Below are 115,343 nucleotides of genomic sequence, written 5' to 3'. Positions count from 1 at the left end.
TAACTATCGGTTCTCGCCTTACCAGGTTGCCCGTAGCAGCGTGACGCTTGCGGAAGTCAAGTATGGTGACTTCGCCGTTGAGGTACGTGGCAATGGAGTGCTTTTACCGTGGAACATCAACTGGGTGGCGGCAAACGTTGACGCTCGGGTGGAGGAAGTCATTTATAAGGCCGGGATGAAAGTCAGCAAAGGAGAGTTGCTGGTTGTCATGAGTAATCCGACGCTCGAACAGCGGCTTCAGGAGAGCCAACTGGAACTTAATGCTCGCCGAGCAGAAACCGAGGCCAAAAATGCCGAACTGCAAAATAAAATTCTCAATCAAGAGGCGTTAATGATGGATGCGAAGAGTCGATTACTTGCATCTACACTGCGTCTTGCTGCTCAGAAAAAATACATTTTGGCCGTGCCAAGGCTGGAATATGAAACCACACGCATTCTGACTGAACAGTATACTCAGCAGGTCGGTTTTGAAGAGCGACGGTTAAGGACGCTTAAGCTCAGCGTCCAGGCGGATATAAAGGCGAACTTTATGCGCCTTAATAAATTGGAGTCTCTGGTTGCTTTGAATCAGCAGGAGGTTGATTCGCTCAAGGTTAAATCACCGATAGATGGCATTTTGCAGGATGTGAAGGTCCAGGTCGGACAGCGGGTAACAGTAGGCAGTGATATCGCGCGACTTGCCAAAGAGAAGGAGCTGTATGCCGAGCTCAAAGTGCCCGAATTGCAGTCACGCGATCTCGCGGTCGGGCAGGCCGTCACGATCAACACAGGGCGCAGCCGGTTTGCCGGGGTGTTATCCAGGGTCGATCCCGCGGTGACTAACGGAACGGTCAAGGTGGATGTGACGTTCAATCAGCCTCTGCCACAGGAAGCACGTCCTGATCTGAGTGTCGATGGATTGATCGCGGTGACGAAAATCAATAATTCGTTGTATGTCGAGCGCCCGCCGTTCGCGCAGAATAACTTGCCCTCTATGCTCTACCGGCTGGATGACAAAGACCGTTCAGCGACCAAGATGAAAGTGGAGTTCGGGCAGGGTTCTGCTGACTACATTCAGATCACCCGCGGGCTCAAGGCTGGCGACAAAATAATTCTCAGTGACAGCACCGCTTGGCAGGGGGCCGATCAGATTGAAATTGCCAACTGATGCAGCTCGCGCCGGCTACCGGAACAATGCCCTGGAGACAGTAAAGATGGAACCTTTGGTAGAACTGACTGACGTAAACAAAATTTTTCTGACTGATGAAATCGAAACCCATGCGCTCAGCAAGATCACACTGACCATTTCCAAGGGCGAGTACGTGGCTATATCGGGGCCTTCAGGCTGTGGGAAATCGACTCTGCTCTCAGTTCTGGGGTTGCTGGATACGGCGTCGAGCGGCACTTATCAGTTGGCGGGTCGCAATGTCGACAATATTTCCAAGAAGCAGCGTGCGCAGGTGCGTAATCGGGACATCGGCTTCATCTTTCAGTCGTTCAACCTCATCAGTGATCTAACGATCGAAGAAAATGTCGCGCTGCCACTGACCTACCGCAGCGACATTTCCAAGTCTGAACGGCACAAGAGAGTCGCCGAGGCCTTGGCCAAGGTCAATATGTCCCACCGTAGCCGTCACTATCCTTCACAACTCTCCGGCGGGCAGCAGCAGCGCGTCGCGGTGGCTCGGGCCATCGTGGGTAATCCGTCCATCCTTCTGGCGGACGAACCCACCGGTAACCTGGATTCGCACAACGCAGAAGCGGTATTGAATATCCTCGATAAGTTGCATCAGGAAGGTGCCACGATCTGCATCGTGACCCACGATCCTCGTTCGGCTGAGCGTGCACAGCGCAGTATTGTCCTGTCTGACGGAAAGGTCGTCGGCGATGGGGAACACGCGCGACAACTGACCCTGGTGAAGGAAGCATAAGATGCTTTTTGATATTCGCTATGCCTTGCGTTTACTCCTGAAAAGCCCCGGCTTCACTTTTGTTACCGTGCTGATCATGTCCTGTGGACTAGCACTGACCCTGTATATGTTTTCGGTGATCAATACCATCATGTTCGCTCCGCTTCCTTATCCGGACGGAAAAAGCATGGTGCTGGTCAATCCGACCGTGAATGGTGTCAGCCTGAGTGATTCCGGGCTGAACTTCATGGACTACAGCGATATCAAGGCGCGCTCTACCCAGTTTGAGGATATGGGCTATTTCTACGCCGAGCGCGCGGATATCAGTGATGGCAACAAAGCTGTTTCCTATATGGCCATCAGAAACACCTCGGAGCTGTTCTCTTATGCAGCTGTTCAGCCATTTCGAGGGCGTGTGCTGAATCAAGAGGACGTTCAGTCGGGGGCTGAGCCTGTCGCGGTGATCAGCTATGCAATGTGGCAAAACTACTTCGCTTCCGATGCGCAACTCATTGGCCGCGATATCAGGATCAACGGCATACATACCCGCATCGTCGGCATCATGCCGCAAAATTTTGCCTTCCCCTTCTTCCATGACCTGTGGCTGCCTTCTCAGCTTGAACCCTCGCAGTACCTGGAGCGTAAAGGCGCTCCGGAAGTGTCGGTGTATGCGCGTTTGAAGCCCGGTGTGACCCTTGCGGATGCCAACCGCGATCTCAATAGAGTGATGCAGTCACTGGCGCTGGAGTACCCGGAAAGTAATAAAGGGCTTTCCGCTCAGGTATTGACGTTCCAGGAAAACTTTATGGGTGAGGAGACCACGCCGATCTTTATCGTCATGCTGTTTGCCGTCAGTTTTGTGCTGCTACTGGCTTGCTGCAATGTCGGAAATTTATTGCTGGCAAGAACAACTGAGCGTTCCAAAGAGATCGCGATCCGGGTCGCGCTGGGATCTCCCGCAGGCCGCCTGGTACTGCAAATGATGCTGGAAAGCTTATTTATCTGTTTTCTGTCCGGTGTCGTGGCGATCCTGCTGGCTGCATGGGGGCTGGAGATAACCAATACGATACTGCCTGGTTTCGTACCCAATAAAATCCCTTTCTGGTGGCAGCTGTCACTCGATAATGTGTTGGTCCTCAACGCCCTTGTCCTGGTGATCATCACGGCTGTGCTCACCAGTGCATTGCCGGCCTGGAAAATCGTCCATGGCAATTTCAATGATGTGCTGCGTGATGGCACCCGTGGTGCGCAGAGCCGCGGCGCAGGTCGGGTTTCGCGGATCCTGGTTATCTTTGAAGTGGGGCTTTCCTGCTCAATTCTGTGTATCAGTGCGCTGTTCGCATTATTGGTCTACCAGGCGACCCGTGCTGATTACGGTGTCGACACCAGTAACTACCTGACCGCGCAAATCCACCTCAACGCTAACAATTACCCTGATGATGCAAGCCGTATCCTGTTTTACCAACGCCTGCAGGACGCTGCCGCTGCGATTCCCGGAGTTGAAAGCGCAGCATTGACCACCAGTGCCGTGGGCCAGTTCACCGTGCCGCGCCAGGTGGATGTAGACTCGTCGGCCAACAACAGGAACGAGCGCTGGTCTTACCCGATGGTCAATGATGTGCAGGTCATGCCGGGCAGCCTGTCGGCGATGGGTATTACCCCCATGGCGGGCAGGGAGTTCGTCCACGGCGATACTCAGGACTCACAACAGGTGGTCGTCGTCAGCCAGTCCTTTGCCGAACAGTTCTGGCCGGGAGAGCGTGATGTGATTGGCAAGCGCCTGCGTTTTCGCGATACCGATGACCAACGCTGGTACAACGTAGTAGGCGTGGTGCCCAGCGTTATTCATGGACGGCCTTTCAGCGCATTCCGCCACCGCGCCACGGTGTACCGCTCTCTAGAGCAGCAACCCTCGCCCTCATTGATGCTGGTGCTGCGAGCTCCGCATCCTGAGACGGTCGGCCCCGCCCTGATCAACGCGGTCCGTCAGGTGGACAGCAATCTTTCCGTCAATCAGATCCAGACGTTGAATGAACGCTTGGCCCGTAATACGGCCGGCTTGCATTTTATTGCCAATCTTTTCATGTTGTTCGGCCTGGTGGCGATGATACTGGCTGCGACGGGGATTTATGCGGTGATGTGCAACTTGATTAATCAGCGTACCCAGGAAATTGGCTTACGGATGGCCATGGGAGCCACTGAAAGTAATTTGTTACGTATGCTTATGATCCAGGGCGGCAAGCAGTTATTGATCGGCCTTATCATCGGCTTGCCGTTGGCATTCTTTGTTGCTCCCAAACTGACGCGCGTTCTGGGTAACGGAAACACTCCTTTTGTGCTTCTGTTCTGGATGGTGGCGCTGATGATTACGCTGGTTGTGGCGCTGGCGGTCTGGCTTCCTTCCCGACGGGCAACCAATATGTCGCCCGCCGACGCGATTCGTTATGAATAAACGACCGCCGTGCTCCCCGGGCACGGCGCTCCAAGCTGGATGCTTGAAATGAACGATAAGAAACACATCCTTGTGATAGACGATGACACGGGAATCCTGACCAGCCTCGATATCTTATTGCGCATGCAAGGGTACGACGTGACCCTGGAAACCCAGGCCGATCGCCTGCTTGCACATTTGTCCGCCAAGCCTGTTGATCTGGTATTGATGGACATGAACTTTCAGAAAGACACCACGTCAGGCATGGAAGGGTTGCAGTTGCTGGCCGAGATGAAGAAGTTCGATGATTGCTTGCCGGCTGTCGCGATGACGGGGTGGGGAAGTGTCGACATCATTGTCAACGCCATGCGGGGTGGGGCGGCCGATTTTATTCAAAAGCCTTGGGATAACGAGCGTTTGCTGAGCATCGTTCAGCAGCAGATTGCCATGAGCCAGGCGCGTCGTTCAGGCAATTGCCTGCGCGAAGAAAACAAGCTGCTCAAACTGGCGCTCGAAGATGATATGGACAGCGAATGGGTTGTCCGCTCACCGGCGATGAAACGGCTGATCAGCCTGGTGGAAAAGGTAGCGGTGACCGATACCAGCGTTCTGATCCTGGGAGAAAATGGCACCGGTAAAAGCCTGCTCGCGCGTTATATCCACCAGATTTCCTCGCGCTCCGAACACAGTATCGTCGAAGTGAATATGGGGTGTATTAACGAGCAGTTATTTGAAAGCGAGATGTTTGGCCACGTAAAAGGCGCCTTTACCGATGCGCGGGAGAACCGTATCGGCCGCTTTGAATTGGCGGACAAGGGGACGCTGTTCCTCGATGAAATCGGTAACTTGCCCCTGACGCAGCAAGTGAAACTGTTACGGGTGCTGGAAGAGCGGCAGTTTGAGCGCGTCGGATCTTCGCGTACCCAGACCACTCAATGCAGGATCATCGCAGCCACCAATTCCGACTTGGACAAGGCCGTGGCAGAGGGGCGGTTCCGTCAGGACCTGCTGTACCGCATGAACCTGATTCAAATCCAGCTGCCGCCGCTTCGCGAACGGCTGGAAGATATCGAGCCGCTGACTGAGCGCTTCCTGAAACGTTTTGCGCGTAAATACAACAAACCCCGGCCGGTATTATTGCCGCAGGCACGCCAGGTACTGCTGGATTATTCATGGCCTGGGAATATCCGGGAGCTTAGCCACCTGTTGGAGCGCGCCGTGTTGCTGTGTCGCGCCAATGTGATTGATCCGGAAGACCTCTGCCTGCCGTTTTCGGTGTTATCCCAGAGCGAAGTGCGTCCGGTCAACGAATTGTCTTTAGGATTGACGGACGCGTGCACCCTGGCCGAAGCCGAAGAAACCTTACTGTTACAGCGCCTGCGTCAGTATGACGGCAATGCGGTCAAGGCTGCGGAATCGCTGGGGCTCAGCCGCAGCGCTTTTTATCGCCGGCTCGAAAAACTAAAAATCTGCCATGAGTAAATTTTTTCATTCATTTGAAATCCGTCACTTGCTGCTGTGCAGTCTGGCGCCGATAGGCTCAATTATTGCCTACCTGCTGCTTTGGGTTTTTCCGCACCAGTCCATTTACCTTAAGTTTTTCACCCTGTTTGTTCTGTGTGTAACGATGGTTTATTTCTGCTATCACTTTTTTCAGCAGTTGATTTACAAAATCAACGTCATATCCAATTTGCTGGAAGCGGTGGAGCAGGAAGATTTCAGCCTGCGTGGGGTGACCAACGGGGCGGGGGCTTTTGAGGGCGTCATTGAGCAAATCAATGACATTTCCAGCCAATTGTCGCGCCACCGCCAACAGCAGCGGGAGATGGATTTCCTGCTGCAAAAAGTGATCTCCAATATCACGGTTGCCATCTATGCCCTGGACGGCAGTCATCGGCTGATCTGGTGCAATAGCGCAGCCTCGCGCATGTTGGGCACCTCATTGGATAAGTTGATTGGCGATACAGCCAGCGCCTGGCAACTGGATAAACTTTTGCACAATGCCAACACGGAGCACCCTGTGGTGTCCGATCATGAAGGGCGACCGGGCCGGTATAAAGTGACCAGCGACACCTACATGGTGGATGGTGTCCAGAATGTGCTGTTGTTCGTCAGTGATGTTGACGACATGTTGCGTCAGGAAGAGCAGAAAGCCTGGCAAGATTTGTTGCGTGTGATAAGCCACGAAATCAACAACTCCCTCAGCCCCATCGCCTCCATCAGTCAAATGCTGCAGCAACACTACCGGCATCATTCTGACAACCTGCCCCCCGGTTTTACCGAGGGCATCGATCTGATTAACCGGCGGGTACGTGAGCTGATCGCGTTTATCAGCAGCTACCAGCAGTTGAGCAAACTGGCGCCGGCGCTGAAGGAGCGCGTGGATTTGACTGCGCTGGTGGCTGAACTGCCGCTGCTGTTCTCTCACCGTGTGATTACCCTGAACGGGCCGCGTCCGTTGATGGCCAGCCTCGACCGGGTACAGATCCATCAGTTGTTGATCAACCTGATCAAGAATGCCGATGAGTCGATGGGCAGCAGCGCTGACAGTATCGATATCGAGTGGGCTGAAGAGAAGGGGCGCTTACTGATCACCATCCTTGATCGGGGAGTGGGGCTTACTAATCCGAAGAATCTGTTCGTGCCTTTCTATACCACCAAACCCAATGGCACCGGCATCGGCCTGATCCTGTGCCGGCAAATTGCTGAAAGCCACGGCGGTTACTTGTCTCTGGAGAATCGCCATGAGCAGACCGGTTGCAAAGTCACCATCAATTTACCGCTGCAATCCCCTGCCTGAGTTGATCGAAGGCAGGGGTGTCTGCCTGCTGCAGCACTTTAAAGATGCGCTGCCGGAAATGACGGTTCGCCAACGTGCGCAACGTTGGTTGCATCAGGTGCTGGCGGCCTACCTGGCGATCCCGGTTGATCAAGTGCGTATCGCCAGAACCTCTACCGGTAAACCTTGGCTGCCGGAGTACACCTGGCTGCGCTTTAACTTGAGCCACAGCGCTCATTCGGCCGCCATCGCCCTGTGCCGGGAGTATGAGGTCGGGGTTGATCTGGAACAAATCAGCGGAAAGGTTGCGGTAAAAAAAGCCATCGCCCAACGCTTTTTCCACGCGGATGAGCAACGCTGGCTAGCGCTTGACGAAGCCAACTACCTCACTCGCTTTACGCAGCTCTGGAGTATGAAGGAAGCCTGGCTGAAAGCCCGGGGCACGGGGCTGACTCAACCGCTTCGCAGTTTTTGTGTCATCCCACAGGCAGGCGCGAGCGGGGTGGCGCAGGTCATGGTCGCGCCCCCCATCAGTATTGGGCAGATTCATTATTGCCAGGTGCAAGGGGAGGGGCGTTTTTGTCTGGCTTATGGTGCGATCCTTGGCGCGCAGCAACCGTCAGTTCAATGGCAGCTAGGCTACCATCAAACTGAGAGTCGCCTGTTCACCCCTGCCGTTTACGAACAATCAGAGGTTGAAATTTCGCTGGCGAAAGAGCCCGTGGTGCCGGTATCGACCTGAGCCGATGGGCTGACAGACATCCGTGCGCCGGCAGACAGGCTGCCGTTGATCCGGGGAATGTGGCACAGGGATGACTCCGCTCCCATGCTCATGCGCACATTCGCCACATCCGCTGTGAAGGGCAGCGGTTTTTTGTTAAAGGTGCCGCCCATTGACAGGTCAAGCGCCAGCTCACCTGTCTTGCCCTCGATCTGGATGTCTGTGCCCATGCTGCCGGCGACCGCCAGTCTGGATTGATCGACGGCACATGCAGGTGCCACGATTTTTACCCCTGCTTTTCCCGTCAGCCCCGTCAGTGGCGCGCTGGTATACAGCGTGATATCCAGCGAACGGGAGACGAAGCGATCATTTTCCGCTGCGTCATTCACGAGCAATAATGCCTTATTGTTTGTCGTCACCTGGAGCTTGCTCAGCGTATCGGCAGAGCCTGAGACCACCATTGATGACGTTGCAGCGCATTTGATCGACAGGTTGATGCCCTGTCGGACTTCAACGCTGCTGAAGGCGGTCAGCGGAAAGGCTTTTTCTGCGGCCAGTGCGGTGTAACTGGTCGTGCTGGCCAGCAGCGCAAGCATCAGCTTCATCGTGTTCATACAACCTCCTTTTTTTACAGTAATGTCGCGAGTGTACGTAGCGTTGTTTCAACACTGTCCTGCGGCATGCCAAAGTCCACCAGTCCCGCCACTTCGTCGATGCCCTCACGCTTGAGCTGTTTCAGCTGCTCCAGGCATTCTGCGGCGGAGCCAAACAAACCGTAGTGGTTGAGGTACTTTTCCACTCCCCATTTGAGTGCGTAGGCCTGCTTTTTGTCAGTGGCCTCCTGATCAAGCGCAGAAGGTTCATTGAGGTTGTCAGACAGCTGCATAAACGCGCGCAAATAGCCCGTGAGGGCCGGTCGCAGACGTGGCAACAGCGCTTCCCGATCCTCTCCGGCCTGGGTATGCATCATCAGCGTGACCTTGCCGGCCGCTGGGTCCAGCCCGGCGTCTTGGCGTGCAAGGCGATAGCTGGCGCAGTTTTCCTGCAGCTGTTCACGGGTTTGTGCAATCAGGTGCGTCAGCACATTCAGGCCGCGTTTTCCGGCCTCGCTGAATAACAAGGGATTGCTCCCCGTCGTGACCCAAACCGGAATGGCGGCTTGATAGGCGGGCGGCCAGGTTTGCAAGGTGACCGGTTCCGGATGTCCCGGCAGGGACAGTTCGTGGCGCGTCACGGATTCGCCGCGCCACAGCGACTGAATCTGCGCCAGAGAGGAGAAGAGGACCTCATGACGCTGACGGTAATTTTGCGCCTTGAGCACAAAATCATTACGTTGCCAGCCCGCAGAAAACGCTACGCCGACCCGGCCGCGAGAGAGGTTATCCACCAGCGCCCACTCTTCAGCAACGCGCAGCGGATCATGCAGGGGGAGCACCACGCTACCAGCGCGTATCGCGATACGCTGTGTACTGGCGGCCAGCGCGGCGCTGACGACGGAGGGATTAGGAAACATCCCTCCGAAAGTGTGGAAGTGTCGTTCAGGCGTCCAGATAGCATGGAAGTTGAGCTCATCCGCCAGCCTGGCGGTGCTCAGCAACTGCTCATACTTTTCCGCAAAGCTGTCCCGGGCCACGTCCGAAAAACAGAATACGCTGAGTTGCGGGATGGCATCTCCCGCCAGGTTAGGCGATGCATTCATGCTGAGTGACCCTGTCCACGGATTCGATGGTGAAACAGATAGCGCCTCTGGGCATCACATTCAGCCCATAAAACGGCGTGAGCGCGGCGGGCGGGGTCGATGGTGCCAGGGCGAAGTGGCAATGGCTGCAAAGTGTTTCAATGGCCGTGGTGAGTTGGTCCAGTGCGAGCGCCATGCCTACGCAGTTGCGTTTACCCACGCTGAAGGGCACAAAGTGCTCCCGCGCAATTTTCCGGCCTTCAAGAAAACGTTCTGGCCTGAAACTCAGGGGGTCGGACCAATAAGCCGCATTGCGATGGACCAGCCAGGGTGAAAACAGCACTTTGGTTCCGGCCGGCACGCTGACGCCGTCGATCTCCAGCGGGGCCAGGGTGCCGCGCTCGAAAAAAGCCGTAACCGGGGTCATGCGCAGCGATTCCTTGACGATGGCGCTGGCCATGTCGCGCGTCCCGTGGCGGGCCTCTTCACGCACCTGGTTCTGGTAATGCGGGTGTTGCGACAGGTGGGTCAGGCACCACAGCAGCGCGATACCGGTGTTATCCACGCTAGCGACCAAATTGCCCAGCAACATGCTGATCGCCCGTTCCCGTTCCTGCGGATTGGCCTTGATATCGAGCGCTTGGCAAAAGCGTTGCAGCATGTCGACGTTGCCGCCGCCGTCGCCAGTAATCAACGGCCCGATCATTGTCTCAAGTTCCTCGCGGAACGCGGTCAGGGCCGGGTGCTGGCATAACGCGGCATAATCCTCGGTCGGCTCATCGACAATCAGTTGCAGGTAGATCCTGCGAAAGTGATTGATCAGGCTATCGAGCTGCAGAGGACTGAGCGTGGAGCCGACGAACCCTTGCGCGACGCACATCAGCGCCCATTGCAGGCAGATCTCCTGCATGGAGTCTTTCTCAGGGTCCTGGAGAGTGTCCACCAGCCACTGAGCGGAGTGTTGGGTGCCTTGTTTGAGCAACGCTGATTTGGGATTGACCAGCGGAGCGGTCAGCTTTCTGGCCAGGTGCCATTCTTCACCTTCCCTTGCCGTGATCAGCGACTGGCCCAGCAGTACCCGCCTGACTGAATGGCCATTGCCGAGCTCCTTGTGAAAGCTGCTTTCGTTCTCAAGGAAAAAACGGATATGTCGAGCGCCCGCCAGCAGCAGCACTTCATCCTTTTCCTCACCGATCCAGACCTTGTCCCCGTGCTGGCGAACGGCACTTTCAGCAATTTTCAGAAAGCCCAGCTGCGCAAACTTGGCCGCGGACGGCTTGACGATCGCAATAGCATTGGAGTTATTGAGCATGGACTGCCTCCGGCAAGGCGTCTGAGGTAATGGCGGCGCAACCTACCCAGCCGCCCAGGCCCACCGACAGCAGCAGGGCGGGGCGGCCAGTATCCTGAGGGGCGTAGCGGTCGAGCAGTAACAGAGGGTCTGCGGTATAACAGTGCCCGCATTGGCTGAGCAGGTCGGTGGCGACCAATCGGTCGCGGTTTTCTGTATGGCGCAGCCAGGTTTGCCAACTGAGGCGGTTGACATTGTGTGGCAGCAGCCAGGCACGCTTGCGCACGTCTTCGGGGTAGGACGACAGGGCATGCTCCACCAGATGGTTGTGGGACTGATAGAAGCGTTTGGTGTCCTCGCGAGTACCGTCCAAGCCTTGCCAGAATCCGGGGTGATAAAAGCACTGGATGCCCGACACCCTGCGTTGACCGCCACCTGGTTTGAGCAAGGCGGCCACGAAGCCATCGGCAATCATTGTGCAGCCCGGGATATAGCGTTCAGCCAGGTCAAAGTCGGCGAGCGTGTCGCCTGCCAGTAGCGCCACGCCGCGGTGCTTGCCGCTTGCCAACAACCGTTCGGCCAGCCGCAACCCCCAGAACAAGGTGGCGCAGTTTTGCTGGTTGAGGGTCAGCAGCGGTGCATCCGCGGCGATAAAGTTTGACCGCCGCCGCAGGGATGGCAGGTTGACGCTTTGGCGCAAGGAGGGAGAGGGCAAGCCCTGGATCAGGATGACCGCATCAATCTTCTCACCTTCGTCCAGGCTGTCACCCAGTTGCTGCAGCAAGGCATGAAAACAGCCTTCGGCGCTTTCTTCATTCGCCAGGGTTGATGCCTCCCGCATGCCGAACAGTTGGCCAAATGTTCGGGCTTCTGACGGACTGCCGCCGCGATGCGCGACGACCTCGTCGAGGGACACGCGGGCAGATGGAATATATGTGGCCAGGGAAGCAATGTTCATCGTGGACCCTCTTCGGCTGCGAGCCCGCACAGGCTGATCCCGTTATCATTTTCGCTGATCAGCAGATAGTCACGTTGCGGCTCCCAGAAGGTGCGCAGCGCAACGAAAGGGGCCGCGCACAGCAACTTCGGGTTGACGGCAAACGAGCGAGCGCCGGCATGCGCAGCCTCCAGTAGCCGGGCAGGGCCGATCAGAGTCAGGCGTTCCTTGGTCAACCCCAACTGCTCAACAGCATGCGAAAGGTACCCGCTGGACCATTGCGCAAGGCGCGCGCGCCTGAACCCCCGGTAGCGCAATCCGCGTTGCTGCTTGTTGAACAGGCAAACGCAGGCATTGTTTTCCGGTTGCAAGGCCTCCATCAGCGGCGAGAAATACATCAGGTTTTTCTGCTCGGCAATCAGCAAAAGTCCATCTTCGTCCTTGCCAGCCAGGCAGTCATTGAGGCCGTCCAGCGCATACAGACCCGCGTCCGGTCCGCGATCGCTGATCGCCAACGCAAGGCAGGCGGAAAGTCCCAATTGATGGATGGCGGCATTCACCACCGAACTGCCCATGTGCAGGTCTGGTGTCCAATGCGCCATCAGCACGGTTTTCACCCGCGCAGGCTGGATGACGGTGGCCAGTTGGGGCAGCAGCACGGCGATCATATCGCTGAAGGAGGCGCGCTCCGTGCTGGTGACCCACGCCAGCGCCCGATCGTCCTGCGGGCTGAGCGTCTCACCGTTGGCCCGAAAGAAATGCTGCGTATAAGAACGCCAGTGCGGGATATGGGGGTCCGACTCGGGCATGGCCGGATCAGTATGGTGAAACGACTGGAACACGATATCGGCAGGATCGAGGCAGAGTGTCACAGGCTGGTCCCTTGGGTTGCGGGCGGACGGAAGCTATTGAGCAGGTGGATGTTGCTGGTGCCCTCCATGTACTCGAACGCAAAGCTGTCGCGATAGCGCTTGCGCAGCAAGCGATCTTCCAGCCAGTCGTCGTGGCTGAGCCAGTGGGGCAGGTGGCACGCGGCTTCCTCGACCAGGCGGGTGGCATTACGTTTGAGCTGACTGGTGAGGGCATGCTGATGCTGGCCGTTGCTATAGCCTTCTGCCACGGTCAGCATTTGTTGGTAGATCGCATGATATTTTCGCCACAGCCGCGCGACCGAGCGCCGTGCCATGGTTGGCAAGGGACGGGTGTCGAGGGCGGTAAGCAGGCCAAATGTGGTGCCCAGCGCCATGGCTGCCACCATTGGCCGATGACGCTCGAATACCAGGCTCAGGGAGTTGAGCCCCTGCAGGAGTTCGCGGCGCTCGTGCCCCAGGATGTCGTCTTCCTGGACGCGATAATCCTTGAACGTCAGGCGCGTTAAACCGGCGCCCGCCAAACCGACGGTGCCCAGTGGCTCACGCAACAAGGCAGGCTCGGCTTCATCGGGGAAGACCATGACCAATCGCTGGCTATGTTGATAGCGCGCAAACACAAGGCCGGCGCTTGCCAGCATGGCGCCCCCGATCAGCTTTTTGGTGCCGTTGAGCCGCCAGCCCTGTTCACTATGCGTGAGCTCAGTGGCGATAGCCCCGGCATCTGAACCTATTTCGGGTTCCGTGACGGCAAAAAATGTCCAGGCCGGGCGTTCGGCAAAGCAGGCAAAAAAACGCGTCTGCTGCTGTTCATTGCCCAGGGTCAGGATGGCCCGGGTACTGAGTGACGCACCCGGCAACAGCATCATGGCGCTGGCGTCCGTTCGGCTCAGGTACTCAATGATTTGCAAGTGCCGGGGATAGCTGACATTGGAAAATGCCGGCGTTTCCCAGGGATTGAACCGTGAAGGTATGCCGATACAGGCGAGGCTTCTGAGCTCCGGGTCATCCAGATAGGCGATCGCCAGTTGAAGGTTGTTTTCCTCGAGCTGTCCGACGGCAAGAAGTCGCTCTGACAGCGCGTAAAGTTGTGGATAGTGGCGGGTGATATCGCTCATAGATGGTTGCGTTCGCGTAGAGGAAGAACTAGGCAATAACTTAATTCGGCCTCATATCCGGGTATTGCTTGAGGTTGCAAAAGACAGGGATTTCATTGCCTGCTGGTAACTCAAGTAACAGCGAGGAAAAGGTGGCACCCATTCCGACGCTGACCAGCATCACTTTGGCGCCGGGAGCGAGCTGTTGCCCACGAACGAGTGCGGCCAGATTGAGGTAGGGGTCCGCACCGAAACAATGGCCATAGCGGGGAACATTCTGCAAAAAAACCTTTGTGCGGGGGATGGTGAGTGCGTCGGCGATTTTCTGCCAGGACGACAGGTTGACATTGTGCGGGGCTATCCAGTCCAGAGCGTCCAGGGCGCAGTCGAAATGCCGCGCTGCACGGCGCATGGCATTGCTGAGGAACGCGAAATAGGCATCGGCGAATTCCGGGTTGGTTCTTGGTTCATTTCCCTTGTGTTGACTGAACTGGCCGGCCTGCTCGCTGTGCCGGGCAATGACCCTGGCGCGGTCTCCCGACCGGCCGAGCAGCACGGCGCAGCCGGCTTCGCCCATGATGGTGGTGTCATCCAGCAACTCTACCTTCGGGTGGAAGGCTTTTTCGCCGATCAGCAGCAGGGCGTATTCCCCGTCATTGAGGCGGCTGCACAGATACTCCACGCCCGACAACGAGGTTGCACAGTGGCCCATCGTCAGGCTGCCGTACTCGGTGTCATGGGCAAACCCGCATGCGTCGAGCACGGCCCTGCCGGTCTTGTGAAACGGGCGCAGGGTCGGCACGGTGTGCGCATGCACCACATGCCGAACGCGCGCGACGACGTCAGGATGAGTGACGACGAATTGTTCCAGGAGCTGGCGTATCAGGTCATCCACCGTGCCGGGATGACGCGGGAAGCTGTCCAGGCCGTAGAAGCGTGAAAACATCCTGACATCCAGCGCGGTCAACCCAAGAGTGAGGCCAACCTCGGCCAGTGACTTGCGCTGCTCGGGAATGTGAATGGTGATGGATTCAATATGCCCCAACATGGGTGTTCCCTTTTTCATGGTCGGCGTTTTTTGCGCGGAGAAACCCGGCCAGCACCTGCTGGGTACGGTGATGCGAGAGAATCCCCAGGTGGCCTGTATTTTCGATGATATGCAGCTGGCTACCCGGCAATTGAGCATGGATTTGCCTGGCGTCGGCAGGGTTGATTCTTTGGTCTTGCGTGCCGTGCAAGATGAGTGCGCGCACCCCGCGAAAGGTGTATGGCTGTGCGGTCTGCAAATCGGCGGATATGGGGTACCGGCTTTGGTAATAGCTACCGAGCAGTGGCAGGTAATGTTCGTCTGCCTTGAGCAACGCCAGGTAATGCTGCAACAGGCTGGACAGTGACGCCGGGGCTGAAAGCAGCGCCACGCGGTTGAGGGTAAAACCCAGCCAGTGGGCCATCGCCGTGATGATCCCGCCGGCCGAATGGGCAACCACGGTATCGAACGGGCCGTATTTGGTCTGCATTGCCAACAGTAACGAGCACTGACCGGGCAAATCGCAGTTGGCCGGCGCGTGGGGGTCATGGCCCAGCAGGAAGGGTGTGTAGACCCTGTATCCCTGGGCCTGCAGCACTGCTTGCAGGTCAGACATCATCATCGGATGACCACCCCAGCCGTGCAGCAACAGCGCGCTTTTGGCCTGTGGGTCGTGGTTTTCCTCTATCAGCACCCGGCTGCGGTATTCGCCGCAGGTGACCACCTCGGTCTTCATGGTCGCCAGCTGTCGCGACTCAGCCGGACGCATCGGCAGCGGGGTGGGTTTGGCCAGGCGCTCGATCAGTGAGGCAAACTGGGTATCCATTGTTTCCCCCTATGCTTGTGCAGAAAAGATCAGATAGTGCAGCGTTGCCAGCTGGGGCGCGGAATCACCACTCAGGCGCTGCAGCGGGTCATACAGATACAGCAGGCGTTGCCCGGGTTGAAGCAGGGTGCTTGCCAGCGAACCGGCGTATTGCGGATCAAATTGCCCACTGCATATGCCCCAGATTTCGATGAAGCCCGGGCATTGGGAAATCAGGCTTTGCAGCAGGGGAGTCGCACCGCGCGCCGCCGGGTGAAGGCTGTCGTAAACCAACTGTGTCGGATACGGCTCACTGATGACGCTGCGGCACAGGTCCACAGCGGCCTTTGAGTGCAGGCGTTCGCCGCAATCGATGTGTGGCCAGTGTTGATACCAGCGCGCCCGGGTCGGTAGCTCCCGGGTGGCAATAAAGTGCCGGCTGTCCGGCGTGATGGCTTCACAGGTACTGACGATATTCAGTTGACCCTGCACGAGAGGGGCGATAGTCATCGGCACTCCTGGCTGGCTTGTCGGGGTGAAAAACTCTGGTTCAGTCGGTGGATCTGTCGTGTGCCTTCGGTGTACTCAAAGGCTTTTACATCACGAAATGCCTGCCACAGGGTTGCCGGTACAGGCTGAGTGTCTGCGGGGAAAGCATGGATCAGTTGGCTGACAATTTCATCGGCTAGGATCACACAGGCGGTTTTCACCATGCCGGGGCTTTTCCCCGGGCTTTGTTGTGCATCTGCTTGCTGACAGACCATCGACGCTTCACGGTAAGCGGCATACCAGCGACGCTTCATTTGCGACAGCCGTTGTGACTGTGCCGGGGTCGGCGTGACGCAGGCTTGCCACTCGTGCAATGCGCGTCGCGCCACACCCAGCGCCAGGGCACCGACACAGGGGCGTAGCGCATCGAACGTAGCCATCGCCGACTGCGCAAAACGCTGGGTCGGTTTCAAGTGCTGCCCGAGCAAATCCTCTGCCGGGATAAACAGATTGTCGAACTGCATCAACGCCAGGTTTGCACCGTCAAGCCCGGTCAACGCAAGGCGATGGCGGGTGATGGCCGGGTCTTGTGGCGAAAACAGAAAAGCATTGATCCCCAATTGCCCCGGTGCGGTACGCGCAAACAACACACCGGTTTCAGCGATGACTCCATTACCGATAAACATCTTGCGCCCGGAGATAAGGTACCCGCCGTCAACCGGTGTCGCCGTGGTCTGCATGGCCCCGGCATCGCTTCCCTGCGTGGGTTCGGTCATCGCAAAGCAGGACCAGCACAATGCCTGTTGGAACTGGCCGAAAAAGGCATCCTGCTGCTGTTCGTTGCCCAGCCCGGCAACGACATAGGCCGCCATGCTCGGCCCGGGCGCGCTGAATATCAGTGCTGGGGAGACGAAGCCGATCTGTTCGTGGAGTTCATAGCGTTCGGCCAGGCTGATCACCTGACGGCTTGGCGGTACCTGATACCGTTGAGGCAGGCCGAGAGAGTTCAGCGTCGGGGCGAACGACCACTGCCCCATGATCTGCCGTGTGTCGCCGAAGTTGCGCAGTTGGTCAGCAATCTGCTGGGCGTCTGCGCCCAACGGGCAGGATTGCCCGGCGAACGTGTCATCGTAGAGTCGACTCATAGCGGGCCTGACATGATTTCAATAACCCCGGCATCTGGGTGATAGAGGTGGCTGGAGCGGTGGTTGCTGTCAAAGGCGTTGAACGGGCGTGTCAGTACGATCCAGCCGGCGCTCTTCATGACTTTGAATTGCTCGTCAAAGTCATCGACCTCAAAGCAGATGTGGTAGGGCAGCGACGACTTGCCGGATTTGGCCAACAACTCGCGCAAGGGGAGATTGTTTTCCAGCGGTTCGACCAACTCTATCTGGCTGCGCCCTTCAACAGTTTCCAGCAGGGTGATGAGCACTTTTTGTGCGGCAACATATTCTTTGTATCGGACGATAACCGGGAAAAACGGTTTAACCGCGACAGCCGTTGCGTCGCTGTCGCCAACCACATAACCGATATGACTAAAACGCATCGCGACGCCCTTATCCTTGGGGAAAACGATTTACGCCGGCGCCTGTCCGGCGCCGGTGCATGGAGTGATGTGCATTTTCGCCGTGGTGGCGGGAAGTTTTTTATATGTGCTTGCAGGTGGCCATCAGCTTACGGCCAGCGGCTCTTTGTGCTGATCCACCAATTGTTGGCGGTCGATCTTTCCATGCAGTGTCACGGGGAAGGTCTGACAAAAGAACATGGATTTGGGGATCATGTAAGCCGGTAGCTGTTCTGCCAGGAACTGACGCAGTGCGGCGCGGTGGGTTGCACTGTCCTCGCGTAATTGAATAAAAACTTGCAGGTCGATGACCTTGCCTTCTTCCTTGATCGGCACTGCGCAACACTGGGTGACCCCCACATAGCGGCACACACTGCTTTCAATTTCGGCCAGCTCGATACGGTTGCCGTTCAGTTTAAGTTGGCCGTCATCCCGGCCGTGGATAAACAGGGATTGTTCTTGATCCACAAACCCCCGGTCACCGGTGGCGTAGTAACGTCCGAACTCGTCATGGCTGAATGCACTGTTACGCGGGTCATCCTCAGGCAGGTAGCCCAGTGCGACTTGCGGGCCGTACAAACGCACCTCGCCCATTTCGCCTGGGGGCAAACTTTGACCCTCGGCATCCACGATCCTGATCTCGGTCAACCCGCAGGCTGTGCCAAGGGATAGCAGGCCTGAGTTGTGCTCGGGCGGCTGGCCAAGCTCGAAGGTATGGGTCATGCCGGTGGTCTCGGTCGGGCCATAACCGTGCATCACCTCCAGGCCCGGGAAGCGCGCCTGCAACTGGGTCACCAACCCCAGCGAGGCGCGCTCGCCGGCCATAAAGAACCGCTTCAGATCCGGAAACTGCTCCCCGTTGAACAAGGGGTCCTTCAACATCAAATCGACAAAGCTCGGCGTGGAAAACCAACTGGTGACCGGGCTCTGCGGGTAGCGCGACATCAGGCGGATATTTTGCCGCGGCAACATGTTGTGGCGGTGATCCAGCATCAGCAAGGCTCTGCCCTCGCACAGCACCGGGAAAAGATCCAGCAAGCCCATGTCGAAGGAGAAGCAGGCATGGCTCACATGGCATCCGTGTGCGATACCGTCGCGGATCATCGGACTGTACCAAGTCGAGAATGCGGCGAAGTTCTCATAGCTGACGACGACGCCCTTCGGTTCACCGGTACTGCCCGAGGTGGGGAGAATATAAAGGGCTGGCTGGGTCAATTCAGGTTCGAGTGGCAGTGATCCCGGGTCGCCATTTTCCAGGGTCGATGTCACCCATTGTGGCCAGCGGTCCAGACCCTCCAGCCTCTGTGGCGTCGCCGTGAGGATCAGCTCGGCTCGGGTCAGCCTGGCAATCTTTTCAATCCGCGGGACGGGGTTGGACTGGTCGGTAAAGCTAAAGCAGCAACCCTGGCTGATACACGCCAGCATGGCGGCCACGGCATCCAGTTGTTTATGGCCGTGAACCAGCACGTTACGGCCAGCCCACGGCGCGAGCACCTGGGCAATCGCGGCGGTGCGCACACCAAGTTCGGCAAAGCTGTAGGTGCCCTGCTCGTTGATCAAAGCGGTCGCGGTGCTCTGATCTTTCAGCCGCTCAAACAGCGGTTTGATTTGCGATGAAAACATATTTTTCTCCGTTTTCCAAAGCCAGTTGGCGGGCAGCTGAACGATCCAGTTTGCCGTTGTGATTGAGTACGGTGCGGGGGGTGCTGTACCAGTAACGCGGGATTGCCCACGGGGGGAAATGGGCTTGCATGGCGTGGCCAAGTTGTGACAGTTCGCAGGTTGCATTGAGGATCACGCAGGCCTGGATTGCCTCTGCGTTGCCCTTGCGCCAATGCGGCTCTACCACCACATCGGCGACCAGGTTGCGGTCGCGCAGGAAGCGTTCGATTTCATGCAGGTCAATACGGTGTCCCTGTATTTTGACCTCGCCATCTTTACGCCCCAGGAAGTAATACCAAGTGCCATCAAACAGGCCGATATCACCGGTGGCGTAAGTGGCTTGCCCATCCTGCCGGCTGAAACTGGCCTGACGCGCAGGTGCAGCATTGAGATAGCCTGGGCCGACACACTCGCCACTGATCAACAGTTGCCCCCGGCCCGAAGCGTCAAGAGGTTGGGTAAGGTGCAGCGCCGCGCCCGGTCTGGCGCGGCCGATCGGCAGGGGCAATGACGAAGCCACCATGTCCGGGGTAATCAACACTTGCGAAGCCGCCACGGTACATTCGGTGGGACCGTACGTATTGAACACCTCACAGCCTGGAAAACGCGCCCACAACTGGGTGACAATCTCTTTGGGCAACGTCTCGCCGCAGAAGATAAACCGGCGTAACTGCGCCAGTGTTTGCGTATTGAAGGTTGGGTCCAACAAGTACAGACGCGTCATCGACGGCGTCGATACCCAGCAGCTCAGCGCCATGTGTGCATGCTGGGCAATCATCTTGCGGGTGTTGATCAAGTCTCGATGGTCGAGCACGGACAGTGGTTGCAGAAACTGCCAGGCGAGCCAGATTTCAAACAGGGAGACATCGAAGCAATACCGCACATTTCCTGTGATAGCCCCATCAAGTGGAAAGTCGCTGCGTATCCAGGCCACGAAATCGACCAGATTGGACAGGCTGATCCGAATGCCCTTGGGTTCCCCGGTTGTCCCCGAGGAAAACATGATGTAGGCCAGCGGGGTGTCGGTCGCGCTGTCGAACTGCCTGCGGGTGTCGTCCAGTAAATGCAGCAGCGCTGCATGGTCATGGTGCTGCCAGGGCAAGGCGGCGAGGGCAATCACCTTGGCATTGGCGGCGCACAGGGGGAGGGCGTCGGTGTTCAGGATCAAGCTTGCCCCGACCGTACGGGCAATCCGTTCCAGTCGCTCGGGAGTGTTGTCTGACTCCACCGGCACAATCGGACAACCACACAGCAGGCAGGCCCACCAAGCCGCCAGAAAATCGAAGGACTTGTGGCCATAAACCAATACCGGCGCCAGAGGTGTCTCGCTTCGAGGCTGCTGGCGGACTATTTCAATGGCGATATCCTGCGCGCGCTGAGCAAGCGCCGCATAGCTGTACGTCAGTGAGTGGTGGCGCCAGGCAGTATGCGGTTGATCCTCAAAGCGCATAAACACCGTTATGAGCTCAGACCAGGCGTCCATTTATGCTGCCCGGCTGGCGAGTTGGAGTTCAATGAAGTTCGACAGGCTGCCCACGGTTTCGAAGTGCTGGAATTCCAGTGTGGCAGGGTCGAGCACCAAGTCCTCGATGCGCTCCTCAAGGTACATGATGAGTTCGATATATAAACCGCTCTCAAACCCCAAGTCGCGCTCCAGGTGAGTCCGGGCACTCAGCTCCGAGAGGTTTGACGTTTCCAGAACCAGCCCGATGGCTTCAATGATGGTTGGCGTATACATGTTGGCTCCCTGTTTGTTGTGTGCTCCCGACGTTCAGGTTGTTTTCCCGGCGCGGCAGAAGGGTGGATAGCTGGCCGCGGTCAACTTTCCCGTTGTTGTTTTTGGGCAAAGCTTCACTGAAGTAATAGCGGTGGGGCCGTTTATAGGCTTCGAGATGGGTCTGGCAAAAGGCTTTGAGCAGCGCAGTGTCCAGGGGAGCAACGCATTCGATACAGGCCACGATTTCATCGCCGTAAACAGGGTGGGCGACACCGATCACTGCGACCTGCAGCACCCCCGGCATGCGCTTGAGTACGCCCTCGACTTCCCTGGGGGCGACTTTTTCGCCATTGGTTTTCAGAATGTCATCGTTGCGCGACAGGAAATAAAGCAAACCATGCTCATCCAGCCGGCACACATCACCGGTATAAAGGACCGATTCGCCGGGCAAGGGGCCTGGCCGCAACTTCTTCGCGGTCTGCTCAGGGTTGCGCCAGTAGCCGCGCATCACGGTTGCCCCACGGATCACCAGTTCACCGGTGGCATTGCTGCGGTGTGCAACGCCTTCATCATCCACGACCCAGAGTTCAGTGTTCGGGATGGCATAGCCCACGCTGTCTTTGTGCTGGGACAACAAGGCAGGGGGAAGCCAAGTACAGCGATGGCACTCGGTCAGCCCGTACATGGAAAAAATCTCGGTTTGCGGGAAGAGCGAGGTCAGCAGATCGATATCACTGGGGTGCAGGGCCGCCGCGGTGTTGGTAATTTTGCGCAGGGAGGAGAAGTCATAGCGTTTGGCCAATGGTGCAATGATCGCCAGCAGCGTGGGAACAATCGGCAGGACGGTGGCTTTGTGCTTGACCAGCTGTTTAAGGGCAAAGAGCGGACGGCTGAAATCCTTTTCGACAATCAGCGTTGCGCCCACCTTGGCCGCCATAATCGCTTGATACAGCCCGTAGTCGAAGCTCATGGGGATCGTGCAGAATATCCGGTCGCTGGCCGCCAATTGCAGATAGCTAGCGACAGAGTCCGCCGCGCTCAGCATATTGCGCTGGGTCAACATCACCCCTTTGGGATCGCCCGTAGAACCCGAGGTGTAGATCAGGCCGGCCAGGTCAATATCCAGCGCACCTTGCACGGGCAACGGCATTGCCGGTGAGAGTTCCGCCATTTGTTGCAGGGACAGCAGTGACGAACCGCTCTCTTGCACGCCGGGCGCTTGATCAAACAGCACTTGCAGATCAGGGTTGCCGGGTGCCGATGCCAGCGCAGTAGCCTGCTCGGCCTGGGCGATCAATAGGTGTGACGCTGCGTTGTCGAGTAACCAGCCGACCCGTGCCAGCGGTGTATCCGGATTCACCGGAACAAACACGGCCTGCAAATATTGCACAGCCCAGAAGCAGACGACGAAATCCACCCCATTGGGCAGCCATACCAATACCCTGTCGCCGCGTTCAACCTGCTGCTGACGCAAGTAGGCGGCGGTATTGATCACGCGTTGATGGAGTGCGGCCCAGGTTACTGCATGCTCACCCTCGATCAGCGCCGTTTTCTCAGGGAACTGGTGTGCAGCCAGCACCAGCCATTGGGTCAAATGGGTTGTGCTCATGTCTCATCCTCATTATTCAATTCAAGAACCATGGCTGCAAAAGTGCCGGCGATGCCGGACGCCACGGCCAGAATGGGGTGAACGGCGATAGCGTTATCGCGGTGCGCCAGCAGGCTTTTCAGGTTGAGGAACGCATCACTGCAAAAGCAATGTCCCAGTTCGTAGAGATGACGACGGTAGATGATGTCCCGGGCAAAACCTGCGCCGTCGGCAATCCTGTCGAAGGTGGGCGGGCTGATGTGGTAAGGGATCAGCGTACGCAGCTCTTGAGGGCGCCGTCCTGCGTACTGCAGTGCGGTGTGTACAGTCTCAAGCATGGTGGGGATAAAGGCGTGATCGTAGGCGTTTTCACTTTCACGATCCGTCGAACGCGTACGTGTGCCGTAGGCAGCCAATTGCTGGACGTGCACGGCGCCCACGCGCAAGGTGCCGGGCGAGGGATTTACGCTGAGCAAGGTCGCGCAAAATGCTTCGCCGAAATAGCCATTTTGATCGACGTATTGCACGGTTTCGTGGAAGCATTTTTCCCCGGTGATCAATAAGCCACAGACGTCATCCTGCCTGGCATGAGCCGCAGTGAGTTTAGCGTTGAGAAATTTCAGCCCGACCAGCGCCGATGCACACGACGCCTGAGAAACAGAGAAAAACTCAAGCTCCGGGCGACCCAAGAATGTACGCAAGTCGCTGGCCAGGACGGGGACCAAGTCAAAAGGACTGGGACAATTCAGAGAGTGCGCCCAGGCCACATAGCCAATGCGCCCAAACAGTACCGGGTCACACTCGGCCTTGAACTGTTGCAACAGCCGCATGATCAGGTCAGGCAACGCCTCCCGCTCAAACAGGCTGGCCGACTCCATCCGATGAAAGCGGCCAAAGATCTTGGTGTTGCGCTCACCCCAGGCATATTTCTCCGCCAGGGCGGGCAGGGCGGTGAGATTCGCAGCGACCAGGCTGGTTATCGTGTGGATGTACATATCAGGCCTCCGCCACGAAGCCCGCGCAGACTAGAGACTTACCCTCCGGCAGCACCCATAAAATACGGTAGTTGTCCGTCGCAAGTTCTTTTAACCGGACCCAGGGGGCTGAAGAGAGTAGCGTCTCATCCCAGCTCTCGATGCGGTTAGTTGCCAACTGTGCATGCTGGCGCAACTGTCCGGCAAAACACGGCGTGGTCAGGATCAGCAGGGGCAGAAGGTTTTCCCTGGACGTGAACATATCCAACGTGACGAGCAGGGCATCCAGTGCCTGGTGCGTGGCCGGAAAAGGGACTTTTCGATAGTGTTTAAACGCGATGCTTCCGGGTTGGTCGTCGGTCTGTTCGCCTGGCAGGCCGCTCAACATCACGACGCAGGCGCTGGCCACAGGATTGAAACGGGCCAGGCTTGGGCTGTCATACATGATGGCATCCTGGTCGGCGATCATCAGCAGAGCCTTTTTCCCATGGCCGCCACGGTCCATATCGTCGAGGTAATCCTCAATGACTTGCAACGCCAGAAACGTACTGCTCAGGCCATGATCGCTGATGGCAATGCCAAAGGCGTCGTGGGAACCCGTTTCATGAATAATGGCGTTGGTCACCGAGCATCCGACCTCAACGTCCGGCGTCCAGTGGGCCAGCACCACCAGATCCAGGTCATTGAGCAGGGCCTGGTTCTCCAGCTCCCCGACCAACTGCTTCAGCATCGTCCTGAACGTCAAGTTTTGTGCGGCGCACCAACGCAAGGCATGAAAGTCCTGGGCCTGACCCGTATGGCCATGCGAATGAAAAAAGCCATTGACGAAGCCCTTCACTATGTTCAATTGCCCGTCGTCTACGGGGGGCGCATCGTTTTGCCTTTCAAATTGGCGCCACAGGATATGAGAAGCCGCAAACTTCAGAGACATGGCGATTCCTTCAGGCGTTGGCCAAAGACAAGCGCTGGCACACCTGGGGGGCCAACATGGTGTCTACGCTATCCGCCGTGCGGATCAAAAAAGCCTGGTCATTTTCGACAAGCACTTCTGCCGGGTGACCGAAGCTTAAAAAGCCCACTGGCGATGCACTGGCACCATAGGCACCGGAATGCCCGATACCGATCAGATCCCCCGAACGAAGCTCGGCGAGCATGATGTTTTCGCCCAGCAAGTCAGTGGGCGTACATAGGGGGCCGGTCACTTGATAGCGATGCTGATCGCTGTGCCGGGATGGGCCAAGACGCGCCATCGGGAAATTTCGACGGATCAACGAGTTGATGCCAGCGGCACTGCCGTGGCAGTTGGCGCCGCCGTCACACACGGCAAACCACTCATCACGGGAAGGTTTGAGGTAGTTGACCCGCGTGACAAAGATGCCTGCGCGCGCAATCAGGAAACGGCCCAGCTCAATAACGATCTTGCAGCGTGGAAAACACTGACGGTAGTTGTTCACCACAGGTAGAAGTGCCTCTCCCAGGGCGGGCAGGTCGAGTGCTTTTTCTTTGTCGAAATAGCGCACGCCAAAGCCACCACCGACATCCACAAAGTCGAGGTCTATTTCATAGGTCTGCTGAAGCGCTGCGGCCAGTGTCAGAATGTTTTGCGTGTTGTTGGCAAGGGCCTGCCAGTCAAGAATACGGGTGCCAAGATAAATATGGATCCCTGCCAGACGCAGTTGCGCAAGCTGCCCGAGAGCAGTAAATGCCTGCGGCAGCAGTTGTTCATCGATACCAAATTGCCGGGGCTTGCCGCTCATCACCAACTTGGCTTTTTCGCCGGAGAAGTCGGGGTTGATACGCAGGGCAATGCTCTGGATTACCCCCAGGCCAGCGGCAATATCATTGAGTAGAACCATTTCTTCGATGGATTCGACCACCACGGCTTTAATGCCGGCAAGGCAACACTGCGTCAACTCATTAATATGCTTACCGGGCCCGACGAAAATAATATCGCCCGGCGCCACGCCTTGGCGTAAAGCAATTTCCAACTCCACCAGAGAACAGACTTCGCAGCCCGTCCCGGCCTGATGCAATAGCGCAACCAGCGTTTTATTCGGGTTGGCCTTAAGGGAGTAGAAATAATCTATGCCTTGGGGAAGGGTGCGTTTAAGTTCTGCAAAGTCTGTTTTTATCTGTGTGGCACTGTACGCATAAAAAGGCGTGGGTACTTTATCGGCCAGCAACTGATAGGGGATGTCTTCAATTCTGTCGGTGTTGATACATTGACTATCAGGAGCAAAAGCTGACATGGCTGAATTTTCCGTTTAATAACGATTCGATTCGTTTGATATCTTTAAAGTTATCGAACAAATCGTCGTCGAGAATATCGAAGAAACTCTCGGAATTACCTGCAGTGTCGTCGACCCGCTCACCAATTGCTGTGATAAGGCCGACCAGATGTATGGAGTCCAACAACCCCTGCGGGCCGTAGATTTCGGCACCGTGGTCGATGGCCTGTAACTTATCGTGGGCAACGCCCAAGTTCTCCAGCGATGAGAGAATGAATGTCCGTGCCGTTTTTGATGAAAAGCTCATGAATGTGACACCCCTTTAAACGTCGTAAGAGTGATCATATCCGTGGCGGACACTGAGATTTGCTTGAGATTGCAGCAGGAATTGCCGCAGAATTTATTGGTCCCCCCCATTTTTTCAATACTGATTAACGAGCGATGTGATTGAACTTGCTCAAATCTATTCGGCGTTTATTTGGAGCACGACCCAGCGCCACGATGAGAGTCACGCCAGGTAATCCTTTTGTGTTCTGGGGGCGAGTGAGTGGTACCCAATAGGTCGATAACGTCGGCTTTGAAATGAGCCGGGCTTTCCTGAATCGGCTAGTCCATACCGGCTTCAGGTTGCCAGAGAGTACAGGCAGAGCATCTGTAAAAAGTTCCGCTCTGACACATCATTTAACATAATATACATTACACGTAACATTATGTTTCAGGATTGGCCCCGTTTCACACGGCTTTGCACACAGCGTTTTTAACGCTCGGAAGTAAATCATTGAAACGATGGCTCCGTCCCCGCTTCAATAAATTACTTCCGCCGGATCAGTCTGCTTGCACCGTGAACTGATGCTGTTCACCCAGCCCCTCGATACCCAGACGCATGGTCTGACCCGGACGCAGAAAGATCAGAGTCCGTGTATTACCTTTCTGTTAGCGGTGTCCGTCGACTTCCAGCCACAGGTCCAGCGTGTGCGGATCAACGATTTCATCTTGAGTGACCAACCATGGGCCGATAGGACCGAACGTATCGAAGCCTTTGCCTTTGTCCCAAACGCTGGCCCGGCCGCTTTACTTCAGCGCTGACGCAGAGTCAGCGCTTTATTGGCAGCCCCCCGACATGTAAGCGTCAGGCGGCGCCGGCAATGCGGCAAGCATGTCCTGCAGTCCGGCGGCCCATTGCATACGGATACGCATGAAATACGGGTCGTCGGCCGTGATGCGATAACTTTTTGCACCACCAAAACTGTCTTTTCTGAACACCAGCAGGTCCAGCGGCATACCCACCGACAGGTTGCTGCGCATGGTCGAGTCGAACGAGATCAGCCCACAGCGCAGGCCCTCTTCGAGTGATGTGCGGTACGTGAGGTTGCGATCGAGTATCGGCCTGCCGTACTTGCTTTCACCCAATTGCAGGAAAGGCGTGTCCTCCGTCGCCTGAATGAAGTTGCCTTGCGGGTAAATGCTGTACACATCCATCGCCCCCTCCGCGATCTGCCCACCCACCAGGAAAGAGCAACTCAAGTCGGTCTTGCCGGCCAACTTGGTACGGTCCCGGGCGACGACTTCGCGAACGGTTTCGGCCACCAGCACAGTGGCGTCATAGAGTGTGCGGACATTCAACAGGTGCGGGCCAGGCCCGCTGCAACGCTGCTTGAGCAAGTTCACCACCGATTGCGAGGTGGCCAGATTGCCCGCCGTTTGCAACACGATCAGCCGCTCGCCCGGCGTGCTGAAAATAAACAACTTACGAAACGTTGAAATCTGGTCGATACCGGCATTGGTCCGTGAGTCGGAGATGAACACCATCCCGTCGGCCAGGTGCATAGCGACGCAATAAGTCATTTGCGCTTACTCGTGAATTCTGGATGAAAGGCCATACCGTCTCCCCGACGGCATGGCCAATTACGGTGAACGTTTCAGGCTTATTGGTGCTGAACCTGAAACAGCGACGTTACTTGTACCCGCGCCAGCATCGACTCGGCCCCGCCACCACGACGCATGCCACGTACCGGGCAGGCGTCGAGGTAGTCCAGGCCTACCGCCAGTTTCAGATGGCGTTCGGGCCGGGCCAGCCGGTTGGTGACATCGAAGCTGTACCAACCATCGTCGAGCCAGGCTTCGGCCCAGGCATGGCTGGCCAAGTGGTTTTCATCTTCGGTGCACAAGTAACCGGAGACATAACGCGCAGGAATCCCCAGGCTACGGGCGCAGGCCAGGAAGGCGTGAGTGTGGTCCTGACAGACCCCGCCTCCACCCGCAAACGCCTCGGCGGCCGTGGTGTCCACGGTGGTTGCGCCCGGGTTGTAGACCATATGGTCGGCCAGGCCGTGCATCAGGTCGATCAACGCCGTTCGATCACGCCGTATGCCGCAGTGCTGCACGGCGAAGGCATTCAGGGCATCGTCCGCAATCGTCAGCTTACTGGTGCGCAAAAACGGCAAAGGCGATTGGCTGTCGCGCTCCAGTTCACGGTCCGAGTCGATATCCACCTGACCATAAGCTGTCAGTACCAAGGCCCCATGGGGTTCGTCCATCGTCAACACATGCAGGATGTTGCCGTACGGATCGAACTGGCTTCGCACCAGGCGCGGCAGTTCCAGGTGCCATTCCAGGATGCGCTGGCGTTCACTGTTCTGCGGCGTCAGACGCAGGAACTGAATGCTGGTGCAGACTTCATCGGCGTAGCTGTAGGTGGTGTCGTGACGTATGGACAGTTTCATACGGCCTCCAGATAGGACTCGTGAACGGTCTGGCCGAGATGGCGAACCTGGGAGATGAAGTCAGTCAGCCAGAGGTGCAGACCGAAGCCGAGAATCTCGTCGATACCGGTGTAGCGCAGCCGCGCATTCAACTCGGCGGCCAACCGCTGGGCGGCCCGCCCGTTGCTGCCCGGCAGGCTGGCGAGGATATGGTCCAGTTCCTCGATACAGGCGTGCAACGAACGCGGGACGTCGCTGCGCAACAACAGCATCTCGGAGACCTGCTCGGCGCCCGGCGCATTGCGGTAGATCTCGTTGAACGCCTCGAAGGACGACAAGGCCCGCAGCAAGGCACTCCACTGGTAGTAGCCGCGCGCGGAGTTGTCACTCACCTCCTCCGACTCCTCGCCGAACATTTCGTAGCGTGCATCCAGCAGGCGCAGCGTGTTGTCCGCCCGCTCAAGGAAAGTCCCCAGGCGAATGAAGCAGTAGGCATCGTTGCGCATGATGGTGCCCGAGGTCGCACCGCGGAACAGGTGCGAACGCTCCTTGACCCACTCGCAGAAATGGCTGATGCCATAGCGCGCCAGACCATTGCTGGCGATGTTGCGCATCTCCAGCCACGTGGCGTTGATGTTCTCCCACATATCGGCGGTGATGCGTCCGCGCACGGCATGAGCATTGGCCCGCGCGGCTTGCAAACAGCAATAGATACTCCCGGGGTTGGTTTCATCCAGCGCGAAGAAGTGCAACATGCGTTCGGTGTTGAGCTCACCATAACGCTCGTTGTAATCGTCCAGCGTGCCGGCGGCCAACAGCGACATTGCCAGCTCGGCGCGGCCATCGGTGCGCCCCGCCTGAGGCATCAACGACAACGAGTAACTGACTTCGAGCATGCGCGCCAGGTTTTCGGCGCGCTCCAGGTAACGGGACATCCAGTAGAGGTCCGAAGCGGTTCTTGAAAGCATGTCTTAGTCCTCCACTACCCAAGTGTCTTTGGTGCCGCCGCCCTGAGACGAGTTCACCACCAGCGAGCCTTCGCGCAATGCGACGCGGGTCAGGCCGCCGGGCACCAGACGGGTTTCTCTGCCCGACAGCACAAACGGGCGCAGGTCAATGTGGCGTGGGGCGATGCCGTTTTCGACAAAGGTCGGGCACGTCGACAGGCACAGGGTTGGTTGGGCGATATAAGCTTCGGGGCGTGCCTTGAGGCGCGCGCGGAAGTCTTCGATTTCCGCCGCCGTGGCCGCCGGGCCGACCAGCATGCCGTAGCCACCGGAGCCCTGGGTTTCCTTGACCACCAACTCAGGCAGATTCGCCAACACATGGGACAGCTCTTCCGGCTTGCGGCATTGCCAGGTAGGCACGTTCTTGAGGATCGGTTCCTCGGCGAGGTAGAAGCGGATCATGTCGCCGACATAGGGATAGATCGACTTGTCGTCGGCCACACCGGTGCCGACGGCGTTCGCCAGCACCACGTTGCCTGAGCGGTAAGCGGCGATAAGGCCGGGCACGCCAAGCATGGAGTCCGGGTTGAACGACAGTGGATCGAGATACGCATCGTCGAGGCGGCGATAAATGACATCCACCTGTCTGGGGCCCGCAGTAGTGCGCATATAGACGTGATCGTCGCGGACAAACAGATCGGCGCCTTCAACCAGCTCCACGCCCATTTCACGGGCCAGGAACGCATGCTCGAAGTAAGCGCTGTTGAAGCGGCCCGGGGTCAGCACCACGGTCGTGGGATTGTCCAGCGGACTGGAGCTCCTCAGGGTGTCCAGCAGCAGGTTCGGGTAGTGATCGATGGGCGCCACACGCTGGGCGGCGAAGAGTTCGGGGAACAAACGCATCATCATCTTGCGGTCTTCAAGCATGTAGCTGACGCCGCTGGGAGTGCGCAGATTGTCTTCCAGTACGTAGTAGCTGCCATCGCCGTCGCGGACCAGATCGACCCCGGCGATGTGGGCGTAGATGCCCCGGTGCAGATTCAGGCCCTGCATGGCGACCTGATAACCCTCGTTGGCCAACACCTGTTCGGCCGGGATGATGCCTTCCTTGAGAATACGTTGCCCGTGGTAGATGTCGTCCAGGAACATGTTCAACGCCTGGACCCGCTGAATGCAGCCCCGCTCGACCATTTGCCATTCGCTGGCCTTGATGCTGCGCGGAATGATGTCGAACGGAATCAACCGTTCGGTGCCCTGCTCGTCCCCGTATAAGGTGAAGGTGATGCCGGCTCGGTGGAACAACAGGTCGGCTTCGCGACGACGTTGATCCAGCAACTCCAGAGGTGTGTCCGCCAACCAACGCGCGAACTCCTGGTAATGTGGGCGGCAGCCACCACTCGCATCATACATTTCGTTAAAAAAAGCTCGGGACATACCCTACTCCTTGCCGCAATACAGACGGCATTTTCTTATAACTTCGCTATTTCAATAAAATCAGGCCTTACGTTGTTTTAGTGAGTACTGTTTCTGTTGAGCACCTCAGTGTGCGTCGTTAACTTCCTGTCTCATTTGGAAACAAATTCCTCGTGAATTCGGCAATCTCTTGACGCGTCCCGACGCCAGAGACTTGGCCTTTGCGGTTTGATTTCTGGCGCCCCATTTATAACGTTCCCCCATTATTTTTTTCGTTGAAAAACCACACTAGCGGTGGTTTGAAAGTACTTTTGCAAGGGCTGTGCCCAACTATTGTTACGATCGATAAAAACCGGAAAAACCATCCATCAAGCCTGAATTGCGACACATCATTTCATTTTTGAGACGAAAATCGATAAGACTACTGAAACGGTTTTTCCACTTGTAACTTGCACAACTCTGGATCGGACGAAAATGGTGCATTTGGCAACTGATTTGAGTTTTATGCCCTACAAGCGGGAAATTCCTACTCACTGCTTTTATTCTCCGTGTAATACAAGGCGTCCAGCGCGGCGCATTGATGAACACCGACGCACTATTAATGGTCAATAAAATGCACCCGGAGATGACGCCTGAAGCGAAGGTGCAAAGTAGTGAAGCATGGAGGATGGAGGATGGAGGATGGAGGATGGAGGATGGAGGATGGAGGATGGCCCGACACTGAGCCTTACCATCCGTACTACGCCAAAACCATGTTCCACGCCCCGATGGCCAAGCTACAACCCAATAGGCATTGAGCTAGACAGTTGCTGTCCGACGCACGGCATCAGGCCGCGGGCAAACAGACCAGGATAGTTGATCCTGATCAATAGTTTGCCGGTTGATCGAGCACACGCTGTCGAGCACGCAACGACGCAATGCCATGGATTGCTCACCGCCAGCGTACTCAGAAAGCAAAGGATAAGCCTGCACACATCAGGATGATTGATTCCTGCCTTTTTGGAGCGCCGTCAATGAAAATTTATGTTGAAAAAGACCCTGCACAGAATTGTTGGTGGGTTCACATGGGTCTGTGGATGGCGAGCTTCCGCAGCCTTGATGGAGCCGAGTCTTTTGTCGAGAGATTGAACTCCCGAATCAATGCCCCGCACTCTCTGGAAATGATTACAAACCGTCCTTTATGGCCGGGAACGATTTCCCGCAGTCCGCCTCTCGATCAGCACGATGAACCTCACTTGGCAAAGCCTGGGCCGAACGTATCAAGCAACTGTTGTCGTACCAGGTCAACACGGACTTGAAGAAAGCCACCGGCAACCCGCGCACCCGGTTCATGCACTCCCTTCCGGCATTCGCTCTGTGAAAGCCGAGCGTCCACGAGCGCTTTGCTTTCCCGGGAAATCCCGCCTGCGAAGCTCATTGGCGCGGGCTAACCCACTGGATAAATCACGAGATAACTTTCGACCGCATCGTCTATCGTTGGGAAGAACGCCGTTTCGCCCAGCTTGGCGAAAAGCCCGAATCGCTTTAGCTTGTCCTTGACCGGATCCTTCATCTCGGCCACGCACAACTTGATACCCGCCCCACGCAAGGTTTCATCGAGTTCAGCCAGCATATCGGCAGAAGTTACGTCCACGCTGGTGACCGGTTCCGACGCTACAACCAGCCAACGCACGGGCCAAGGCGATGTTGCCACGGCGTCCAGTACCCGGTCATTGAACAGCTCGGCATTGGCGAAAAACAAAGGTGCATCCCAGCGAAACAAAACCAGGCCCGGGATAAGGCGCGCGTCGGGATAGCGCTTGATATCGTGGTAACCCCGGATCTTTTCCGGGCTGCCCAGAACCGCCGAGTACGGGCGCCAGCCATCCCACAGGAACTCGATGACGGCGATCACGATGGCCAGGCCGATGCCCTCGATCGCGCCCAGTACGACCACACCGATGGTGCAGACGATCGACAGCCAAAATTCCCAGCGCTGGATGCGATAGATTCGTCGCAGGTCGGTCACTTCGATCAGGCCGATGGCGGATGCGATCACCACTGCCGCCAATGCGCTGGTGGGCAGGTTCTGCAACAGATTCGGCGCCACCATCAGCAATAAGGCAACGGCGATCGCACCGACGACACCGGTCAATTGGGTTTTCGCGCCTGCGGCCTCGGCCACGGGTGTCCGGGATGAACTGCTGCTGATTGGAAAACCCTGAAAAAGCCCGGCGGTCAGATTAGCGAAGCCGAGCCCGACCATTTCCTGGTTCGGGTCCACATACGTACGAGTCCGCGCCGCATAGACGCGGGAGAGCACACTGGTATCGGCAAACGAAACGAGGGCGACCGCACAACCACCAATCAGGACGGGGACGATATCAGCCCTGGTGATCCAGGGAATGGCGAATGCTGGCAGCCCCTGCGGGAGCGATCCCAGGACCGACACCCCGGCGCGCGCTGCAAGGTCCAGTACACCAACGGCAACGGTCGCGCCCGCCACTGCGATCAGAATGCCCGGCACGCGTTTATTGCCCTTGAGTAGCAGGATCACTGCCAGAGTACCTGCGCCTACCATGAACGCGGCCCAGTTGGTTTTCCCAGCCATCACTGCTGTAGCGATCTCCCATACATTTCTCAGCGGCCCGTCGGTTTCGATCGAAAAACCGAAAAACTTTGGCAGTTGACTGATCAATACCACCAGCGCAATCCCGTTCATGTATCCGTAGCGGATCGGTTTGGAAAGCAGCTCAGTAATGAAGCCCAGACGCGCGATGCCAGCCAGGATGCACACCACCCCCGAGACGATCGCCATCATGCCCGCGAGGGCGATTGCGCGATGCGGATCGCCGCCGGACAGTGGCAAGACGACGGCCAGGATGACGGCAGCCAGCGAAGAGTCTGGCCCAAGCACCAGAATCCGGCTGGGACCGAACAACGCGTAAGCGAGTAATGGAACGATCGTTGCGTAGAGCCCATAAATACCGGGTACGCCCGATGCCACCGCATAGGCGATGCCGACGGGTATCAGCATTGTGGTGAGCACCAGTCCGGCCACGAGGTCGTGGCGCAACCAAATCATTTGGTATCCGCGCAACGTACGCAGTCCCGGGAGCCAGCGGTCCCAGAGGGTCTGGCCGTCGTTCGACTTGCGGTGCGCAATCCGCCCCGGTTCCGGGACGGGAGGCACAATATCCGAATGACTCATGGCAATGCAGCCCTTGGCGGAGACTCGCTCGGCAATCCGTCAGAATTTTTCGGGAATTCGCCGCAGCGGATAATCCGGTTCGCGATAACCGCCTGCCTTCTCTTGCAGACCGCTCATTCGTTTTATCCAGATCGCGTGGACGGCCCTTCTGCTCTTGACGTTTAACTCCATCAGGACCCCGGTGAGTCTAGAACATGATCAGCGATCATGGGGGGCGTTCGCCCTGATGAAAAACCAGAGCGAATACCAACCGAATCGACCGTTGCAGGGTTGTCCTGCAACATAGAATCTCCCACAGGGCTTGGATCAACCTGGCTGTCAGGTCAGCAACACTTCGGCCCTGCCTTACCGCCGTAACGAGCCTCCTGACGTTCGCGGAAGAACATCTCATAGCTCATCACCGGCTTGTCCGGGTGTTCGGTTTGCATATGCTCGACGTAGTTGTCGTAGTCGGGCATGCCGACCATCAGGCGCGCAGCCTGACCGAGGTATTTACCGAGGCGACTCAGGTCATTGAACATGCTGCCCTCCTCGATCAAGCATCTGGCAGCGCATGGAATGGCGCTTCTTTATCCGTACGTTCTTTGGTGCCCCAGGCGGCAATGCCGACTTTAAGCGCAAAGAACAGGATGCTGAACACCACGAGCAGGAACAACACTGTCAGCGTCGCGTTGGTGTAGGCGTTGTAGATCACGTGCTGCATCTGCTCGATGCTCTTGGCCGGAGCCAACACCTGACCGTTGGCCAGGGCATCGCTGTATTTCTTCGCCAGCGCGAGGAAACCGATCGCCGGGTTGGCGTCGAACAGCTTGATGAAGCCTGCAGTGGTGGTGCAGATCAGCAGCCATACCGCTGGCAGCATGGTCACCCACACATAGCGTTGGCGTTTCATTTTGATCAGCACAACGGTTGCCAGCATCAGCGCGATACCGGCCAGCATCTGGTTGGAGATACCGAACAGTGGCCACAAGGTGTTGATCCCGCCCAACGGGTCGATCACACCTTGGTACAGCAGGTAACCCCACATCGCCACGCAACCGGCGGTGGCGATCAGGTTGGCGGTCCAGGATTCGGTGCGTTTCAGCGCCGGTACGAAGGAGCCGAGCAAGTCCTGCAGCATGAAACGTCCGGCACGGGTACCGGCATCGACCGCAGTGAGGATGAACAGCGCTTCAAACAGGATCGCGAAGTGGTACCAGAACGCCATGGTGTTTTCACCCGGCAGCACGTGGTGCAGGATCTGTGCGATACCGACCGCCAGAGTCGGCGCACCGCCGGCACGGGCCAGGACGGTGGTTTCACCGATGTCCTTGGCCACCGCTTGCAACGCTTCCGGCGTGATGGCAAAGCCCCAGCTGCTGACTGTCTGCGCAACCGAAACAGCATCGGCGCCGACCAGAGCTGCCGGGCTGTTCATGGCGAAGTACACGCCCGGCTCGATCACCGAAGCGGCCACCATCGCCATGATCGCCACGAAGGATTCCATCAGCATGCCGCCGTAACCGATGTAACGGGCATGGCCTTCACTGGCGAGCAGCTTCGGCGTGGTGCCGGAAGCAATCAGTGCGTGAAAACCGGACACCGCACCACAAGCGATGGTGATGAACAGGAACGGGAACAGACCGCCCTTCCACACCGGCCCGGTGCCGTCGATGAACTGGGTCAATGCCGGCATTTTCAGCTCGGGCATGGTGACCAGAATGCCGATCGCCAGCGCAACGATGGTGCCGATCTTCAAGAACGTGGACAGGTAGTCACGCGGCGCCAGAATCAGCCATACCGGCAACACCGCCGCCACGAAACCGTAGCCGATCAGCATCCAGGTAATTTGCAGTCCGGTGAAGGTAAAGGCCTTGGCCCACACCGGGGCAGCGGCAATCTGCCCGCCCAGCCAGATAGAACCCAGCAGCAACGCCACGCCGATCACCGAGATTTCACCGATACGACCCGGGCGGATGTAGCGCATGTAGACGCCCATGAACATCGCGATCGGGATGGTCGCCATCACCGTGAAGATGCCCCACGGGCTTTCGGCCAGGGCCTTGACCACGATCAGCGCCAGCACCGCGAGGATGATGATCATGATCAGGAAGCAGCCGAACAGCGCGATGGTTCCGGGGATGCGGCCCATTTCTTCACGGACCATGTCGCCCAGGGAGCGGCCGTTGCGGCGGGTGGACATGAACAGGACCATGAAGTCCTGAACCGCACCGGCCAGCACCACGCCGGCAATCAGCCACAGCGTACCGGGCAGGTAGCCCATCTGCGCCGCCAACACCGGACCGACCAGCGGCCCCGCGCCGGCAATGGCCGCGAAGTGGTGACCGAAGAGTACGTGTTTATTGGTCGGCACATAGTCCAGACCATCGTTGTTGAGTACGGCGGGAGTGGCTCGATTGGGGTCGAGTTGCATCACCTTGGTGGCGATGAACAGGCTGTAATAGCGGTATGCGACGAGATAAATAGCGACGGCTGCGACTACAATCCAGAGGGCGTTGATGGCTTCGCCGCGGCGCAGGGCCACGACACTTAGCGCAAACGCTCCCAAGACAGCCACGGCAAACCAGGCGAGGTGTTTAGCCAGACGGGGCATAGCGTGTCTCCTGCCGACAGTCAGTGACTGCGGCGGTAATTATTATAATTGTGTCCGCTTTGCGGAGCGGGCCCAATATCCCCCCATGCTGTCGACAAATAAATCCGCGTTACTACGTACGTGGCGCCTACGTAGTTCTACGTAGACGGTTTGTCGTTCTGTCCAGCACCGCTACTGGAGGCGCGTATCTTTGGCATATGATGCCGGGCCTTCGCCCTCCCTCGGCCCGGCCAGGAGTAGAGATGCAGCTCAAACACAAAATCGTCGCGCTCGGGATTCTGCCGCTGGTGTTGGCGATCGCGGTCATCTGCGCGCTGGTGATTTCCCTGAACCGCCAACTGGGTGATCAACAGGCGCAATTGATCGAAGACAGCATTCTGGCCAGCAAGCGCGCGGAGCTGAAAAACTACGTCGAAATGGCGCAAAGCCTGATCGCGCCGCTGTATGACGAGGGACGAGGCGATGAGCACGCGCAGCAACAAGTACTGGAAGAACTGCGCAAACTCAGCTTTGGCATCAATGGCTACTTCTTCGTTTATGACCATGAGGGCCGCAGTCTGATGCATGCACGCCAGTCAGAGCTGGTGGGCAAATACCTGTGGGACATGACCGACCCTCACGGCCTGCCGGTGATCCAGGCGTTGCTCAAAAGTGCGCAATCAGGTGAAGGTTTCCAGCGTTACGCCTGGAACAAGCCCTCCTCCGGCCAAGTGACCGACAAGCTCGCCTACGTGGTGATGCTCGATCGTTGGGGCTGGATGCTCGGCACCGGCATCTACCTTGAGGACGTTGAACGCGCCACCCAGCAAGCGCGTGCCGAAGTAGCTCAAGGCATTCGCAAAACCATGCTGGCGATTGCCGTGGTGGCCCTCGTGGCGGTGCTGTTTGTGTTCGCCAGCGGCATGACACTGAACGTCAGCGAACATCGTCTGGCCGACAAAAAACTGCAGCGCCTGACCCAACGCATCGTCAGCTTGCAGGAGGAAGAACGGTCACGGGTTTCCCGAGAGCTGCACGATGGCATCAGCCAGCTACTGGTCTCTATCAAGTTTCAATTCGAACTGGCCAGCCATGTACTGGAGAATGGCCAAGACAAAGGCTTGAGCATTTTAAGAGACGCCACCGAGCGCCTGGGGGAAGCGATCGGCGAGGTTCGCAGCCTCTCCCACGACCTGCGCTCATCATTGCTCGACACCCTCGGCCTGCCGGCGGCAATCGGTCAACTCGCCGCCGAGTTCGAGCAACGCAGCGGTCTTGTTGTAACCTTCAACGATAACGAATTCGACTGTCACCTGGCCGATGGCGCCGCCGCCTCGCTGTTTCGCATTGTGCAAGAAGGCCTGACCAACATCGAACGCCACGCCCAGGCAAAACACGTCATCATTACCCTGCACGGCTGCGAAAAGTCCGTACGGTTGACGGTGATCGATGACGGCATAGGTTTCAATGTCACCCAGGTCGAACGTCGCCAGGCCGGCATTGGCCTGCGCAATATCCGTGAGCGAGTCGAGCATTTTGGCGGTCGATTCGACCTGACCTCGATGCCGGGAAAAAGTGAGCTGGACGTGCTACTGCCGATGAAGCCACATGTTACAGAACGCTGACTCAACCCATAACAATTAGAGTGAATGCCTGCGATGAACCTGCCCTACCCGATCCGCGTCGCCCTGGTCGACGATCACTCCCTGGTCCGCGATGGCATCAAATCACTGTTGGCGGTCATGGCGCCGCTGGAAGTGGTGGGCGAAGCCGAGAATGGCGCCGATGCCATTGCGATGGTCGGGCGCTGCCAGCCGGATCTGTTGCTGGTCGACATCAGCCTGAAGGACATCAACGGGCTCGAGCTGACTCGGCTGTTGCGCAGCCAGTACCCGTCGCTCAAGGTGCTGGTGCTGAGCATGTACGACAACTACGAATACGTCAGTGAATCGGTTCGCTCGGGGGCCAGCGGCTATGTGCTGAAGAACGCGCCTTCACGGGAAATCATTGCGGCCATTGAAGCCATTGTCAGTGGCGGGACGTTCTACAGTGCCGAAATCGCGCAACGGCTCATCGCCGATAAAAGTACCGACAACGAACTCACACCACGCGAGAGCCAGGTGCTGTACAAAATGGCTCAGGGGTTGAACAACAAGGAAATGGCTCGCGAGCTGGACATTAGCGTCCGCACGGTGGAAACCCATCGCCTGAGCATCCGCCGCAAACTCAACATCGACAAACCCGCCGCCCTCGTAAAATACGCGATCGATCACGGGATCATCTCTCGTTAGAAGCACTCACACCGTACTCACGTTGACCACACGCGCCGTGCGGATAAACAAAGCACGCACCTTGTCCCAGAAATTCCCCCCCAGTACGAAAAAGCTGCCGACCAACATGGCATCGCCCAGCGCCTGGACCTGCCAGAGGTTCGGTCTCAGCCCCGGCCACAGCGTGTCCACGTAAGGTTCGAGAAATGATGAGATCAGTGGCAGGCAAAACATCACCAGGCCTACTCGATGGCGAGCCGGGCCTACTTCCTGTTCAGTCGGTGCGAGCGTGGAAACGTAGCCAAACACGCTGCGCTTGAGTTGCTGAAAACCGGACTTGCCCATGACGGCGATGGCGAGGATCAGCAGAATCTTGTTGCTGATAAACAAAATGCCTGTCAGTGCCGCGATCTTTGGGCCGGGCACATCCGCAGCGGCGGCGAGCGGCACCAACAGCCAGGCGAGCACTGTCAAACTGAGAATCCCGATACCTGCTTTGAAGCGCCAACCGGTGGAGCTGGGGGCAATCTCGTCCTGGGGACTGGTCATGGTCTTCGTACCCTTCTTTTTCACCCGAATGAATAACTTTCAAAAGCGTAGCAGTTGCTCGATGCCCTGTTTGTCAAACATGACTTTGTGTTTGCCTTGGCTGTACTAACCTAATCAAAACCGGTTCAAGTCCGCCCAACAGCCAGGGCATTCAACATTGGGGACGCTCGGATGAGGTTTTCCCGTGACCAACTTACAGTGCTGCGATGCTGACGCGCCCAGGTACGCTGCTTCTACTGGGAGCCCTCGCTCTTGGCGGCTGCGTGCGTCTAGGACCGGATTTCCAGGCCCCGGGCGAGGCCTGGACAAAACTCTGGAGCAGCCCTGCGCTTGAACAGGCCAGCCAAAGACGCGCCTATCCCGATGTGCGCCAGTGGTGGCAAGTGTTCGCCGACCCGGTCCTCGACGGGCTGATTGCCGAAGCGGATGCGCACAATTCCAACCTGAAAATTGCCGGCCTTCGCGTCATGGAAGCCCGTGCCCGGTTGGGGATTGCCCAAAGCGGACGCTATCCGCAACTGCAACAGGCCAGTGCCGAGAGCCTGTACTTCAACCGCCGGCAATCCGGCGGCAGCAACCCGCAAGACAGCCATTTCTGGCAACACAGCGTGGGCTTTGATGTCGGTTGGGAGCTGGACTTCTGGGGACGTTTCAGTCGGGCCATCGAGTCGTCAGACGCCAGTTACTTTGCGGCTCAAGCCAATTATGAAGACGTACTGGTACTGCTGCGTGCTCAAGTGGCCGACACTTACTTCTCATTGCGCACCACCGAAGCGCGTTTACGCGTCGCCCGGGAAAACGCCGAACAGCAAAAGCGCAACTTTGAAATCACCGAGAAACTGTTCAACAGCGGCCAGAGCGCCGAACTCGATTTGCAACAAGCCAAGACCCAGTACCTCGGCACCTTGAGCAGCATTCCCGAGCTTGAAGGGCAAGTGCTGCGCACCCGCAACGCATTGGCCGTACTGATCGGACAGCCACCCAACACCCTGACCCGTTTGCTCGAAAACCAGGGACTGATTCCGCTGGTAGACCGTGCCGTGCTGCAAGACGTACCCGCCAGCCTGCTGTTGCGTCGACCGGACGTACGCGCCGCCGAACTCAACGTCGCCGCCCAATCGGCACTGATCGGTGTGGCAGAAACCGACTTCTATCCATCGCTGACCTTGCTCGGCAGCATTGTCTGGTCGACCGACACACTGAAGGGCACCTCCAACAGCCTGGACCTGATCGGCGGCCCCAGTTTGCGCTGGAACCTGTTTGATCACGGTCAGATCAGCAACAACGTGCGCGTGCAGGATGCGCGGTTGCAGCAGCTGATCGAGGTTTATCGCGACAAAGTCCGCGAGGCTGCGCGCGAAGCCGATGATGCCGCCAGCGGCCTGAGCAAATCACTGGAACGCGAGCGCATCCTGAGTGAAGCGCAGGTCGCCGCCAAGCGCTCGCTGAGCCTGGCCAACAGCCAATACCGCGAAGGCTACTCGGACTTCCAGCGCGTGCTCGATGCCCAACGCGCATTGCTCGAACAACAGGACAATTACCTGGTCAGCCGCAGCAATGCCGTGAGCAACCTGATTGCCCTGTACAAAGCCCTTGGCGGTGGCTGGTACAGCGCCCTGCCAACCGTCGACCCAGGCACTCGCCAACAAATGGAACACCGCACCGACTGGGGCAACCTGCTGAATGAACCGGCCCCTTCGCCAGCCCCCTCTTCCACGTCAGACAAGGTCAAAGCCGATGAGTGAACCCTCACCGCCCGCCACTGAAGCGCCCTCTTCCAAGGCGCCCGAACCGGCTGCCGATCCGGCAAAAAAAGGCATCAAATGGGTGCTGCTGCTGATCGTCCTGAGCCTGGCCTGGTATCTGTTGGCTGACCGTTTCACGCCATATACGCAACAGGCTCGGGTCGGTGCCTTTGTGATTCCGGTGGCGGCTGAAGTGGCCGGTCAGGTTATCCGCGTGAATGTGCGCAACAACCAGGACGTCAAGGCAGGCGATGTGCTGTTCGAGGTCGATCAGCAGCCCTATCAAATAGCCGCCGACCGTGCACGCGCGGATCTTGAGTCTACCCGCCGGCAGATCGGTGCCAGCACTGCCGGCATCGCCTCCGCGCAAGCCTCGTTGCGGGCGGCCCAGGCCAATGAACTCAAGGCCCGGCAGGATAACGAACGCCTTGAAAGCCTGTACCGCCAAGACCGCGGAACCATTTCCGTGCGCCTGCTGGAAGCCTCTCGGGCCAGCCGTGAACAGGCCGTCAGCCAGGTCGCCGCGGCCCGTGCCGAAGTCCAGCGAGCACGGGAACAGGAAGGCGGCAGCGAGGAAGACAACGCGCTGTTACGCAGCGCCGCCACGGCATTGTCAAAAGCCGAACTCGACATGGCCAACACCCAAGTCCGCGCTCGCTCGGCGGGTTTGATAACTGACCTGCGTACCGACGTCGGGCAATTCGCTGCGGTCGGCACGCCGGTCATGACCTTGATTGCCATTCACGATGTGTGGATCAGTGCGGACATGACCGAGAACAACCTGGGGCGGGTCAAGCCTGGAACTCCGGTGGCGATCGTGCTGGACGCGCTGCCGGGCGAGGTCTTCGAGGGGCGAGTGCGCAGCGTCGGCTACGGCGTCAGCGTGGGGCAGACGCCGGCGCCGGGCACCTTGCCCAGTGTGCAAAACAGTCGCGACTGGTTGCGTCCGGCCCAACGCTTCCCGGTGATCATCGAATTTTCTGACGAGGCGATGCAGGTGCTACGTGACAGTCGCGCCATTCGTGCCGGCGGCCAGGCCGAAGTCATGGCCTTTCCTGCGCAGAATAATCCGCTGAATCCCTTGGGACGCCTGTTTTTCTGGCTGATGAGTTGGTTGTCTTATGCCTACTGATCGCCCGCCCAGATTCCAACGGGCGCCGCGTCTGGCCGTCGGCACGGCGCTGTGCCTGGCCATCAGCTTCGGCCTGGCACTGCCGATTCCGTTTATTGCGCCGGTGCTTTGCGTGTTGCTGTTGGCCACGCTTAACAAACCCCTGCCATTCAAGGCCGGCGTGATGCTGGCAGTGGTTGCGATGCTGACCACCGGCATCGGGCTGTTACTGATCCCGGTCCTGCGTTATTACCCCCTCAGCGGTGTGCTGCTGATCGGTGTCAGTCTGTTCCTGGCCTTTGGTTTCGGGCTGCGCGGTGGCAACGCCCTGGTCGTGACCTTTCTGATCATTGGCCTGACGATGATTTCCTCGGCCGGCGTTGCCGAGTTCGATCTGGCGATGATGGTCATCGGTGCCCTGGTCAAGGCCTTGCTCCTCGCCGTCATCGTCGTCGCGATCAGTCACTGGCTGTTTCCCGACCCGGCCAATGCGCCCTCCCCACCCGCCGCCAGCACTCTGCCGGCGCAGGAAGTGGCGAGGATTGCGCTGCGTGCCACCCTGATCGTGATGCCGGCGTTCTTGTTGGCGCTGATCGACCCGGCCAGTTATCTGCCGATCATTTTGAAAGCGGTCAGTCTGGGCCAGCAGAGTTCAACGGTAACGACGCGCAACGCCAGTCGCGAACTGCTCGGCTCGACCTTGATGGGCGGGCTGTTGGCCATTGTGTTCTGGTGCGCGCTAAGCCTGTTCGTGCACTTGTGGATGTTCTTTCTGTGGATGCTGCTGTTCGGCTTGCTGTTGGCGCGCAAGCTCTATGCCCTGAGTCCGACTCGACAAACCCCGGGGTTCTGGCTCAACAGCCTGGTCACGTTGATCATCCTGCTGGGCCAGTCGGTGCAGGACAGTCTTGCCGGCAAGGACGTCTATACCGCCTTCGCCGTGCGCATGGCGCTGTTTATCGCCCTCACGCTCTATGCCGACCTGATGGTTCACCTGATCGAACAGCGGCAGCGAACGCCTGGTGCTCAGGGCGTTACCTGATAACCGCGCCCTTGCAGGCAGCTGGTATAGGCGGTTGAACTGGTCGCCGCGCTGGTTTTTTGCTGCGCCCGGCGCTCCTGACGCTGGCGCGCGCCACCGACTACCGCGCCCGCCGCTGCGGTTTGCCCGGCGCGGTTCTGGCGATATTCCTGTTTCACATCGTCGTCGACCCGCTCGTAAAACTCGTCATGTTGACGCCCACGCACCTCAGCGCCCACCGCCCCGGCAGCGGCACCCACCGCAGCACCGCGCAGTCGCCCGCCCGAGGGTGGCGGCGTTGAGGCGCTCTGACTCGCCGCGACATTGCGGCAATCATTGATGTCCAGCTGGATTTGTTGCGAACTCTGCCCTTTCAACGGCACGACCGTTTCGGCCTGAACCTGCGTACAGGCCATCGACACTACGACACACAGACTGAAAGACGATAACCGACTCATGATGACCTCCGACAAGGTCCACTGTGTTGGCGGGCGAGCGTCTGACTGGGAAGTTCCTGGAACAGCGCTCGATAACTGCTGGAAAACCGCCCCAAATGCCAGAACGACCAGTGCATCGCCACTTGCGCGACTGTCGTGTCGCTGGCCGTTCGGCTGAGCAACTCACGGCGCGCACTGTTGAGCCGGCGCAAGCGCAACCAATGCGAGGGCGTCATCCCGGTGTACGCCTTGAACGCGTGCTGCAACTGACGCAACGAAACCCCAGCCACCTGGGACAGTTCCAGCAAGTTGAGGGTTTCTTCCGGGGTATCGGCGGCCCATTCGGCGACGCGCTTCATGATCGTTCGCTCTTCGGCCCGACGCTGCAAGCCTGCGCGATCCAGGCACACACAGGCGTTATCGAGGATGAACAAACAGTCCTCCAGCAACTGCTGGGTCAATGCCTCTTTGCTCGGCGGATCCAGCGTCTGCTCCAGTCGCGTCAAGGTGCCGCTCAACCAGCGGCTGAACAGCGCGTTCTGCCCGCAATTGAGCGGCGACATGAACAAGCCTTCGAGCCGCGCCACGTCCAGTCCATGCCGTTGAACGAATTGCGGCCCGAACACCACGGCGATTTCCTGGTAGTTCTCCGGGGTGATCCAGATGTTGCGGCTCTCGCCGTTCAACATGTACAGCGAGTTGTCGTTGCGATCGAAACAGAACGCCAGTGAGCCTTCGGGGGCGCTGAAATTCTGCTCGACCCGGGTGTTCATCTGCTCTTCGTAAATCTCCACGCCTTGCAAGTCCAGATAGCGCACCCGCCCGGCGAAATGCCCCGGCGACATCTGCTGATAGTGCTGCACCCAACCCGGTGTGGCGCGGATCTGCTCGGCCACGTCGGCGGTGTTGAAGGCTTGAACCTGTAACGGATTGCACGCTGTCATGGGGTGACCTTACGCACTCGTTTGGTGCGTTTTGGTGCTGCTTAAAGTGGATAGATGGAACGCCACGGCTCACCCAAGATAGTCGTCAATGCGCCACAGGGGAAGTGTCCGGTGGATGAAGGCGCCTTCCCCGGCGTAATTCAAACCAACAATGAGGTCTTTATGAATGTCCCTTTCGATCAGCTGTTCACGTGGCTGAAAGATCACAAGATTACCGAGGTCGAGTGTGTGGTCAGCGACTTGACCGGCATTGCTCGCGGCAAGATTGCACCCACCAACAAGTTCCTGCATGAGCGAGGCATGCGCCTGCCGGAAAGTGTGCTGTTGCAAACGGTAACCGGGGACTTTGTCGACGACGACATCTACTACGACCTGCTCGACCCGGCCGACATCGACATGGTCTGCAAACCTGTCGCCGACGCGGTTTACGTGGTGCCGTGGGCCATCGAACCCACCGCCATCGTGATCCACGACACCTTCGACAAGTTCGGCAACCCCATCGAACTGTCGCCGCGCAACGTGCTGAAGAAAGTGCTGCAGCTTTACACCGACAAAGGCTGGCAGCCGATTGTCGCGCCGGAAATGGAGTTCTACCTGACCCAGCGCTGCGAAGACCCGGACTTGCCACTCAAGGCACCGCTGGGGCGTTCTGGCCGCGCGGAAAGCGGTCGTCAGTCGTTTTCCATCGACGCCGCCAACGAGTTCGATCCACTGTTTGAAGACGTCTACGACTGGTGCGAACTGCAGGGCCTGGACCTCGACACGCTGATCCACGAAGACGGCCCAGCGCAGATGGAAATCAACTTCCGTCATGGCGATGCGCTGGACCTGGCGGACCAGATCACCGTGTTCAAACGCACCCTGCGCGAGGCGGCACTCAAGCACAACGTGACTGCGACTTTCATGGCCAAACCCATCGGTGACGAGCCCGGCAGCGCCATGCACATCCATCAAAGCGTGGTCGACATCGCCAGCGGCCAGCCGATCTTCGCCGATGCCGACGGGCAGATGAGCGAGCTGTTCCGGCACCACATCGGCGGCCTGCAAAAGTACATCCCCAAAGTGCTGCCGATGTTCGCGCCCAACGTCAATTCGTTCCGCCGCTTCCTGCCCGACACCTCGGCACCGGTCAACGTCGAATGGGGCGAAGAAAACCGCACCGTCGGCCTGCGCGTGCCGACCTCGAGCCCCGACGCCATGCGCGTGGAAAACCGTTTGCCGGGCGCCGACGCCAACCCCTATCTGGCGATTGCCGCAAGCCTGCTGTGCGGCTATCTGGGCATGGTCGAACAGATCGAACCGAGCGCCGCAGTGCAGGGTCGTGCCTACGAGCGACGCAACCTGCGCCTGCCGATCACCATCGAGGACGCACTCACGCGCATGGAAGAGTGCGAAACCATCAAGCGCTACCTGGGTAGCAAATTCGTCCGGGGGTATGTCGCGGTCAAGCGCGCCGAACACGAGAACTTCAAGCGCGTGATCAGCTCCTGGGAGCGCGAGTTCCTGCTGCTCAGCGTCTAAAAAACACACGCCCACATGAGATCACAATCCTCTGTGGGAGCGGGCTTGTGTGGCGAGGGGGCTTGCCCCCGTTGGGGTGCGAAGCACCCCTAACAACGGTCACCACGATCTTGAATTTAGAAAGTGATGACTGGTTTTACGACTGCTTCGCAGTCGAACGGGGGCAAGCCCCCTCGCCACATAAGCCCGATCCCACAAAGACGAATAATTCAAAGAGGTGTCGATATGCGTCTATTGAAATCCGTGGTTCCGGTCGCGCTGGCGGTATTGTTCAGCGCCGGGGCGCAAGCTCAGCCGAGCGTCAGCGTCTACAACTGGACCGATTACATCGGCGAGACCACCCTCGCCGACTTCCAGGCAAAAACCGGGATCAAGGTGATCTACGACGTATTCGATTCCAACGAAACCCTGGAAGGCAAACTGCTCGCCGGCCGCACCGGGTATGACGTGGTGGTGCCGTCCAACCACTTTCTCGCGCGGCAGGTGAAGGCCGGTGCGTTCCTCAAACTGGATCGCTCGCAGCTGCCCAACTTCAAAAACCTCGACCCGAAACTGCTGACGCTGCTGGAGAAAAACGATCCGCAGAACGCGCATTCCGTACCGTATCTGTGGGGCACCAACGGCATCGGCTACAACGTCGACAAGGTCAAGCAAGTGCTGGGCATTGATCACATCGATTCCTGGGCCGTGTTTTTCGAACCCGAGAACCTGAAGAAACTCAGCCAGTGTGGTGTGTCGATGATGGACTCGGCTGATGAAGTATTCCCGGCAGTCCTCAACTACATGGGCATGGACCCACGCAGCGAAAACCCTGAGGACTTTAAAAAAGCCGAAGCCAAACTCTTGAGCATCCGGCCTTACATCACCTACTTCCATTCCTCCAAGTACGTCTCGGACCTGGCCAACGGCGACATCTGCGTGGCCTTCGGTTACTCCGGCGACGTGTTCCAGGCGGCCAATCGCGCCAAGGAAGCGAAGAACGGCGTGAACATCGCCTACTCGATCCCCAAGGAAGGCAGCAACCTGTGGTTCGACCTTCTGGCAATTCCCGCCGACGCCAGCAACCCGAAAGAAGCCCACGCCTTCATCAATAACCTGCTGGACCCGCAAGTGATCGCCAAGGTCAGTGCCTCGGTGGGCTATGCCAATCCGAACCCGGCGGCCAAGGCCTACATGGATGCTGAGTTGGTCAATAATCCTGAGGTCTACCCACCCCAGGACGTCCTCGACAAACTCTACATCTCCACCACCCCGCCCCAGGCGATCATGCGTCTGATGACCCGTTCCTGGAGCAAAGTGAAGTCCAACCAATGAATCAGCATGACAAGCAACATGCCCGCTCCTATTACGCGGCATCGGCCAATGGCATGGCACCCTACCCTACGCTGGATTCGGACCTTGAGGCCGATGTCTGTGTGATCGGCGGCGGGTTCACCGGGGTCAACACCGCGATCGAACTGGCGCAGCGCGGGCTCTCGGTGATTCTGCTGGAGGGCCGGCGGATCGGCTGGGGCGCCAGCGGTCGTAATGGCGGGCAGTTGATCCGTGGCATTGGCCATGACGTCAGTGGGTTCGCCCGTTATGTCGGCGAGGAAGGCGCGCGTTATCTGGAGCGTGCGGGCATCGAGTCCGTGGAACTGGTGGGCAATCGCATCCGTGAACATGGCATCGATTGCGACTTGCGCTGGGGTTTCTGCGAACTGGCCAATACCCCGGCGCAGTTCGCTGCGTTCAAGGCTGAGCTGCAAAGCCTCGCCGAGTTGGGGTACTCCCATGAAACCCGCCTCGTCGGCCCCGAGCATATCCGCCGGGATGTGGTGGGCTCGGACGTTTATGCCGGCGGTCTGATCGACATGGGTTCGGGGCACCTGCATCCACTCAATCTGGTGCTCGGCGAAGCGCGGCTGGCGCAATCCCTCGGGGTACGGATTTTCGAGCAGAGCCCGGTGCTGGAATTGGTCCACGGCAGCACCGTGCAGGTTCGCTGCGCGGGCGGTACGGTGCGCGCCGGCAGCCTGGTGCTGGCCTGCAACGCACATCTGGAAGAACTCGAACCGCGCCTGAGCGGTAAGGTGCTGCCGGCGGGCAGTTACATCATCGCCACCGCACCGTTGGCACCCGAAGTGGCCGTTCAACTGATCCCGCAGAACCTGGCGCTATGCGACCAGAAAGTTGGCCTTGATTACTACCGGCTCTCGGCGGATCGACGCTTGTTATTCGGCGGTGCCTGCCATTACTCCGGGCGCGACCCGGTGGACATCGGCGCCTATATGCGGCCGAAAATGCTCAAGGTCTTTCCGCAACTGGCGGATGTGCGCATCGACTATCAATGGGGCGGCAAGATCGGCATCACCGCCAACCGTTTCCCCCAGGCCGGCCGCCTGAGCCAGTACCCGAACGTGTTTTACGCCCAGGGTTATTCCGGCCATGGCCTGAACGTGACCCACTGGTGCGCCCGGCTGCTGGCCGAAGCGATTCATGCCGGCCACAGCCAGGGGCTGGACGTGTTCAGCGCCGTGCCGCACATGACCTTTCCCGGCGGACGAGCCCTGCGCTCACCGCTGCTGGCGCTTGGCATGTTCTGGTATCGCCTGCGTGAATTACTTGGCTGAACTGTGGCGAGGGGGCTTGCCCCCGTTGGGTCGCGAAGCGACCCCAAAATCTGCCGTCGCATTCTTGCAGGCATACCGGTTGACGACTGCTGCGCAGCCGAACGGGGGCAAGCCCCCTCGCCACAAGCCGCATCCAGGACATCCCTGGAATCGCCTTTAGATTTGCTCAATCGCAAGTCACTTCTATATTGAGGGAGTGCTCTGACTTTTCTGCCTCCCGGCGAGTGCTGCCCATGGCGACGACTGCTCCATTGATCATCTGCGAGCACTGCGACTGCGTGTACGAAAAAGTCACGCTCGCCAAACATCAAAAGGCCCTGTGCACCCGTTGCGGTGGTGTGCTTGCGCGTTACAACGGCTTGTCGGTGCAGCAGCGTCTGGCGCTGAGCTTCACGGCGGCCGTGCTGTGGACTTTCTCGAATTTCTATCCGGTCATGACCATCAGCCTCAAGGGCATGAAGAACAGCGCGACGCTGTGGGATTCGGTGGTGGCGCTGAGCCAGGGGCCGATCACTTTCATTGCGCTGGTGGCAGCGATTTCCATCATCATCGCGCCGATGTTCCAGTTGCTCCTGTTGATCTGGGTATTGAGCTTCGCCCTCACCTCCCGACGTTCACCAGGCTTCAAGCTGTGCATGCGCTGGCTGGAAACCCTCAGGCCCTGGAGCATGCTGGAAGTCTGCTTGCTGGGGGCCATGGTCGCGGTGTTCAAGCTCGCCGGGTTGCTGGATGTGCTGCCGGGTATCGGCATGTTTGCCCTGGCGGTCCTCAGCCTGTTGCTGATCCGCATCGCCGGGCGCGATGTACGTGATCTGTGGGACACCCTATGAACAGGCCACCGCTCGCCAGCGAACTCAACCTGTGCCTGTGCCACAGTTGTGGCATGGCCTGCGACATGACCGAGCAACCTCACGAATGCGAACGCTGCGGCGCGCCGTTGCATGCCCGCAAACCTGACTCTCTGACCCGGACATGGGCCTATCTGCTGGCCTCACTGGTGTTTTATATCCCGGCCAATCTGCTGCCGGTCATGAACACCAGTCTGTTCGGCAACGGCTCCGACAGCACGATCATGAGCGGTGTGCTGGAGTTCTGGGCACACGGTGCGTGGGACATTGCGCTGATCATTTTCATTGCCAGCATCGCGGTGCCGGGCATCAAGTTCGTTGCTCTCTCCCTGCTGCTGATCACGGTGCAACGCGGTAGCTTCTGGGCGCGCAAGGAACGTTCGAGGCTTTACCGTTTCGTCGAGCTGATCGGCTACTGGTCGATGCTCGATGTAATTGTCGTCGCGCTGGTGGCCGCATTGGTGAAATTCCAGGCCCTGGGCGATATCGAACCGCGCCCGGGCATTCTGTTCTTTGGTCTGGTGGTGGTGTTCACCATGCTGTCGGCGATGAGTTTCGACCCGCGGCTGATCTGGGATAAAGAACGGGATCAAGAGCCGGAAAACCCACAAGATGAGGAGCGCATGGATGAAGTCCCAAGCCACTGACGGTCCGCACGCCCCTGGCCAGGCCGCGATCAAGACTCGTCGCTTCAGCATTTCGCTGGTATGGATCGTGCCGATCGTAGCGGTGTTGGTGGGGATTTCCCTGGTGGTGCACAGCTGGCTGCAGGAAGGCCCGACCATCACCATCACGTTCAAGACCGGTAGCGGCCTGGTGGCCAACAAGACCGAGGTCAAATACCGCAATGTGGTCATCGGCCGCGTCTCGGAGGTGAAACTGAGCGGCGACCAGAAACGCGTCGACGCCACGATCCAGCTCGACAAACAGGCTGAAAGCTTTACTCGTGCAGACTCGCAATTCTGGGTTGTGCGGCCGCGCATCGGTGCCGGTGGCGTTTCGGGCATCGATACCTTGCTGTCGGGCGACTACATTGGCGCCGACATCGGCCAGGCCGATGCCCGTTCCAAACACTTCACCGGGCTGGAAAACCCGCCGCCCATTACCTATGGCGAGCCGGGCAAACGCTTCATGTTGCACACTCAGGACCTCGGCTCGCTGGACATCGGCTCCCCCGTCTACTACCGCAAGATCCCCGTCGGGCAAGTGGTGGCGTATGCACTGGATGCCGACGGCAAAGGGGTGAACATCGAAATCTTCGTGCATGCGCCCAACGATGCCTATGTCACCGAAAATACGCGGTTCTGGAACGCCAGCGGTATTGATGTAAATGTCGGCGCCAACGGTTTTGCAGTGAAGACCGAGTCCCTGTCGGCCCTGTTGGTGGGCGGCATCGCGTTTCGCGCGCCGGAATACAGCCCCAACGATCAAGTGGCAGCCGAGGATAACGCCTTCGATCTGTTCGAGGATGAGCATACCGCCCTCGCCCCGCCCAACGGCAAGGCGCAATACCTGAGCTTGCGATTCGATCAGGCATTGCGCGGGCTCAAGGTCGATGCACCGGTAGAGTTCCTCGGCATAGAGATCGGCCGGGTGGTGGCGGTCAATCTGGATTTCGACGTGAAGAACCGCAGCTTCCCGGTCAATGTCGGCATCGTGATCTACCCGCAACGCCTCGGTAAGGCTCATCTCAAATTGCTCGAAGCCTTGAAGCATGACCCCAACGACGAAGCCGCCAGCGTGCGCCTGATCGGCTCCTTCATCGAAAACGGCCTGCGAGCCCAGGCCCGTAACGGCAATCTGTTGACTGGCCAGCTGTACATCGCGCTCGACTTCTACCCCAAAGCAGAGAAAGTCGCGTTCGATCCGACTGCCCGTCCCGTCGTTATTCCCACCATTCCCGGGAGCCTTGAGCAGTTGCAGGAAAAACTCGAGAACATGGTCAACAAGATCAACCAGCTGCCCATCGAACGCATAGCCGGCAACCTCGACAGCAACCTCGTCGAACTGCGCAAAGGCCTCGCACAATTCAACGCCAAGACCCTGCCCGGCGTGCAAACCACCCTGTCGGACGTCAGCAAGACCTTGCAATCAGCCAGTTCGACCCTCGCCGAAGATTCGCCGCAACGGGAACAACTGAGCCAGACCCTGGACGAACTTGGACGCATGTCGCGCTCGTTGCGTGAGCTTTCGGACTACATGGGACGGCATCCGGAATCGCTGATTCGCGGCCGCCCCGACAATGCCCCGCCGATGGATCTGCAAGGGCCACCGCGCAACTGACCACAGGAGCTACCCCATGGCATTTTCGCTGAAGATCACGCTGGTCACTGCGTTGTTACTACTCGCCGCTTGCCGCAGTGAGCCGATTCAATTCCACACCCTGACCCCGGCTCAACCGAGCGGTGCAAGCGGCGGCGCGGACATCCAGATCGAAAGCATCACCGTGCCGCCCCAGGTCGACCGTCCGCAGATCGTCATTCGTCAAGGCAACGCCGGCCTGGCAATCCTCGAAACACAATGGTGGGGCGCAAGCCTGTCGGAAGAACTGCGCAGTGCCCTGGTCGATCAACTGGTCAACAGTAACCCGCAGCGCAAAGTGTCGTTGCGCCTGGAAGTTCAGCGTTTTGATTCGATACCCGGCCAGTACGCATTGATCGACGTCAAATGGCGCCTGCGCAAACTCGGCGAAGGCGATGCTGCATTGGTCACCTGCCGCAGCACTTTGCAGACGCCTTCCGGCACGAGTATCGATGAGTTGGTGGTGGCTCATCAGAACAATGTGAAGCGCTTGGCCGCCACCATCAGCCAGGCTACCGCCGGCACATCGAAAAGCTGCCCGGCAACTAAATAACAGTCGTCAGGTGCCTTCCAGCTCAATGGTAAAACAACTGCCGTTGGGCTGAAGGCTGCTGAGTTCCACTCACCAATTCTGATGGGGCACTGTACGTGGTGTTCAAGACAAGCGTCGCAACAACCAACTAAAAAAATACTGAAATTTTTATACGCAAATTTTTCACATCCCTTTCACCACTCCGACACCTGCCTTGAACTAGTGTCTTTCCATGGCCCTTCAAGCGTTGTTACGCAGGGTCGTATTTGAAAGTTGTTCTCTATTGCGTACCGACGGGTAAACAAAACATGGTTGATCATGTATCGCGCAAACAGCCAGCGGCACGAATCGTTACATCGCGGCTCGGCAAACTGGCCGCGGTAACGGCCGCTCTGGTTATCGCGGCTCTCGTCACGGGGTTTGTCTGGTGGCCCAGATCGCCGATCAACCTGGCGACCGCCGGGTCCGAAGCGACCAACAGCCTGGTCGATCGCTGGCAAGCCGGTGAAGTGGCGGTACTGGTTCGCCATGCGGAACGCTGCGACCAGTCCAGCAATCCGTGCCTTGGCCCCGCCGACGGCATTACCCGAGTCGGCAGCGAAGCCGCCACAGCCGTGGGCCAAGGCTTTATGCAGCTGGGCATGACCCAGACCGATGTGCTGAGCAGCCCAGCCACCCGCACTGCGCAAACCTCGCGTTACATGTTCGGGAAAGACGCGATGACCCAGGAATGGCTGGTCAGCTGCGGTAAAACCCTGCGTAACGATGTGGTGGCGCACAAGCAAGCCCATCGAAATCTGGTGCTGGTCACGCACAGCGGTTGCATCAGCGACTTCGAAGCCCAGACCGGCTTCGAGCGCGCGACGACCAGTAAGTATGGCAGTGCCTTGTTCGTGCAAATTGCCGCCGACGGGCAACCTCAGGTACTCGGCATTGTGAATGCCACTGACTGGCAGACGCTGTTGCACGGCAAAGCCTTGAAACAATAATCGCGGCAAAAAAAATCGAAGCCGAGAAAGCATTTTTGCTCGGGCAGACTATAACTAGTCCGTAACCCTTAGATGGCTGACGCAACTTCTGTAGTTCATATCGCTATTGTGTTGCTTTATGTAAGAAGTTCCGCTAGTGCACGCGTGCACCTAGCGGAACAACATCCTTCTGCGCCAAGGTCGAGTCATGACGTCCAATAACTTGTTGCCCCACCCCGACGGCTCTTTATTGCGTGGCACCGCGCGTGCGCTGCCCATCACCGAACGCTGGATCGTGCCCGGCTTGCTGCTGGCCTACGTGGTTTTCTACCTGCTGCCGCTAGTCACCCATGGTCTATGGATTCCCGATGAAACCCGTTATGGCCAGATCAGTCAGGAAATGCTGCTGAGCGGTAACTGGGTGTCCCCGCACTTCATGGGTATCCGCTACTTCGAGAAACCCATCGCCGGTTACTGGATGATCGCCATCGGTCAAGCGGTGTTTGGCGACAACCTGTTTGGTGTGCGTATCGCTTCGGCACTGAGCACCGGGCTGAGCGTCTGGCTGACTTACCTGATTGCTCGCCGATTCTGGAATGACCCGGGCAAGAGTTTTATCTGCGCCTTGCTCTACATGAGCTTCGGTCTGATCGCCGGACAAGCCGGATACGCCAACCTCGATCCGCAATTCACGCTCTGGGTCAACTTGAGCCTGGTCGCGTTGTGGTTTGCCATCGATAGCCATTCCTCCCGCGGCAAACTCGGCGCTTGGGCGCTGTTGGGTTTTGCCTGTGGCATGGGCTTCATGACCAAGGGCTTTCTCGCCTGGTTGTTGCCGGTATTGATCGCTCTGCCCTACATGATTTGGCAGCGACGCCTGGGCGAGCTGTTGCGCTACGGACCACTGGCGGTGGTCGTGGCGGCGGTGGTCTGCCTGCCGTGGGTGCTCGCCATTCACCATCAGGAACCGGATTTCTGGCGGTTCTTCTTCTGGCACGAACACATTCGCCGTTTCGCTGCCGATAACGCGCAACATGCTCGCCCGTGGTGGTTCTATCTGCCGCTGCTGGTCGCTTCGAGCCTGCCGTGGGCCGCCTTGTTGCCGACGACGTTGGTTCAGGCCTGGCAGCAAAAGCGCCAGCCCGTGATCGGTTTTCTGTTGCTCTGGATGCTGTTGCCCCTGGCGTTCTTCAGCTCGAGTAGCGGCAAACTGCCGACCTACATCATGCCGTGTCTGTTGCCTCTGGCGTTGCTGATGGGACACGCAGTGATGGAGCTGTTGAATCAAGGACGAGGCCGGATCATTCGCATCAACGGCGTGATCAACGTCGTCATCGCCACCAGCGCCCTGATCGCCCTGCTGTATCTGCAAGCCACCAAGGAAGTCTACGAAAACACCGAGATGTTCACCCTGTCCCTGGCGTTCATCGTGTTGCTCGGCTGGATCATCACCAACGCCTTGCAGGTGCTGCGTCCATTGATGTTCTGGGCCATGCCGGCACTCGGCATCTGGCTGCTGGTAGCGTTGTTGCCGGCTGCGATGCCGGCACAGATCGTCAATAGCCAAATGCCTGACCAGTTCATCGCCGAGCATCTGGATGCCTTGAGTCAGACGACATCGTTGCTCAGCAACGATCTGGGTGCGGCGTCAGCTTTGTCGTGGCGACTGAAGCGGCCACAGGTCGATCTTTACAACACTATCGGCGAGCTGAAATATGGCCTCGATGATCCCGCCATGGCGTCACGTAAAGTCACCATGGACAACGTCGGGCAATGGATGACCGAGGCCCGCAAAAAAGGTGCGGTCGGTGTGGTGATGCGGGTTAACAGCGTCGTGGAAATGCAGGAAGTCGAGATGTTGCCCATCGATGGCAAGCGTTATCAGCGCGGCCAACTGGAGATTCTGATATTCCCGCAGAGCCAACCCTGACGCCGTCCGTTCTACAGGAAACCCGTCATGAAGTTTTGGGCAAGTGACAGGGGCGCGTTGGCGCTCCTGCTGGGTGTGTCTGCGCTGATTTTGTTGTTGGGTCTGGGCACGCGGGAGTTATGGGGGCCGGAAACCCGCTGGGCCAACATCGCGCTGCAAATGCTGCAGAGCGGTGACTATTTCGATCCTTATCTCAAGGGCGAAGCGTATTACGACAAACCGCTGCCCTCCTATTGGCTGATCACGGCCACGGCCTGGCTGACCGGTGGTTTGGGACACTGGTCATTACGCTTGTCTTCGGTGATTGCTGCCTGGTTGAGCATCTGGCTGGTGTACTTGATCGGCGAGCAGCTGATGCGCAAAGGCACCGGGTTGATTGCCGGCTGGATGCTGGCAACCACCTTCTATTTCGCGTTCTGGGCACGGGTCGCCACCGCCGACATCCTCACCGTCTGCGGTGTGCTGGCGGCGGTCTGGTGGTATTGGCGCGGGCCGCAAGACACACGCTTCAGCCGTTACCTGGTGTTTTTCCTGCTGCTGTCCCTGACTTCGTTGTTCAAAGGCCTTATCGGCTTCATTCTGCCGGGCTTGCTGCTGTTACCGCATGTGGTGCAGGGCGGTCGCTGGAAAAGCCACCTCAACCTGCGGCTGTGCGCGGCCCTGGTCATCGCCGGGGCGTTTTACATGACGCCGTTCATATTGTCGCATCTCTACGGCGCGCCGACTTATGGCGAAAGTGGCCTGGGCCTGGTGCTACGGGAAAACGTCGTGCGGTTTTTCCAGCCCTTCGACAACATCGGACCGATCTACACCTATCTGATTTACCTCCCGGTCTACACCCTGCCATGGGCGCCTTGCTGGATGCTGGGGTTGTGGTTTGCGCTGCGCCACTGGCGTAGCGTCGAACCCAATACGCGCTGGCTGGTTTGGGGGTTGGGTCTGTTGATGCTGTTTTTCACGGCCAGCGGCAGTCGACGCAGTTACTACGTGTTGCCCCTGGTGCCCTTCGCCCAGTTGCTGGGCGCCTGGTGGATCACCCGGCGAATGGCCGAACGCAACGCCACAGACAGGTTCGGTAGTCGCCGATTGAAAATCGGTTTCGGCCTGACCGCTGTGTTGTTGATGGCGATACTCGGTGTGTTCTATCCCTGGACCAACGGCGGTGGCGGCGTGGTTCAGTTCGGTGAGACGGTCAGGCTTGAGGCCAGCAAACGCGCACCGCTCAATACATGGCGCATGGTGATGATCGAGGTGGACAACAAAGTGCCGATGTACCTGCAAACCGGCGGCGCCCCCTTCTATTACGTGCAGCAAACCCAGGACTTTCCTCGCACCGGCGATACCGCCGCGCTGATGACCTGGCTGGACAACACCAGCGGCCAGCACTGGGACCCGCAACGCACCATCGTTATCACCCAGTACCGCAACGGTGATGCGGTACCGCTGGACTACCTGAGTGCCGACCATCAGGTCATCACGACCGCGCCCACTAACGGCGAGCGCCTATTCCACGGCCGTGAAGACCAGAGCGTGGCGTTTATACCCCGGGGCGAATGAATGTCAGTGCACGCTTTTGCCCACCACGGCGTCGGTTCGGGTTTTCCGTCGACAGTGAAATGACATCTATTTACGATTTTTTTGACGTTTTTTTCTCATTTGGCGCTCTACATTCGCGGCGACTCAAACATGCAAATGATTCGCATTGTTCCAATAATGAATCTGCGCGTGTTGACTAAAAAAACAGGAGCCGTCGACAGAATGATTTCCCGCATCCCCTCGTTCCTTAAAAACGCATTGCTGACCACTGCTTTCCTCAGCGTCGGTCACGTGTATGCCGCTGCGCAGGCTGACGGAATCGTGGTCTACAACGCTCAACACGAAAGCCTGACCAAAGCCTGGATCGAAGGCTTCACCAAGGAAACCGGCATCAAAGTGACCGTACGCAATGGCGACGACACCGAGATGGGCAATCAGCTTGTGCAAGAAGGTGCAGCCTCCCCGGCCGACGTGTTCCTGACCGAAAACTCCCCGGCGATGGTGCTGGTCGACAACGCGGGGCTGTTTGCACCGGTTGCGCCGAGCACGCTGGAACAAGTGGGCGCGGCCTATCGTCCGGCGCATGGCAAATGGGTTGGGATTGCCGCACGCTCCACGGTGTTCGTCTACAACCCGAGCAAGCTGTCTGAAGCAGACTTGCCAAAATCGCTGATGGACCTCGCCGCACCGAACTGGAAAGGCCGCTGGGCCGCTTCGCCGGCCGGTGCCGACTTCCAGGCCATCGTCGCTGCCGTGCTGGAACTCAAGGGTGAAGCCGCGACCCTCGACTGGCTGAAAGCGATGAAAACCAACTTCACCGCCTACCGGGGCAACAGCGCCGTGCTCAAGGCAGTCAATGCCGGTCAGATCGACAGCGGCGTGATCTATCACTATTACAGCTTCGTCGATCAGTCCAAGACCGGCGAGAACAGCAAGAACACCTCGCTGAAGTACTTCAAACACAAGGATCCAGGGGCCTTTGTCAGCCTGTCCGGTGGCGGCGTCCTGGCCTCCAGTCAACACAAGGAACAGGCCCAGGCATTCCTGAAATGGATTACCGGCAAAGACGGCCAGGCGATCCTCAAGAACGGCAACTCGTTTGAATACGCCGTGGGCAAGAATGCAGAGTCCAATCCGAAACTGGTGCCGCTGCAGCAACTCGACGCTCCGACTGTCGACGTCTCGAAACTCGACAGCAAAAAGGCGGTTGAGCTGATGACCCAGGCCGGGTTGCTCTAATTGCTTCCTGAAACGCTACCGGCAGAGGTCGCTGCGGCGTCCTCTGCACACTTGCGCGCACGCTCTCGTGGCCTCTTCGCGGGCCGCGGCGGCGCCTGGGTGATTAGTCTGTCGGTGCTGATGTCGTTGCTGGCGTTACTGCCGATTGCTTTCGTCATCGGCGTATCGGTGCAGACTGGCTGGGCGACGCTTGTGACGCTGGTATGGCGCCCACGCGTCGGCGAGTTGCTGATCAACACCGTGCTGCTGGTGGTGCTCACCATTCCCTTGTGCATCGCACTGGGTCTGGCGCTGGCCTGGTTGACGGAACGCACCAACTTGCCGGGGCGGCGCTGGTGGTCGCTGTTGGCGACGGCGCCGCTGGCGGTGCCGGCATTCGTGCACAGCTATGCGTGGGTCAGTCTGGTGCCACCGATTCATGGGCTGTTTGCCGGCGTTCTGGTGTCGGTCATCGCCTATTTCCCGTTTCTTTACCTGCCGATAGCAGCGACTTTGCGCCGGCTCGATCCGGCCATCGAAGATGTCTCCGAGTCGTTGGGGCTCAAGCCCTGGGCAGTGTTCTTTCGCGTAGTGCTGCCGCAGTTGCGCCTGGCCATCTGCGGCGGTGCCTTGCTGGTGGGGCTGCACCTGCTGGCCGAGTACGGTCTGTACGCGATGATTCGCTTCGACACCTTCACCACGGCCATCTTTGACCAGTTCAAGTCCACCTTCAACGGGCCTGCCGCCAATATGCTGGCCGGCGTCCTCGCGCTCTGCTGCCTGGCCATGCTGACGGCCGAGTCGGCTGCTCGCGGTACGGCGCGCTACGCCCGGGTCGGGTCGGGAAGCGCGCGCGAACAAAGGATCGTGCGCTTGAATGGGCGCACCACCCTGCTCGCGCTGACGCTGCAAGCCGTGACCTGCGTGCTGGCACTCGGTGTGCCGTTGATCACCCTTGGCAAGTGGCTGATCGCCGGTGGTGCGCAAGTCTGGAGCCTGAGCGAACTGTTGCCGGCGCTGGAGCAGACGCTGATGCTCGGGGCCGCCGGCGCGCTCATTACCACCTGCGCGGCCATCCCGATCGCCTGGCTGTCGATTCGCTCACCCGGCCCGTTGCAACGCGTGCTGGAAAGCTGCAACTACATTACCAGCGCGTTGCCGGGGATTGTCGTGGCGCTGGCATTGGTGACCCTGACGATTCATTTTGCCCGGCCGATTTACCAGACCACCATCACGGTGCTGCTGGCGTATTTACTGATGTTTTTGCCCCGCGCCCTGGTGAGTTTGCGCGCGGGCATCGCCCAGGCGCCGGTGGAACTGGAGAACATGGCGCGCAGCCTCGGCCGGTCGCCCGGTCGGGCATTGTGGCTGATTACTCTGCGTCTGGCCGCACCCGGTGCGGCCGCTGGCGCTGCGCTGGTGTTTCTGGCTGTCACCAATGAGTTGACCGCTACCCTGCTGCTCGCCCCCAATGGCACGCGCACCCTGGCCACCGGTTTCTGGGCAATGACCAGTGAAATCGACTATGCCGCCGCTGCGCCCTATGCCTTGCTCATGATTCTGCTGTCGCTTCCGTTAACCGGACTTCTTTACCACCAATCCAAACGCACGGCTGGCCGATGAACGCTCTTGAACTCCACTCGATCTGCAAGTCCTACGGTTCTCAGCGAGCCCTGGAGAACATCAGCCTGTCGGTGCCGACGGGAAGCCGTACGGTGATCGTCGGCCCGTCCGGTTCGGGCAAGACCACCTTGCTGCGAATGATCGCCGGTTTCGAATTTCCGGACTCTGGCAGCCTTGCGCTCAATGGTCAGATGCTGGTCGACGGCACCCGCGAGGTTCCCGCGCATCAACGCTTGATCGGCTATGTTCCGCAGGATGGTGCACTGTTCCCGCACATGACCGTAGCCGCCAACATCGGTTTCGGGCTTGCGGCCAAAGGCGTGGCCAGGCAGGAACGCATCGCCGAGTTGATGGACAGCGTGGCACTGGATTCAAGCATGGCCAATCGTTGGCCGCATGAACTCTCCGGCGGCCAGCAACAGCGTGTCGCGCTGGCCCGGGCCCTGGCGCAACAACCACGGCTGATGTTGCTGGACGAGCCGTTCTCGGCGCTCGATACCGGTTTGCGCGCTGCTATGCGCAAATTGGTCGCACGGCTTCTGGCTGACGCCGGCGTCACGACCATTCTGGTGACACACGATCAAAGTGAAGCGTTGTCATTCGCCGATCAGTTGGCGGTGATGCGTCAGGGCCGGCTAGTGCAATCCGGACATCCGCTGGACCTTTACCGTTATCCCGCCGATGAACAAACCGCGCTGTTTCTCGGGGATGCCGTGGTCATGCCGGCCAGAATTGAAGCCGGTTGGGCTCATTGCGATCTGGGTCGCATACCGGTCAACAACCACAGAAACAACCGATCAGCGCAAATCATGCTGCGCCCCGAGCAACTTCAGCTGATCAGCGCGCCCAACGGCCTGGCGCAACAGGACGGCTGTCGCGGCGTGGTCACCGAATGCGACTTCGGCGGTAATACCTGCACATTGACCGTGGAATTACAGACGTTGAGCGCTGATGAGCGTCCGGGGCGTTCATTGCTGGTGCGCAGTTCCGGCATGCACGCGCCACCCGCTGGCAGCGAGGTTCATGTGTCGATCATCGGCCATGCTCATGTACTGAGCGAACCTTAAGCTTTTGAATCGGTAACGGGTGAGAAACGAAATCGCCCTGAATATAACAATTCAAATAAACAACTAAGCAATGCAGCGCAAGTCCATCAAGGCGGACACTTCTGTACGCCTTTCCCCACAAAAAGTGCGTGAGCCGGTAGAAGCCTGAACAGTGCCTGTATGGGCTTGAAATAAAACGAATCACCTACCGGTTTTTCATGTTCCTTTCACAAAATCGCGCTTACCCTCAACGGACCGGAGATGGCGTCTTGATGGCGTCCAATCCGCTGGGCATGACAAGCAAAGTCAACCGATGTAATTTGTCACAAATTACTGGCAACTGCTTGATGCGGCTTTTGTTTTAGCGTCTACGCTGATGTTGGATCCAACGTTCAAGCCTGATAGTCTAATTTTTTTTCAGTTCCGAGGTGCCCATGAGTCAGGCGTTTCTCCCCTTCTCTCGCCCGAGTATCGGCGACGAAGAAATTGCTGCGGTAGAGCAAGTACTGCGCTCTGGCTGGATCACTACCGGGCCGAAAAACCAGCAACTGGAAGAACACTTCGCCAACTATGTTGGCTGTCGGCATGCCGTCGCATTGTCCTCGGCCACCGGTGGCATGCACATTACTTTATTGGCCTTGGGTATCGGTCCCGGCGACGAAGTCATCACTCCGTCCCAGACCTGGGTGTCCACCGCCAACATGATCTGCCTGCTCGGTGCGACGCCGGTTTTCGTCGACGTTGACCGCGACACGTTGATGAGCGACCTCGAGAGCATCGAAGCGGCGATCACGCCTCGCACCAAGGCAATCATTCCGGTGCATTACGCCGGCGCGGCATTCGACCTCGATCCGCTCTACGCTCTGGCCGACAAACATGGCATCACCGTCATCGAAGACGCGGCTCACGCGGCGGGCACTTTCTATAAAGGTCGGCATGTCGGCGCCCAAGGCACGGCGATCTTCTCGTTCCACGCGATCAAGAACATGACCTGCGCCGAGGGCGCGATGTTCGTCAGCGACGATGAAGCCTTGGCCAATCGGGTCCGCATGCTCAAGTTCCATGGCCTGGGCGTCGACGCCTACGACCGCCTCACCCACGGCCGCAAACCCCAGGCCCAGGTGATCGAACCCGGCTTCAAGTACAACCTGGCCGACATCAATGCCGCCATCGCCCTGGTGCAGCTGGAACGCCTGGACGCGATCAACGCCAAGCGCACAGAGCTGGCCCAGACCTACCTGCAACGCCTTGAAGGCCTGCCGGTGCAACCACTGGCCATTCCGGCCCATGCGCAACAGCACGCCTGGCATCTGTTCATCCTGCGCATTGACGCCGAACGTTGCGGGCTGGATCGCGAGGCGTTCATGAAGGCGTTGCAGGAACAGAACATCGGCACCGGTATTCACTTCATCGCCACCCACCTGCACACTTACTACCGGCAGCGTTTCCCCAACATCTACCTGCCCAACACCGAATGGAACTCGGCGCGGCTGTGTTCGATCCCGTTGTTCCCCGACATGACCACCGATGATGTCGATCGTGTCGTCGGCGCCATTGAAAAAACACTGGACAGAAGCCTGTGAAACCTTATCCGATCCGTTGCGTATCAATCGTCATCCCGGTCTATAACGAGGAAGACAGTCTGCCCGAGTTGCTCCGGCGCACCGAAGCGGCGTGCCAGCAACTGCACCATGACTACGAAATAGTGCTGGTCGACGACGGCAGCCGCGACAACTCGGCGCAAATCCTCGAGGACGCGGCCAGTCTCGACGGCAGCCCGGTGGTGGCGGTCATTCTCAACCGCAACTACGGCCAGCATGCGGCGATCATGGCAGGGTTCGAACAATGCAAGGGCGACGTGGTGATCACCCTCGACGCCGACCTGCAAAACCCGCCTGAAGAAATCCCGCGGCTGGTGGCTCAAGCCGAACTTGGCTATGACGTAGTCGCCACGGTGCGCAACAACCGTCAGGACTCGGCCTTGCGTCGCTGGCCGTCGAAGCTGATCAACCTTGCCGTGCAGCGCTCCACCGGTGTTGCCATGAGCGACTACGGCTGCATGCTGCGCGCCTACCGCCGCACCATCGTCGACGCCATGCTCGCCTGCCGCGAACGCAGCACGTTCATCCCGATCCTGGCCAATAGCTTCGCCCGGCACACCACGGAAATTCTGGTGACCCACGCCGAGCGTGAACACGGCGAATCCAAATACAGCCCGATGCGCCTGATCAACCTGATGTTCGATCTGGTCACCTGCATGACAACCACACCGCTGCGATTGCTGAGCATCGTCGGCTTCGGCATGGCCGGCCTCGGCGTGCTGTTCGCCATCGCGCTGATTGTGCTGCGCATGGCTTTCGGCGCCGGTTGGGCGGGCGGCGGTACGTTCGTCCTGTTCGCCGTATTGTTCGTTTTCACCGGTGGGCAATTCATTGGCATGGGCCTGCTGGGCGAGTACCTGGGCCGCATGTACAGTGACGTCCGGGCACGTCCACGGTTCTTTATCGAAAAAGTTTTACGTAGCACCCCTTCTGCTCCTGCCCCCGTTGTCACCGTTGACGGTCTCACTTCCACTTCTTCAGATCAGGTTCTCTCATGAGTGCAAAAGCTGTTGTCTTCGCTTATCACGATATTGGCTGTGCCGGCATCGAATCCCTGCTTGCCAGCGGTTTCGAGATTGCAGCCGTGTTCACCCATCCCGATGACCCGAAGGAAAATGCGTTCTATGGCTCGGTTGCGCAACTGTGCGCCCGTAAAGGCATCCCGGTGCACGCCCCGGAAGACGCCAACCACCCGCTGTGGATCGAGCGCATCAGCAAACTCAACCCCGAGTACCTGTTTTCGTTCTACTACCGCAACCTGCTGAGCGAGCCACTGTTGGCCACGGCCAGCAAAGGCGCCTTCAACCTGCACGGTTCGTTGCTGCCTCGCTACCGAGGCCGCGCACCGGCCAACTGGGTACTGGTCAACGGTGAAACCGAGACCGGCGTGACCCTGCACCGCATGGTCAAACGTGCCGATGCCGGCGCCATCATTGCCCAGGAGCGGGTAGCGATCGAGCGCGCCGACACCGCGCTGACCCTGCACGGCAAATTGCGCCAGGCCGCCAGCGATCTGCTGCGCGACACCTTGCCTGCATTGCTTCAGGGCAAAATCAGCGAAACCCCACAGGACGAATCCAAAGCCACAGTGTTTGGCCGTCGCACCCCGGCGGACGGCAAACTGGTCTGGAGCAAACCGGCCGAAGAACTGTTCAATCTGGTCCGCGCCGTGACCCAACCTTACCCGGGCGCGTTCTGTGCCGTGGGCGAGCACAAGTTGATTGTCTGGAGCGCGGATGTCGTCAAGGGCAACGAAGGCCAGGCACCGGGCCGGGTTATCAGCGTCGATCCGCTGCGAATCGCCTGCGGCAAAGACTCGCTGGTGATCAATGCCGGCCAACGCAACGACAACGGCCTGTACCTCAGCGGCCCACAACTGGCCAATGAACTGGGGCTGGTCGACGGTTCTGTGCTGCGTGGCGCCGAATCGGGCCGTGCACCGCGCCGCACCCGCGTGCTGATCCTTGGCGTCAACGGCTTCATCGGCAATCACCTGTCCGAGCGTCTGCTGCGTGACGACCGCTATGAAGTGTACGGCCTGGACATCGGCTCGGACGCCATCGAGCGCCTGCGCAGCCATCCGAACTTCCACTTCGTCGAAGGCGATATCAGCATCCACTCGGAGTGGATCGAGTACCACATCAAGAAATGCGACGTGGTCCTGCCGCTGGTGGCGATCGCCACGCCGATCGAATACACCCGCAATCCGCTGCGTGTATTCGAACTGGACTTCGAAGAGAACCTGAAACTGGTTCGCTACTGCGTTAAATACAACAAACGCGTGATCTTCCCGTCGACCTCCGAAGTCTATGGCATGTGCCAGGACGCCAACTTCGACGAAGACAGCTCCAACCTGGTGGTTGGGCCGATCAACAAGCAACGCTGGATCTACTCGATCTCCAAACAGCTGCTTGACCGAGTGATCTGGGCTTACGGCCAGAAAGGCCTGAACTTCACCCTGTTCCGCCCTTTCAACTGGATGGGCCCACGCCTGGACCGTCTGGACTCGGCGCGTATCGGCAGCTCCCGGGCCATCACCCAGTTGATCCTGAACCTGGTGGAAGGCACGCCAATTCGCCTGTTCGACGGTGGCGAACAAAAACGCTGCTTCACCGACATCGCCGATGGCGTCGAAGCCCTGGCGCGGATCATCGACAACGACAACGATGTCTGCAACGGCCAGATCATTAACATCGGCAACCCGGACAACGAAGCCAGCATTCGTCAGCTGGGCGAAGAACTGCTGCGTCAGTTCGAAGCTCACCCGTTGCGCGACAACTTCCCGCCATTCGCCGGTTTCCGCGATATCGAAAGCAAGGCCTTCTACGGCACTGGCTATCAGGACGTGTCTCACCGCAAACCGAGCATCGCCAACGCCAAGCGTCTGCTTGACTGGGCACCCACCGTGGAGATGAAGGAAACCATCGGCAACACGCTGGACTTCTTCCTGCGCGAGGCCATGCTCGAAATCGCGGACAAAAAACGTTGATGCAGGCAGGCCTTCGAATCGATGTCGACACCTACCGAGGCACCCGTGAAGGGGTGCCGCGGTTACTCGAAATGCTCGATGAAGCACAGGTCAAGGCGACGTTTTTCTTCAGCGTCGGGCCAGACAACATGGGGCGCCACTTGTGGCGCCTTATCCGTCCGCAGTTTCTCTGGAAGATGCTTCGTTCCAACGCTGCCGGCCTGTATGGCTGGGATATTTTGTTGGCCGGCACTGCGTGGCCGGGCAAACCGATCGGTCGCGACCTCGGGCACCTGATGCGTCAGGCGCAGGCGGCCGGGCATGAAGTCGGCCTGCACGCCTGGGATCACCACGGCTGGCAGGCCAATGCCGGACGCTGGAGCCAGGCGCAACTGATCGAGCAAATTCGCCGTGGCGTCGATAGCCTCAGTGACATCCTCGGTCAAAAAGTCGAATGCTCGGCGTCCGCCGGTTGGCGGGCGGACGAGCGTGTGATCGAAGCCAAGCAAGGTTTCGGCTTTCGCTACAACAGCGATTGTCGAGGCCAGCACCTGTTCCAGCCAATCCTGACCAATGGTAGTCTGGGCGCACCGCAGATTCCGGTGGACCTGCCGACCTTCGATGAAGTGGTTGGCCCGACCGTTGCAGCCAAAGACTTCAACACCTTTATTCTTGAGCGGTTCTCCCCGCAAAAACTCAATGTCTACACTGTCCATGCCGAAGTAGAAGGGATTCTGATGGCCAACGATTTTCGCCAATTACTGGCCGATGCTCGCCAACGTGATATTCATTTCCAGCCCTTGGGCCATTTGCTTCCCGACGCCCCCGCCATCTTGCCAAAGGGCCGGGTCGTGCGCGGCACCCTTGAGGGTCGCGAAGGTTGGCTAGGGGTTCAAGGCGCATGAGCAAACCCTGGGCATTGCCGTTATTACTGGTCGTTCTGCTGCTGGCGTACTTGTTGCCACTGGGCACCCACGGCCTTTGGATTCCCGACGAAACCCGTTACGCCCAGATCAGCCAGGACATGCTCCTGAGCGGTAACTGGGTGTCGCCGCACTTCATGAGCCTGCGTTACTTCGAAAAGCCCATCGCGGGCTACTGGATGATCGCCATCGGTCAGGCGCTGTTTGGCGATAATCTGTTTGGCGTGCGTATCGCCTCGGTGCTGAGTACCGGGCTGAGCGTGTTGCTGTGTTATCTGATCGCTCACCGACTGTGGAATGAGCCGCGCAAGAGTTTTGCCTGTGCGCTGCTGTACATGAGCTTTGCGATCGTCGCCGGGCAAGCCGGCTACGCCAACCTCGATCCGCAATTCACCTTCTGGGTCAACCTGAGCCTGGTGGCATTGTGGTTTGCGCTGGACAGCACCAGCCGTGGCCAGCGTCTGCTCGGCTGGACTGTACTGGGGCTGGCCTGCGGCATGGGTTTCATGACCAAAGGCTTCCTCGCCTGGGCGTTGCCGGTGTTGATCGCCCTGCCCTGGGTGCTCTGGCAGAAACGCTGGCGGGAACTGCTGACTTACGGCCCGGTGGCGATTGTCGTGGCCATCGCGGTGAGCCTGCCGTGGGCCTTGGCGGTGCACGCGCAGGAACCCGATTACTGGCGGTTCTTCTTCTGGCACGAACACATTCGCCGCTTCGCCGGGGATGACGCCCAACACGATGCGCCATGGTGGTTCTACCTGCCGCTGCTGGTGGCGTTCAGCCTGCCATGGGCGGCGTTGCTGCCATCGGCGCTGAAACAGGCCTGGCAGACCCGGCGTCAGGCCAACATCGCTTTCCTGCTGCTGTGGTTGCTGATGCCCTTGCTGTTTTTCAGCTTGAGCAACGGCAAGCTGCCAACCTACATCATGCCCTGCCTGCTGCCTCTGGCGTTGTTGCTGGGCCATGCCCTGGCGGACCGACTGAAGCTGGAACAAGGCCGGGTGCTGGGGATCAATGGCCTGCTGAACATGACGCTGGGCCTGATCGTCCTGATTGCGCTGGTCTATCTGCAACTGAAAAAGCCGCTGTACACCCACGAACTGCACAACCTGGTATTGGTGTTCATCGGGTTGATCGGCTGGATCATGGCCAACCTGCTGCAGGCCTTCCGTCCCTTGCAATGCTGGGCGGCACCGGCTTTTGGCAGTTTGCTGCTGATCGGCGTGTTGCCGGCCGGCATGCCGGATTCGGTGGTGGCGAACAAGATGCCCGACCAGTTCATCCTCCAGCACGCCCCGGAGCTGGCGCAAACCGACAAGCTGTTGAGCAACGACCTGGGCGCTGCTTCGGCCCTGGCCTGGCGCTTGAAACGCCCCGAGGTGGCGTTGTACAACACGATAGGCGAATTGAAATACGGCCTCGACTATCCTGATCCAGATGCAATGCAGCAGCGGGTCGATCTCAAACACGTGCAACAGTGGATGCGCGAAGCGCGTCAGAGTGGTTCGGTCGGCGTGGTGATGCGGGTCAAAGGGGATGACGAACTGCAAGAAATCGAACTGCTACCCAAAGATGGCAAGCGTTATGAACAAGGCAACCTGGTGATTCTGATCTTCCCTCGGGATGCGTCATGAGCCTGTTGCTGGTACTGACCGCGTGCCTGCTGACCTGCCTGGGCCAGATCGCCCAGAAGTACGCCGTGGAAAGCTGGCGTGGCAAGACCTCGGGCTGGGGCGAGAAACTGCGTTCGCCCTGGCTGTGGCTGGCGCTCGCCTCTCTGGGGCTGGGTTTGCTGGTCTGGCTGCTGGTGTTGCAGCGCCTCGAAGTCGGTATCGCCTATCCCATGCTCAGCCTGAATTTCGTGCTGATCACACTGGTCGCCCGTTTCGTCTTTCACGAAGTCATCGACCGCCGTCATTGGTTGGGCGTGGCACTGGTGATTGGTGGCGTGGCGTTGCTGGGGCAACACGCATGAGCCTGCGTCGCGGAATTGCCTTTGCCATGGGCAGCGTAGTGCTGGGCACCGCCGCGCAGTTGGGCATGCGCTGGAGCATGACTCGATTGCCACATCCCGAACAGTGGTTAGCGGCCTTGAGCAGCGGCAGCGTCGATATGCCCGCTGTGATTGTCGTGCTGGCCGCCATCCTCGCCTATGCCGTGTCGATGCTCACCTGGCTCGCCGCCCTGCGGGATGTGCCCCTGGGTCGTGCCTATTCGCTGCTGAGCATCAGCTACGCGCTGGTGTATGTGCTGGCCGCCAGCCTGCCGCTGTTCAACGAATCCTTCAGTCTTTCAAAAACCCTGGGAGTGGCGCTGGTCATCCTCGGTGTTATCACTATTAATTCTCGACCTGCTCGCGCGCCCGAACTTAGGAGTGCATCATGAAAATCAGTGTATTTGGTAGCGGTTACGTTGGTCTGGTGCAAGCCGCCGTCCTGGCCGAAGTCGGCCACGATGTAGTGTGTATGGACATTGACGAGAAAAAAGTTGCGTTGCTGCAACAAGGCCACGTCAGCATCTTCGAGCCGGGGCTGGCCAGCCTGGTGCGTGAAAGCCTGGACGCCAAGCGGCTGCAGTTCACCTCGGACGAAAAATTCGCGGTGCAACATGGCCAGGTGCTGTTCATCGCCGTCGGCACGCCGTCCCGGGAGGATGGTTCGGCGGATCTGCAATACGTGTTGTCCGTGGGCGAAGCAGTGGCGCGCCATCGTGAACAGCCGGTGATTCTGGTGGAAAAATCCACGGTGCCGGTGGGCACCGGCGATACGCTGCGCGCCCATATCGACCAGTACCTGCTCAAGGCCGGCCGTCAGTTGCAGTTCGATATCGTTTCCAACCCGGAGTTTTTGAAAGAAGGTTCGGCCGTGGCCGATTGCCGCCGTCCGGACCGCATCATCATCGGCTGTGAAGGCGATGAAGTGCGCGAGGTGATGCGCGACCTCTATGCACCGTTCAACCGCAACCATGACCGCGTCATGTTCATGGACCTGCGCAGCGCCGAGCTGACCAAATACGCCGCCAACTGCATGCTGGCGACCAAAATCAGCTTCATCAACCAGATCGCCGAACTGGCCGAACACCTGGGTGCCGATATCGAATCGGTACGGCTGGGCATCGGTGCCGATTCGCGCATCGGTTACCACTTCATCTATCCCGGCTGCGGTTACGGCGGCTCGTGTTTCCCCAAGGACATGCGCGCACTGATTCACAGTGCCGAAGAAGCCCATTGCAACAGCGACCTGCTGCAAGCGGTAGAAGCCATCAACCAGCGGCAGAAACACAAACTGTTCGAACGCATCAACGCCTTCTACAAAGGTGATTTACGCGACAAAACCTTCGCCGTGTGGGGCCTGGCCTTCAAGCCCAACACCGACGACATGCGCGATGCGCCGAGCCGGGTGCTACTGGAGTCGCTGTGGGCTGCGGGGGCCAATGTACGGGCGTTCGACCCGGAAGCCATGCAGGAAACCCAACAGCTTTATCCTGACGAACCGAAGCTGATGCTCATGGGCACGCCGGAATCAGTCCTTTCGGGCGCCGACGCATTGATCATCTGCACCGAATGGCAGCAGTTCAAGGCGCCGGACTTCGACCTGATCCAGCAACGCCTGAATGCACCGGTGATTTTCGACGGACGTAACCTGTACGACGCCGAGCGCCTGGCGCGCAGCGGTTTCCTGTACTTCCCGATGGGCCGCGGTGAATCGTGCAAGTTACCGATTCCAGCGGCCTCAGTCATCGCGTGAGTACGGTATCGCCCAGCATTCGTCGGCAGTCCTTAGGGTTCGGGCTGCTGACGTTCATGCTGTTCATCGCGGGGGTCTATCAGCAAACAGCAATCGGTTTCGATTCGCGGTTCGTGCTGTTCGCCCAGGAGATGCTGCGCCACGGGCCGTCGTTTTTCCCGACCACCTATGGCCAGCCCTATGCCGATTACTCGGCGCTGTCTACGGTGTTTGTCTGGCTGTTGTCCCTGCCGTTCGGTCAGGTCAATAGCCTCACCGCGTGGTTGCCGACTGCCATCGGCGCTGCGGTGATCGTCACGTTGATGTACCGGTTGGTCGCGCCCTGCTCCACACGCTGGGCACTGCTGAGCATCGCGTTGATGTTGCTCACCAGTACATTTGTCACTGAAACCCGTGCCGTGTCCCAGGACCTGATGCTGGCGGCCGTGGCCTTTTCGGTGTTCTACCTTGGGTACGCCGCCGATCATTTCGCGATGCCCCGTCGGTGGCCGCTGATTTTTGTGCTGCTGCTGTTGGGCTTCGGGATTCGCGGGCCGATCGGGCTGGTGATCCCCACCGGTATGCTGTGCAGCTACTACCTGCTCAATCGCCAATGGTCACGGTTGTTCGGTTTTGGCCTGTTGGCGGCGGTGTTGTTGGTGGTGTGCGTTGGCGCACTGCTGTGGCTGGCCGAAGCCAGTGGTGGAACGGCCTTCATGCATGACGTGGTGCGCATGCAGTTCATGGGGCGCATGGACGGCAGTGAAGGCGTCAGTGGTTCGCTGTATTACTTCACCGCTTCGTTTGGCAACTATGCGCTCGCTTATCCATTGGCACTGCTGGTATTGGCCGCGGTCTGGCTGACGAATCCACGGCAGGCAGGTCCGGCATTACGCCTGTTGCAATACTGCACGGCGGCCGGATTGATCGTGATGATTGGCTTGTCGATTCCCCAGGCGAAAAAGGCCCGTTACCTGCTGCCGATGCTGCCCATGGCGGCGATCATTGCGGCATACCCGTTTCAGGTGGCGCAAGGTCGGGTATTCGGTTGGTTGCGGGGTTTGATGCAAGGGCTGTGGTTGGTGATACCGGGGGTGTTGATTGTCGCATTGCTGATCATTCAGCGGCGTCTGCCAGCACAACCTCCTGCCTTTGTGCCGGTATTGATCGTGCTTGCGGCTCTGCAAGTCATCACGCTGGCGGCTTGGTTTCGCGCTCGCTGGCGAGCCGAGGTGCTGGCCTGTTGCGCAGTCCTCGCGCTGTGGTCGGTTTATATCCTGGTATATGAACCGGTCGAACGTCAGCTTTACGATACGCAAGCCTTCAGCCGAGCCGCGTTCGCAGAGATTCAAAAAGCCCCGGCGCCATTGGTGCTGCACGGCATGGGCAAAGACGCCAAGGCGATCAAGTTCATGGTCAATATCGAGCAAGACTTTCAACCGGTGTTCACCGAATCGACACAGGAACTGGAAGCCCTCTCGGGGCCGGCCTGGCTGATGATGGACCGAAACGACTACAACGCCTTGCAAGGCACTCCGCTGGGTGCCCAGCCACCGGTATTGAGCGGACGTTTCGATAAAAACGATTTCGTATTGCTGCACACGCCGCCCTTGTAGGAACTACCGCAGGTTGCGATCTTTTGATGGTTTCGATGTTGCTGAAGAGCAAGATCAAAGATCGCAGCCTGCAGTAGCTCCTGCGTATCCATGTATTGTCCGTTAGTTACTGTTAACCACACTTGAACGCCTACGTTTGAGGTTAAACCGGCGCCTTCAAATCCACCCCCAGCGCCTGGGCAAACGCCTTCACCAACGGACTGCGCACAGTGTTGTGGCGCAGGATCAGATTGAACGGCGTGACGATGTTGATCAGGTCCGGACGCACCGCCCGAAACTGTCCCTGAGCCACCAGGTTTGCCGCGTAATGCTCGGGCAGAAAACCGACGAAACGGCCCGTCTTGACCAGCAGCGCCACGGCTTCCACTTGAGTCGCCGAAGCGGAAAAGCTGTCGTAGCGGGCAAAATTCAGTTTGTCCCGATGGATCGCGTAGCGGTGGTTGATGCACTCGTAATCCTGCAGCACATTGCCGCCCATGTCCGCCTCCGGCACCGAGAACAGTGGATGACCGACGGCGCAATACACGTACGAGCGTTCTTCATACAGCGGGAAGTAATCGAACTCTTCTCTTTTTTGATAAACCGGCACGATCCCGGCCACTAACCGCCCCTCGACCACGCCTCTTTCCACTTCATCTAACTGCGATGCCTGAAGTTGAAATCTTACTTTCGGCGACTCTTCATTTATTCTTCTAATCGCCGCAACTAACGGAGAATTGGAATCCGTAATTGTATTATCAATGACGCCCACCCCAAGGTCGCCAATAAGTTCATTCTGAGCTGAACTAAGCCGATCACGAAAGTTATCGACCGAGGCAAATAAATCGATCGACGCCTGATACACCAGACGCCCTTCTTCGGTCAGGTGAAACCCTTCCCGCCCCCGGGTACACAGGCGCATGCCAATACGAATCTCAAGGTCGGAAATCTGTTTGCTGATGGCCGCCAAGCCCACGTTCAGCTCATTCTGCGCCGCACTGAAGCCGCCAGCCTCGACCACGGCCTTGAATACTTTGAGCAGTTTGAAGTCCAGGCCGCTGAGGGCCAACGGCGCCCGATGTACCGTTTTTAACGGCGGGTTTCCGGAATTGGAAAGTGGGGTTTCCATAATGCTTATTTACCTCTGGCGCCCTATTCAACAACCTGTGTCCAACAACAAAAACAGTGCTGGCTAATAATAATGAACACAGAAAACAAGGCTTGGCAACCGTTAATAAATCCCGCCGATCAGTGCCAACTCACTGATTTCGAACTATTAAAAGCTGACACTTCGATCAGCTCTCGCCCTTTAGCAACTGCCCTCTTGAACACTGCTTGGCCATGACCACACCCGAATAATTTCCGGGAAGTGTTTCAGGCTCTGCACACCGATATCAGTTCGCGTTACCGACGAGGAAAACAACAATGTTTCAAACCACCGACCGTCTCTGGGGTGCCCGCTTCAAGAGCGGCCCGTCCGAAGCCCTGGCGGCCCTGTCCCGTTGCCCCGAGCGCTACTTTCGCCTCACCCCGTATGACCTCGCCGGTTCCAAGGCGCATGCCCGGGAATTGCAGCGCGCCGGTCTTCTGAGCGAGCAGGAAACCCAGACCATGCTCGACGCCCTGCAGCGCATCGGTGATGACTTCCGTGCCGGCAGCATCGCGCCGACCCTGGACGACGAAGACGTGCACACCTTCATCGAGCGCCTGCTGACCGAACGCCTCGGCGCACTGGGCGGCAAACTGCGCGCCGGCCGTTCGCGCAACGACCAGACCGCCAACGACCTGCGGCTGTTCCTGCGTGATCACGTCCGTACCTTGACCGTTGAAGTACTGGCCTTGCAGCAAGCGCTGGTGGAACAGGCCGAGCAACACGTCGAGAGCATCTGCCCGGGTTTCACTCACTTGCAACAAGCCCAGCCGATCGTCTTCGCTCATCACTTGCTGGCCCACGCCCAATCGATGCTGCGCGACGTGCAGCGTCTGGTGGACTGGGACGCGCGCACCTCGCTGTCGCCACTGGGTGCAGCGGCCATGGCCGGTTCCGCCATCGCTCGCCTGCCCCAGCAGTCGGCCAAGGAAATGGGCTACAGCGGCGTGTGCGAAAACTCCATCGACGCCGTGGCCAGCCGCGATCACGTCGCCGAGTTCCTGTTTATCGCCAGCATGCTCGGGATCAACATTTCCCGCCTCGCCGAAGAATTCTGCCTGTGGTCGTCGCGGCAATTTCGCTGGGTCGCGCTGGACGATGCCTACGCCACCGGCAGTTCTATCATGCCGCAGAAGAAAAACCCGGACATCGCCGAACTGGCCCGGGGCAAGGCTGGCCGCTTGATCGGCAACCTGACCGGTCTGCTGTCGACGCTCAAATCCCTGCCGCTGTCCTACAACCGTGACTTGAGCGAAGACAAGAACGGCGTGCTCGACAGCGTCGACACCCTGCTGCTGGTGCTGCCGGCCATGGCCGGGATGGTCGCGACCATGAAGGTCAACGTCGAAGAACTGCGCCGTCAGGCACCGCTGGGTTTCACCCTTGCCACCGAAGTCGCCGACTGGTTGGCGGTGCGCGGCGTGCCGTTCAAGGAAGCGCATGAAATCACCGGCGCATTGGTCCAGGCCTGCGAGAAACATGACATCGAACTGTGGGAAGCCTCGCCGGCGCTGCTGGCCGAGATCGATCCGCGCCTGACACCTGAGGTGCGCGACAGCCTGACCCTCGAAGCCGCCATCGCCGCCCGCAGTGGCTGGGGTGGCACCGCGCCGCAACAGGTGCGCGAGCAGATCGGCCGACTGAAAACCGCCCTTGTCGCGCAGCAGGAGTGGACCGAGAACTATCAGGGCTTCCGCCTCTGATAGACAACGCAAAACCTTGTAGGAGCCGGCTTGCTGGCGATGGTGTGTCAGCTGAATTGATGTCGACTGACACTCCATCGCCAGCAAGCCGGCTCCTACAAGGGGATTGTGCTTGATCTGAAAGAACAGTGTACGGAGAACCAACATGAGCCAGACACAGGCAGAACGACTCCAGGCGGAGCGCAAACTGGCGGAAAACCAGTTCGATATCACCCAGTACCAACACGTGCCACGGCGTTACTACGGGCGGATTTTCTTCGCCAGCGTCATCGTCATTGCGATTATCGGCCTGGTACGAGCCTTCGCCGAAGGCAAGATTGAATGGTCGTACATCGGCCAGTTCCTCACTTCGCAAGCGATCATGTGGGGCTTGCTCAACACCATCGTCATGGCGGTGCTGGCGATGGCGCTGGGCATTGTCTTCGGGGTGATCACGGCAATCATGCGCATGTCGGCCAACCCGATCCTGCGCTATGTGGCGCTGACCTACACCTGGCTGTTCCGTGGCACGCCGCTGATCCTGCAGCTGTTGCTGTGGTTCAACCTGGCGCTGATCTTCCCCACCATCGGCATCCCCGGCCTGTTCGAAATGGACACCGTGAGCCTGATGACGCCCTTCGTCGCCGCCCTCCTCGGTTTGAGCATCAATCAGGGCGCCTACACCGCCGAAGTGGTGCGTGCCGGCCTGTTGTCAGTGGACACCGGCCAGTACGAGGCCGCCAAGTCGATCGGCATGCCGCGCTTGCAAGCGCTGCGCCGGATCATCCTGCCCCAGGCCATGCGGATCATCATTCCGCCGGTCGGTAACGAATTCATCGGCATGGTGAAAATGACCTCCCTGGCGAGCGTCATCCAGTACTCGGAGCTGCTCTACAACGCGCAGAACATCTACTACGCCAACGCCCGTGTGATGGAGCTGCTGATCGTCGCCGGTATCTGGTACCTGGCCACCGTCACAGTCCTGTCCTTTGGTCAAAGCCGTCTGGAGCGTCGTTTCGCTCGCGGCGCCGGCAAGCGTTCTTGAGGAGCCCAACATGAGAAGCATCGTCAAGGCCGTGAGCCTGAACAAGTATTACGACCATTTCCACGCGCTCAAGGACATCAACATCGAAGTCGAGCAAGGCGAAGTGCTGTGCATCATCGGCCCGTCCGGCTCCGGCAAAAGCACCCTGCTGCGCTGCGTGAATCAGCTGGAAAAAATCGACAAGGGCGGCCTGTGGGTCGACGGCGAACTGGTGGGTTACCGGATCGTCGGCAACAAACTGCACGAGCTCAACGAGTCGCAGATTGCCCGTCAGCGCCTGGCCACCGGCATGGTGTTCCAGCGTTTCAACCTGTTCCCGCACATGACTGTGCTGCAAAACATCATCGAAGGGCCGTGCCAGGTACTCAAGCGTTCGCCCAAAGAAGCGCACGAAGAAGCCGTGGAACTGCTCGCACGCGTCGGCCTCGCCGACAAGCGCAACAGCTACCCGATCGAACTGTCGGGTGGTCAGCAACAACGTGTCGCCATTGCCCGTGCATTGGCCATGCGCCCCAAGCTGATGCTGTTCGATGAACCCACTTCGGCACTCGACCCGGAACTGGTCGGAGAGGTGCTGTCGGTGATGCGCGATCTGGCGCAAACCGGCATGACCATGATCGTCGTCACCCATGAACTGGGCTTCGCTCGCGAGGTTTCCAACCGCATGGTGTTCATGGACGGCGGGCAGATCGTGGAGGCTGGAAGCCCCGAAGAAATACTAATAAGTCCGCAAAACCCACGCACCCAAAGCTTCATTTCTGCCGTTCGAACCTAAGCGTCCTTTGGCGCTCACAACACTCATAAGAGAACGACCATGAAGAACCTAGTCATCCCAGCAGTACTTGCCAGCGTCCTGGCATCCGGTTTCGCCTTCGCTGCCGAGTTGCCGGCCAGCATCAAGGACAAGGGCGAGATCGTGGTAGCGATCATGCCGAACTACCCGCCGATGGATTTCAAGGACCCGGCCACCAACACCCTCACCGGCCTTGACTATGACCTGGGCAACGCCTTGGCCGAACGTCTGGGCGTGAAGATCAAATGGCAGGAAACCGGCTTCGAGCAAATGATCAACGCGCTCACGACTGACCGCGTAGACATGGTGCTGTCGGGCATGACCGACACCGCCGAGCGTCAGGCCAGCGTGACTTTTGTCGACTACTTCACCAGCGGTCCGCAGTTCTACACCTTGCAGAAAAACAAGGACACCAACGAGATCGTCGACTTGTGCGGCAAGAAAGTCGGCACCAGCCGCCGTACCACCTTCCCGGCGGAAATCGCCGCGTGGAGCAAGGAAAACTGCGAAGCCGCCGGCAAACCCGCGATCAACGTGATCGGCACCGAGGGCTCGGCCGACGCCCGTGCGCAATTGCGTCAGAGCCGTATCGACGCGGCCATGCAAGGCAGCGAAACCTTGCCGTACCTCAAGACCCAGGAAAAGGACATGTACAAAACCGTGGGCCTGCCGATCTCCAAGCAGTTCTCGGGCATGGGTGTGAGCAAGAAAAAACCTGAGCTGAGCGAAGCGGTGAAAGTCGCGTTGCAAAGCATGATCGATGACGGCAGCTACCAGGCAATCCTGAAGAAATGGGATCTGGAACTGGGTGCGATCAAGACCGTGACCATCAACGCCGGGAAATAACACGGTTCGTAGCAGCTGCCGAGCTTGCGAGGCTGCGTTCGGCGGCGCAGCCGTCGTAAACCCTGCACGCGAGGTTTTCCTGAAACACCGCGTAGTTTGAATTCACGACGGCTGCGTCCGAATGCGGCCCACACCGAACGCAGCCTCGCGGGCTCGGCAGCTGCTACGGGTGTTTCAACTATTAATTCTGGAGCGCCATACGATGTCCTCCTCGCTGCAACCCACCTGGCCCGACCAGCACCAGGCCTGCCTCGCCCTGGCCTTCGACCTCGATGGCCCCACCGGCGATGCCATGCTTAACGGCTCGATCTGGCGCAAGCCCGAGTATTTCGGTTTCGGCGGTTACGGCCCTTATCGGGCGCTGCCGCGGATTCTCGATCTGCTGGATGAGTTCCGCATCCCGACCACGTTTTTCGTCCCGGCCTGGGTCGTGGAGAACTGGCCGAAACAGTGCCAGGCGATTGTCGAGCGCGGGCATGAGGTGGCCTATCACGGCTACAAACACGAATCTTTTTACGCCCTGACGCTGGAGCAGCAGAAGGACGTGATGCACAAATCCCGCGAGGTGTTCTGGAAGTACCTGAACATCCGCGCTGAAGGTTTCCGCACGCCATCGGGCGACTGGCGGGCCGAAACGCCGGCCATGCTGGTGGAAGCCGGCGTGACCTATTCCAGCAGCATGCGCGGCGATGACCGGCCCTACCTGGTCAAGGTGCCGGGCTTTGATACGCCGCTGGTGGAGATCCCCGGCCGCTGGGAAATGGACGACTACGCCTCCCTCGCCTACACCCGTGCGCCGGACTTCCCTTCCGGGTTGGACCGTACCGCCAGCTACGAACTGACCCTCGATAACTGGTGCCGCGAGTTCGATGGCGCCATGGCTGAAGGCCTGTGCCTGACCACCCTGTTCCATCCCAAGATCACCGGCAAACCGGGACGCATCCTGTTGCTGGAACAACTCTTCGAACACATGCGCCAGCGCGACGACGTGTGGTTCGCTACCTGCCGCGATGTCGCCCACTGGTGGCTGAAGGAGCATCACCATGGCTGATTCCATTGTCTGGCCCAACGGCTACCGCTGCGCCGTGGTGCTGACCGTCGATTACAACGACATCCACGGCATCCTCACCCAGGCGCCGGAAGTCGCCGGGCGCGACAAGACCTTGTCGGTGTGGCGCTACGGCACCCAGCGCGGGGTCGAGCGTTTGCTTGGCGTGTTCGCAGAACTGGGGGTTTCCAGCAGCTGGTTCGTGCCCGGCATCGTCGCCGAGGAAAACCCGCAACACCTCCGGGCGATCCAGGCCGGCGGGCACGAGATTGCCTGCGCCGGTTATCGCCATCAGCACTACGACAACCTGACCCTGGCCGAGCAAAGCGCCGAAATCGCCAAGGGCTGCGCGGCCTTGAACGCGTTGACCGGTGAGCGTCCGACAGGCTTTCGCATCCCGGCCGGCAATGGCGCACCGGGCTTCATCGAGGCGTTGCGCGAGCACGGCATCCGCTGGTCCTCGTCATGGCGCGGCGATGATTTGCCCTTCGCCCACCCGACGGCCCCTGAGGTAATCGAGTTGCCGTTGCACTACGAACTGGAGGACGAGCCCTACTTCGCCTTCAACCTCAGCCCGGCGGTGCCGCCGGCGCAATCGCGCATCGCCTCTTACAGCCACACGCTGGGGAACCTGCAAATGGACTTCGCCGGGTTCCACCGGTTCGGGCTGTGTTATGTGCTGCGGCTGCACCCGGAAATCATCGCCACGCCAGGGCGGATCGGCGTGTTGCGTGAATTGCTGCAAAGCATTCAGCAGCACGATGACGTGTGGATCGCCACCGGTGCCGAAGTGGCTCAGTGGTGGGCCGAGTCGGCAGCGCCGGTGACCGAGGATCACCCGGCCGCTGTGTACGAGCGTCATTATCGGGATTACGGCGTATGAGAGATCAGGATGGGGTTATGCGAATGGCGCGGCTGGCGCAGTTCTGCGTCGATACCCGTTTCGAAGAGTTACCCGCTGAGTTGGTGGAGCAAGCCAAGCGGCACATTCTCGACACCTTCGGTGCAGCCCTGGCCGGAGCCGGCAGCGATGTCGCCAGACAGGCGCGTCAGGTGTTCAAGGGGGAAGTCGGCAGCACGTTGGTCTGGGGCACCGATCAGCGAGTCGGCGCGGCGCAAGCCGCCATGCTCAACGGTATCGCCGCGCATGCCCTGGAGCTGGACGACACCGGCGGCTGCGACCATTCCGGCGCGGTGGTGCTGCCGGCGGTGATGGCGGCGCTATCGATGTCGACGCTATCGGTTTCTGAAGCGTCAATTGATGGTCGCGAACTGATCACTGCGGTGGTGATCGGCTACGAAATCGGCCGTCGGGTGCTCGAAGCCTGCGGCAGTTACTCGGCCCATAACGGCGCCGGTTGGCACTCCACGGCGACGTGCGGAGTGTTTGGCGCGGCGGCGGCCAGTGCACGGATTCTGGGGCTGGATGCACAACAAACCTTGTCTGCACTGGGCATCGCCGGCAGCTTCAGCGGTGGTCTGTGGGCGTTTATCCATGACGGTTCGCAAAGCAAAAGACTCCACAGCGGACGCGCCGCCGAGGGTGGATTGCTGGCCGCGCGGTTTGCTCAACAAGGCATCACCGGCCCGACAAAACTGTTCGATAACGTCTGGGGCGGATTCCTCAAGACCCTCGCGGCGGACACCGCCGTGCCCGAGGCGTTGGACGCCGAACTGGGCCACGTGTGGAAACTCGCGCGCTGCTCGATCAAGCCCTATGCGGCATGCCGTGGGACCCATTCGGCGATCGACGCATTGGACCTGTTGCTCGATCAATTGCAGGTCAGCGCCGAGCAGGTCGAGGACGTTCAGGTATCGCTGTGCGGATTCCTTCAAGACATGTGCGGTGGCCAGGACGTCAGCACGTTGCCGGCGGCGCAGATGAGCCTGCGTTATGCCCTGGCGGCCCGGCTGGTCCATGGGCATTGCCGGTTGGAAGCCTACGACGATGAACAACGCCGCCACCCACGGATTGCACACTGGATGTCGCGTATTCGCCTTGAAGTCGACCCGCATCTGTCCGAGGATGGCGAGCCTGTCGTCAGCGTGCGGACCGTGGACAGTCGGCAAGCGAGCCTGTGCGTTGAGGTGCCGTTGGGGGCGCCGGGCAATCCGCTGAGCGATGCGGCGCTGGAGGAAAAATTCTTCAGCCTGGCCGGACGGGTGATACCGCTACAGCAGGCAAAAGAGCTGCTGGAGCAGTTGTGGCGGCTGGAAGAACTGGAGTCGGTTCGGGCGCTTGATCGGTGGCTGAGTTGAGCCTGGCGTTGCGCGTCGAACACCACAGAATCTGAATAAGGACATTTGCCCCACCGTGGCCACTTACTCCCTCGTTATCCGCCGGCTGATGATCTGCTCGCTGACCATCGTCGTCAGTCGCGCCATCACCAGCCCGTTGCTCACGCTGTTCCTGAGCACCAAGCTCGGCCTCAACCAACAGGACGTCGGCCTGCTGCTCGGGATTGCGGTGTTCATCGCCACCCTGCTCGCGCTCTATGGTGGTTACATCATCGACCGCCTCGAAAAGCGCCGGCTGCTGATCCTGGCCATGCTCTCCAGCGCCATCGGATTCGTGCTGCTGACCTTTGCCGAAAACCTCTACCTGACCACCGCCACCCTGGTGATCACTGAAACCGCCTCGGCGCTGTTTCTGATCGGGTCCAAGGCGATTCTCAGCGACAACCTGCCCATGGGCCAACGCGCCAAGGCTTTTTCGCTGCGCTACACCCTGACCAATATCGGTTACGCCACCGGCCCGATGCTCGGCGTGGTGATCGCCGGCGTGTACCCGATTGCGCCGTTCCTGATCGCCGGCGGCATCGCGTTCTTCAGCATTTTCCTGATGAGCGGGATTCCCAAAGACCCGGCCCAGGTACCCGCCATCGGTCAGCCGCAAAACTTTCTCAAGACCCTGGTCACCCTGAAAAACGACCGCACGCTGATCATGTTCACCTGCGGCTGCCTGCTCAGCACCGTGGTCCACGGGCGTTTTACCTTGTACCTGTCGCAATACCTGCTGGTGACCCACGACTCCAAACGAGCGCTGGAAACCATGGCCGCCCTGCTCGCCTGCAACGCCATCAGCGTGATCCTGCTGCAATACCAGATCGGCCGGTTTCTCAAGCGCGAACAACTGCGTTACTGGATTGTCGGCGGCAGCAGCCTGTTCATCCTCGGCTTGATCGGTTTCAGCCTGGCCGACAGCCTGGTGAGCTGGTGCATCGCAATGTTCATTTTCACCCTCGGCGAAATGATCATTTACCCGGCCGAATTCCTCTTCGTCGACACCCTGGCCCCGGAAGAACTGCGCGGCAGCTACTACGGCGCACAGAACCTCGCAGCCCTCGGCGGTGCGCTGAGCCCGGTGATCTGCGGCTTCCTGCTGATGCACACGCCCGCGCCCACCATGTTCTATGCCCTGAGTGCGTTGACGGCGATGGGCGGTTTTCTCTGTTTCATGAGCGGTCGACGCGTCGCGATACTGCAAAAATAATGCATTGAAGCTGCATTAATATGAATTTGTCAGTATCGGTAATGACCGGCACACTGTGCGCCGTTCCTCCCCCAATAGTTGGAACCACTTCAAGGGCTTTCCGGGTATCCGGACAAGCCTTTTTTTTGCCCTGGTTTTTGTCAAAGGATCGATGTTCGTCATGCTCGCTCACTGGTTGCCCGCCGCCATCAACACCCGCCCCTCCGAATGGAGCCGTGCCGCCATCGGCATGGCCATGGGGACGATGTTCAGTGTCTGGTTGTGCGGCCAGGTGTTCGGCATCGATGTGGCGCTGCACCTGATCGGTCCGTTGGGCGCGTCGGCGGTATTGCTGTTCGCCGTGTCCTCGGGCGCGCTGGCCCAGCCGTGGTCGATTCTTGGCGGTTACCTCTGCGCGGGGGTGATCTCGCTGCTGGTCGCTCACGTACTCAGCCGCACCCTCGGCAGCGCCTGCCTCGCGGCGGGCATGGCGCTGATTCTGATGTGCTGGCTGCGTTGCCTGCACCCACCCGCCGGGGCGCTGGCGCTGCTGATGGTGCTGGCAGACCCGGCGACCATCGCCATGGACTGGAAAGCCCTCGGCCCGGTGATGCTCAGCGGCTCGACGATGCTGCTCAGCGCGTTGGCGTACAACAACTTCACGCGCATTCGTTACCCCAAGCGTCCCGCCGAACCGGCCCCGCTAATGCCCGCGGCCGACAGCCAGGCGATCACCGCCGAAGATCTGCGACGGGCACTCGCCGACATGGAGGCCTTCTACGACGTCACCCCTGAAGACCTCGAGCAGTTGATTCATGCCAGTGAATTGCATGCCAAGCGCCGCAGTATCGGTGAAGTGCTGAGCAGCAGAACCTAAAGGCATCTTTGTGGCGAGGGGGCGTGCCCCCGTTGGGTCGCGAAGCGGCCCCAAAACCTGCTAACGAGTTTTTCCAGGCATACCTCATTGCCCTTATCTGCGACTGCTGCGCAGTCGAACGGGACGGTGCGGCGATCCGACAAGCCCCCTCGCCACAAATTCAAGGTTGATTCAAAACGGTGTCAGGCCGCCGAAGGCTGCGATCTTTTGATTTTGCACTAAGGTAAAAATGCAGAAAGAACCTGCACGTATCTCGGTTGTACAGGGCAAATTTGCACTGTTACGATCCTGCATCGCTCGCGCGCGAGCTTCTCTATAAAGAACAATAAAAGCAGGGAGTTAGTGATGACTGCTCAGGTTTCATCCCCGGGGACACCGTCCATGGATGCCACGCAAAACGAAGTGTTGGCCGAGGTTCGCAATCACATCGGTCACCTGACCCTCAACCGCCCCGCCGGCCTCAACGCCATTACCCTGGACATGGTCCGCAGCCTGCAACAGCAACTCGATGCCTGGGCACAGGATCCGCAGGTGCATGCGGTGGTGTTGCGCGGCGCTGGCGAGAAAGCTTTTTGTGCCGGCGGCGATATCCGCTCGCTGTACGACAGCTTCAAAAGCGGCGACACACTGCACGAAGATTTCTTCGTCGAGGAATATGCCCTCGACCTCACGATCCATCACTACCGCAAACCGGTCCTGGCCTTGATGGACGGCTTTGTCCTGGGCGGCGGCATGGGGCTGGTGCAAGGCGCCGATTTGCGGGTGGTCACCGAGCGTAGCCGTCTGGCGATGCCGGAAGTGGCCATCGGTTATTTCCCGGACGTCGGCGGCAGCTACTTCCTGCCGCGCATTCCCGGTGAGCTGGGCATCTATCTCGGCGTCAGCGGCGTGCAGATCCGCGCCGCCGATGCGCTCTATTGCGGCCTGGCCGACTGGTATCTGGAGAGCGCCAGCCTGGGCGAGCTGGACGAGCGACTCGACCATCTGGAATGGCACGACACCCCGCTCAAGGACCTGCAAGGCGCGCTGGCGAAACTCGCCGTGCAGCAACTGCCGGTAGCGCCGCTGGCGGCGCTGCGGCCGGTCATCGACCACTTCTTCGCCCTGCCCGATGTGCCGAGTATGGTGGAACAGCTGCGTGCAGTGACCGTCGCCGACAGCCATGAGTGGGCCATGACCACCGCCGACTTGCTGGAAAGCCGTTCACCGCTGGCCATGGGCGTGACCCTGGAAATGCTGCGGCGTGGTCGGCACCTGAGCCTGGAACAGTGCTTCGCCCTCGAACTGCACCTGGATCGCCAGTGGTTCGAACGCGGCGACCTGATCGAAGGCGTGCGCGCCTTGCTGATCGACAAAGACAAGAACCCGCGCTGGAACCCGCCGACCTTGCAGGCGCTGGACGCCGAGCACGTCGCGAGTTTTTTCACCGGGTTTGACCAGAGCGGGAGCTGAGCCATGCACGATATCGAATTGAGCGAAGAACAAGTGATGATCCGCGACATGGCCCGGGATTTTGCCCGCGGCGAAATCGCACCCCACGCACAAGCCTGGGAGAAGGCCGGCTGGATCGATGACGGTCTGGTGGCGAAGATGGGTGAACTGGGTCTGTTGGGCATGGTGGTGCCCGAGGAATGGGGCGGCACCTATGTCGACTACGTGGCCTACGCGCTGGCGGTGGAAGAGATTTCCGCCGGTGATGGCGCTACCGGCGCGCTAATGAGCATCCACAACTCTGTCGGCTGCGGGCCGGTGCTCAATTACGGCACCGAAGAGCAAAAACAGGAATGGCTGCCGGATCTCGCCAGCGGCCAGGCCATCGGTTGCTTCTGCCTGACCGAACCGCAAGCCGGTTCCGAAGCCCATAACCTGCGCACCCGCGCCGAACTGCGCGACGGCCAGTGGGTGATCAACGGCGCCAAGCAATTCGTCAGCAACGGCAAACGGGCGAAGCTGGCAATCGTTTTCGCCGTGACTGATCCGGAGTTGGGCAAGCGTGGCATCTCGGCATTCCTGGTGCCGACCGAAACAGCGGGGTTCATCGTCGACCGCAGTGAACACAAGATGGGCATCCGCGCTTCCGACACCTGCGCCGTCACCCTGAACAACTGCACCGTCCCTGAAGCCAATTTGCTGGGCGAACGCGGCAAAGGCCTGGCCATCGCCCTCTCCAACCTCGAAGGCGGCCGCATCGGCATCGCTGCGCAAGCCCTGGGCATCGCCCGTGCGGCGTTCGAAGCGGCGCTGGCTTACGCGCGGGATCGGGTGCAGTTCGACAAGCCGATCATCGAACACCAGAGCATCGCCAATATGCTGGCCGACATGCAGACCCGACTGAACGCCGCGCGCCTGTTGATCCTGCACGCCGCGCGTTTGCGCAGTGCCGGCAAACCGTGCCTGTCGGAGGCTTCACAGGCCAAGCTGTTTGCTTCGGAGATTGCGGAGAAAGTCTGCTCGTCGGCGATTCAGATTCATGGCGGGTATGGGTATCTGGAAGACTACCCGGTGGAGCGTTACTACCGGGATGCGCGGATCACGCAAATTTATGAAGGGTCGAGTGAGATACAGCGGATGGTGATTGCCCGGGAACTCAAGAACTACCTGATCTAAAAAGCTTCGCGGGCAAGTCGGATCGCCGCACCGCTCGCGCCTACAGGGGAATGCATATCCTCTGTAGGCGCGAGCGGTGCGGCGATCCGACTTGCCTGCGAAGACGTCCGTGAGGACGCTACATCACTTGCCTTGGAATTCGGCCTCACGCTTGGCAATAAACGCCGCCATCCCTTCTTTCTGATCCTGCGTGGCAAACGCCGCATGGAATACCCGGCGTTCAAAACGCACGCCTTCCGACAGGCTGACTTCAAAGGCGCGATTGACGCTTTCCTTGATCATCATCGCAATCGGCAGTGATTTCTTCGCAATCAGCGCCGCGACTTTCAGCGCTTCGTCCACCAGCTCATCCGCCGGCACGATGCGCGCCACGATCCCGCAACGCTCGGCTTCCACCGCATCGATCAAGCGCCCGCTCAGGCACATTTCCATGGCCTTGGCCTTGCCCACGGCGCGGGTCAGGCGCTGGGTGCCGCCCATGCCCGGCAATACGCCGAGGTTGATTTCCGGTTGGCCGAATTTTGCATTGTCGCCGGCCAGGATGAAGTCGCACATCAGCGCCAGTTCACAGCCACCGCCCAAGGCGAAACCGTTGACCGCGGCAATGATCGGCTTGCGGCGGTTAGCCACGCGATCGCTGTCGCTGAACAGGTCGTCGAGGTAGATCTGCGGGTAGGTCAGCTCGGCCATTTCCTTGATGTCGGCACCGGCGGCGAAGGCTTTTTTCGAGCCGGTCAGCACGATGCAACCGATGTTCGAATCGGCTTCCAGGCCATCGAGGGCGTGGTTCAGTTCACTGACGATTTGGGCATTCAACGCGTTCAAGGCTTGCGGACGGTTGAGGGTGATCAGGCCGACACGGCCGTGGGTTTCCAGCAAAATCGTTTCGTAGTTCAGCTCTTTATTGCTCACAGAGGGACTCCTTCTCAAAGATTGCGCGAAATGACCATGCGCTGAATGTCGCTGGTGCCTTCGTAGATCTGGCACACCCGCACGTCGCGGTAGATCCGCTCCAGCGGGAAGTCGTTCAGGTAACCGTAACCGCCAAGGGTTTGCAACGCCGAGGAACAAACCTTTTCGGCCATTTCCGAGGCGAACAGTTTTGCCATCGACGCTTCGACCAGCGCCGGTTTGCCGCTGTCGCGCAATGCCGCCGCGTAATGCACCATCTGCCGGGCCACGGCGATCTGGGTGGCCATGTCGGCCAGGCGGAACGCTACCGCCTGGTGCTCGATGATCGGCTTGCCGAAGCTCTCGCGTTCGCGGGCGTAGTCGCGGGCCGCTTCGAACGCGGCGCGGGCCATGCCCACCGATTGCGAGGCGATACCGACACGTCCGCCTTCGAGGTTAGCCAGGGCGATCTTGTAGCCTTCGCCCTCCTCACCCAGTCGATTGGCCACCGGCACTTTCACATCCTCGAAGAGGATCTGGCAGGTATCAGAGGCGTGCTGGCCAAGCTTGTCTTCGACCCGCGCGACTTTATAGCCCGGCGAATCGGTGGGCACGATCAGCGCGGTGATCCCGCGTTTGCCGGCACTCGGGTCAGTCACCGCAAACACAATCACCACCCCGGCGTTTTGCCCGGAAGTGATGAACTGCTTGCAGCCGTTGAGCACGTAGTGATCGCCTTCCAGCCGGGCACGGGTTTTCAGGCTGCTGGCATCGGAACCGGCTTGCGGTTCGGTCAGCGCAAACGCACCGAGCATCGCGCCGCCAGCCAGCGGTTTGAGGAAACGTTCTTTCTGGTCGTCGTTGCCGAACTTGAGGATCGGCACGCAACCCACCGAGTTGTGCACGCTCATGATGGTCGAGCAGGCGCCATCGCCGGCGGCGATTTCTTCCAGGGCCATGGCGTAAGCCAGGTATCCGGTGTCACAACCGCCCCACTGCTCCGGCACCAGCATGCCGAAGAAGCCCAGGTCAGCCATCTCGCTGATGGCTTCCTTGGGGAAACGATGTTCGCGGTCCCATTCGGCGGCGAACGGTTTCAGCCGTTCCTGGGCAAACTGCCGGGCCGCGTCGCTGATCTGAAGTTGTTCGTCGTTGGGGATCATGCCAAGTCCTTAAAATTCAAGTTGAAACGCAAGACCTGTGGGAGCCTTGTGGCGAGGGGGCTTGCCCCCGTTGGGCCGCGCAGCGGACCCAAGAATCTGCGAGCGCTGCGCACTCGAACGGGGGCAAGCCCCCTCGCCACAAGGCCCGCTCCCACAGGGATTGGCGTCAGCCTCAGTACAGGCATTCCACGGCCATGGCCGTTGCTTCGCCGCCGCCGATGCAGATCGCCGCTACGCCGCGTTTCAGGCCTTTCTGGCGCAGGGCCGAGAGCAAGGTGACGAGGATCCGCGCGCCGGACGCACCAATCGGATGGCCCAAGGCACAGGCACCGCCGTGGACGTTGATCTTCTCGTGGGAGATTTCCAGCTTGGTCATGGTCACCAGGCTCACCACGGCGAAGGCTTCGTTGACTTCGAACAACTCGACTTCATCCAGTGACCAGCCGGTTTTCTTCATCAACTTCTTGATCGCACCCACCGGTGCCACCGGGAACAGCCCCGGGGTGTCGGCAAACGCCGCGTGACCGTGAATCACTGCCAGCGGCTTAAGGCCTTGTTTCTCGGCTTCGGAACGGCGCATCAGCACCAGTGCCGCTGCGCCGTCGGAGATCGAACTGGAGTTCGCCGCCGTCACGGTGCCGCCCTCACGGAACGCCGGTTTCAGCGAGGCGATCTTGTCCAGTTTGGCTTTCGGCGGTTGTTCGTCGTGGCTGATCAGCACTTGCTGTTTGCCGACCGTCACGGTGAGCGGCACGATCTCGGCGTTAAAACTACCTTCCTCGATCGCCTGTTGGGCGCGGGTGGTCGACGCGATGGCAAACGCGTCCTGATCTTCACGGCTGAAGCCATTGGTCTCGGCACAATCCTCGGCAAAGGTGCCCATCAGGCGGCCCTTGTCGTAGGCGTCTTCGAGGCCGTCGAGGAACATGTGATCGAGCACCTGGCCATGGCCCATGCGGTAACCGCTGCGGGCGCGGTCCAGCAGGTACGGCGCGTTGGACATGCTTTCCATGCCGCCAGCGACCACTACGTCGGCGCTGCCGGCGATCAGCATGTCGTGGGCCAGGATCGTCGCTTCCATGCCCGAGCCGCACATTTTGTTCAGCGTCGTGCAGCGGGTCGATTTATCCAGCCCGGCGCCCAGTGCCGCTTGCCGCGCCGGGGCCTGGCCGAGGCCGGCGGAGAGCACGCAGCCGAACAGCACTTCTTCGACGGATTCAGGGGCGATACCGGCGCGTTCGACCGCGGCACGAATCGCTGCGGCGCCCAGCTGTGGCGCGGTCAGGCTTTTCAGTTCGCCCTGGAAACCGCCCATTGGGGTGCGGACGGCGCTGACGATAACAATCGGATCGTTGGATTGTGTCATGACAAATTCTCCTTATTTGGCGGCCATGCGCAAGGCACCGTCGAGACGGATCACCTCGCCGTTGAGCATGCTGTTTTCTATGATATGCCTGGCCAGCGCGGCGTACTCGCTCGGCTTGCCCAGGCGTGGCGGAAACGGCACCCCAGCAGCCAGTGAATCACGTACTTCCGGGGTCATGCCGGCCATCATCGGCGTTTCGAAAATGCCCGGTGCGATGGTCATCACGCGGATGCCGAAGCGCGCCAGTTCACGGGCGGCAGGCAAGGTCAGGCTGGCAATCGCGCCTTTGGACGCCGAATACGCGGCCTGGCCGATCTGGCCGTCGAAGGCCGCCACCGATGCGGTGTTGATGATCACCCCGCGCTCGCCGTCTGCATCGGCTTCGGTCTCGGCAATCGCCGCAGCAGCCAGGCGCAGCATGTTGAAACTGCCGATCAGGTTGACGTTGATCACCTGGCTGAAACTGGACAAGGCATGGGGGCCGGTCTTGCCAAGGATCTTCTCGCCACGGACGATACCGGCGCAATTGACCAGGCCATTGAGGCCGCCAAACGCTTTGACCGTCGCCTGCACCGCCGCTTCTGCCGCCGCTTCATTGCTGATGTCGGCTACCACGCTTTGCGCGCCGAGACGTGCAGCCTGCGCCGCGACGGCTTCGGCATTCATGTCCACCAGCATCACCTTGGCACCGGCCGCCACCAGCATTTCAGCGGTGGCGGCACCGAGGCCGGAAGCACCGCCGGTGACGAGAAAAACCTTGTTTTCGATCTGCATCATTGTTTCCTTGGATTCAAGCTGAAACGTTCTTCGCGGCGGCCTCTTGAGCCTTGGCGATTTCCTGGTTGCGCAAGATAAAGCGCTGCAATTTGCCGCTTGGGGTTTTCGGCAATTCGCTGACAAATTCGATTTCACGGGGGTACGAGTGCGCCGCCAGACGCTTGCGCACGTGTTGCCGCAGCTCTTCGGCCAGCGCAGGTTCGGCACGGTATTGCGGGCTGAGCACGACGAAGGCTTTGACCAGTTCGGTGCGCTCCGGGTCGGGCTTGCCGATCACCGCCGCCTCGACCACCGCCGGGTGTTCGATCAGCGCGCTTTCCACGTCGAACGGGCCGACGCGGTAGCCCGAGGTGGTAATCACGTCGTCGCTGCGGCCGACGAAGCTGATGCTGCCGTCCGGGTTCCACTCGACGGTGTCGCCGCTCAGGTAATAATTGCCGACGAACGCTTTGGTCGGTACGCCTTCGTAACCGCCGAACCAGCACATCGGCGACTGGGTGCGGTCGATGGCCAGGATTCCTGGCTGGCCGACGCCGAGTTCTTTGTATTCGTCATCCAGCACCACGATGCGGTGGCCCGGCGAGGCAAAACCGGCGGCGCCCATGTGGATCGGATGTTCCAGGCCGTGGTGATTGCACAGGACCATGCCCAGTTCGGTCTGGCCGTAATGGTCGTGAATCACCACGCCGAGGTTGTCGGCGAACCAGCGGATCACTTCCGGATTCAGCGGCTCGCCGGCGCTGCTGACGATGCGCAGCTTGCCCTTGATCGAACGGGCGAACTCATCGCCACCGGCAATCAGCAAGCGGTAGGCGGTCGGTGAGCCAGTGAGGTTGGTAATCCCGTATTTGTTGATCACCCGGCAGGTGCTTTCGAGGGTGAACGGGCCATCGTAAAAGGTGATCGGATGCCCCATCGCCATCGGCCCGGTGACACCGAAATAAATGCCGTAGGCCCAACCCGGATCGGCAACGTTCCAGAAGGCGTCTTCGGGGCGCAGGTCCACTGCGTCACGGGTGTAGCTCTGGAAGGCGACAATGGCTTTGAGCGGCACCGACAGCGCTTTCGACGGGCCGGTGGTGCCCGAGGTGAACATCAGCAGAAACGGGTCTTCGCCGGTCAGCAACACCGGTTCGCAGACGCTGGAGTAGTTGGCCAGTTCCGCCCAGAAACTGAAGTCGCCGCGCACGATGCCCTGCCCCTTGGTGCCACCGACGGTGACGATGGTCGGGCAGTCGGCCACTTCAGCCAGTTTCGGGCGATTGACCGCATCGGTGACCACCACTTTGGCGCCGGAACTGTTCAGACGGTGTTCGATGGCTTTGGGGCCGAAGGCGGTGAAAAGCGGCTGATAAACCGCACCGATGCGCCAGGCGGCGAACACCGTGATCAGCAATTCGAAGTTGCGGGGCAGCAGGCCTGCGACCTTGTCGCCCTTCTTCACGCCCTGGGCCACCAGAAAATTGGCGAAGCGCGCGGCCTTGTCCTGCAAGTCGCTGAAAGTATAGGTCGCGCTGCTACCGTCGCGGCCTTCCCAGAACAGCGCAATGCGCCCCGGCAAGGCATGCCGGTCGCAACACTCGACGCAGGCGTTGAGCGCGGTCAACGACCCTGTGAGCGCGGCATCGACGGTGTGCTGATAATTGAACTGTGACGTAGCAGACAAGTAATCGCGCATTGCCAGAATCCCTCTGTATTTTTATTAGGTTGGGGGAACCGTAATCAACAGGGAAATACTCGCTCTGCGCGGGAAGCGGGACAATGGTCAAAGCTATCAAGTTGCGTGACTGGTTTGGCCAAGGTTCGAGGGCGTGCCCGCGATGGCGTCAGCCCCCCAGGATCCGGATCAGTCAGCCTCGTTAAGAATCAAACTCCGATAATGCCCAGGATTGGACCCCGACCACTTGCGAAACGCCTTGTAGAACGAGCTGGCATCGGCAAACCCCAAACGAGTGGCGATTTCAGCGAAGCTGATGGCCGGCTCGGCCAGCCAGACGATGGCCAGTTCCTTGCGCACACTGTCCTTGAGCCCCTGATACGTCTGCCCTTCTTCGGCCAAGCGGCGACGCAACGTTGAGGCCGACATGCACAGTTGCTGCGCCAGTGCTTCGGTTTCCGGCCAGCGCTCGGCGGGCAATTGCCGCAGATCGTGCTTGATCCGGCTGGCCAGGCTCTCAGGGTCGCGGTACTTGACCAGAATGTTCGCCGGCGCATGGGCCAGAAAGCGCTTGAGCTCTTCAGCGCTGCGCTTGATCGGCAAATCGAGACAATCGGCAGAGAAAATCATCCGCGTGCGTGGCCGGTCGAATCGCAGGTTCTCGGAAAACATCACTCGATAGTCATCGCAAAAATCCGGCTCCGGGCAGCGCAATTCAATGGCCAGGATCGGAATCCGTCGGCCCGCCAGCCAGCAGGCGACGCCGTGCACGATCATCCAGTAAGTGAAATAGGTGAAGGCACGGCGCGGTTCTTCGTCGTCCTCCAGCAGGACGATTTCCGCCAGGCTTTGCTGGCGAACAAGTTGTGCGGGCAGGCGTTCGAGCATCAACGACAGAAAGCTCAGGCCCGAGGTCAGCCCGGCGGCCAGGCTTGGCTGAACCATGGAGCAGCGACAGAGAAACTCCAGGCTGCCGGACTTGAGCTTGCGCGGGTCCATGCCAAAAAACTCATCGTCCCCACGCCGGGCCAGCAAACGCCACAGGCGCGCATAGGCGGTGGCCGGGACACGGGCGTCGGTGCTGTCCAGCAGCGCCGGATCGATGTCGACCTTGTTCAACACCTCTACGGTGGCGGCGCCCGGGGCGCAACTTTGCAGCAGCGCTTCACGCACCAGTTGAATGGAGATGGTGTCCTTTTCCGACATAAACGTCACTCGGGTGTACTGGTTAATCTGTTGGCCATCTTAGGCAGCACAGAGTAAAAAGCCAGTCTTGCGCGAAACCGGCTCAATTACCCGGTTTTGTGGCCGATAGGCTGTTGCCGGGAATTCCCGAATGGACATGGAGTTGTAAACGTTATGATCGTCGGCATTGATTTGGGCACCACCAATAGCCTGGTTGCCGTTTGGCGCAACGGCGCGCCCGAACTGGTTCCAAACGCCCTGGAGAGTCTGCTGACCCCAAGCGTGGTGGGCCTTGACGACGAGAACCGGGTGCTGGTCGGTCAGGCTGCCAAGGAACGTTTGCAGACTCATCCACACCTGACGGCGGCACTGTTCAAGCGACACATGGGCAGTGCTCATGAACTTCGTCTCGGCACCCGTTCGTTCCGCCCGGAAGAGCTGTCGGCACTGGTGTTGCGCAGTCTGAAGGAAGACGTCGAACGCCGTTATGGCGAAACGGTCACTGAAGCGGTGATCAGCGTACCCGCCTATTTCAACGACGCTCAACGCAGAGCCACGAAAATCGCTGGCGAGTTGGCTGGCCTCAAGGTCGAACGGCTGATCAACGAACCGACAGCCGCGGCCCTCGCTTACGGACTGCATCAGCGCGACAGCGCCAGCTCGTTTCTGGTGTTCGACCTCGGTGGCGGCACCTTCGATGTGTCGATCCTCGAACTGTTCGACGGCGTCATGGAAGTGCGCGCCAGCGCGGGCGACAATTTTCTCGGTGGGGAAGACTTCGACACCGTGCTGGTTCAGGCCTTTGTCACAGCACACGCCAACCATCGCGACATGCCTTCACTGACGGAACCGAATATCGCCCATCGCCTGCGTCGCGAAGCCGAGCGCGTGCGTCATGCCCTTGGCCAGGCCGACAGCGCGACCTTCGTCCTGCGCCATGGCGCCGGTCAATGGGAGCAGACGTTCACCCAGACGCAGTTGGCCGAACTCTACGCGCCGCTGCTCGTGCGCCTGCGCACACCGATCGAAACCGCACTGCGCGACGCACGCATTCGGCCATCGGAGCTGGACGAAGTCCTGCTGGTGGGCGGCACGACCCGCATGCCGATGATCCGGCGGATGGTCGCCGGATTGTTCGGCCGGTTTCCTTCGATTGCGCTTAACCCTGACGAATCGATTGCGCTGGGTGCGGCGGTGCAAGCAGCCCTCAAGGCTCGGGATGCTGCACTCGAAGAGGTGGTATTGACCGACGTTTGCCCATACACCCTTGGCATCGAAACCGCGATCAGCGTGGGCGAAGGCGTGGAATCGGGTCATTACCTGCCCATCATCGAGCGAAACTGTGTGGTCCCCGTGAGCCGGGTCAAAACGGTCTGCACTCTTCGTGATAGTCAACGTATCGTGCTGCTGAAGATCTTTCAGGGCGAAAGTCGTTGGGTAAAAGAAAACATCCACCTGGGTGAAATGGAAATTGAAGTGCCAGTGGCGCGAGCTGGCGAGATCAGCATCGACGTACGCTTCACTTACGATAACAACGGCCTGCTCGAAGCCGAGGCACTGATACAAAGCACCGGCGAGCGCCGGACGCTGGTGATCGAAAATAATCCCGGCGTACTCGCCCCCAAAGAGATCCAGCAACGCCTGGCCGCACTGGCCAACCTCAAGGTTCATCCGCGTGAACAACAGGTCAACAGCCTGCTGACTGCGCGCCTTGAGCGGCTGTATCAGGAAAGCCTCGGCGATTTGCGCCAACGGCTCGATCACATGGCCAACCGCTTCAAGCAAATACTCGACACTCAGGACGAACGAACGATACGCGATCTGCGCCTGCAACTGACGCAACAGCTCGATGAACTGGAACAAGGCCTGTGGCGATGAATTGCTGGGCCATTCTGGGGCTGGAAGCCGATGCCGATTCACGCAGCATCAAACGCCAATACGCAACGCTGCTCAAAGTACACCGTCCGGATGAAGACCCGAGCGGTTTTCAGCGTCTGCGCGAAGCTTACGAGCAGGCGATGGAATGGAGCCGCCGCGAACCGGCGATACCGTCGTTCAGTCAGCGCGAACCCACGGTTGAACTGCAGCCACCTGCACCCTCGTTTGACGCAGGGCTCAGTTTCGAGCTGGAACATATAGAGTTCGAGCAGCACGCCGGAACGCGACGGGCGGAGCAGTTACTGGAAGACGTTACGGTAGACCGACTCGATGAACGTCTGGCGCAAGCACGCGTGTCTCACTGCAGCCGGGAGTTCGAAGATCAGTTGCTGATGATGTGCCTGTCACCGCGCGACGACAGAATGTTGCTGGCAGCCTGGGGACTGGAGCAGTTCAACTGGTTCAGCGCCTGGCAACGCCTGGATCTATCACCGCAAGCGCTTGAGTTGCTGCTTCACGCTTACTGCAATCATGTGGAAAAGTGCTTGCGCGAGTTGCTTGACGCTGGCCAGGCCGACGCATTCATCGAGCGTTTTCTGGCGCTCAAACAAGCCGACTGGTTGCAGCCATTCGAACGCCACGACTGGTTTAATGAAACCTTGGCTCGCTTACTGGTGGATTCGAGCTTTTGGTCTACGCACGTGTTCGAAACGCTGTGTACACATCAGCACTGGGACGCCGCCGCGAACGAAGCCGAAACCGAAGGGCGTTGCCCGCCACCTTATTGGACGGCACTGTTACAGCGCCGAGATAGTCAGGTTTTTATTGAAACCCTGGAACGCCTGGCCGTCCTGAATGATCGTGAGCCCCAGAGCCGCGCAGCATGTTTGTTACTGACGCCGATGACCGACGCCGAGCGAAGCGCCTTCGCACGGCGTTTTTTTGAAGCGGACTGGAATGCCTGCCGCATGCTTAGTGCGAAGCTCCAGCGCCTGGCCCCGGCGCGATGCCGCGAAATGCCAAACGGCGATCCGTATTTCTGGAAGCCCCTCGTTCAGCCCCTCCAGGCCTGGCCCATGTTTGCCGGGTTGTTTGGCGCATCGCTCACTTGGGCAGCCGTCGAATACCTCAGTGATCGATCCGGTATCGGTGCAAGCTTTGCCGCGATGTTGTTCTGGCTGTGCGTGCTGGCTACGCCCGGCGCGGCATTGCTGTGGATCTGGCGCCCGATGGCGGACCGACTCTGGTCATTGGACGTGCGTTTGAGTCGCGCTGTTTCACCTCGATTCAGTTTCAGACGCCCTGCACCGCTGGTGCTGCGCGAGTTGCTGCCCTGCTGGCTGATGGGGGCCTGGGCATGGGCCTGTTGTGGCGCGCCGGCATTTGTCAGCTACATCGTGGTGCTACTGACGCTAGGTGCTTTGAGCCGTGTCGTCTGGCCAGAAACGCTGCACATCAAGCCCCCCAAGGTTCGGCGACCCGCCTTGGGACCCGCACCGTCGATTGCTCTGATGATTGGGGTCATTGGTCTGACGCTCCTGTTTTACATCGTTGCCAGAAGTCAGTTGATGGGGCCGGATCAAGGATTGCAACCTTTTCCCAAACGCAGTTGCAGTGGCCCCCTCGACAGTCGTCAGGAATGCCGGATCGCCCCCACCCGGGAGCAATGGTATGGGCAATCAGGCGCGCAGGAGGGGCAACGATGAACAAACGCGTTAAGGCAATCGCAATTACCGCCGTGCTGACAATCACCTTTCTCGGAATGTTGAGAGAGCATCAAAGCACTCTTCTGACCCCGATTCAGCGCTGGATCCATCAACCCGACCTCGCCGAGCGAGAAAAGTCCATCGCCCTTCGCCCGTTGATTTCCTGCCTCAATTCAGTCGACGGTCGCTGGCGTCATGCATACACCAACTACCTGAAGCGGGACCGCCCAGTCGATCCAACCTTGAAAAAGCGCTTTCCCGAAGACTTCGACCAGATGGTCAGCGTTCGCGAGCAGCTCAACTACCCAAGCGTCCACGATGCTTATGGTTGTCGGTTGAACACGCTGCAAAAGGACAATCTTCAAAAATCGGCACCTGAGTTGCTAGCCTTGCAAAATCGCTTTGAAACGACTCTGACGGCCGCCAACGAAGCTGCCAGGAGCTTCGACTTTTTCAACTCCAAGCCCCTCTATTCAGTCAGCCCTGCGGATAAGGCCGAGCGCGACAATCTGTTTATTCCTCTCGTCAATGACTACCTGAACGCTTCTGACCAACTACGCCGTGAGCTTGGTGCCGAGGACCTGGGGTTGCGCAAGGTTCAGCTTGAGCAACTCAAGACCCGGGATCAACTCAAGTACGCGCACATCCTCACCTACATGCTGGAAGCGCGAACCCTCATGCTCAAGCTCGACAACGGTGTTCGCGATCGCACCTTTACCGCCAGTGATCTAAGCGACGCAACACTCCCCCTGCAACAGGCCTGGGACGACGGCAGCCGTTACATGCAAGCCAACTCCGCAACCAGCAACGCCGATTACCCGGAAAACATCTGGAACTATGTGCGCTCGCCCGGTAAGCACTATCTGGATGCCGTTAACAAGCTGCACGACGACTGGGCGGCCAAGGCCTCGCCGCAACAGTTGAGTGATGACTTCGAACGAATCGGCCGTCGCTACGATCAGTTGATCGAGGTCTACAACGATCGGGTGAACTCACTGCTTTAGATGACGCTTTAACAATGCGTTCAGCTTAGGTTCAGGCAAATGTCAATTATTGACATATGAGAATGAGTTTCATCATGTTACAAATTAGCACCCTATCTAATGACTCCCCGGTGCTGAATGCTCGTTCCTTTTCTGATCATGCTGCGCGAAGGCATCGAAGCCGCGCTCATCGTCGGCATTATCGCCAGTTACCTCAAGCAGACCGGTCGTGGCCAATGGATGCCGGCAGTGTGGGTCGGCGTATTCCTCGCCGCCGCGCTGGCCCTGCTGGTCGGCGGTGGCCTGGAACTGGTCAGTGCTGAATTCCCGCAAAAGCAGCAAGAGCTGTTTGAAGGTGTGGTCGGTTTGCTGGCCGTCGGCATTCTTAGTTCCATGGTGTTCTGGATGCGCAAGGTGGCGCGTTCGATCAAGCATTCGCTGCACGTTTCCCTCGATCAAGCGCTGACCGGCTCCAGGCATCAAGTGACCGCGCTGATCGCCATGGTGTTTTTCGCCGTCGCCCGGGAAGGCCTGGAAACGGTGTTCTTCCTGCTCGCCGTGTTCCAGCAAAGCGAAGGCCCGGCCGCACCGCTCGGCGCCCTGCTCGGCCTGGCCCTGGCGATCATCGTCGGCTTCCTGATCTACACCGGCAGCCTGCGCCTGAATCTCTCGGCGTTCTTGCGCTGGACCGGTTTGTTCATCCTGGTGGTGGCCGCCGGGATTCTCGCCAACTCGGTGCAAGCCCTGCATGAAGCCGGCGTGTGGAATCACCTGCAAACCGTGCTCTTCGATTTCAGTGCCACGTTGCCGATGGACGGCCCGCTGGGCTCGGTGCTGGCCGGGATGTTCGGTTACCAGGACGCACCGACGGTCAGCACCCTCGGGGCATATCTGACTTATCTGTTGGTGGCACTGGTGATGTTTTTTCTCCCAGCTCCCGTAGCCGCGTCTGCGCAAACACCCTCCTCCGTTTCCAGCCAGTAAGGGCTTCCATGTCAACGCCTGTTCCTCCAGTGGTTACCCCTCCGCGCGCCTTGCGCTGGGCGGTGGCCGGCTCAGTGATCGTGATGATCGCCGCCGGCGGCCTGTTCTACTACGCCTCGAAATTGGCTGCAGCCAAACGCCAGGCTAATCACGATGAAGTGCTGGTGACGATTCACCCCCACAGTTGTGAACCGAATGCGCTGACGGTTCCGGCCGGTCGCACCAGTTTCCGTATCGTCAACCGCTCGGACCGTGCCGTCGAATGGGAAATTCTTGACGGCGTGCTGGTGGTCGAAGAGCGCGAGAACATCGCCCCTGGCCTGAGCCAGGTGATCAACGCCAACCTGTTGCCCGGCGACTACGCCATCACCTGCGGCTTGCTGAGCAACCCGCGCGGCACCTTGCATGTCACCCCGACCGCCGCTTCCGATGCCGCAGCCAAGGCGCGTCCATCGATGGTGGCGTTCATTGGCCCGCTGTCGGAATTTCGCGTGTACCTGAGCAGCCAGAGCACCGCATTGATCAAAGCCGTCGCCGCGCTTGAGCAAGCGATCGAGGCCGGCGACCTGAGCCAGGCGCAAGCCTTGTATGTGCCGGCTCGCGCAGCCTATCAACGGTTGGCTCCAGCAGCCCAGCGCCTGGCGGAGCTGGACAACGCGATCAACGCCCGCGCCGATTACTTCGATAAGCGCGAGCAGGATCCGGGCTTCGTCGGCTTCCACCGCCTCGAATACGCGCTGTTCCAACAACGCAACCTCGACGGTCTGACGCCTGTTGCACAACGCCTGAGCATCGATGTCGCCAATCTCAAACAGCAACTGCTGGCCCAGTCGCTGCCACCGGAACAACTGGTGAGCATGCTGGTGCGCAACCTCAACAGCCTCGCCGAGGTACGCGCCAGCAGCGGCGAAGAAGAACGCTACAGCCACTCCGACCTGAACGGTTTCGCCGCCAACCTCGACGCGACCCGCAAAGTCGTCGACCTGTTGCGGCCATTGCTGAGCAAATCTGCCGCTGAACTACTGGCGAAAATCGACAGCGCGGTCACGGCCTTCGACGCCGAACTCAACGGTTTCAAGGTCAAGGATGGCTACGCCAGCTACGACACTGTCAGCGCCGAACAGCGCAAACGTATCGCCGACAAGGCCAAGGTTCTGGCCAATGCACTCGATGGAATCGATCCCGCCCTTGGCCTTTCCGGCCTGTAAGCAGAAGACCTCAGACAAATGAACGACTCAGAACAGTTTTCAGCACAACGCCGTCGCGTATTGATGGGTATGGGAGCCGCCGGTGTGGCGATAGCCGGTTCGGCCCTGAGTTGCCCGGCCATGGCCGCCAGCCCCGCGCAAGTCACCGAAGCACCGAGCAGCGACAAGACCGAGGACCGCCACGCCTTCCACGGCCCGCACCAGACCGGCATCGTCACCCCGCGCCCAACATCCGGCATGCTGGTGTCGTTCGACGTATTGGCCAGCGACCGCGCAGATCTGGAGCGGCTGTTTCGCACGCTCAACGAGCGTATCGCGTTCCTGATGCAAGGCGGTCCGGTGGCGCAGGTCGACCCCAAACTGCCGCCGCTGGATTCGGGGATTCTTGGCCCGGTGGTCACACCGGACAACCTGACCATCACCGTATCGGTGGGCGAGTCGCTGTTCGACGAGCGCTTCGGTCTGGCCGGCGCCAAGCCCAAGCGGCTGATCCGCATGGTCGGTTTCCCCAACGACGCACTGGAGGCCGACTGCTGCCACGGCGACCTGAGCCTGCAGTTCTGCTCCAACACCGCCGACACCAACATCCACGCCCTGCGCGACATCGTGAAAAACCTGCCAGACCTGTTACTGGTGCGCTGGAAACAGGAAGGCAGCGTGCCGCCGCAAGCCCCGACGAAACCCGGTGTGCCGGCGCAAAGCGCGCGCAACTTCCTGGGTTTTCGCGACGGCTCGGCCAACCCCGACTCCAACGACGCCAAGGCCATGGACCGCATCGTCTGGGTCCAGCCCGGCAGCGACGAACCGGCCTGGGCGGTCAACGGCAGCTACCAGGCGGTGCGGATCATCCGCAACTTCGTCGAACGCTGGGACCGCACGCCGCTGCAAGAACAGCAAAGCATTATCGGCCGGGTCAAGAGCACCGGTGCACCGATGGATGGTGCGCATGAAACCCAAGTCCCGGATTACGCCAAAGACCCGGAAGGCAAGTTGACCAAACTCGACGCCCATATCCGCCTGGCCAACCCGCGCACCGCCGCAACCCAGGCCAACCTGATCCTGCGCCGACCGTTCAACTACTCCAACGGCGTGAACAAAAACGGTCAGCTGGACATGGGTTTGCTGTTCATCTGTTACCAGGCGGATTTGCAAAAAGGCTTCATCACCGTGCAGACCCGACTCAATGGCGAGCCGTTGGAGGAATACCTGAAACCGGTTGGCGGCGGGTACTTCTTCACCCTGCCGGGTGTGACCGGCGACAAGGACTTCATCGGCCGCTCGCTGCTCAACGCCACACAACCCAAAGCCTCAGTCTGATCCTTACAACTCCACGGAACCGCCCCATGAAAAAGTCGCCCCTCGCGTTACTGCTGACCCTTGGTTTGCTCAACACCCCGTTTTCGGCTTTCGCGGCGACGGCGCCGCTGGAGTTGGTGGGGCCGATCTCTGATTACAAGATCTACGTCACCGAACAACTGGACGAACTGGCCAACCACACTCAGCAGTTCACCGACGCAGTGAAAAAAGGCGACCTGGCCACCGCGAAAAAGCTCTACGCACCGACCCGCGTCTATTACGAGTCGATCGAACCAATTGCCGAGTTGTTCAGTGACCTCGATGCGTCCATCGACTCGCGGGTCGACGACCACGAAAAAGGCGTGAAGGCCGAAGACTTCACCGGTTTCCACCGCATCGAATACTCATTGTTCTCGGAGAACAGCACCCAGGGCCTGGACGAGCTGGCCGACGGTTTGAATAAAGACGTGAAAGACCTGCAAACCCGCGTCGCCGGCCTGACCTTCCCACCGGAAAAAGTCGTCGGCGGCGCCGCTGCGCTGCTTGAAGAAGTGGCCGCCACCAAAATCTCCGGCGAGGAAGATCGCTACAGCCACACCGACCTCTATGATTTCCAGGGCAACATCGACGGCGCGAAGAAAATCGTCGACCTGTTCCGTCCGCAGATCGAGAAGCAAGACGCGGCATTCATGGCCAAAGTCGACAAGAACTTCGCTACGGTGAACAAGACGTTAGCCAAGTACAAAACTACGGGGGGTGGTTTTGAAACGTATGACAAGGTGAAGGACAGCGACCGCAAAGCGCTGGTCGGGCCGGTGAATACACTGGCTGAGGATTTGTCGATGTTGCGGGGGAAGTTGGGGTTGAACTAGATATCGGCGTTGTCTGTGGAAAGATCGCAGCCTTCGGCGGCGCCCACAGGCGCGGAGCTGCCGAAGGCTGCAATCTTTGCTTTTGAACCCTACAAAATCCGATACAACAACCGCTCAATCCTGACGCGACTCACACGCTTGAGAAACTTGGCCACCCCCGCCGGGTAATCCGGCAGCGTTTGCAGATCCAGGTAACGCTCAATACGGCGGGTATGCTGGAAAATCTCCGCCAGTTCCTTGCCACGCGGCTCCAGCAACTCGCCTTTCGGATCATCAATCAGCAACGCGTTTTCCAGGTCGAGACGGAACGCCCGTGGATTGAGGTTGTTGCCGGTCAGCAAGGTGTAGCGCTGATCGATCCACATGCCCTTGAGGTGATAGGTGTTGTCACCATCCTTCCACAGATGCAGGTTCAGCTTGCCGCTGTCGATGTTGCGCTGATGACGCTTGGCGAAACGTCGCAGGCTGATTTCGTAGAGGTATGGCAGCGCCGCGATCACCTTGAACGGCTCGCTGGGCGGGATGTAGAAATCGTTGGCGGTCTTGTCGCCGACGATGATGTCGATCTTCACGCCGCGAGCCAGGGCCCGATTGATTTCCCGGGTCACCGCCAGCGGCAGGTTGAAGTACGGCGTGCAGATGGTCAGCTGATGCTGCGCACTGGCGATCAGCTCGCAGATGACTCGACTCAACGGGTTGTTCTTGCCCACACCGAGCAACGGACTGACCGATAAACCGCCCTTTGCCGTGCTACCCGCCGTGGTGTCGTACGCCGCGTGCTTGAGACGGCTGCGCAGGTCGCCGATGTCGTGGCGCAGACTGCGGGTGGTCGGCAGGTTCGGCAGGTCGAGGCGATGCACCGCTTTGGAGGTGATCAAACCGTGCTGGATCAGGTGATGCATCGAATCGGCCAGCGCCTGATTCTGCAGCAGGTGATAACGGTCGAAGCGGTACTTGTCGAATTTGTGCAGGTAAACGTTGTTCAGGCTCGCGCCGCTGTAGATCACGCAATCGTCGATCACGAAGCCCTTCAAATGCAGTACGCCGAACAGCTCGCGGGTTTGCACCGGCACGCCGTACACCGGCACTTCGCTTTCGTGGGCGCGGGTGGTTTCCTGATACCAGGCTGAGTTGCCCGGTTGCTTGCCGGCACCGATCAAGCCGCGCTGGGCGCGCAGCCAATCCACGACCACCACCACGTCCAGTTCCGGACGTGCCAGTTTGGCCGCGTGCAGCGCATCGAGGATTTCCTGGCCGGCCTCATCCTGTTGCAGGTACAGCGCAACGATGTAGATGCGCCGGGTCGCCTGAGCGATTTTTTCCAGCAGGCAACGACGGAACTCGGCAGCGCCAGAGAGGATGGTGACGGCATCGGCGGTCAGCGGAAAACTGCGCAATTTAGGCAGCAGAGAACGTTTGAAAAGCAACGGCATAGGGCTCGCAAAGGGTCGAATCCGAAGAGCCTGAGAGCTTACACCATGGATGGGTTTGGGTCTTGTTACTGTCTGTAAAGACCTCTTCGCGGGCAAGCCTCGCTCCTACGGTTTTTCGTCGTTTGGAACACAAATCCTGTAGGAGCGAGGCTTGCCCGCGAAGGCAATTTCATAGGCGCTACAAATAACTACTTGACCATGAAGAACGATCATTCTACTGTTAGCCACATGAACGAAATCACTAGCAATGACACACGCGACATCATTCTGGATGTCACCGAAAAGTTGATCTACAAAAGTGGCATCGCTGCCACCGGCATGGATCTTCTGGTGAAAACCGCCGGCGTCTCCAGAAAAAGTATTTACCGCTACTTCGCCAACAAGGAGGAGCTTGTCGTCGCGGCCCTGCAACGCCGCGATGAGCGCTGGATGCACTGGTACCGGAGCGAAGTCGGCAAGGCCCAAACCCCGGCCGAGCGGCTGCTCAACCTGTTTACCGTGCTCAAGGCCTGGTTCGCCTCCGAAGGCTTCCGTGGCTGCGCGTTCATCAATACCAGCGGCGAAACCGGCGACCCGCAAGACCCGGTTCGCCTGGTCGCCAAAGACCACAAACAGAAACTGCTCGACTACGTGCGCGAGCTCTGTACCGAATATGGCGCAACAGACCCGGAGACGCTGGCCAGACAGCTGCTGATCCTGATCGACGGTGCCATTACCGTAGCGCTTGTGATGGGTGATCACAGTGCCGCCGATAATGCGCAATGCATGGCGCGAAAGTTATTGGACCTGTAACACTTTAAATAAGCCCGACAACTTGTTTGAACGTTAATTTGATAGGGAGACTTAATATGTCTACTGCCGAAGTTCGTCCGCCATTGCCGCCGTTTACCCGTGAATCGGCCATCGAAAAAGTTCGCCTGGCCGAAGATGGCTGGAACTCCCGTGACCCGGAACGGGTGTCTCTTGCCTACACCCTGGACACCCAGTGGCGTAACCGCGCCGAGTTCGCCCACAACCGCGAAGAAGCCAAAGCTTTCCTGACCCGCAAATGGGTCAAGGAACTGGACTACCGACTGATCAAGGAACTCTGGGCCCATGGCGACAACCGCATCGCCGTGCGTTACGCCTACGAATGGCACGACGATTCGGGCAACTGGTTCCGTTCCTACGGCAACGAGAACTGGGAGTTCGACGAGAACGGCCTGATGTTCAACCGCTACGCCTGCATCAACGACCTGCCGATCAAGGAAAGCGAGCGCAAATTCCACTGGCCACTGGGTCGCCGGCCGGATGATCACCCGGGTCTCTCCGATCTAGGCCTGTAAACACAATCCCCCTGACCGATCGTTCCTGCGCTCCCGCTTGGGAACGATCGGCTGTACCCGGATAACTTTATGGGTAAGATACCGGCCTTTCCCCGCAGCCCTCTTCTGCGCCTTGCCGAATAAGCCCCATTCCATGCCTTTCGAACTCAGCGTTGACCTCACTACCCTGGCCGTTCTGGCTCTCGTCGCTTTCATTGCCGGTTTCATTGACGCCATCGCTGGCGGTGGCGGTCTGTTGACCACCCCGGCACTGCTGACCGCCGGCCTGCCGCCGCATCTGGTACTGGGCACCAACAAACTCAGTTCGACCTTCGGCTCGGCCACCGCCAGCTTCACCTTCTATCGGCGCAAGCTGTTTCATCCACGGCAGTGGATGCACGCCATCGTCGGCACGTTGGTTGGTGCGCTCAGCGGCGCCATCGTCGCTCATTATTTGCCGGCGGAATGGCTGAACAAGATGCTGCCGGTAATTGTGTTCGCCTGCGGCCTGTACCTGTTGTTCGGCGGCACACCCAAAGCGCCGCTGGACAGCGATGCACCGATCAAGAAAAAGTGGCAATCGAGCCAAGGCTTCAGCCTCGGTTTCTATGACGGCGTGGCCGGCCCGGGAACGGGGGCGTTCTGGACCGTCAGCAGCCTGCTGCTCTACCCCATCGACCTGGTCAAGGCCAGCGGCGTGGCGCGCAGCATGAACTTCGTCAGCAACATTGCGGCGCTGTCGGTGTTCATCTTTTCCGGGCAAGTGGACTGGATCATCGGCCTGAGCATGGGCCTGTCGGTGATGGTCGGCGCCTTCTTCGGCGCGCGCACCGCCATCAGCGGCGGTGCGAAATTCATTCGTCCGGTGTTTATTACGGTGGTGCTCGGCCTGACCGTGCGCCTAGCCTGGCAGCACTGGTTCAGCGTGGCCTAAGCGCCGCGCCACGTAGACGTCGATCAGGTAGCGGGCAATCGAGCGTGACGCCGGCAACGGCGGCAGCTCGTGCACGTTGAACCACTGGGCGTCTTCGATCTCGTCTTCCTGACAGACAATCTCGCCACCGGCGTACTCGGCATGAAAACCGAGCATCATCGAATGCGGGAACGGCCAGCACTGACTGCCCATGTACTGGATGTTCTTGACCTCGATCTGCACCTCTTCGCGAACCTCGCGAATCAGGCAATCTTCGGCCGACTCACCCGGCTCGGCAAACCCCGCCAACGTGCTGTAGACCCCGGTGACAAAACGCGGCGAACGAGCCAGCAGAACCTCGTCGCCACGGGTCACCAGCACAATCATGCTCGGCGAAATACGTGGGTAGCTGCGTAAATCGCAGGGCTCGCAATACATCGCCCGCTCACGCGGCACCTGGATCATCGCCTGCCCGCAATTGCCGCAAAAACGGTGCTCACGGGCCCAAGTACCGATTTGCGCGGCATAGCCCAGAACCTTATAGACGGTGTGATCGCCCTCGAGCATGAACGCCCGCAAGCCTTTCCAGTTACAGCCCGGCACATCGCTGTGACTGCGCAGTTCCAGCAGGTACACCGGTTCGCCATCCAGGTGACCGATGCCGTGCTCGGCAAGAATCGACAAGTCCTGACGCTTGAGCCATTCCCGTGGAAACAGGGCGCCATTGTCATCGAACAAAAAACCTTCGGGGCTGCGCGCCACGGCCCAGCCGCCGGGTTGATCGGTGTCCAGTACTGCAGTGGTCCAGCGTGAAGTCATGGTTAATCAATCCAGAAATTCGGGTTTCTGTTTGCTCATATGGGCGGCCATGGCCACGCGCAGATCGGTGGACTGCAGCATGGCGGCGTTCCACGTGGCGACGTATTCAAGGCCGTCGTCGATGCGATGGTCGCGCATGTAGCTGATCATCTCTTTGGTGCCGGTGATGGCAATCGGCGACTTGCCGGCGATTTCGCGGGCAATCCCCATCACGCCTTCAAGCAGGCTGGCGGTGTCGCTGTAGACGCGATTGACCAGGCCAATGTTACGCGCTTCTTCGGCGCCAAAGGTGCGACCAGTGTAAGCCAGTTCACGCAGCATGCCGTCACCGATGATCCGCGGCAAGCGTTGCAAAGTGCCAACATCGGCCGCCATGCCGATATCGATTTCCTTGATGGAAAATTGCGCGTCCTCGGCTGCGTAACGCATGTCGCAGGCGGAAATCAGGTCGATGGCGCCACCCAGGCAATAACCCTGCACCGCCGCCAGCACCGGTTTGCGGCAGTTATCGACGGCGTTGAACGACGCTTGCAACGCGAGGATCTTGCGCCGCAGCAGGCGCGCATTGCGGCCGACGTCCTTGCCCAGTTCATTGGCCACACCGGCGAGCATCATCAGGTCGATGCCGGAAGAGAAATGCTTGCCGGCGCCACTGAGCACCACCACCCGGACTTCATCGGTATCGTCGATCCACTGGAAAATCTCGATGATCTCGCTCCAGAACGCAGCGTTCATCGAGTTGATCTTGTCCGGACGGTTGATCTGCACATGGGCGATGTTATCGGCCAGTTCGACGCTGAAGGCGGTGTATTGAGACATGGCAGTGATCCTTTACCGGGCAGAAAATGAAGCCCGAACTATAACAAGGCATCCGTGCCGGCAGTAAGGCAGCGGTTCGGCCAAATGCGGGACTGGCTTCAGGTTTTTTTAGCGTCTGGACCGGCCCTTTCGCGAGCAAGCCTGCTCCCACAGGGGGTCTTTGGCGCTCACAAATTCCCTGTGTGTGGGCTTACTCGCGAAGGCCGCACCGCCGATCTAACGGCCCTTCACCGCCACAAACGCTACGGTTTCATAAGGCACGGTCACCACATCCCGCCCCCTCAGCGCCGGTTCCCCGGCAATCAATGCCCGCAGTTGTGCATCAACCTTCGCCCGCTCCGCCACCGGCAACGCAGCGATATAACTGATGGAGCGCACCCGATTGAAAATCACATCCTCCAGCGACCCCGTATGACCATGACTGAAATACTGCACCTGCAACGGCCCGAATGCCTGATGTGGAAAGGCTTCGCGCCACGCGCCGGTGTAATAACGCGGTGTGTCGCCTTCCAGCGCGTTGACGATCGCATCCAGTTTTGGCATCCAGCTGACCTTGGCGTCGCGCAGGTTCCACACCAGCCCCAGCTTGCCGCCGGGCTTGAGCACCCGGGCAATCTCGGTCAACGCCTCGGTGCTGGCAAACCAGTGAAAGGCCTGAGCACAGACCACCACGTCCACCGACGCATCCGGCAGCGGGAGGTCGGTGGCGGTGCCGCTCGCTGCCAGTACCTCAGGAAAGGCTTCGCACAGTTTCTCCAGCATCTGCGGCACAGGTTCCACCGCAATCACCTGCGCCCCGGTCGCCACCAACGGCCCGGTGAACTTGCCGGTGCCGGCGCCTAGGTCGAGCACGGTTCTATCGGCGTTCAACTCAAGGGTAACCGTAAGCCAGTCAGCCACTTGGGGTGGATAATCCGGACGACCACGGACATAGGTGTCGGCACCGGTTTTATACCCTGCGGCCGCAGAGGGATGGACCTGATCTTTCATGGCAGTTCTCCAAATGGACAACGAACGCTGTCGAGGATAGCGCCTCGATTTGCGCTTTCCTTGCAATGATTGTCAGAAAAAAATGAATAATTGTTCACACTGCGGTGTTCACCGTCCATCGCCCATGAGGTCCATGACCGTTGTCTATTGGGCGAGCATGGAACACGCCTTGATGCTGATCGGGCATAACCCGGCGGCAGCACTGGAGGGCCCGGCGAAGTTATTGAGAAGCCGGCTTAGCACTCCAGCGAACTTGTCACTATGCTTGCACCCGACTTTCCAAGGAGGAACCTACCCCATGCCAATTTCTTCACGCGCTGCCTTACTGGTCATCGACGTACAAAACGACTTCATTCCCGGCGGTCAATTGCCGGTGCCGGAGGGTGACCTGATTGTGCCCCTGATTAATTGTCTGGGTCGCCAGTTCAAGCAGGTCATCATTGCCCAGGACTGGCACCCGCCCGGCCACGCCTCGTTCGCTTCCAGCCACCCAGGGCACAAGCCTTACGACGTGATTCAGTTGCCTTACGGTGAACAGACCCTGTGGCCGGAGCATTGTGTTCGCGCCACGCCCGGCGCCGAGTTCCACCCGGAGCTGGACCTGCCCCACGCCCAATTGATCATCCGCAAGGGCTGCAACCCGGACATCGACAGTTATTCGGCGTTTCTGGAGGCGGATCGAACCACAACCACCGGTTTGGCCGGGTACCTGAAAGAACGCGGCATCGACACGGTTTACATGGTCGGGCTGGCACTGGATTTCTGCGTGATGTTTTCAGCGCTGGATGCGCGGGCGGCGGGGTTCAATGCGTTTGTGGTGATGGATGCTTGCCGCGCGATTGATCTGGAAGGGTCGCTGGCGGCGGCGATTGAGCGGATGCAGGTGGCGGGGGTCGGGTTGATTGAGTCAGCCGAATTGCTCGACTGAACTGTTGAACGTTTCCCCGCCTGGTTCGTAGCAGCTGCCGAGCTTGCGAGGACTGCGCACTCGAACGCAGCCTCGCAAGCTCGGCAGCTGCTACAAAGAATGCGTCAGGCTGAGGTGGGCAGCCACAAACGGAACCGTGCGCCGCCCAATGGTGATGCCTGCGCGGTCAGCGTGCCGCCCTGCGCTTCAAGCGCTCGGCGGCTGATTGCCAGCCCCAGGCCAAACCCGCCCGTGGCGCGATCCCGACTGCGATCCAGCCGATAGAACGGCTCGAAAATCCGCTCCCGCTCTTCATCGGGAATGCCAATACCATCGTCGTCCACCCAGATCTCACAGCCTTTGGCGCACACCTGCACACCAATCTGAATCCGCTTCTCGCAATAGCGCATGGCGTTGCGCAGCAAGTTCTGGATCGCCCGGGCGGTCAATCGCGGGTCCAGCGAGAAGCGTTCGAGCTGACCGTGCAGCAGCACATCGATAACGATTTCCGGTGACTCAAGCTCTTCATCGACGCTGCCCAAAATACTGTCGATGAATTCATCCAGCGACACCTCGACCTGTTCCGGTAGCCGAGCCGGGTTTTGCAATCGGCTGTAGGACAGCAATTCCAGCACCAGCTCATCCAGTTCGCGAATGTGCGCGACCAGGCCTTGCAGGCGTTCTCGGCTGGTGGCCGGCAAGTCGTCGGACAGCGCCAGGGCCAGGCCGAAATCCAGCCGCGTCAACGGCGTGCGCAATTCGTGGGACACGGCGTTGAGCAAGTCGCGCTGCTGGTTGAGCAGGTTTTCGATGTCGCCAGCCATGGTGTCGAACACGTTGGCCAGGCTGCCGATGTTGGAGCTGGGGGAAATCTGCGTACGCTCGCTCAGGTGGCCCTTGCCGAAGCGTTCGGCGGTGCTTTTGAGACGTTCCAGGTCGCGCCAGTGCGGGCGCAGCCACAACAACAGGCAGGCCAGCATCGTCGCACCGATCAGCACGTTGATGCTCCAGTACAACCAACTGACATCCGTGGGGTCCGGTGGCACGACCATCTCCACCACCATCTGCTCGTTCAACGGTGTCACCGCCAGGGTGCGCCAGCCCCAGTCGCCGATGCGTACCACGTTCTCCCCGCGCTGCAAGCGTTCGCGCTCATCCAGGGTAAATTCGGCATCGTCGTTGCGGGCCAAAATGATGTGCAGCGGCTGGAACTCCTTGTCCATCTCCGCCGCCAGCGCCGGCCACTGCTCGACAGGCACCGTACGAAACTGTTTGACGATCAGCGTTTGCAAACCTCGGGAGTAATCGAGGTTGTAGGTCACAAAACGCTCATGGAAGACCTTGATCACCAGGTCCGGCACCAGGTAGATCGCCGCGCTGAACGAAACGATGGTCACCAGATACAGACGAAACAGGATTCTGAACATGATTCAGCATTCCCACTCGGAGCGGCTGAACAGGTAGCCCTTGCCCCACACGGTCTTGATCTTGCGCGCCTCGCCGGCGTGGTCGTCGAACTTGCGTCGCAGTTTGGAGATGGCCACGTCCACCGAGCGGTCGGTGCCGTTGAATTCGATACCGCGCAGGCGTTGCAGAATCTGGTCGCGGCTCAGCACTTCGCCGGCATGCCGGGCCAGCACCACCAGCAGGTTGTATTCGCCGCTGGACAACTCGACCAGTTGCTCGCGCCAGGTCACGGTACGCTCGGACAGGTCGATGCACAGATTGCCCATGAGAATGCGGTCATTAGCGGTCTGCGGTTCGCTGAGGCTGCTGCGACGCAACAGCGTGCGTACGCGGGCCAGCAACACACGGGGCTCGCAGGGTTTGGTGACGTAGTCGTCGGCGCCCATTTCCAGGCCCAGCACCTGATCGTGACTGTCGTCACGGGCGGTGAGCATCAGGATCGGCAATGTCGCCGAATCGGCCCGCAGCAAGCGGCAGACCTGCAAGCCGTCGAGCCCCGGTAGCATCAGATCGAGAATCACCAGGTCCGGCGGACTGACCCGCGCGCGTTCGCGTACATGATCGCCGCGGCTGATCACGCTGACGGAATAACCGTTGCGTTCCAGGTAGCTGGCAATCAGTTCCGAGAGTGCGGTGTCGTCTTCGACCAGGAGGATGTTGGGCATGGGTGTTTCCAGAAAGTGCTGTGGCGAACTTCAGGGCCTCTTCGCGGGCAAGCCTCGCTCCTACAGTAGGAGCGAGGCTTGCCCGCGAAGGCGGCCTGACAGGCGCAATAAAATTCAAGGCCTGAAGGATATACGCCCTCACGCACACGCGAGCAAAACCCTTACACAATTTCACACAGCACCAACAAAGCTTCACCGCTACCCTCATCGACTCCCCGTAGGATGCGGGTAGTCATTATTGGGGTATTTCCATGTCAAAGAACCTGCTTGCCACGCTCAGCCTGATTGCCCTGGCGTTGACGCTGAGCGCTTGTGACCAGTCTTCGACCGCCGAAGAATCGGCACCACTGGCCACGGTGCGCATCGAAACCATCGAAGCTCGCCCTCTGTCAATCAGCAACGAACTGAGCGGGCGGATTGCCGCGCCACGGATCGCCGAAGTGCGTGCCCGGGTTGCCGGCGTGGTGTTGCAGCGGGTCTTCCGCGAAGGCAGCGACGTGAAAAAAGGCGACGTTCTGTTCCGTATCGACCCGGCCCCCTTCAAGGCCGACCTGGACAGCGCCGAAGCCGCGCTGCGCAAGGCCGAAGCCAACGCGTTCCAGGCCAGATTGCAGGAGCAGCGTTACGCCCAGTTGATCGAAGGCAACGCCATCAGCGCTCAGGACTACGACAATGCCCGCGCCAACGCCCGGCAGACCGCCGCCGATGTCGCCGCCAACAAAGCCGCGGTGGAGAGGGCGAAACTGAACCTCGGTTATGCCACCGTCACCGCACCGATTTCCGGGCGCATCGGCCGCGCGCTGGTGACTGAAGGCGCGCTGGTAGGCCAGAACGAAACCACGCCGCTGGCACTGATTCAGCAGTTGAACCCGATCCACGCCGACCTGACGCAATCGACCCGCGAACTCAACGACCTGCGTCGGGCCTTCCGCTCTGGCCAGTTAAAGGAAGTGGGCCAAGGTCAGGCCAAAGCCACGCTGATCCAGGACGACGGCAGCCTTTATCCGTTACCTGGCAAGTTATTGTTCACCGACATCACCGTCGACCCGGGCACCGGTCAGATCATTCTGCGCAGCGAATTCCCTAACCCCGACCTCGACTTGTTGCCGGGCAGTTTCGTTCGCGTGCGTCTGGAACAGGCATTCAATCAGCAAGGCATCAGCGTTCCGCAACGGGCCATCCAGCGTGACAGCGCCGGTGTCGCCCAAGTGCTATTGCTCGACGCCGAGCAGCGGGTCGGCCAGCAACCGGTAGAGCTGGGCGCGGTGCAGAGCGATCGCTGGATCGTCACCCGCGGCCTCAAGCCCGGCGACCGCATCGTCACTGAAGGCCTGCAACACGCGCGCCCCGGTGAAAAAGTCCAGATCGACAACACCCCTCTTCCACTTGCCCAGGTCTCTGGTCAGTAAGCAGGACGCTTTTTATGCCGCAGTTCTTTATCGACCGCCCGGTGTTCGCCTGGGTGGTTGCCTTGTTCATCCTGCTGGCCGGTGCGTTGGCCATTGGGCAGTTACCCGTGGCGCAATACCCGAACGTTGCGCCGCCGAAAGTCGAAATCTACGCCACCTACCCCGGCGCTTCGGCGCAGACCGTGGACGAAAGCGTGGTCAGCCTGATCGAGGAAGAACTCAACGGCGCCGACCATCTGCTGTACTTCGAATCCCAAAGCAGCCTCGGCAGCGCCACCATCACCGCGACCTTCCAGCCGGGAACCAACCCGGAGATGGCGCAAGTGGACGTGCAAAACCGCCTCAAGGTGGTGGAGTCGCGCCTACCTCAAGCGGTCACCCAGCAGGGTTTGCAGGTGGAGAAAGTTTCCGCCGGTTTCCTGCTTCTGATCACCCTCACCTCCAGCGACGGCAAGCTCGACGACGTGGCGCTCAGTGATTACCTGGCGCGCAACGTGATGAACGAGATCAAGCGTCTGGATGGCGTCGGCAAGGCCCAGTTGTACGGCGCCGAACGGGCGATGCGGATCTGGATCGACCCACAGAAGCTGATCGGTTTCAACCTGACCCCGGCTGACGTCAATGCCGCCATCGTTGCGCAGAACGCTCAGGTTTCCGCGGGCAGTATCGGCGACTTACCGACCCGCACCACCCAGGAAATCACCGCAACCATTCTGGTCAAAGGCCAGTTGTCGACGCCTGAAGAATTCGCCGACATCGTGCTCAAGGCTAATCCTGACGGCTCCACCGTACGCATCCGTGATGTGGCGCGGGTCGAGATCGGCAGCCAGGAGTATCAGTTCTCCACACGCCTGAACGGCAAACCGTCCACCGCCGTCAGTGTGCAACTGTCGCCGGGCGCCAATGCCCTGAGCACCGCAACGCTGGTGCGGGCGAAAATGGACGAACTGGCGCGCTATTTCCCGGCCGGTGTCGAATACAAGATCCCGTACGACACTTCGCCCTTCGTCAAAGTCTCGATCACCAAAGTGGTGTACACCCTTGGCGAGGCAATGGTGCTGGTGTTTGCGGTGATGTTCCTGTTCCTGCAGAACATCCGCTACACGCTGATCCCGACGCTGGTGGTACCTGTGGCGTTGATGGGCACGTTTGCGACCATGCTCGCGCTGGGCTTCTCGATCAACGTGCTGACCATGTTCGGCATGGTGCTGGCCATCGGCATCCTGGTGGACGACGCGATTGTGGTGGTGGAGAACGTCGAACGAATCATGGCCACCGAAGGCCTGTCGCCCAAGGAAGCGACGCGCAAGGCAATGAAGCAGATCACCGGCGCGATAATCGGCATCACCCTGGTGCTGGTGGCGGTATTCATTCCGATGGCGTTCATGCAGGGCTCTGTCGGGGTGATTTACCAACAGTTCTCGCTGTCCATGGCCACGTCGATCCTGTTCTCGGCGTTCCTCGCCCTGACATTGACCCCAGCCTTGTGTGCGACGCTGCTCAAGCCGATTGCCAAGGGAGAACACCACTCCAAGGGCGGTTTCTTCGGCTGGTTCAACCGGCGCTTTGAACAACTGACCGAGCGTTATCAGGGCTGGGTCGCCTATGCGTTGAAGCGCACCGGTCGTTACCTGTTGATCTACGGCGTGCTGCTGGTAGGCCTGGGATTGTGTTTCAGTCGCCTGCCCTCCTCGTTCCTGCCGGTGGAAGACCAGGGTTACACCATCACCGACATTCAACTGCCACCGGGTGCGAGCAAGAATCGCACGATCAATGTGGTGGAGCAGATCGAAGCACACAACGCTACCGAACCGGGCGTCGGCGACAGCACGGTGATTCTCGGTTTCAGCTTTTCCGGTAGCGGGCAGAATGCTGCGCTGGCGTTCACCACGCTCAAGGACTGGTCGGATCGTGGCAGCGATGATTCCGCTAGTTCGATTGCCGACAGGGCCAACGCAGCCCTCAGTCAGATCAAGGACGCCATGGCTTTCTCGGTGCTGCCGCCGCCGGTTGACGGTCTCGGCACCTCCAGCGGTTTCGAGTTCCGCCTTCAGGATCGCGGCGGCCTCGGCCACGCCACGCTGATGCAGGCGCGCAGCGAATTGCTCGCCGCCGCCGAGAAGAGCCCGATCCTGATGAACGTGCGCGAAAGCGCCTTGGCCGAAGCGCCGCAGGTGCAACTGATCGTGGACCGCAAGCAAGCCAATGCCTTGGGCATCTCCTTTGCCGACATCGGCAACGTACTGTCCACCGCCGTGGGTTCGGCCTACATCAACGACTTCCCCAACCAGGGACGGATGCAACGGGTGGTGGTCCAAGCCGAAGGCGATCAACGCAGTCAGGTCGCCGATCTGCTGAAGATTCACGTGCGCAACAACGCTGGAAAAATGGTGCCGTTGTCGGCCTTCGTCCGCGCCAACTGGACCCAGGGCCCGGCGCAATTGACCCGATACAACGGCTACCCGGCCATCAGCATTTCCGGCGAGCCTTCGCCCGGTCACAGCACCGGCGAAGCCATGGCGGAAATTGAACGGCTGGTGGCGCAAGGCCCGGCGGGGTTGGGTCAGGAATGGACCGGGTTGTCGTTGCAGGAACGTTTGTCCGGCAGTCAGGCACCGATTCTGCTCGGGCTGTCGCTGCTGATCGTGTTCCTGTGCCTGGCGGCGCTGTACGAGAGCTGGTCGATTCCAACGTCGGTGTTGCTGGTAGTGCCGCTCGGTGTGCTCGGTGCGGTACTGGCGGTGACGCTGCGCGGAATGCCCAACGACGTGTTCTTCAAGGTTGGGCTGATCACCATCATCGGCCTGTCGGCGAAGAACGCGATCCTGATCATCGAGTTCGCCAAGAGCCTTTATGACGAAGGCCACGATCTGGTCGACGCAACCTTGCAAGCCGCGCGCCTGCGGTTGCGGCCGATTGTCATGACGTCGCTGGCGTTCATCCTCGGCGTGGTGCCGTTGGCGATTGCCACCGGGGCCAGCTCGGCGAGCCAGCAAGCGATCGGCACCGGGGTGATCGGCGGGATGATCACCGCGACGCTGGCGGTGGTGTTTGTGCCGGTGTTTTTTGTGGTGGTGATGAGGTTGGTGCGCAAGCGCCATAAGAACATCTAAATAACGACACACCCCTGTAGGAGCGAGGCTTGCCCACGAAGGCGGTGTATCAGTCAACATCAACGTTGAATGTTACGGCCATTTCGCGGGCAAGCCTCGCTCCTACGGGGGATGTGTCGTTGTGGTCACAACGGACTGCGCTGGGCTATGGTGTTTGCAAAACCCAGACACATCGAGCCTCCATGCCCCTACTCGCCCGCACCCACCCTCGCCTGTCCGCCGCCGCCACCCTTGGCGTCGCGGCAGGCATTCTGGCTCCGGCCGATTCGATCCTCGGCAAAATCCTCATCGGCTGGAACGCCGGGGTCTGGACGTATCTGGCACTGATCATCTGGCTGACCATGCGCTCCAAAGCCGACGACGTGAAACGCATTGCCGAAGTCGAGGACGAAAACGCCGGGCTGGTGCTGTTCACCGTGAGCAT

At 59.4% G+C, this 115,343-nt stretch carries 101 protein-coding genes and 2 pseudogenes (2 of these 103 running past the window's edge); 59 read left to right on the top strand and 44 right to left on the bottom strand.

The features are described from left to right. The 4 genes in view from AF70_RS05295 to AF70_RS05280 are tightly spaced (at most 48 nt apart) and all read left to right on the top strand, a layout consistent with a single transcriptional unit that may run on beyond the window. Positions 1 to 1,147, top strand: partial view of an efflux RND transporter periplasmic adaptor subunit gene (locus AF70_RS05295; RefSeq protein ID WP_028940590.1) — the 3' portion only. 104 nt of this gene lie to the left of the window's left edge; only the last 1,147 of its 1,251 coding nucleotides appear in the window; its start codon lies off the left edge, out of view; it ends in the stop codon at positions 1,145 to 1,147. A 46-nt stretch (positions 1,148 to 1,193) separates the two neighbouring features. Further along, positions 1,194 to 1,910 carry an ABC transporter ATP-binding protein gene (locus AF70_RS05290; RefSeq protein ID WP_019578946.1) on the top strand — a complete coding sequence of 239 codons (717 nt, stop codon included), beginning with the start codon at positions 1,194 to 1,196 and terminating at the stop codon, positions 1,908 to 1,910. Position 1,911: 1 nt separating this feature from the next. Beyond that, complete coding sequence (locus AF70_RS05285; protein WP_028940591.1) at positions 1,912 to 4,341, top strand: ABC transporter permease; 2,430 nt, start codon at positions 1,912 to 1,914, stop codon at positions 4,339 to 4,341. Positions 4,342 to 4,389: 48 nt separating this feature from the next. Continuing rightward, entirely contained in the window at positions 4,390 to 5,802 is a 1,413-nt protein-coding gene (locus AF70_RS05280) for a sigma-54 dependent transcriptional regulator (RefSeq protein WP_028940592.1), read from the top strand. Positions 5,803 to 5,860: 58 nt separating this feature from the next. Here AF70_RS05280 and AF70_RS29765 read toward each other — a convergent pair whose 3' ends face one another. Continuing rightward, positions 5,861 to 6,163, bottom strand: a complete 303-nt coding sequence (locus AF70_RS29765) for a hypothetical protein (protein ID WP_230173724.1) — start codon at positions 6,161 to 6,163, stop codon at positions 5,861 to 5,863. Here AF70_RS29765 and AF70_RS05275 point away from each other — a divergent pair. Both AF70_RS05275 and AF70_RS05270 read left to right on the top strand, forming a co-directional pair. Further along, on the top strand, positions 6,146 to 7,120 hold the full coding sequence (locus AF70_RS05275) for a PAS domain-containing sensor histidine kinase (RefSeq protein ID WP_231508975.1): 975 nt from the start codon (positions 6,146 to 6,148) through the stop codon (positions 7,118 to 7,120). The two genes, AF70_RS29765 and AF70_RS05275, sit on opposite strands and share 18 nt — an antisense overlap. After that, positions 7,065 to 7,841 carry a 4'-phosphopantetheinyl transferase superfamily protein gene (locus AF70_RS05270; RefSeq protein WP_081791070.1) on the top strand — a complete coding sequence of 259 codons (777 nt, stop codon included), beginning with the start codon at positions 7,065 to 7,067 and terminating at the stop codon, positions 7,839 to 7,841. Before AF70_RS05275 ends, AF70_RS05270 begins: the two co-directional genes overlap by 56 nt. Here AF70_RS05270 and AF70_RS05265 read toward each other — a convergent pair. From AF70_RS05265 to AF70_RS05150, 24 genes and pseudogenes are all read right to left on the bottom strand, one after another. Continuing rightward, a complete protein-coding gene (locus tag AF70_RS05265; RefSeq protein ID WP_028940595.1) occupies positions 7,778 to 8,434 on the bottom strand; it encodes a GIN domain-containing protein in 657 nt (218 codons plus the stop codon). The genes AF70_RS05270 and AF70_RS05265 overlap by 64 nt on opposite strands. 14 nt (positions 8,435 to 8,448) lie before the next feature. Beyond that, complete coding sequence (locus AF70_RS05260) at positions 8,449 to 9,519, bottom strand: MupA/Atu3671 family FMN-dependent luciferase-like monooxygenase (protein WP_028940596.1); 1,071 nt, start codon at positions 9,517 to 9,519, stop codon at positions 8,449 to 8,451. Next, complete coding sequence (locus AF70_RS05255) at positions 9,503 to 10,810, bottom strand: cytochrome P450 (RefSeq protein WP_019578939.1); 1,308 nt, start codon at positions 10,808 to 10,810, stop codon at positions 9,503 to 9,505. Before AF70_RS05255 ends, AF70_RS05260 begins: the two co-directional genes overlap by 17 nt. Beyond that, positions 10,800 to 11,747 carry a 3-oxoacyl-ACP synthase gene (locus AF70_RS05250; RefSeq protein ID WP_028940597.1) on the bottom strand — a complete coding sequence of 316 codons (948 nt, stop codon included), beginning with the start codon at positions 11,745 to 11,747 and terminating at the stop codon, positions 10,800 to 10,802. Before AF70_RS05250 ends, AF70_RS05255 begins: the two co-directional genes overlap by 11 nt. Then, a complete protein-coding gene (locus tag AF70_RS05245) occupies positions 11,744 to 12,535 on the bottom strand; it encodes a hypothetical protein (RefSeq protein ID WP_230173721.1) in 792 nt (263 codons plus the stop codon). The genes AF70_RS05250 and AF70_RS05245 overlap by 4 nt, the downstream gene beginning before the upstream one ends. 59 nt (positions 12,536 to 12,594) lie before the next feature. Further along, entirely contained in the window at positions 12,595 to 13,713 is a 1,119-nt protein-coding gene (locus AF70_RS05240) for an acyl-CoA dehydrogenase family protein (protein ID WP_028940598.1), read from the bottom strand. A gap of 40 nt (positions 13,714 to 13,753) precedes the next feature. Beyond that, entirely contained in the window at positions 13,754 to 14,740 is a 987-nt protein-coding gene (locus AF70_RS05235; RefSeq protein WP_028940599.1) for a 3-oxoacyl-[acyl-carrier-protein] synthase III C-terminal domain-containing protein, read from the bottom strand. Further along, a complete protein-coding gene (locus tag AF70_RS05230; protein WP_028940600.1) occupies positions 14,724 to 15,545 on the bottom strand; it encodes an alpha/beta fold hydrolase in 822 nt (273 codons plus the stop codon). The genes AF70_RS05235 and AF70_RS05230 overlap by 17 nt, the downstream gene beginning before the upstream one ends. Positions 15,546 to 15,554: 9 nt before the next feature. Continuing rightward, positions 15,555 to 16,034: a hypothetical protein gene (locus tag AF70_RS05225; protein WP_019578933.1), complete on the bottom strand. Its 480-nt coding sequence runs from the start codon at positions 16,032 to 16,034 to the stop codon at positions 15,555 to 15,557. After that, positions 16,031 to 17,158, bottom strand: coding sequence for an acyl-CoA dehydrogenase family protein (locus AF70_RS05220; RefSeq protein ID WP_028940601.1), 1,128 nt, complete (start codon positions 17,156 to 17,158; stop codon positions 16,031 to 16,033). Before AF70_RS05220 ends, AF70_RS05225 begins: the two co-directional genes overlap by 4 nt. Continuing rightward, a complete protein-coding gene (locus AF70_RS05215) occupies positions 17,155 to 17,559 on the bottom strand; it encodes a VOC family protein (RefSeq protein ID WP_028940602.1) in 405 nt (134 codons plus the stop codon). The genes AF70_RS05220 and AF70_RS05215 overlap by 4 nt, the downstream gene beginning before the upstream one ends. A 123-nt stretch (positions 17,560 to 17,682) precedes the next feature. Continuing rightward, complete coding sequence (locus AF70_RS05210; RefSeq protein WP_019578930.1) at positions 17,683 to 19,200, bottom strand: AMP-binding protein; 1,518 nt, start codon at positions 19,198 to 19,200, stop codon at positions 17,683 to 17,685. Continuing rightward, positions 19,169 to 20,722, bottom strand: a complete 1,554-nt coding sequence (locus AF70_RS05205; protein WP_019578929.1) for an AMP-binding protein — start codon at positions 20,720 to 20,722, stop codon at positions 19,169 to 19,171. Before AF70_RS05205 ends, AF70_RS05210 begins: the two co-directional genes overlap by 32 nt. After that, complete coding sequence (locus tag AF70_RS05200; protein ID WP_008010488.1) at positions 20,723 to 20,977, bottom strand: phosphopantetheine-binding protein; 255 nt, start codon at positions 20,975 to 20,977, stop codon at positions 20,723 to 20,725. It abuts the gene before it with no gap. Next, complete coding sequence (locus AF70_RS05195; protein WP_231508976.1) at positions 20,955 to 22,550, bottom strand: class I adenylate-forming enzyme family protein; 1,596 nt, start codon at positions 22,548 to 22,550, stop codon at positions 20,955 to 20,957. The genes AF70_RS05200 and AF70_RS05195 overlap by 23 nt, the downstream gene beginning before the upstream one ends. An 11-nt stretch (positions 22,551 to 22,561) precedes the next feature. Continuing rightward, positions 22,562 to 23,539 carry a 3-oxoacyl-ACP synthase gene (locus AF70_RS05190; protein WP_028940603.1) on the bottom strand — a complete coding sequence of 326 codons (978 nt, stop codon included), beginning with the start codon at positions 23,537 to 23,539 and terminating at the stop codon, positions 22,562 to 22,564. 1 nt (position 23,540) lies between these two features. Beyond that, positions 23,541 to 24,449 carry a hypothetical protein gene (locus AF70_RS05185; protein ID WP_019578926.1) on the bottom strand — a complete coding sequence of 303 codons (909 nt, stop codon included), beginning with the start codon at positions 24,447 to 24,449 and terminating at the stop codon, positions 23,541 to 23,543. 10 nt (positions 24,450 to 24,459) lie between these two features. After that, positions 24,460 to 25,767: a hypothetical protein gene (locus tag AF70_RS05180; RefSeq protein WP_026331650.1), complete on the bottom strand. Its 1,308-nt coding sequence runs from the start codon at positions 25,765 to 25,767 to the stop codon at positions 24,460 to 24,462. Beyond that, positions 25,748 to 26,053, bottom strand: coding sequence for a hypothetical protein (locus tag AF70_RS05175; RefSeq protein WP_019578924.1), 306 nt, complete (start codon positions 26,051 to 26,053; stop codon positions 25,748 to 25,750). Before AF70_RS05175 ends, AF70_RS05180 begins: the two co-directional genes overlap by 20 nt. 518 nt (positions 26,054 to 26,571) lie before the next feature. Beyond that, a pseudogene (locus AF70_RS29645) lies at positions 26,572 to 26,811 on the bottom strand (fumarylacetoacetate hydrolase family protein); the annotation flags it as partial. 36 nt (positions 26,812 to 26,847) lie between these two features. Beyond that, a complete protein-coding gene (locus AF70_RS05165; protein WP_026331643.1) occupies positions 26,848 to 27,591 on the bottom strand; it encodes a proteasome-type protease in 744 nt (247 codons plus the stop codon). An 80-nt stretch (positions 27,592 to 27,671) separates the two neighbouring features. Beyond that, a complete protein-coding gene (locus AF70_RS05160; protein WP_019578893.1) occupies positions 27,672 to 28,469 on the bottom strand; it encodes a transglutaminase family protein in 798 nt (265 codons plus the stop codon). After that, positions 28,466 to 29,416 carry an alpha-E domain-containing protein gene (locus AF70_RS05155; RefSeq protein ID WP_019578892.1) on the bottom strand — a complete coding sequence of 317 codons (951 nt, stop codon included), beginning with the start codon at positions 29,414 to 29,416 and terminating at the stop codon, positions 28,466 to 28,468. Before AF70_RS05155 ends, AF70_RS05160 begins: the two co-directional genes overlap by 4 nt. A gap of 3 nt (positions 29,417 to 29,419) precedes the next feature. After that, a complete protein-coding gene (locus tag AF70_RS05150) occupies positions 29,420 to 30,829 on the bottom strand; it encodes a circularly permuted type 2 ATP-grasp protein (protein WP_007938225.1) in 1,410 nt (469 codons plus the stop codon). A 1,219-nt stretch (positions 30,830 to 32,048) separates the two neighbouring features. Between AF70_RS05150 and AF70_RS05145 the strand changes: the two are divergent. Then, positions 32,049 to 32,159, top strand: a pseudogene (locus AF70_RS05145) (ornithine carbamoyltransferase); the annotation flags it as partial. A 75-nt stretch (positions 32,160 to 32,234) separates the two neighbouring features. Here AF70_RS05145 and AF70_RS05140 read toward each other — a convergent pair. The 3 genes from AF70_RS05140 to AF70_RS05130 form a co-directional block, all read right to left on the bottom strand. Next, complete coding sequence (locus tag AF70_RS05140; RefSeq protein WP_028940605.1) at positions 32,235 to 33,998, bottom strand: SulP family inorganic anion transporter; 1,764 nt, start codon at positions 33,996 to 33,998, stop codon at positions 32,235 to 32,237. Positions 33,999 to 34,321: 323 nt separating this feature from the next. Further along, positions 34,322 to 34,519: a YbdD/YjiX family protein gene (locus tag AF70_RS05135; protein WP_007938220.1), complete on the bottom strand. Its 198-nt coding sequence runs from the start codon at positions 34,517 to 34,519 to the stop codon at positions 34,322 to 34,324. 14 nt (positions 34,520 to 34,533) lie between these two features. After that, positions 34,534 to 36,591, bottom strand: coding sequence for a carbon starvation CstA family protein (locus AF70_RS05130; protein WP_028940606.1), 2,058 nt, complete (start codon positions 36,589 to 36,591; stop codon positions 34,534 to 34,536). Positions 36,592 to 36,833: 242 nt separating this feature from the next. Between AF70_RS05130 and AF70_RS05125 the strand changes: the two genes are divergently transcribed. Beyond that, positions 36,834 to 38,195, top strand: a complete 1,362-nt coding sequence (locus tag AF70_RS05125; protein ID WP_028940607.1) for a cache domain-containing protein — start codon at positions 36,834 to 36,836, stop codon at positions 38,193 to 38,195. 33 nt (positions 38,196 to 38,228) lie between these two features. Next, positions 38,229 to 38,861: a response regulator transcription factor gene (locus AF70_RS05120; RefSeq protein ID WP_028940608.1), complete on the top strand. Its 633-nt coding sequence runs from the start codon at positions 38,229 to 38,231 to the stop codon at positions 38,859 to 38,861. Between the two features lie 6 nt (positions 38,862 to 38,867). Here AF70_RS05120 and AF70_RS05115 read toward each other — a convergent pair whose 3' ends face one another. Further along, positions 38,868 to 39,389 (bottom strand): transporter suffix domain-containing protein, encoded by a 522-nt coding sequence (locus tag AF70_RS05115; RefSeq protein ID WP_018925858.1) that lies wholly within the window; start codon positions 39,387 to 39,389, stop codon positions 38,868 to 38,870. 206 nt (positions 39,390 to 39,595) lie between these two features. Between AF70_RS05115 and AF70_RS05110 the strand changes: the two genes are divergently transcribed. The 3 genes from AF70_RS05110 to AF70_RS05100 are packed head-to-tail and all read left to right on the top strand — an operon-like array spanning position 39,596 to position 43,287. Next, entirely contained in the window at positions 39,596 to 41,134 is a 1,539-nt protein-coding gene (locus AF70_RS05110) for an efflux transporter outer membrane subunit (protein WP_028940609.1), read from the top strand. Next, positions 41,127 to 42,266 carry an HlyD family secretion protein gene (locus AF70_RS05105; protein ID WP_019578882.1) on the top strand — a complete coding sequence of 380 codons (1,140 nt, stop codon included), beginning with the start codon at positions 41,127 to 41,129 and terminating at the stop codon, positions 42,264 to 42,266. The genes AF70_RS05110 and AF70_RS05105 overlap by 8 nt, the downstream gene beginning before the upstream one ends. Further along, positions 42,256 to 43,287 (top strand): DUF2955 domain-containing protein, encoded by a 1,032-nt coding sequence (locus AF70_RS05100; protein WP_028940610.1) that lies wholly within the window; start codon positions 42,256 to 42,258, stop codon positions 43,285 to 43,287. The genes AF70_RS05105 and AF70_RS05100 overlap by 11 nt, the downstream gene beginning before the upstream one ends. On the opposite strand, the gene AF70_RS05095 is transcribed toward AF70_RS05100, so the two are convergent. After that, positions 43,272 to 43,724: a YMGG-like glycine zipper-containing protein gene (locus AF70_RS05095; protein WP_026331641.1), complete on the bottom strand. Its 453-nt coding sequence runs from the start codon at positions 43,722 to 43,724 to the stop codon at positions 43,272 to 43,274. The two genes, AF70_RS05100 and AF70_RS05095, sit on opposite strands and share 16 nt — an antisense overlap. Next, positions 43,721 to 44,647: a helix-turn-helix domain-containing protein gene (locus AF70_RS05090; RefSeq protein ID WP_019578879.1), complete on the bottom strand. Its 927-nt coding sequence runs from the start codon at positions 44,645 to 44,647 to the stop codon at positions 43,721 to 43,723. The genes AF70_RS05095 and AF70_RS05090 overlap by 4 nt, the downstream gene beginning before the upstream one ends. A 162-nt stretch (positions 44,648 to 44,809) precedes the next feature. On the opposite strand from AF70_RS05090, the gene AF70_RS05085 reads away from it, so the two are divergent. The 22 genes from AF70_RS05085 (at position 44,810) to AF70_RS04980 (ending at position 71,615) form a co-directional block, all read left to right on the top strand. After that, on the top strand, positions 44,810 to 46,168 hold the full coding sequence (locus AF70_RS05085) for a glutamine synthetase family protein (RefSeq protein ID WP_019578878.1): 1,359 nt from the start codon (positions 44,810 to 44,812) through the stop codon (positions 46,166 to 46,168). A 225-nt stretch (positions 46,169 to 46,393) separates the two neighbouring features. Beyond that, complete coding sequence (locus tag AF70_RS05080) at positions 46,394 to 47,482, top strand: polyamine ABC transporter substrate-binding protein (protein WP_019578877.1); 1,089 nt, start codon at positions 46,394 to 46,396, stop codon at positions 47,480 to 47,482. Then, the gene (locus AF70_RS05075) at positions 47,479 to 48,780 is read left to right on the top strand and encodes an FAD-binding oxidoreductase (protein ID WP_028940611.1); all 1,302 of its coding nucleotides are present in this window, start codon (positions 47,479 to 47,481) and stop codon (positions 48,778 to 48,780) included. The genes AF70_RS05080 and AF70_RS05075 overlap by 4 nt, the downstream gene beginning before the upstream one ends. 233 nt (positions 48,781 to 49,013) lie before the next feature. Further along, positions 49,014 to 49,610: a paraquat-inducible protein A gene (locus tag AF70_RS05070; protein ID WP_019578875.1), complete on the top strand. Its 597-nt coding sequence runs from the start codon at positions 49,014 to 49,016 to the stop codon at positions 49,608 to 49,610. After that, positions 49,607 to 50,275, top strand: coding sequence for a paraquat-inducible protein A (locus tag AF70_RS05065; RefSeq protein WP_026331640.1), 669 nt, complete (start codon positions 49,607 to 49,609; stop codon positions 50,273 to 50,275). Before AF70_RS05070 ends, AF70_RS05065 begins: the two co-directional genes overlap by 4 nt. Continuing rightward, on the top strand, positions 50,256 to 51,911 hold the full coding sequence (locus AF70_RS05060; protein WP_019578873.1) for an intermembrane transport protein PqiB: 1,656 nt from the start codon (positions 50,256 to 50,258) through the stop codon (positions 51,909 to 51,911). Before AF70_RS05065 ends, AF70_RS05060 begins: the two co-directional genes overlap by 20 nt. A gap of 16 nt (positions 51,912 to 51,927) precedes the next feature. Continuing rightward, positions 51,928 to 52,482 (top strand): membrane integrity-associated transporter subunit PqiC, encoded by a 555-nt coding sequence (locus AF70_RS05055; RefSeq protein WP_019578872.1) that lies wholly within the window; start codon positions 51,928 to 51,930, stop codon positions 52,480 to 52,482. Positions 52,483 to 52,769: 287 nt separating this feature from the next. Next, on the top strand, positions 52,770 to 53,450 hold the full coding sequence (locus tag AF70_RS05050; RefSeq protein ID WP_028940612.1) for a histidine phosphatase family protein: 681 nt from the start codon (positions 52,770 to 52,772) through the stop codon (positions 53,448 to 53,450). Between the two features lie 187 nt (positions 53,451 to 53,637). Next, positions 53,638 to 55,359, top strand: a complete 1,722-nt coding sequence (gene arnT, locus AF70_RS05045; RefSeq protein ID WP_028940613.1) for a lipid IV(A) 4-amino-4-deoxy-L-arabinosyltransferase — start codon at positions 53,638 to 53,640, stop codon at positions 55,357 to 55,359. Between the two features lie 27 nt (positions 55,360 to 55,386). After that, positions 55,387 to 56,916, top strand: a complete 1,530-nt coding sequence (locus tag AF70_RS05040; protein ID WP_028940614.1) for a glycosyltransferase family 39 protein — start codon at positions 55,387 to 55,389, stop codon at positions 56,914 to 56,916. A 201-nt stretch (positions 56,917 to 57,117) separates the two neighbouring features. Next, positions 57,118 to 58,134, top strand: coding sequence for an iron ABC transporter substrate-binding protein (locus AF70_RS05035; RefSeq protein ID WP_028940615.1), 1,017 nt, complete (start codon positions 57,118 to 57,120; stop codon positions 58,132 to 58,134). Further along, entirely contained in the window at positions 58,135 to 59,736 is a 1,602-nt protein-coding gene (locus AF70_RS05030) for an iron ABC transporter permease (RefSeq protein ID WP_026331639.1), read from the top strand. After that, entirely contained in the window at positions 59,733 to 60,803 is a 1,071-nt protein-coding gene (locus AF70_RS05025; RefSeq protein ID WP_019578866.1) for an ABC transporter ATP-binding protein, read from the top strand. The genes AF70_RS05030 and AF70_RS05025 overlap by 4 nt, the downstream gene beginning before the upstream one ends. 413 nt (positions 60,804 to 61,216) lie before the next feature. Beyond that, the gene (gene arnB / locus AF70_RS05020; protein ID WP_018925835.1) at positions 61,217 to 62,365 is read left to right on the top strand and encodes a UDP-4-amino-4-deoxy-L-arabinose aminotransferase; all 1,149 of its coding nucleotides are present in this window, start codon (positions 61,217 to 61,219) and stop codon (positions 62,363 to 62,365) included. Continuing rightward, entirely contained in the window at positions 62,362 to 63,381 is a 1,020-nt protein-coding gene (gene arnC / locus AF70_RS05015) for an undecaprenyl-phosphate 4-deoxy-4-formamido-L-arabinose transferase (protein ID WP_028940616.1), read from the top strand. The genes arnB and arnC overlap by 4 nt, the downstream gene beginning before the upstream one ends. Next, complete coding sequence (gene arnA / locus AF70_RS05010; RefSeq protein WP_028940617.1) at positions 63,378 to 65,372, top strand: bifunctional UDP-4-amino-4-deoxy-L-arabinose formyltransferase/UDP-glucuronic acid oxidase ArnA; 1,995 nt, start codon at positions 63,378 to 63,380, stop codon at positions 65,370 to 65,372. Before arnC ends, arnA begins: the two co-directional genes overlap by 4 nt. Beyond that, entirely contained in the window at positions 65,372 to 66,256 is an 885-nt protein-coding gene (gene arnD, locus AF70_RS05005; protein WP_019578863.1) for a 4-deoxy-4-formamido-L-arabinose-phosphoundecaprenol deformylase, read from the top strand. The genes arnA and arnD overlap by 1 nt, the downstream gene beginning before the upstream one ends. Further along, positions 66,253 to 67,908 carry a lipid IV(A) 4-amino-4-deoxy-L-arabinosyltransferase gene (arnT, locus tag AF70_RS05000; protein ID WP_019578862.1) on the top strand — a complete coding sequence of 552 codons (1,656 nt, stop codon included), beginning with the start codon at positions 66,253 to 66,255 and terminating at the stop codon, positions 67,906 to 67,908. Before arnD ends, arnT (AF70_RS05000) begins: the two co-directional genes overlap by 4 nt. Then, positions 67,905 to 68,249 (top strand): 4-amino-4-deoxy-L-arabinose-phosphoundecaprenol flippase subunit ArnE, encoded by a 345-nt coding sequence (arnE, locus tag AF70_RS04995; RefSeq protein ID WP_019578861.1) that lies wholly within the window; start codon positions 67,905 to 67,907, stop codon positions 68,247 to 68,249. The genes arnT (AF70_RS05000) and arnE overlap by 4 nt, the downstream gene beginning before the upstream one ends. Further along, the gene (gene arnF, locus AF70_RS04990; RefSeq protein WP_019578860.1) at positions 68,246 to 68,659 is read left to right on the top strand and encodes a 4-amino-4-deoxy-L-arabinose-phosphoundecaprenol flippase subunit ArnF; all 414 of its coding nucleotides are present in this window, start codon (positions 68,246 to 68,248) and stop codon (positions 68,657 to 68,659) included. The genes arnE and arnF overlap by 4 nt, the downstream gene beginning before the upstream one ends. After that, on the top strand, positions 68,656 to 70,020 hold the full coding sequence (locus AF70_RS04985) for a UDP-glucose/GDP-mannose dehydrogenase family protein (RefSeq protein ID WP_028940618.1): 1,365 nt from the start codon (positions 68,656 to 68,658) through the stop codon (positions 70,018 to 70,020). Before arnF ends, AF70_RS04985 begins: the two co-directional genes overlap by 4 nt. Before the next feature lie 56 nt (positions 70,021 to 70,076). Then, entirely contained in the window at positions 70,077 to 71,615 is a 1,539-nt protein-coding gene (locus tag AF70_RS04980; protein ID WP_019578858.1) for a glycosyltransferase family 39 protein, read from the top strand. Between the two features lie 142 nt (positions 71,616 to 71,757). Here the strand turns inward: AF70_RS04980 and AF70_RS04975 are convergent, their stop codons facing one another. Further along, a complete protein-coding gene (locus AF70_RS04975) occupies positions 71,758 to 72,723 on the bottom strand; it encodes a LysR family transcriptional regulator (RefSeq protein ID WP_019578857.1) in 966 nt (321 codons plus the stop codon). A gap of 296 nt (positions 72,724 to 73,019) precedes the next feature. Between AF70_RS04975 and argH the strand changes: the two genes are divergently transcribed. From argH to AF70_RS04920, 11 genes are all read left to right on the top strand, one after another. Beyond that, a complete protein-coding gene (gene argH / locus AF70_RS04970) occupies positions 73,020 to 74,447 on the top strand; it encodes an argininosuccinate lyase (RefSeq protein WP_028940619.1) in 1,428 nt (475 codons plus the stop codon). A gap of 145 nt (positions 74,448 to 74,592) precedes the next feature. Further along, the gene (locus AF70_RS04965; protein ID WP_018929142.1) at positions 74,593 to 75,471 is read left to right on the top strand and encodes an amino acid ABC transporter permease; all 879 of its coding nucleotides are present in this window, start codon (positions 74,593 to 74,595) and stop codon (positions 75,469 to 75,471) included. Between the two features lie 10 nt (positions 75,472 to 75,481). Continuing rightward, on the top strand, positions 75,482 to 76,246 hold the full coding sequence (locus AF70_RS04960) for an amino acid ABC transporter ATP-binding protein (protein WP_018929141.1): 765 nt from the start codon (positions 75,482 to 75,484) through the stop codon (positions 76,244 to 76,246). A gap of 39 nt (positions 76,247 to 76,285) precedes the next feature. Next, positions 76,286 to 77,110 (top strand): ABC transporter substrate-binding protein, encoded by an 825-nt coding sequence (locus AF70_RS04955; protein ID WP_028940620.1) that lies wholly within the window; start codon positions 76,286 to 76,288, stop codon positions 77,108 to 77,110. Positions 77,111 to 77,312: 202 nt separating this feature from the next. Further along, on the top strand, positions 77,313 to 78,161 hold the full coding sequence (locus AF70_RS04950; protein ID WP_028940621.1) for a polysaccharide deacetylase: 849 nt from the start codon (positions 77,313 to 77,315) through the stop codon (positions 78,159 to 78,161). Then, positions 78,154 to 79,041 (top strand): polysaccharide deacetylase, encoded by an 888-nt coding sequence (locus AF70_RS04945; protein ID WP_028940622.1) that lies wholly within the window; start codon positions 78,154 to 78,156, stop codon positions 79,039 to 79,041. The genes AF70_RS04950 and AF70_RS04945 overlap by 8 nt, the downstream gene beginning before the upstream one ends. Positions 79,042 to 79,058: 17 nt before the next feature. Further along, positions 79,059 to 80,417, top strand: a complete 1,359-nt coding sequence (locus tag AF70_RS04940; protein WP_028940623.1) for an MmgE/PrpD family protein — start codon at positions 79,059 to 79,061, stop codon at positions 80,415 to 80,417. 55 nt (positions 80,418 to 80,472) lie between these two features. Further along, positions 80,473 to 81,651: an MFS transporter gene (locus AF70_RS04935; RefSeq protein WP_018929136.1), complete on the top strand. Its 1,179-nt coding sequence runs from the start codon at positions 80,473 to 80,475 to the stop codon at positions 81,649 to 81,651. 160 nt (positions 81,652 to 81,811) lie between these two features. Beyond that, positions 81,812 to 82,507, top strand: coding sequence for an HPP family protein (locus AF70_RS04930; protein ID WP_026331637.1), 696 nt, complete (start codon positions 81,812 to 81,814; stop codon positions 82,505 to 82,507). 345 nt (positions 82,508 to 82,852) lie between these two features. Continuing rightward, complete coding sequence (locus tag AF70_RS04925; RefSeq protein WP_028940624.1) at positions 82,853 to 83,959, top strand: enoyl-CoA hydratase/isomerase family protein; 1,107 nt, start codon at positions 82,853 to 82,855, stop codon at positions 83,957 to 83,959. 3 nt (positions 83,960 to 83,962) lie between these two features. Further along, positions 83,963 to 85,114, top strand: coding sequence for an acyl-CoA dehydrogenase family protein (locus tag AF70_RS04920; protein WP_019578849.1), 1,152 nt, complete (start codon positions 83,963 to 83,965; stop codon positions 85,112 to 85,114). Positions 85,115 to 85,237: 123 nt separating this feature from the next. On the opposite strand, the gene AF70_RS04915 is transcribed toward AF70_RS04920, so the two are convergent. From AF70_RS04915 to AF70_RS04890, 6 genes are all read right to left on the bottom strand, one after another. Next, positions 85,238 to 86,011, bottom strand: coding sequence for an enoyl-CoA hydratase (locus AF70_RS04915; protein WP_028940625.1), 774 nt, complete (start codon positions 86,009 to 86,011; stop codon positions 85,238 to 85,240). Positions 86,012 to 86,040: 29 nt separating this feature from the next. Further along, positions 86,041 to 87,168 carry an acyl-CoA dehydrogenase gene (locus tag AF70_RS04910; protein WP_019649660.1) on the bottom strand — a complete coding sequence of 376 codons (1,128 nt, stop codon included), beginning with the start codon at positions 87,166 to 87,168 and terminating at the stop codon, positions 86,041 to 86,043. 172 nt (positions 87,169 to 87,340) lie between these two features. Then, positions 87,341 to 88,534 carry an acetyl-CoA C-acyltransferase gene (locus AF70_RS04905; RefSeq protein WP_028940626.1) on the bottom strand — a complete coding sequence of 398 codons (1,194 nt, stop codon included), beginning with the start codon at positions 88,532 to 88,534 and terminating at the stop codon, positions 87,341 to 87,343. Between the two features lie 12 nt (positions 88,535 to 88,546). Next, a complete protein-coding gene (locus AF70_RS04900) occupies positions 88,547 to 89,308 on the bottom strand; it encodes an SDR family NAD(P)-dependent oxidoreductase (RefSeq protein ID WP_019578846.1) in 762 nt (253 codons plus the stop codon). A gap of 16 nt (positions 89,309 to 89,324) precedes the next feature. Next, entirely contained in the window at positions 89,325 to 90,989 is a 1,665-nt protein-coding gene (locus tag AF70_RS04895; RefSeq protein WP_019578845.1) for an AMP-binding protein, read from the bottom strand. Between the two features lie 168 nt (positions 90,990 to 91,157). Further along, entirely contained in the window at positions 91,158 to 92,174 is a 1,017-nt protein-coding gene (locus AF70_RS04890; protein WP_028940627.1) for an AraC family transcriptional regulator, read from the bottom strand. Positions 92,175 to 92,327: 153 nt separating this feature from the next. On the opposite strand from AF70_RS04890, the gene AF70_RS04885 reads away from it, so the two are divergent. The 7 genes from AF70_RS04885 to efeO (AF70_RS04855) all read left to right on the top strand — a co-directional run bounded on the left by AF70_RS04885 (position 92,328) and on the right by efeO (AF70_RS04855) (position 101,080). Then, positions 92,328 to 94,031 carry a molecular chaperone HscC gene (locus tag AF70_RS04885; protein WP_028940628.1) on the top strand — a complete coding sequence of 568 codons (1,704 nt, stop codon included), beginning with the start codon at positions 92,328 to 92,330 and terminating at the stop codon, positions 94,029 to 94,031. Further along, entirely contained in the window at positions 94,028 to 95,737 is a 1,710-nt protein-coding gene (locus AF70_RS04880; RefSeq protein WP_169342464.1) for a J domain-containing protein, read from the top strand. Before AF70_RS04885 ends, AF70_RS04880 begins: the two co-directional genes overlap by 4 nt. Further along, positions 95,734 to 96,741: a DUF3829 domain-containing protein gene (locus tag AF70_RS04875; protein ID WP_028940630.1), complete on the top strand. Its 1,008-nt coding sequence runs from the start codon at positions 95,734 to 95,736 to the stop codon at positions 96,739 to 96,741. The genes AF70_RS04880 and AF70_RS04875 overlap by 4 nt, the downstream gene beginning before the upstream one ends. Before the next feature lie 117 nt (positions 96,742 to 96,858). After that, positions 96,859 to 97,704 carry an iron uptake transporter permease EfeU gene (gene efeU / locus AF70_RS04870; protein ID WP_028940631.1) on the top strand — a complete coding sequence of 282 codons (846 nt, stop codon included), beginning with the start codon at positions 96,859 to 96,861 and terminating at the stop codon, positions 97,702 to 97,704. A gap of 8 nt (positions 97,705 to 97,712) precedes the next feature. Then, the gene (efeO, locus tag AF70_RS04865) at positions 97,713 to 98,912 is read left to right on the top strand and encodes an iron uptake system protein EfeO (RefSeq protein WP_028940632.1); all 1,200 of its coding nucleotides are present in this window, start codon (positions 97,713 to 97,715) and stop codon (positions 98,910 to 98,912) included. Between the two features lie 18 nt (positions 98,913 to 98,930). Further along, complete coding sequence (gene efeB, locus AF70_RS04860; RefSeq protein ID WP_028940633.1) at positions 98,931 to 100,229, top strand: iron uptake transporter deferrochelatase/peroxidase subunit; 1,299 nt, start codon at positions 98,931 to 98,933, stop codon at positions 100,227 to 100,229. Between the two features lie 26 nt (positions 100,230 to 100,255). Further along, positions 100,256 to 101,080, top strand: coding sequence for an iron uptake system protein EfeO (gene efeO / locus AF70_RS04855; protein WP_028940634.1), 825 nt, complete (start codon positions 100,256 to 100,258; stop codon positions 101,078 to 101,080). Positions 101,081 to 101,169: 89 nt separating this feature from the next. Here efeO (AF70_RS04855) and pssA read toward each other — a convergent pair whose 3' ends face one another. After that, complete coding sequence (gene pssA, locus AF70_RS04850) at positions 101,170 to 102,513, bottom strand: CDP-diacylglycerol--serine O-phosphatidyltransferase (RefSeq protein WP_028940635.1); 1,344 nt, start codon at positions 102,511 to 102,513, stop codon at positions 101,170 to 101,172. Between the two features lie 228 nt (positions 102,514 to 102,741). Between pssA and AF70_RS04845 the strand changes: the two genes are divergently transcribed. The 3 genes from AF70_RS04845 to AF70_RS04835 all read left to right on the top strand — a co-directional run bounded on the left by AF70_RS04845 (position 102,742) and on the right by AF70_RS04835 (position 104,751). Then, positions 102,742 to 103,305, top strand: a complete 564-nt coding sequence (locus AF70_RS04845) for a TetR/AcrR family transcriptional regulator (protein ID WP_019578835.1) — start codon at positions 102,742 to 102,744, stop codon at positions 103,303 to 103,305. Between the two features lie 56 nt (positions 103,306 to 103,361). Beyond that, the gene (locus tag AF70_RS04840; protein WP_028940636.1) at positions 103,362 to 103,838 is read left to right on the top strand and encodes a nuclear transport factor 2 family protein; all 477 of its coding nucleotides are present in this window, start codon (positions 103,362 to 103,364) and stop codon (positions 103,836 to 103,838) included. A 133-nt stretch (positions 103,839 to 103,971) separates the two neighbouring features. Further along, positions 103,972 to 104,751 (top strand): TSUP family transporter, encoded by a 780-nt coding sequence (locus tag AF70_RS04835; RefSeq protein WP_019578834.1) that lies wholly within the window; start codon positions 103,972 to 103,974, stop codon positions 104,749 to 104,751. Here the strand turns inward: AF70_RS04835 and nudC are convergent. From nudC to AF70_RS04820, 3 genes are all read right to left on the bottom strand, one after another. After that, complete coding sequence (gene nudC / locus AF70_RS04830) at positions 104,719 to 105,549, bottom strand: NAD(+) diphosphatase (protein ID WP_028940637.1); 831 nt, start codon at positions 105,547 to 105,549, stop codon at positions 104,719 to 104,721. The two genes, AF70_RS04835 and nudC, sit on opposite strands and share 33 nt — an antisense overlap. Before the next feature lie 6 nt (positions 105,550 to 105,555). Continuing rightward, on the bottom strand, positions 105,556 to 106,368 hold the full coding sequence (locus AF70_RS04825; RefSeq protein ID WP_018929117.1) for a crotonase/enoyl-CoA hydratase family protein: 813 nt from the start codon (positions 106,366 to 106,368) through the stop codon (positions 105,556 to 105,558). A 216-nt stretch (positions 106,369 to 106,584) separates the two neighbouring features. After that, complete coding sequence (locus AF70_RS04820; protein WP_018929116.1) at positions 106,585 to 107,358, bottom strand: class I SAM-dependent methyltransferase; 774 nt, start codon at positions 107,356 to 107,358, stop codon at positions 106,585 to 106,587. Between the two features lie 298 nt (positions 107,359 to 107,656). Here AF70_RS04820 and pncA point away from each other — a divergent pair, with 298 nt between their 5' ends. After that, on the top strand, positions 107,657 to 108,286 hold the full coding sequence (gene pncA / locus AF70_RS04815) for a bifunctional nicotinamidase/pyrazinamidase (RefSeq protein WP_028940638.1): 630 nt from the start codon (positions 107,657 to 107,659) through the stop codon (positions 108,284 to 108,286). A 104-nt stretch (positions 108,287 to 108,390) separates the two neighbouring features. Here the strand turns inward: pncA and AF70_RS04810 are convergent, their stop codons facing one another. Next, positions 108,391 to 109,692, bottom strand: coding sequence for an ATP-binding protein (locus AF70_RS04810; protein ID WP_028940639.1), 1,302 nt, complete (start codon positions 109,690 to 109,692; stop codon positions 108,391 to 108,393). Positions 109,693 to 109,695: 3 nt separating this feature from the next. Then, entirely contained in the window at positions 109,696 to 110,397 is a 702-nt protein-coding gene (locus AF70_RS04805) for a response regulator transcription factor (protein ID WP_007939075.1), read from the bottom strand. Between the two features lie 251 nt (positions 110,398 to 110,648). Between AF70_RS04805 and AF70_RS04800 the strand changes: the two genes are divergently transcribed. The 3 genes from AF70_RS04800 to AF70_RS04790 form a co-directional block, all read left to right on the top strand. Then, positions 110,649 to 111,806, top strand: coding sequence for an efflux RND transporter periplasmic adaptor subunit (locus tag AF70_RS04800; protein WP_019578831.1), 1,158 nt, complete (start codon positions 110,649 to 110,651; stop codon positions 111,804 to 111,806). Between the two features lie 14 nt (positions 111,807 to 111,820). Continuing rightward, positions 111,821 to 114,919, top strand: coding sequence for an efflux RND transporter permease subunit (locus AF70_RS04795; protein WP_028940640.1), 3,099 nt, complete (start codon positions 111,821 to 111,823; stop codon positions 114,917 to 114,919). A gap of 182 nt (positions 114,920 to 115,101) precedes the next feature. Further along, positions 115,102 to 115,343, top strand: the 5' end (the start) of a protein-coding gene (locus AF70_RS04790) for a DUF1345 domain-containing protein (protein ID WP_028940641.1). Its footprint extends 400 nt past the window's final position; the window shows 242 of its 642 coding nt (coding positions 1-242); the start codon lies at positions 115,102 to 115,104; its stop codon lies beyond the right edge, outside the window.

Source organism: Pseudomonas sp. KD5, from assembly GCF_012932895.1.
In the GTDB taxonomy this organism is placed as follows: domain Bacteria; phylum Pseudomonadota; class Gammaproteobacteria; order Pseudomonadales; family Pseudomonadaceae; genus Aquipseudomonas.
Note: the sequence above shows the minus strand (reverse complement) of the source record. Positions and strands in the feature narration are given on the sequence as shown.

Coding starts and splice junctions, on each gene's coding strand:
- AF70_RS05200 (WP_008010488.1), bottom strand. CDS start 20,977: ATGTATACGCCAACCATCATTGAAGCCATCGGGCTGGTTCTGGAAACG.
- AF70_RS05210 (WP_019578930.1), bottom strand. CDS start 19,200: ATGTTTTCATCGCAAATCAAACCGCTGTTTGAGCGGCTGAAAGATCAG.
- AF70_RS05275 (WP_231508975.1), top strand. CDS start 6,146: ATGGATTTCCTGCTGCAAAAAGTGATCTCCAATATCACGGTTGCCATC.
- AF70_RS05025 (WP_019578866.1), top strand. CDS start 59,733: ATGAACGCTCTTGAACTCCACTCGATCTGCAAGTCCTACGGTTCTCAG.
- AF70_RS05240 (WP_028940598.1), bottom strand. CDS start 13,713: ATGAGCGATATCACCCGCCACTATCCACAACTTTACGCGCTGTCAGAG.
- AF70_RS04925 (WP_028940624.1), top strand. CDS start 82,853: ATGACTGCTCAGGTTTCATCCCCGGGGACACCGTCCATGGATGCCACG.
- AF70_RS05070 (WP_019578875.1), top strand. CDS start 49,014: ATGGCGACGACTGCTCCATTGATCATCTGCGAGCACTGCGACTGCGTG.
- AF70_RS05280 (WP_028940592.1), top strand. CDS start 4,390: ATGAACGATAAGAAACACATCCTTGTGATAGACGATGACACGGGAATC.
- AF70_RS04910 (WP_019649660.1), bottom strand. CDS start 87,168: ATGATCCCCAACGACGAACAACTTCAGATCAGCGACGCGGCCCGGCAG.
- AF70_RS04930 (WP_026331637.1), top strand. CDS start 81,812: ATGCTCGCTCACTGGTTGCCCGCCGCCATCAACACCCGCCCCTCCGAA.
- AF70_RS05270 (WP_081791070.1), top strand. CDS start 7,065: ATGAGCAGACCGGTTGCAAAGTCACCATCAATTTACCGCTGCAATCCC.
- AF70_RS05205 (WP_019578929.1), bottom strand. CDS start 20,722: ATGGACGCCTGGTCTGAGCTCATAACGGTGTTTATGCGCTTTGAGGAT.
- AF70_RS04955 (WP_028940620.1), top strand. CDS start 76,286: ATGAAGAACCTAGTCATCCCAGCAGTACTTGCCAGCGTCCTGGCATCC.
- AF70_RS05185 (WP_019578926.1), bottom strand. CDS start 24,449: ATGTCTCTGAAGTTTGCGGCTTCTCATATCCTGTGGCGCCAATTTGAA.
- AF70_RS05040 (WP_028940614.1), top strand. CDS start 55,387: ATGAAGTTTTGGGCAAGTGACAGGGGCGCGTTGGCGCTCCTGCTGGGT.
- AF70_RS05035 (WP_028940615.1), top strand. CDS start 57,118: ATGATTTCCCGCATCCCCTCGTTCCTTAAAAACGCATTGCTGACCACT.
- AF70_RS04800 (WP_019578831.1), top strand. CDS start 110,649: ATGTCAAAGAACCTGCTTGCCACGCTCAGCCTGATTGCCCTGGCGTTG.
- AF70_RS05265 (WP_028940595.1), bottom strand. CDS start 8,434: ATGAACACGATGAAGCTGATGCTTGCGCTGCTGGCCAGCACGACCAGT.
- efeB (WP_028940633.1), top strand. CDS start 98,931: ATGAACGACTCAGAACAGTTTTCAGCACAACGCCGTCGCGTATTGATG.
- AF70_RS05175 (WP_019578924.1), bottom strand. CDS start 26,053: ATGAGCTTTTCATCAAAAACGGCACGGACATTCATTCTCTCATCGCTG.
- AF70_RS04825 (WP_018929117.1), bottom strand. CDS start 106,368: ATGTCTCAATACACCGCCTTCAGCGTCGAACTGGCCGATAACATCGCC.
- AF70_RS04805 (WP_007939075.1), bottom strand. CDS start 110,397: ATGCCCAACATCCTCCTGGTCGAAGACGACACCGCACTCTCGGAACTG.
- AF70_RS05110 (WP_028940609.1), top strand. CDS start 39,596: ATGCTGACGCGCCCAGGTACGCTGCTTCTACTGGGAGCCCTCGCTCTT.
- arnD (WP_019578863.1), top strand. CDS start 65,372: ATGCAGGCAGGCCTTCGAATCGATGTCGACACCTACCGAGGCACCCGT.
- AF70_RS04980 (WP_019578858.1), top strand. CDS start 70,077: ATGCTGTTCATCGCGGGGGTCTATCAGCAAACAGCAATCGGTTTCGAT.
- AF70_RS04920 (WP_019578849.1), top strand. CDS start 83,963: ATGCACGATATCGAATTGAGCGAAGAACAAGTGATGATCCGCGACATG.
- AF70_RS04885 (WP_028940628.1), top strand. CDS start 92,328: ATGATCGTCGGCATTGATTTGGGCACCACCAATAGCCTGGTTGCCGTT.
- AF70_RS05105 (WP_019578882.1), top strand. CDS start 41,127: ATGAGTGAACCCTCACCGCCCGCCACTGAAGCGCCCTCTTCCAAGGCG.
- AF70_RS05125 (WP_028940607.1), top strand. CDS start 36,834: ATGCAGCTCAAACACAAAATCGTCGCGCTCGGGATTCTGCCGCTGGTG.
- AF70_RS05075 (WP_028940611.1), top strand. CDS start 47,479: ATGAATCAGCATGACAAGCAACATGCCCGCTCCTATTACGCGGCATCG.
- pssA (WP_028940635.1), bottom strand. CDS start 102,513: ATGCCGTTGCTTTTCAAACGTTCTCTGCTGCCTAAATTGCGCAGTTTT.
- AF70_RS05190 (WP_028940603.1), bottom strand. CDS start 23,539: ATGTACATCCACACGATAACCAGCCTGGTCGCTGCGAATCTCACCGCC.
- AF70_RS04900 (WP_019578846.1), bottom strand. CDS start 89,308: ATGCAGATCGAAAACAAGGTTTTTCTCGTCACCGGCGGTGCTTCCGGC.
- AF70_RS05260 (WP_028940596.1), bottom strand. CDS start 9,519: ATGAATGCATCGCCTAACCTGGCGGGAGATGCCATCCCGCAACTCAGC.
- AF70_RS05250 (WP_028940597.1), bottom strand. CDS start 11,747: ATGAACATTGCTTCCCTGGCCACATATATTCCATCTGCCCGCGTGTCC.
- AF70_RS04905 (WP_028940626.1), bottom strand. CDS start 88,534: ATGACACAATCCAACGATCCGATTGTTATCGTCAGCGCCGTCCGCACC.
- AF70_RS05180 (WP_026331650.1), bottom strand. CDS start 25,767: ATGTCAGCTTTTGCTCCTGATAGTCAATGTATCAACACCGACAGAATT.
- AF70_RS05140 (WP_028940605.1), bottom strand. CDS start 33,998: ATGAGTCATTCGGATATTGTGCCTCCCGTCCCGGAACCGGGGCGGATT.
- AF70_RS04950 (WP_028940621.1), top strand. CDS start 77,313: ATGTCCTCCTCGCTGCAACCCACCTGGCCCGACCAGCACCAGGCCTGC.
- AF70_RS04820 (WP_018929116.1), bottom strand. CDS start 107,358: ATGAAAGATCAGGTCCATCCCTCTGCGGCCGCAGGGTATAAAACCGGT.
- AF70_RS04835 (WP_019578834.1), top strand. CDS start 103,972: ATGCCTTTCGAACTCAGCGTTGACCTCACTACCCTGGCCGTTCTGGCT.
- AF70_RS05235 (WP_028940599.1), bottom strand. CDS start 14,740: ATGTTGGGGCATATTGAATCCATCACCATTCACATTCCCGAGCAGCGC.
- AF70_RS05050 (WP_028940612.1), top strand. CDS start 52,770: ATGGTTGATCATGTATCGCGCAAACAGCCAGCGGCACGAATCGTTACA.
- AF70_RS05290 (WP_019578946.1), top strand. CDS start 1,194: ATGGAACCTTTGGTAGAACTGACTGACGTAAACAAAATTTTTCTGACT.
- efeO (WP_028940632.1), top strand. CDS start 97,713: ATGTCAACGCCTGTTCCTCCAGTGGTTACCCCTCCGCGCGCCTTGCGC.
- AF70_RS04880 (WP_169342464.1), top strand. CDS start 94,028: ATGAATTGCTGGGCCATTCTGGGGCTGGAAGCCGATGCCGATTCACGC.
- AF70_RS05135 (WP_007938220.1), bottom strand. CDS start 34,519: ATGTTCAATGACCTGAGTCGCCTCGGTAAATACCTCGGTCAGGCTGCG.
- AF70_RS04875 (WP_028940630.1), top strand. CDS start 95,734: ATGAACAAACGCGTTAAGGCAATCGCAATTACCGCCGTGCTGACAATC.
- arnF (WP_019578860.1), top strand. CDS start 68,246: ATGAGCCTGCGTCGCGGAATTGCCTTTGCCATGGGCAGCGTAGTGCTG.
- AF70_RS05120 (WP_028940608.1), top strand. CDS start 38,229: ATGAACCTGCCCTACCCGATCCGCGTCGCCCTGGTCGACGATCACTCC.
- nudC (WP_028940637.1), bottom strand. CDS start 105,549: ATGACTTCACGCTGGACCACTGCAGTACTGGACACCGATCAACCCGGC.
- AF70_RS05095 (WP_026331641.1), bottom strand. CDS start 43,724: ATGAGTCGGTTATCGTCTTTCAGTCTGTGTGTCGTAGTGTCGATGGCC.
- arnB (WP_018925835.1), top strand. CDS start 61,217: ATGAGTCAGGCGTTTCTCCCCTTCTCTCGCCCGAGTATCGGCGACGAA.
- arnT (WP_028940613.1), top strand. CDS start 53,638: ATGACGTCCAATAACTTGTTGCCCCACCCCGACGGCTCTTTATTGCGT.
- AF70_RS05230 (WP_028940600.1), bottom strand. CDS start 15,545: ATGGATACCCAGTTTGCCTCACTGATCGAGCGCCTGGCCAAACCCACC.
- pncA (WP_028940638.1), top strand. CDS start 107,657: ATGCCAATTTCTTCACGCGCTGCCTTACTGGTCATCGACGTACAAAAC.
- AF70_RS04940 (WP_028940623.1), top strand. CDS start 79,059: ATGCGAATGGCGCGGCTGGCGCAGTTCTGCGTCGATACCCGTTTCGAA.
- AF70_RS04965 (WP_018929142.1), top strand. CDS start 74,593: ATGAGCCAGACACAGGCAGAACGACTCCAGGCGGAGCGCAAACTGGCG.
- AF70_RS05160 (WP_019578893.1), bottom strand. CDS start 28,469: ATGAAACTGTCCATACGTCACGACACCACCTACAGCTACGCCGATGAA.
- AF70_RS04895 (WP_019578845.1), bottom strand. CDS start 90,989: ATGCGCGATTACTTGTCTGCTACGTCACAGTTCAATTATCAGCACACC.
- AF70_RS05080 (WP_019578877.1), top strand. CDS start 46,394: ATGCGTCTATTGAAATCCGTGGTTCCGGTCGCGCTGGCGGTATTGTTC.
- AF70_RS05285 (WP_028940591.1), top strand. CDS start 1,912: ATGCTTTTTGATATTCGCTATGCCTTGCGTTTACTCCTGAAAAGCCCC.
- efeU (WP_028940631.1), top strand. CDS start 96,859: ATGCTCGTTCCTTTTCTGATCATGCTGCGCGAAGGCATCGAAGCCGCG.
- AF70_RS04810 (WP_028940639.1), bottom strand. CDS start 109,692: ATGTTCAGAATCCTGTTTCGTCTGTATCTGGTGACCATCGTTTCGTTC.
- arnA (WP_028940617.1), top strand. CDS start 63,378: ATGAGTGCAAAAGCTGTTGTCTTCGCTTATCACGATATTGGCTGTGCC.
- AF70_RS04975 (WP_019578857.1), bottom strand. CDS start 72,723: ATGGAAACCCCACTTTCCAATTCCGGAAACCCGCCGTTAAAAACGGTA.
- AF70_RS05245 (WP_230173721.1), bottom strand. CDS start 12,535: ATGCCCGAGTCGGACCCCCATATCCCGCACTGGCGTTCTTATACGCAG.
- AF70_RS05115 (WP_018925858.1), bottom strand. CDS start 39,389: ATGACCAGTCCCCAGGACGAGATTGCCCCCAGCTCCACCGGTTGGCGC.
- AF70_RS05085 (WP_019578878.1), top strand. CDS start 44,810: ATGAATGTCCCTTTCGATCAGCTGTTCACGTGGCTGAAAGATCACAAG.
- arnT (WP_019578862.1), top strand. CDS start 66,253: ATGAGCAAACCCTGGGCATTGCCGTTATTACTGGTCGTTCTGCTGCTG.
- AF70_RS05215 (WP_028940602.1), bottom strand. CDS start 17,559: ATGCGTTTTAGTCATATCGGTTATGTGGTTGGCGACAGCGACGCAACG.
- AF70_RS05165 (WP_026331643.1), bottom strand. CDS start 27,591: ATGACTTATTGCGTCGCTATGCACCTGGCCGACGGGATGGTGTTCATC.
- AF70_RS04890 (WP_028940627.1), bottom strand. CDS start 92,174: ATGTCGGAAAAGGACACCATCTCCATTCAACTGGTGCGTGAAGCGCTG.
- AF70_RS04945 (WP_028940622.1), top strand. CDS start 78,154: ATGGCTGATTCCATTGTCTGGCCCAACGGCTACCGCTGCGCCGTGGTG.
- AF70_RS04960 (WP_018929141.1), top strand. CDS start 75,482: ATGAGAAGCATCGTCAAGGCCGTGAGCCTGAACAAGTATTACGACCAT.
- AF70_RS05150 (WP_007938225.1), bottom strand. CDS start 30,829: ATGTCCCGAGCTTTTTTTAACGAAATGTATGATGCGAGTGGTGGCTGC.
- AF70_RS05220 (WP_028940601.1), bottom strand. CDS start 17,158: ATGAGTCGACTCTACGATGACACGTTCGCCGGGCAATCCTGCCCGTTG.
- AF70_RS05130 (WP_028940606.1), bottom strand. CDS start 36,591: ATGCCCCGTCTGGCTAAACACCTCGCCTGGTTTGCCGTGGCTGTCTTG.
- AF70_RS05225 (WP_019578933.1), bottom strand. CDS start 16,034: ATGACTATCGCCCCTCTCGTGCAGGGTCAACTGAATATCGTCAGTACC.
- argH (WP_028940619.1), top strand. CDS start 73,020: ATGTTTCAAACCACCGACCGTCTCTGGGGTGCCCGCTTCAAGAGCGGC.
- AF70_RS05155 (WP_019578892.1), bottom strand. CDS start 29,416: ATGCTTTCAAGAACCGCTTCGGACCTCTACTGGATGTCCCGTTACCTG.
- AF70_RS04840 (WP_028940636.1), top strand. CDS start 103,362: ATGTCTACTGCCGAAGTTCGTCCGCCATTGCCGCCGTTTACCCGTGAA.
- AF70_RS05090 (WP_019578879.1), bottom strand. CDS start 44,647: ATGACAGCGTGCAATCCGTTACAGGTTCAAGCCTTCAACACCGCCGAC.
- AF70_RS04845 (WP_019578835.1), top strand. CDS start 102,742: ATGAACGAAATCACTAGCAATGACACACGCGACATCATTCTGGATGTC.
- AF70_RS05065 (WP_026331640.1), top strand. CDS start 49,607: ATGAACAGGCCACCGCTCGCCAGCGAACTCAACCTGTGCCTGTGCCAC.
- AF70_RS05255 (WP_019578939.1), bottom strand. CDS start 10,810: ATGCTCAATAACTCCAATGCTATTGCGATCGTCAAGCCGTCCGCGGCC.
- arnE (WP_019578861.1), top strand. CDS start 67,905: ATGAGCCTGTTGCTGGTACTGACCGCGTGCCTGCTGACCTGCCTGGGC.
- efeO (WP_028940634.1), top strand. CDS start 100,256: ATGAAAAAGTCGCCCCTCGCGTTACTGCTGACCCTTGGTTTGCTCAAC.
- AF70_RS05100 (WP_028940610.1), top strand. CDS start 42,256: ATGCCTACTGATCGCCCGCCCAGATTCCAACGGGCGCCGCGTCTGGCC.
- AF70_RS05055 (WP_019578872.1), top strand. CDS start 51,928: ATGGCATTTTCGCTGAAGATCACGCTGGTCACTGCGTTGTTACTACTC.
- AF70_RS04985 (WP_028940618.1), top strand. CDS start 68,656: ATGAAAATCAGTGTATTTGGTAGCGGTTACGTTGGTCTGGTGCAAGCC.
- AF70_RS05060 (WP_019578873.1), top strand. CDS start 50,256: ATGAAGTCCCAAGCCACTGACGGTCCGCACGCCCCTGGCCAGGCCGCG.
- AF70_RS04795 (WP_028940640.1), top strand. CDS start 111,821: ATGCCGCAGTTCTTTATCGACCGCCCGGTGTTCGCCTGGGTGGTTGCC.